Annotated in this window: 102 protein-coding genes and 1 tRNA gene (1 of these 103 only partly in view); 58 read left to right on the forward strand and 45 right to left on the reverse strand. The window is 39.3% G+C overall.

Features of this window, described 5'->3' with window-relative positions; translation table 11 throughout:
- Positions 1-300: 300 nt before the first annotated feature.
- From E0E36_RS08990 to pbpC, 7 genes are all read left to right on the forward strand, one after another.
- Positions 301-603: an ArsR/SmtB family transcription factor gene (locus E0E36_RS08990; protein ID WP_130855690.1), complete on the forward strand. Its 303-nt coding sequence runs from the start codon at positions 301-303 to the stop codon at positions 601-603.
- Between the two features lie 50 nt (positions 604-653).
- A complete protein-coding gene (locus E0E36_RS08995; RefSeq protein ID WP_130855691.1) occupies positions 654-1,754 on the forward strand; it encodes an NADH:flavin oxidoreductase in 1,101 nt (366 codons plus the stop codon).
- Positions 1,755-2,193: 439 nt separating this feature from the next.
- Entirely contained in the window at positions 2,194-3,030 is an 837-nt protein-coding gene (gene epsC, locus E0E36_RS09000) for a serine O-acetyltransferase EpsC (protein WP_130855692.1), read from the forward strand.
- Positions 3,031-3,074: 44 nt separating this feature from the next.
- Positions 3,075-3,944, forward strand: coding sequence for a cysteine synthase CysM (gene cysM, locus E0E36_RS09005; protein WP_130855693.1), 870 nt, complete (start codon positions 3,075-3,077; stop codon positions 3,942-3,944).
- 93 nt (positions 3,945-4,037) lie between these two features.
- Positions 4,038-4,484, forward strand: coding sequence for a DoxX family protein (locus E0E36_RS09010; RefSeq protein WP_013667372.1), 447 nt, complete (start codon positions 4,038-4,040; stop codon positions 4,482-4,484).
- 234 nt (positions 4,485-4,718) lie between these two features.
- Positions 4,719-10,223 (forward strand): alpha-2-macroglobulin family protein, encoded by a 5,505-nt coding sequence (locus E0E36_RS09015; protein WP_130855694.1) that lies wholly within the window; start codon positions 4,719-4,721, stop codon positions 10,221-10,223.
- Positions 10,224-10,529: 306 nt separating this feature from the next.
- Positions 10,530-12,893 carry a penicillin-binding protein 1C gene (pbpC, locus tag E0E36_RS09020; RefSeq protein WP_242627167.1) on the forward strand — a complete coding sequence of 788 codons (2,364 nt, stop codon included), beginning with the start codon at positions 10,530-10,532 and terminating at the stop codon, positions 12,891-12,893.
- 76 nt (positions 12,894-12,969) lie between these two features.
- Here pbpC and E0E36_RS09025 read toward each other — a convergent pair whose 3' ends face one another.
- Both E0E36_RS09025 and E0E36_RS09030 read right to left on the reverse strand, forming a co-directional pair.
- The gene (locus E0E36_RS09025; RefSeq protein ID WP_130855696.1) at positions 12,970-13,593 is read right to left on the reverse strand and encodes a response regulator; all 624 of its coding nucleotides are present in this window, start codon (positions 13,591-13,593) and stop codon (positions 12,970-12,972) included.
- The gene (locus E0E36_RS09030) at positions 13,590-15,530 is read right to left on the reverse strand and encodes a tetratricopeptide repeat-containing sensor histidine kinase (RefSeq protein ID WP_207303740.1); all 1,941 of its coding nucleotides are present in this window, start codon (positions 15,528-15,530) and stop codon (positions 13,590-13,592) included. Before E0E36_RS09030 ends, E0E36_RS09025 begins: the two co-directional genes overlap by 4 nt.
- 429 nt (positions 15,531-15,959) lie before the next feature.
- Between E0E36_RS09030 and E0E36_RS09035 the strand changes: the two genes are divergently transcribed.
- The gene (locus E0E36_RS09035) at positions 15,960-16,820 is read left to right on the forward strand and encodes a hypothetical protein (protein ID WP_130855698.1); all 861 of its coding nucleotides are present in this window, start codon (positions 15,960-15,962) and stop codon (positions 16,818-16,820) included.
- Between the two features lie 388 nt (positions 16,821-17,208).
- On the opposite strand, the gene E0E36_RS09040 is transcribed toward E0E36_RS09035, so the two are convergent.
- From E0E36_RS09040 to E0E36_RS09055, 4 genes are read right to left on the reverse strand one after another with little or no spacing between them, the layout of a single operon-like run.
- A complete protein-coding gene (locus E0E36_RS09040; protein ID WP_130855699.1) occupies positions 17,209-18,297 on the reverse strand; it encodes a flavin reductase family protein in 1,089 nt (362 codons plus the stop codon).
- 2 nt (positions 18,298-18,299) lie between these two features.
- Positions 18,300-19,301, reverse strand: a complete 1,002-nt coding sequence (locus E0E36_RS09045) for a glutathione synthetase (RefSeq protein ID WP_130855700.1) — start codon at positions 19,299-19,301, stop codon at positions 18,300-18,302.
- Between the two features lie 51 nt (positions 19,302-19,352).
- Positions 19,353-21,197, reverse strand: coding sequence for a peptidase MATCAP family protein (locus E0E36_RS09050; RefSeq protein WP_130855701.1), 1,845 nt, complete (start codon positions 21,195-21,197; stop codon positions 19,353-19,355).
- A gap of 4 nt (positions 21,198-21,201) precedes the next feature.
- Positions 21,202-21,999: an N-formylglutamate amidohydrolase gene (locus E0E36_RS09055; protein WP_130855702.1), complete on the reverse strand. Its 798-nt coding sequence runs from the start codon at positions 21,997-21,999 to the stop codon at positions 21,202-21,204.
- A 135-nt stretch (positions 22,000-22,134) separates the two neighbouring features.
- Here E0E36_RS09055 and nagA point away from each other — a divergent pair, with 135 nt between their 5' ends.
- From nagA to E0E36_RS09075, 4 genes are all read left to right on the forward strand, one after another.
- Positions 22,135-23,238, forward strand: a complete 1,104-nt coding sequence (gene nagA, locus E0E36_RS09060; RefSeq protein ID WP_130855703.1) for an N-acetylglucosamine-6-phosphate deacetylase — start codon at positions 22,135-22,137, stop codon at positions 23,236-23,238.
- A gap of 82 nt (positions 23,239-23,320) precedes the next feature.
- Positions 23,321-24,634, forward strand: a complete 1,314-nt coding sequence (locus E0E36_RS09065) for a PepSY-associated TM helix domain-containing protein (RefSeq protein WP_130855704.1) — start codon at positions 23,321-23,323, stop codon at positions 24,632-24,634.
- Between the two features lie 181 nt (positions 24,635-24,815).
- Positions 24,816-25,817 (forward strand): acyl-ACP desaturase, encoded by a 1,002-nt coding sequence (locus tag E0E36_RS09070; RefSeq protein WP_130855705.1) that lies wholly within the window; start codon positions 24,816-24,818, stop codon positions 25,815-25,817.
- A 164-nt stretch (positions 25,818-25,981) separates the two neighbouring features.
- Positions 25,982-26,866 carry an alkaline phosphatase family protein gene (locus tag E0E36_RS09075; protein WP_130855706.1) on the forward strand — a complete coding sequence of 295 codons (885 nt, stop codon included), beginning with the start codon at positions 25,982-25,984 and terminating at the stop codon, positions 26,864-26,866.
- Here E0E36_RS09075 and E0E36_RS09080 read toward each other — a convergent pair.
- The gene (locus tag E0E36_RS09080) at positions 26,863-27,672 is read right to left on the reverse strand and encodes a Rossmann-fold NAD(P)-binding domain-containing protein (protein ID WP_130855707.1); all 810 of its coding nucleotides are present in this window, start codon (positions 27,670-27,672) and stop codon (positions 26,863-26,865) included. The two genes, E0E36_RS09075 and E0E36_RS09080, sit on opposite strands and share 4 nt — an antisense overlap.
- An 87-nt stretch (positions 27,673-27,759) precedes the next feature.
- The gene (locus E0E36_RS27715; protein ID WP_013667357.1) at positions 27,760-27,933 is read right to left on the reverse strand and encodes a hypothetical protein; all 174 of its coding nucleotides are present in this window, start codon (positions 27,931-27,933) and stop codon (positions 27,760-27,762) included.
- A 204-nt stretch (positions 27,934-28,137) separates the two neighbouring features.
- Between E0E36_RS27715 and mnmL the strand changes: the two genes are divergently transcribed.
- Positions 28,138-29,109: a tRNA modification radical SAM protein MnmL/YtqA gene (mnmL, locus tag E0E36_RS09085; RefSeq protein ID WP_013667356.1), complete on the forward strand. Its 972-nt coding sequence runs from the start codon at positions 28,138-28,140 to the stop codon at positions 29,107-29,109.
- Between the two features lie 105 nt (positions 29,110-29,214).
- Positions 29,215-30,639 (forward strand): sugar MFS transporter, encoded by a 1,425-nt coding sequence (locus tag E0E36_RS09090; RefSeq protein ID WP_130855708.1) that lies wholly within the window; start codon positions 29,215-29,217, stop codon positions 30,637-30,639.
- 496 nt (positions 30,640-31,135) lie between these two features.
- Here E0E36_RS09090 and E0E36_RS09095 read toward each other — a convergent pair whose 3' ends face one another.
- The gene (locus E0E36_RS09095; RefSeq protein WP_130855709.1) at positions 31,136-31,588 is read right to left on the reverse strand and encodes a VOC family protein; all 453 of its coding nucleotides are present in this window, start codon (positions 31,586-31,588) and stop codon (positions 31,136-31,138) included.
- A gap of 292 nt (positions 31,589-31,880) precedes the next feature.
- Between E0E36_RS09095 and E0E36_RS09100 the strand changes: the two genes are divergently transcribed.
- Both E0E36_RS09100 and nfi read left to right on the forward strand, forming a co-directional pair.
- Positions 31,881-33,086 carry a DUF763 domain-containing protein gene (locus E0E36_RS09100; RefSeq protein ID WP_130855710.1) on the forward strand — a complete coding sequence of 402 codons (1,206 nt, stop codon included), beginning with the start codon at positions 31,881-31,883 and terminating at the stop codon, positions 33,084-33,086.
- Between the two features lie 6 nt (positions 33,087-33,092).
- The gene (gene nfi, locus E0E36_RS09105) at positions 33,093-33,812 is read left to right on the forward strand and encodes a deoxyribonuclease V (protein ID WP_130855711.1); all 720 of its coding nucleotides are present in this window, start codon (positions 33,093-33,095) and stop codon (positions 33,810-33,812) included.
- A gap of 3 nt (positions 33,813-33,815) precedes the next feature.
- Here the strand turns inward: nfi and E0E36_RS09110 are convergent, their stop codons facing one another.
- The gene (locus E0E36_RS09110; protein ID WP_013667351.1) at positions 33,816-34,253 is read right to left on the reverse strand and encodes a nuclear transport factor 2 family protein; all 438 of its coding nucleotides are present in this window, start codon (positions 34,251-34,253) and stop codon (positions 33,816-33,818) included.
- Positions 34,254-34,320: 67 nt separating this feature from the next.
- Positions 34,321-34,521: a hypothetical protein gene (locus E0E36_RS09115; protein WP_130855712.1), complete on the reverse strand. Its 201-nt coding sequence runs from the start codon at positions 34,519-34,521 to the stop codon at positions 34,321-34,323.
- A 336-nt stretch (positions 34,522-34,857) separates the two neighbouring features.
- On the opposite strand from E0E36_RS09115, the gene E0E36_RS09120 reads away from it, so the two are divergent.
- Together E0E36_RS09120 and E0E36_RS09125 are read left to right on the forward strand one after the other, a co-directional pair.
- Positions 34,858-35,469, forward strand: coding sequence for a hypothetical protein (locus E0E36_RS09120; RefSeq protein ID WP_130855713.1), 612 nt, complete (start codon positions 34,858-34,860; stop codon positions 35,467-35,469).
- Positions 35,470-35,554: 85 nt separating this feature from the next.
- A complete protein-coding gene (locus E0E36_RS09125; RefSeq protein WP_013667347.1) occupies positions 35,555-35,875 on the forward strand; it encodes a heavy metal-binding domain-containing protein in 321 nt (106 codons plus the stop codon).
- A gap of 179 nt (positions 35,876-36,054) precedes the next feature.
- On the opposite strand, the gene E0E36_RS09130 is transcribed toward E0E36_RS09125, so the two are convergent.
- The 3 genes from E0E36_RS09130 to E0E36_RS09140 all read right to left on the reverse strand — a co-directional run bounded on the left by E0E36_RS09130 (position 36,055) and on the right by E0E36_RS09140 (position 38,259).
- Positions 36,055-36,621 (reverse strand): AAA family ATPase, encoded by a 567-nt coding sequence (locus E0E36_RS09130; protein ID WP_013667346.1) that lies wholly within the window; start codon positions 36,619-36,621, stop codon positions 36,055-36,057.
- 265 nt (positions 36,622-36,886) lie between these two features.
- Positions 36,887-37,417, reverse strand: a complete 531-nt coding sequence (locus tag E0E36_RS09135) for a DinB family protein (RefSeq protein ID WP_130855714.1) — start codon at positions 37,415-37,417, stop codon at positions 36,887-36,889.
- A complete protein-coding gene (locus tag E0E36_RS09140) occupies positions 37,402-38,259 on the reverse strand; it encodes a patatin-like phospholipase family protein (protein WP_013667344.1) in 858 nt (285 codons plus the stop codon). The genes E0E36_RS09135 and E0E36_RS09140 overlap by 16 nt, the downstream gene beginning before the upstream one ends.
- A gap of 143 nt (positions 38,260-38,402) precedes the next feature.
- Between E0E36_RS09140 and E0E36_RS09145 the strand changes: the two genes are divergently transcribed.
- A complete protein-coding gene (locus tag E0E36_RS09145; RefSeq protein ID WP_130855715.1) occupies positions 38,403-39,578 on the forward strand; it encodes an acyltransferase family protein in 1,176 nt (391 codons plus the stop codon).
- A gap of 23 nt (positions 39,579-39,601) precedes the next feature.
- On the opposite strand, the gene E0E36_RS09150 is transcribed toward E0E36_RS09145, so the two are convergent.
- From E0E36_RS09150 to E0E36_RS09165, 4 genes are all read right to left on the reverse strand, one after another.
- On the reverse strand, positions 39,602-41,767 hold the full coding sequence (locus E0E36_RS09150; RefSeq protein WP_130855716.1) for a peptidase domain-containing ABC transporter: 2,166 nt from the start codon (positions 41,765-41,767) through the stop codon (positions 39,602-39,604).
- A gap of 47 nt (positions 41,768-41,814) precedes the next feature.
- Positions 41,815-42,981 (reverse strand): HlyD family secretion protein, encoded by a 1,167-nt coding sequence (locus E0E36_RS09155; protein ID WP_242627168.1) that lies wholly within the window; start codon positions 42,979-42,981, stop codon positions 41,815-41,817.
- Positions 42,982-43,158: 177 nt separating this feature from the next.
- On the reverse strand, positions 43,159-43,353 hold the full coding sequence (locus E0E36_RS09160; RefSeq protein ID WP_013667340.1) for a hypothetical protein: 195 nt from the start codon (positions 43,351-43,353) through the stop codon (positions 43,159-43,161).
- Positions 43,354-43,759: 406 nt separating this feature from the next.
- The gene (locus tag E0E36_RS09165) at positions 43,760-43,954 is read right to left on the reverse strand and encodes a hypothetical protein (RefSeq protein ID WP_013667339.1); all 195 of its coding nucleotides are present in this window, start codon (positions 43,952-43,954) and stop codon (positions 43,760-43,762) included.
- 447 nt (positions 43,955-44,401) lie between these two features.
- Here E0E36_RS09165 and E0E36_RS09170 point away from each other — a divergent pair, with 447 nt between their 5' ends.
- From E0E36_RS09170 to E0E36_RS09180, 3 genes are all read left to right on the forward strand, one after another.
- Complete coding sequence (locus E0E36_RS09170) at positions 44,402-45,247, forward strand: restriction endonuclease (RefSeq protein ID WP_013667338.1); 846 nt, start codon at positions 44,402-44,404, stop codon at positions 45,245-45,247.
- A gap of 194 nt (positions 45,248-45,441) precedes the next feature.
- The gene (locus E0E36_RS09175; RefSeq protein ID WP_013667337.1) at positions 45,442-46,230 is read left to right on the forward strand and encodes a cold-shock protein; all 789 of its coding nucleotides are present in this window, start codon (positions 45,442-45,444) and stop codon (positions 46,228-46,230) included.
- Positions 46,231-46,369: 139 nt separating this feature from the next.
- Positions 46,370-46,885 carry an ExbD/TolR family protein gene (locus tag E0E36_RS09180; protein ID WP_013667336.1) on the forward strand — a complete coding sequence of 172 codons (516 nt, stop codon included), beginning with the start codon at positions 46,370-46,372 and terminating at the stop codon, positions 46,883-46,885.
- Positions 46,886-47,026: 141 nt separating this feature from the next.
- On the opposite strand, the gene E0E36_RS09185 is transcribed toward E0E36_RS09180, so the two are convergent.
- The gene (locus E0E36_RS09185; protein ID WP_130855717.1) at positions 47,027-47,620 is read right to left on the reverse strand and encodes a YdeI/OmpD-associated family protein; all 594 of its coding nucleotides are present in this window, start codon (positions 47,618-47,620) and stop codon (positions 47,027-47,029) included.
- A gap of 177 nt (positions 47,621-47,797) precedes the next feature.
- Between E0E36_RS09185 and E0E36_RS09190 the strand changes: the two genes are divergently transcribed.
- The 7 genes from E0E36_RS09190 (at position 47,798) to E0E36_RS09220 (ending at position 54,841) form a co-directional block, all read left to right on the forward strand.
- Positions 47,798-48,400 carry a TetR/AcrR family transcriptional regulator gene (locus E0E36_RS09190; protein ID WP_013667334.1) on the forward strand — a complete coding sequence of 201 codons (603 nt, stop codon included), beginning with the start codon at positions 47,798-47,800 and terminating at the stop codon, positions 48,398-48,400.
- A 260-nt stretch (positions 48,401-48,660) separates the two neighbouring features.
- A complete protein-coding gene (locus E0E36_RS09195; RefSeq protein WP_130855718.1) occupies positions 48,661-49,929 on the forward strand; it encodes a TolC family protein in 1,269 nt (422 codons plus the stop codon).
- Between the two features lie 17 nt (positions 49,930-49,946).
- Positions 49,947-50,864, forward strand: a complete 918-nt coding sequence (locus E0E36_RS09200; protein ID WP_130855719.1) for an HlyD family secretion protein — start codon at positions 49,947-49,949, stop codon at positions 50,862-50,864.
- Positions 50,851-51,807, forward strand: a complete 957-nt coding sequence (locus tag E0E36_RS09205) for an ABC transporter ATP-binding protein (RefSeq protein WP_242627169.1) — start codon at positions 50,851-50,853, stop codon at positions 51,805-51,807. The genes E0E36_RS09200 and E0E36_RS09205 overlap by 14 nt, the downstream gene beginning before the upstream one ends.
- Before the next feature lie 5 nt (positions 51,808-51,812).
- Positions 51,813-52,553, forward strand: a complete 741-nt coding sequence (locus E0E36_RS09210; RefSeq protein ID WP_013667330.1) for an ABC transporter ATP-binding protein — start codon at positions 51,813-51,815, stop codon at positions 52,551-52,553.
- Positions 52,554-52,596: 43 nt separating this feature from the next.
- Positions 52,597-53,706, forward strand: a complete 1,110-nt coding sequence (locus tag E0E36_RS09215; RefSeq protein ID WP_130855720.1) for an ABC transporter permease — start codon at positions 52,597-52,599, stop codon at positions 53,704-53,706.
- Between the two features lie 28 nt (positions 53,707-53,734).
- The gene (locus E0E36_RS09220) at positions 53,735-54,841 is read left to right on the forward strand and encodes an ABC transporter permease (protein ID WP_130855721.1); all 1,107 of its coding nucleotides are present in this window, start codon (positions 53,735-53,737) and stop codon (positions 54,839-54,841) included.
- A 21-nt stretch (positions 54,842-54,862) separates the two neighbouring features.
- On the opposite strand, the gene E0E36_RS09225 is transcribed toward E0E36_RS09220, so the two are convergent.
- The 3 genes from E0E36_RS09225 to E0E36_RS09235 all read right to left on the reverse strand — a co-directional run bounded on the left by E0E36_RS09225 (position 54,863) and on the right by E0E36_RS09235 (position 57,057).
- Entirely contained in the window at positions 54,863-55,705 is an 843-nt protein-coding gene (locus tag E0E36_RS09225; RefSeq protein ID WP_130855722.1) for a DUF4349 domain-containing protein, read from the reverse strand.
- Positions 55,706-55,884: 179 nt separating this feature from the next.
- A complete protein-coding gene (locus tag E0E36_RS09230; protein ID WP_130855723.1) occupies positions 55,885-56,520 on the reverse strand; it encodes a porin family protein in 636 nt (211 codons plus the stop codon).
- A gap of 123 nt (positions 56,521-56,643) precedes the next feature.
- Positions 56,644-57,057 (reverse strand): winged helix-turn-helix transcriptional regulator, encoded by a 414-nt coding sequence (locus E0E36_RS09235; protein ID WP_130855724.1) that lies wholly within the window; start codon positions 57,055-57,057, stop codon positions 56,644-56,646.
- Between the two features lie 115 nt (positions 57,058-57,172).
- Here E0E36_RS09235 and fabF point away from each other — a divergent pair, with 115 nt between their 5' ends.
- The 3 genes from fabF (at position 57,173) to E0E36_RS09250 (ending at position 61,146) form a co-directional block, all read left to right on the forward strand.
- Positions 57,173-58,417, forward strand: a complete 1,245-nt coding sequence (fabF, locus tag E0E36_RS09240; protein ID WP_013667324.1) for a beta-ketoacyl-ACP synthase II — start codon at positions 57,173-57,175, stop codon at positions 58,415-58,417.
- Between the two features lie 68 nt (positions 58,418-58,485).
- The gene (locus E0E36_RS09245) at positions 58,486-59,382 is read left to right on the forward strand and encodes a LysR family transcriptional regulator (RefSeq protein ID WP_130855725.1); all 897 of its coding nucleotides are present in this window, start codon (positions 58,486-58,488) and stop codon (positions 59,380-59,382) included.
- A 42-nt stretch (positions 59,383-59,424) separates the two neighbouring features.
- Complete coding sequence (locus E0E36_RS09250; RefSeq protein ID WP_130855726.1) at positions 59,425-61,146, forward strand: M14 family metallopeptidase; 1,722 nt, start codon at positions 59,425-59,427, stop codon at positions 61,144-61,146.
- A gap of 37 nt (positions 61,147-61,183) precedes the next feature.
- Here the strand turns inward: E0E36_RS09250 and E0E36_RS09255 are convergent, their stop codons facing one another.
- Complete coding sequence (locus E0E36_RS09255) at positions 61,184-63,853, reverse strand: hypothetical protein (RefSeq protein WP_130855727.1); 2,670 nt, start codon at positions 63,851-63,853, stop codon at positions 61,184-61,186.
- Between the two features lie 20 nt (positions 63,854-63,873).
- Complete coding sequence (locus E0E36_RS09260; RefSeq protein WP_130855728.1) at positions 63,874-64,758, reverse strand: GLPGLI family protein; 885 nt, start codon at positions 64,756-64,758, stop codon at positions 63,874-63,876.
- Positions 64,759-64,984: 226 nt separating this feature from the next.
- On the opposite strand from E0E36_RS09260, the gene E0E36_RS09265 reads away from it, so the two are divergent.
- A complete protein-coding gene (locus E0E36_RS09265; RefSeq protein WP_130855729.1) occupies positions 64,985-66,463 on the forward strand; it encodes a sensor histidine kinase in 1,479 nt (492 codons plus the stop codon).
- A 52-nt stretch (positions 66,464-66,515) separates the two neighbouring features.
- Positions 66,516-67,208 carry a response regulator transcription factor gene (locus tag E0E36_RS09270; protein WP_013667318.1) on the forward strand — a complete coding sequence of 231 codons (693 nt, stop codon included), beginning with the start codon at positions 66,516-66,518 and terminating at the stop codon, positions 67,206-67,208.
- Positions 67,209-67,330: 122 nt separating this feature from the next.
- On the opposite strand, the gene E0E36_RS09275 is transcribed toward E0E36_RS09270, so the two are convergent.
- Positions 67,331-67,858, reverse strand: coding sequence for a hypothetical protein (locus E0E36_RS09275; protein ID WP_013667317.1), 528 nt, complete (start codon positions 67,856-67,858; stop codon positions 67,331-67,333).
- Entirely contained in the window at positions 67,848-68,465 is a 618-nt protein-coding gene (locus E0E36_RS09280) for a dihydrofolate reductase family protein (RefSeq protein ID WP_130855730.1), read from the reverse strand. The genes E0E36_RS09275 and E0E36_RS09280 overlap by 11 nt, the downstream gene beginning before the upstream one ends.
- 467 nt (positions 68,466-68,932) lie before the next feature.
- Between E0E36_RS09280 and E0E36_RS09285 the strand changes: the two genes are divergently transcribed.
- The gene (locus E0E36_RS09285; protein ID WP_207303742.1) at positions 68,933-71,158 is read left to right on the forward strand and encodes an alpha-galactosidase; all 2,226 of its coding nucleotides are present in this window, start codon (positions 68,933-68,935) and stop codon (positions 71,156-71,158) included.
- Between the two features lie 57 nt (positions 71,159-71,215).
- Here E0E36_RS09285 and E0E36_RS09290 read toward each other — a convergent pair whose 3' ends face one another.
- A complete protein-coding gene (locus E0E36_RS09290; protein WP_013667314.1) occupies positions 71,216-71,632 on the reverse strand; it encodes an OsmC family protein in 417 nt (138 codons plus the stop codon).
- A gap of 203 nt (positions 71,633-71,835) precedes the next feature.
- On the opposite strand from E0E36_RS09290, the gene E0E36_RS09295 reads away from it, so the two are divergent.
- The 3 genes from E0E36_RS09295 to E0E36_RS09305 all read left to right on the forward strand — a co-directional run bounded on the left by E0E36_RS09295 (position 71,836) and on the right by E0E36_RS09305 (position 74,718).
- On the forward strand, positions 71,836-73,086 hold the full coding sequence (locus tag E0E36_RS09295; RefSeq protein WP_130855731.1) for a putative DNA modification/repair radical SAM protein: 1,251 nt from the start codon (positions 71,836-71,838) through the stop codon (positions 73,084-73,086).
- 2 nt (positions 73,087-73,088) lie between these two features.
- Entirely contained in the window at positions 73,089-73,847 is a 759-nt protein-coding gene (locus E0E36_RS09300) for a TIGR03915 family putative DNA repair protein (protein ID WP_130855732.1), read from the forward strand.
- Positions 73,848-74,139: 292 nt separating this feature from the next.
- Positions 74,140-74,718, forward strand: coding sequence for a phosphatase PAP2 family protein (locus E0E36_RS09305; RefSeq protein WP_130855733.1), 579 nt, complete (start codon positions 74,140-74,142; stop codon positions 74,716-74,718).
- 82 nt (positions 74,719-74,800) lie between these two features.
- Here E0E36_RS09305 and E0E36_RS09310 read toward each other — a convergent pair whose 3' ends face one another.
- The gene (locus tag E0E36_RS09310) at positions 74,801-75,430 is read right to left on the reverse strand and encodes a helix-turn-helix transcriptional regulator (RefSeq protein ID WP_013667310.1); all 630 of its coding nucleotides are present in this window, start codon (positions 75,428-75,430) and stop codon (positions 74,801-74,803) included.
- 138 nt (positions 75,431-75,568) lie between these two features.
- Between E0E36_RS09310 and E0E36_RS09315 the strand changes: the two genes are divergently transcribed.
- Positions 75,569-76,390: an arylamine N-acetyltransferase family protein gene (locus E0E36_RS09315; RefSeq protein WP_130855734.1), complete on the forward strand. Its 822-nt coding sequence runs from the start codon at positions 75,569-75,571 to the stop codon at positions 76,388-76,390.
- 72 nt (positions 76,391-76,462) lie between these two features.
- Here E0E36_RS09315 and E0E36_RS09320 read toward each other — a convergent pair whose 3' ends face one another.
- From E0E36_RS09320 to E0E36_RS09350, 7 genes are all read right to left on the reverse strand, one after another.
- Positions 76,463-77,590, reverse strand: coding sequence for an efflux RND transporter periplasmic adaptor subunit (locus tag E0E36_RS09320; protein ID WP_130855735.1), 1,128 nt, complete (start codon positions 77,588-77,590; stop codon positions 76,463-76,465).
- Positions 77,591-77,602: 12 nt separating this feature from the next.
- A complete protein-coding gene (locus tag E0E36_RS09325; protein WP_130855736.1) occupies positions 77,603-80,881 on the reverse strand; it encodes an efflux RND transporter permease subunit in 3,279 nt (1,092 codons plus the stop codon).
- 49 nt (positions 80,882-80,930) lie between these two features.
- Entirely contained in the window at positions 80,931-82,289 is a 1,359-nt protein-coding gene (locus E0E36_RS09330; RefSeq protein WP_013667306.1) for a TolC family protein, read from the reverse strand.
- A 148-nt stretch (positions 82,290-82,437) separates the two neighbouring features.
- Positions 82,438-83,772 carry a sensor histidine kinase gene (locus tag E0E36_RS09335; protein WP_130855737.1) on the reverse strand — a complete coding sequence of 445 codons (1,335 nt, stop codon included), beginning with the start codon at positions 83,770-83,772 and terminating at the stop codon, positions 82,438-82,440.
- A gap of 15 nt (positions 83,773-83,787) precedes the next feature.
- Positions 83,788-84,471, reverse strand: coding sequence for a response regulator transcription factor (locus E0E36_RS09340; protein WP_013667304.1), 684 nt, complete (start codon positions 84,469-84,471; stop codon positions 83,788-83,790).
- 193 nt (positions 84,472-84,664) lie between these two features.
- Entirely contained in the window at positions 84,665-87,247 is a 2,583-nt protein-coding gene (locus E0E36_RS09345; protein ID WP_130855738.1) for a phosphatidylglycerol lysyltransferase domain-containing protein, read from the reverse strand.
- Positions 87,248-87,376: 129 nt separating this feature from the next.
- On the reverse strand, positions 87,377-88,030 hold the full coding sequence (locus E0E36_RS09350; RefSeq protein WP_013667301.1) for an HAD family hydrolase: 654 nt from the start codon (positions 88,028-88,030) through the stop codon (positions 87,377-87,379).
- 89 nt (positions 88,031-88,119) lie between these two features.
- Between E0E36_RS09350 and E0E36_RS09355 the strand changes: the two genes are divergently transcribed.
- The 3 genes from E0E36_RS09355 to E0E36_RS09365 all read left to right on the forward strand — a co-directional run bounded on the left by E0E36_RS09355 (position 88,120) and on the right by E0E36_RS09365 (position 90,239).
- Positions 88,120-88,761 carry a M949_RS01915 family surface polysaccharide biosynthesis protein gene (locus tag E0E36_RS09355; RefSeq protein WP_049795072.1) on the forward strand — a complete coding sequence of 214 codons (642 nt, stop codon included), beginning with the start codon at positions 88,120-88,122 and terminating at the stop codon, positions 88,759-88,761.
- A gap of 69 nt (positions 88,762-88,830) precedes the next feature.
- The gene (locus tag E0E36_RS09360) at positions 88,831-89,829 is read left to right on the forward strand and encodes an LLM class flavin-dependent oxidoreductase (protein ID WP_013667299.1); all 999 of its coding nucleotides are present in this window, start codon (positions 88,831-88,833) and stop codon (positions 89,827-89,829) included.
- Positions 89,830-89,867: 38 nt separating this feature from the next.
- Entirely contained in the window at positions 89,868-90,239 is a 372-nt protein-coding gene (locus E0E36_RS09365) for a DUF423 domain-containing protein (RefSeq protein WP_013667298.1), read from the forward strand.
- A gap of 65 nt (positions 90,240-90,304) precedes the next feature.
- Here E0E36_RS09365 and E0E36_RS09370 read toward each other — a convergent pair whose 3' ends face one another.
- A complete protein-coding gene (locus E0E36_RS09370) occupies positions 90,305-90,601 on the reverse strand; it encodes a hypothetical protein (protein ID WP_130855739.1) in 297 nt (98 codons plus the stop codon).
- Between the two features lie 336 nt (positions 90,602-90,937).
- On the opposite strand from E0E36_RS09370, the gene E0E36_RS09375 reads away from it, so the two are divergent.
- A tRNA-Ser gene (locus E0E36_RS09375) sits at positions 90,938-91,025 on the forward strand.
- A gap of 120 nt (positions 91,026-91,145) precedes the next feature.
- Here the strand turns inward: E0E36_RS09375 and E0E36_RS09380 are convergent.
- Complete coding sequence (locus E0E36_RS09380) at positions 91,146-91,679, reverse strand: hypothetical protein (protein WP_130855740.1); 534 nt, start codon at positions 91,677-91,679, stop codon at positions 91,146-91,148.
- A gap of 209 nt (positions 91,680-91,888) precedes the next feature.
- Between E0E36_RS09380 and E0E36_RS09385 the strand changes: the two genes are divergently transcribed.
- The 3 genes from E0E36_RS09385 (at position 91,889) to E0E36_RS09395 (ending at position 94,639) form a co-directional block, all read left to right on the forward strand.
- Positions 91,889-92,923 (forward strand): sensor histidine kinase, encoded by a 1,035-nt coding sequence (locus tag E0E36_RS09385; protein ID WP_130855741.1) that lies wholly within the window; start codon positions 91,889-91,891, stop codon positions 92,921-92,923.
- Complete coding sequence (locus E0E36_RS09390; protein ID WP_013667294.1) at positions 92,907-93,638, forward strand: LytR/AlgR family response regulator transcription factor; 732 nt, start codon at positions 92,907-92,909, stop codon at positions 93,636-93,638. The genes E0E36_RS09385 and E0E36_RS09390 overlap by 17 nt, the downstream gene beginning before the upstream one ends.
- Positions 93,639-93,844: 206 nt before the next feature.
- Complete coding sequence (locus E0E36_RS09395) at positions 93,845-94,639, forward strand: response regulator (protein WP_130855742.1); 795 nt, start codon at positions 93,845-93,847, stop codon at positions 94,637-94,639.
- Between the two features lie 116 nt (positions 94,640-94,755).
- Here the strand turns inward: E0E36_RS09395 and E0E36_RS09400 are convergent, their stop codons facing one another.
- On the reverse strand, positions 94,756-95,190 hold the full coding sequence (locus tag E0E36_RS09400; protein ID WP_130855743.1) for a soluble adenylyl cyclase-like protein: 435 nt from the start codon (positions 95,188-95,190) through the stop codon (positions 94,756-94,758).
- A 477-nt stretch (positions 95,191-95,667) separates the two neighbouring features.
- On the opposite strand from E0E36_RS09400, the gene E0E36_RS28010 reads away from it, so the two are divergent.
- Entirely contained in the window at positions 95,668-95,901 is a 234-nt protein-coding gene (locus E0E36_RS28010) for a VOC family protein (RefSeq protein ID WP_246860338.1), read from the forward strand.
- A 217-nt stretch (positions 95,902-96,118) separates the two neighbouring features.
- Positions 96,119-96,709 carry a 2'-5' RNA ligase family protein gene (locus tag E0E36_RS09410; RefSeq protein ID WP_130855744.1) on the forward strand — a complete coding sequence of 197 codons (591 nt, stop codon included), beginning with the start codon at positions 96,119-96,121 and terminating at the stop codon, positions 96,707-96,709.
- Positions 96,710-96,713: 4 nt separating this feature from the next.
- On the opposite strand, the gene E0E36_RS09415 is transcribed toward E0E36_RS09410, so the two are convergent.
- Positions 96,714-97,199: an anthrone oxygenase family protein gene (locus E0E36_RS09415; RefSeq protein ID WP_130855745.1), complete on the reverse strand. Its 486-nt coding sequence runs from the start codon at positions 97,197-97,199 to the stop codon at positions 96,714-96,716.
- Positions 97,200-97,380: 181 nt separating this feature from the next.
- On the opposite strand from E0E36_RS09415, the gene E0E36_RS09420 reads away from it, so the two are divergent.
- The 10 genes from E0E36_RS09420 (at position 97,381) to cls (ending at position 110,038) form a co-directional block, all read left to right on the forward strand.
- Positions 97,381-98,211 (forward strand): alpha/beta hydrolase, encoded by an 831-nt coding sequence (locus E0E36_RS09420; protein ID WP_130855746.1) that lies wholly within the window; start codon positions 97,381-97,383, stop codon positions 98,209-98,211.
- Positions 98,212-98,245: 34 nt separating this feature from the next.
- The gene (locus E0E36_RS09425) at positions 98,246-99,169 is read left to right on the forward strand and encodes an SMP-30/gluconolactonase/LRE family protein (RefSeq protein ID WP_130855747.1); all 924 of its coding nucleotides are present in this window, start codon (positions 98,246-98,248) and stop codon (positions 99,167-99,169) included.
- A gap of 211 nt (positions 99,170-99,380) precedes the next feature.
- On the forward strand, positions 99,381-99,956 hold the full coding sequence (locus E0E36_RS09430; protein ID WP_013667286.1) for an RNA polymerase sigma factor: 576 nt from the start codon (positions 99,381-99,383) through the stop codon (positions 99,954-99,956).
- Positions 99,957-99,989: 33 nt separating this feature from the next.
- The gene (locus E0E36_RS09435) at positions 99,990-100,331 is read left to right on the forward strand and encodes a hypothetical protein (protein WP_130855748.1); all 342 of its coding nucleotides are present in this window, start codon (positions 99,990-99,992) and stop codon (positions 100,329-100,331) included.
- A gap of 31 nt (positions 100,332-100,362) precedes the next feature.
- Entirely contained in the window at positions 100,363-100,587 is a 225-nt protein-coding gene (locus E0E36_RS09440) for a hypothetical protein (protein WP_013667284.1), read from the forward strand.
- 130 nt (positions 100,588-100,717) lie between these two features.
- Positions 100,718-102,745, forward strand: a complete 2,028-nt coding sequence (locus tag E0E36_RS09445) for a M3 family metallopeptidase (RefSeq protein ID WP_130855749.1) — start codon at positions 100,718-100,720, stop codon at positions 102,743-102,745.
- 70 nt (positions 102,746-102,815) lie between these two features.
- Entirely contained in the window at positions 102,816-104,696 is a 1,881-nt protein-coding gene (locus tag E0E36_RS09450; RefSeq protein WP_130855750.1) for a M1 family metallopeptidase, read from the forward strand.
- Between the two features lie 220 nt (positions 104,697-104,916).
- A complete protein-coding gene (locus E0E36_RS09455; RefSeq protein ID WP_130855751.1) occupies positions 104,917-107,697 on the forward strand; it encodes an outer membrane beta-barrel family protein in 2,781 nt (926 codons plus the stop codon).
- A 45-nt stretch (positions 107,698-107,742) separates the two neighbouring features.
- A complete protein-coding gene (locus tag E0E36_RS09460) occupies positions 107,743-108,528 on the forward strand; it encodes a GLPGLI family protein (protein ID WP_130855752.1) in 786 nt (261 codons plus the stop codon).
- A gap of 49 nt (positions 108,529-108,577) precedes the next feature.
- Positions 108,578-110,038, forward strand: a complete 1,461-nt coding sequence (gene cls / locus E0E36_RS09465) for a cardiolipin synthase (RefSeq protein WP_130855753.1) — start codon at positions 108,578-108,580, stop codon at positions 110,036-110,038.
- Positions 110,039-110,290: 252 nt separating this feature from the next.
- Here the strand turns inward: cls and E0E36_RS09470 are convergent, their stop codons facing one another.
- From E0E36_RS09470 to E0E36_RS09495, 6 genes are all read right to left on the reverse strand, one after another.
- On the reverse strand, positions 110,291-111,130 hold the full coding sequence (locus E0E36_RS09470; RefSeq protein ID WP_013667278.1) for a mechanosensitive ion channel family protein: 840 nt from the start codon (positions 111,128-111,130) through the stop codon (positions 110,291-110,293).
- A 140-nt stretch (positions 111,131-111,270) separates the two neighbouring features.
- Complete coding sequence (locus E0E36_RS09475; protein ID WP_130855754.1) at positions 111,271-112,140, reverse strand: aldose 1-epimerase family protein; 870 nt, start codon at positions 112,138-112,140, stop codon at positions 111,271-111,273.
- A 52-nt stretch (positions 112,141-112,192) separates the two neighbouring features.
- Complete coding sequence (locus E0E36_RS09480; RefSeq protein ID WP_130855755.1) at positions 112,193-112,684, reverse strand: SixA phosphatase family protein; 492 nt, start codon at positions 112,682-112,684, stop codon at positions 112,193-112,195.
- Positions 112,677-113,708, reverse strand: coding sequence for a glycosyltransferase family 9 protein (locus E0E36_RS09485; RefSeq protein ID WP_013667275.1), 1,032 nt, complete (start codon positions 113,706-113,708; stop codon positions 112,677-112,679). The genes E0E36_RS09480 and E0E36_RS09485 overlap by 8 nt, the downstream gene beginning before the upstream one ends.
- A gap of 33 nt (positions 113,709-113,741) precedes the next feature.
- Complete coding sequence (locus E0E36_RS09490) at positions 113,742-114,350, reverse strand: DUF4254 domain-containing protein (protein ID WP_013667274.1); 609 nt, start codon at positions 114,348-114,350, stop codon at positions 113,742-113,744.
- Positions 114,351-114,362: 12 nt separating this feature from the next.
- Positions 114,363-115,343, reverse strand: the 3' portion of a protein-coding gene (locus E0E36_RS09495) for a DNA polymerase/3'-5' exonuclease PolX (RefSeq protein ID WP_130855756.1). Its footprint extends 702 nt past the window's final position; only the last 981 of its 1,683 coding nucleotides appear in the window; its start codon lies off the right edge, out of view; it ends in the stop codon at positions 114,363-114,365.

A 115,343-nucleotide genomic window follows, 5' to 3' on the forward strand; every position in this document is an offset into this window, starting at 1 on the left:
TAATATGTTTTAAACTTTTGTTCTTAATTATCGAGGGATATAACTTCTTTATAAAGGCCCGAAATAATTTTCCCAAAGGTATACAGCTGAGAAAAGCTGAGCAATTCCGGTTTATGGGTGTTTTTTTCTACTGGTTTTCCGGTAGCGATCCACATCAGCAGTCTTTCACATTGAAGCGGAAATTTTTGAAAGGCGAGTATAAGGTCAACGAAATGTAATTCAATCCACTTATTATCAATGTTTCGTCATTTGCATCTCTATCAATAGGGATATCGGGAAAAGTCGATATATATTTGCTGCATGGATCAATTGGCGATTTTCAAAGCACTCTCTAATAAGACCCGGTTGGATATCCTCCAATGGCTTAAAGACCCTGAGCGGCATTTTCCTCCACAGGAGCATGCCGACTTCATGGAAGTTGGGGTTTGTGTAGGAAAGATACAGGAGAAGTGCGGCATGACACAGTCCACGGTGTCAGAATACTTGGCCCTGTTATTAAAGGCCGGTCTACTGGAAGCAACAAGAATAGGACAGTGGACCTACTATAAACGTAATGAGAAGGCCTTTGAATTGTTAGGAGACTTTGTAAAATCGGCGCTATAAATTAAAAGTAAAAAGCTTGCCTCCCGTAGGGAGGGTAAAAATTCAAAAGAATGAGTACCACAAAATTGTTTGAGCCTTTTCAACTGAAGTCGTTGAATTTAAAGAATAGAATCGTTATGGCGCCTATGACACGGTCATTCTCGCCGAATGGTGTGCCCACAGATGCAGTGGCTGCATATTATAGCAAGCGGGCTGCAAGTGATGTAGGGTTAATTTTATCAGAAGGTACGGTGATTGACCGCGTATCCTCTTCGAACGACCCAAATATCCCGCATTTCTATGGCGAATCGGCCTTGGCCGGCTGGCAGCAGGTGATTAAGAGTGTACAGGCAGCAAGAGGCAGCATGGGGCCGCAGATATGGCACATGGGTATTATGGAAAATCACCATTCCGGTTGGGTTCCTGCAGCACCTTTTGAAGGGCCTTCAGATTTGGCAAGGCCGGGGTTTTCCAATGGGAGAGCCATGAGTGAAAAAGACATTGAAGACACCATACGAGCTTTTGGTAGCGCGGCAGCAGACGCAAAGCGTTTAGGCTTTGATTGTGTTGAGATACACGGGGCACATGGTTATTTAATCGATCAATTTTTCTGGGAAGCCACCAATAACCGAACAGATATTTATGGGGGCAAAACCTTATCCGAACGTTCACGTTTTGCCATAGAAGTCATCAAAGAGGTTAGAAAACAGGTTGGGGAACATTTTACCATTATTTTACGCCTATCGCAATGGAAAGGGAGCGATTATAGCTATAAACATGCAAAAACACCTGCTGAGATGGAAGCATGGTTGCAGCCCTTAGCCGACGCAGGTGTTGATATTTTTCATTGTTCACAACGTCGTTTTTGGGAAGCAGAGTTTGAGGAATCTGACTTAAACTTTGCGGGTTGGGCGAAAAAGTTGACAGGAAAGGCTACCATTACGGTTGGGTCTGTTGGCTTGTCCGGTGAGTTTTTAGCCGCGTTTAGAGGTGAAAGTTCCAACCCTAGTTCGTTGGATGAGCTTATCCGCCGATTGGATAGGGGGGATTTCGATCTTGTGGCTGTAGGACGTGCACTTTTAGCGGATCCACTCTGGGTTACGAAAATACGAGATAATCGTTCGGATGAATTAAAGGGTTTTACCCGAGAAGCCCTGGTTGAGTTGATTTAATTTAATCATGCTTTCTGATAAGAGACCTGCCGGTAGCGATTTTGTAATGACATCTGCGGTGCATTAGACATTGTTAATGCCGACGGGTCCTTCTATTTATAAACCTCGCCGTATCTCAGGCAACACCCAAAATTTCTCAAAAAGGGAGCAAAAGATTCAAATATTATATTGAACTAACAAAAGTGTTGCCATAAATGCAATAATTTTCCGTCCTTTACAATAACATTATGCCACGGGAAGAAAGTTCTTTGTGGTTGAGAAGAGATAGATGAAAGGCCAGCTTTCATGAATACCTTATAAAATAAACGTGGATGGCTAATCGCTTTTATGTGCTAAAAGGCATTATACGTAAAAGCGTTGCTCGCTTGTTCTATTTTGTATGTCAGATTCACGATGGATAGGCTAATTATCAAAGTTTATATAATCAGAATAAAACCACATGAGCGAAGATTTTCTTCAACACATTTATGAGAAACAGCATCGGGTAGAAGTAGTTCCCTCCAATAAAGTAATAGCGGAATGGGCCTTTAATTTATTGGATTTAATTTATCCGGAACGACTTACTTCTCCTAAGCAGAGTTTAACGGGGATACGGGAACGTTTTTTAAGTTTGCAAAGCGATTTGGTGAAACTTTTGGACGCAACAAAAGCTTGCAAAGACTGTAATAATCAAGCGGTAGCAGCAATTTTTTTTGAGCGCGTTCCTGACTTGTATCGTGTAATGAATACCGATGTGGAAGCTATTTTAAATGGTGATCCGGCTTCGCGGAGTAAGTTTGAAATTATTCGTACCTATCCGGGGTTTTTGGCAATTTCTCTCTATCGTATTGCTCACGCTTTGTTCAAATTGGAGGTGCCATTAATACCTCGGATATTAACAGAGCATGCACATTCGCTTACGGGGATCGATATTCATCCGGGTGCGGAAATCGGCGAGTATTTATATATCGACCATGGTACAGGGATCGTAATTGGAGAAACTACGGTTATCGGTAATCATGTTAAACTTTACCAGGGGGTAACTTTGGGCGCGTTAAGCGTGGAAAAGTTTATGGCTAATACGAAACGACATCCGACCATTGAAGATTATGTAATAATTTATGCAGGAGCTACGATTCTGGGAGGAGATACGGTGGTAGGAACACACTCGACAATCGGCGGTAATGTTTGGCTTACGAAAAGTGTTCCTGCGGGATCTACGGTGTATCATCAATCGACTATCAAGGTAGTGGAAGCGGGTATAGGAAGTACCATCGTTGACCCTGGAAAGAAATAGGTATTTAAATCAAACAATGGGGTTAAGAGCATTAGTTTATTGAAATGGACATTATAGAAAGTATAGGTAATACACCGCTGGTTGAAATCAAGCGTTTAAATAAAAATCCAAAGGTAAAGTTATTCGCTAAGTTAGAGGGGAATAATCCGGGTGGAAGCGTGAAAGACAGAGCTGCCTTGAATATGATTCGCAGTGCGATGGAACGAGGTGAAATTAAAGCAGGTACCCGTCTTATTGAGGCTACTAGCGGAAATACAGGTATTGCTCTTGCCATGATTGCGGCGATCTATGGACTGGAAATTGAACTGGTCATGCCGTCTAATTCTACGAGAGAGCGTGCACTTACGATGGAAGCATATGGGGCAAAAGTTACTTTACTTGAATCAATAGAGGTTTGCCGGGATTATGCCGAGGAAAAAGCAGCAAATGAGAATTTTTTTATCCTAAATCAATTTGCTAATCCCGATAACTATATGGCCCATTATAAAACTACAGGACCGGAGATCTGGAACGACACGGCAGGAGCCATTACCCATTTTGTAAGTTCAATGGGTACTACGGGTAGTATCATGGGCAATTCTATGTATCTGAAAGAGAAAAGTAAGGATATACAGATTGTAGGTTGTCAACCTACTGAAGAATCGTCTATACCGGGCATAAGGCGTTGGCCGGTGGAATACTTACCGAAAATATTCGACCCTTCGCGGGTAGACCGAATTATTGACGTGTCTCAGCAGGATGCTACACTTCGTGCAAGACAAATGGCCAAAGGGGAAGGCATTTTTGTAGGAATGAGTTCCGGTGGTGCGCTGCAGGCAGCACTTCAGGTGGCGGATGAGCTAGAACATGGGGTTGTTGTCTTTATAGCTTGTGATCGGGGTGACCGTTATTTGAGCAGCGATTTGTTTGGGTAGGGAGAGGGTATGACCTCCATTAAATGAAAATAAAATTGTAAATGCGATTTTATTTTTGTTAACTTTATATAACCAATTAGAAAGGAGGTTATTATGAACCTAATCCACAGAATCGAACATTGGGGTGATGCACATCACCCTCGCTGGATGGATGCTGTTAGAATTGTATTGGGTGTTGTTATTTTTGCTAAGGGTGTAAGCTTTATAGCTGATACGGATTCGGTAGCGCGTTTACTGGAAAATACCCATTTCCAATTATCCATTTGGTCGGCTGTGCATTATATTGCTTTTGCGCATTTGGTTGGCGGGATTTTTATCGCGCTGGGATTAGTAACGCGAGTGGCCATTGCCTTTCAGCTGCCAATTTTATTCGGTGCAGTGTTTTTTGTAAACATTACCAACGGTTTTAGTTTCTTAAACTCAGAATTCTGGTTCTCGCTAGTGGTTTTGCTATTATTAATCGTTTTCTTCATTGTCGGTTCAGGACGGTATTCGCTTGATCATGAAATGAGAAGGCCAGGTAATAAAAGATGGTTTTAGAAAATTACCTGAAAACAGGTATTTCGAGACCGAACAGCTTCTTTTAGCTTTGCTGTATAAACAAAGCTGTCTACATGTATTATATCAAATTTCATAACATTGATTAAGCTACCTTCTTAAGGAGGTAGTTTTTTTATTGTCTGTATTTAAATGGCTATCAAAAACCTTATATGTATCTTCCGGAACTGTTACTAATATCCGATCAGACGCATTATGGTTTTCACAATTTGCTCTATGAAGAAAAAATACCTATTCATTTATTTTCTTTTCCTCTTGGTTGCCTGCGCAAAAAAAAACGGAAAAGATTTCAATTCTGACTTTTCATTATATAAAGATTATATCACCGAATTTACGTCAGGCATTATATCGGCGAAGTCAACGATTCGTATCGTGCTCAATTTCAACAGAAAGGAATGGATGCCGAATCAGGAATTGGAATCCAATCTCTTTGAGATTACACCAAAGGTTGAAGGGAAGGTTATTGCTTTATCGCAAAATACGCTGATGTTTAAACCGAGTAAACGATTAAAGCAGGATACGGAATATCAAATTTCATTTAAGTTGAAGGAGTTGATTGATGTGCCTAAAGAACTGAAAGAGTTCAATTTCACAATAAAAACGATTAAGCAAGATTTTGTGGTGCTTAGCAGAGAATTGCAATCCTACAGTTCGGAATATCAATTTCAACATGCCGTTTTGCGGACAAGCGATGAGATGGACGTACAATCAGCGGCAAAATTGATATATGCCAAACAAGGAACGGGCAAGTTGCCTATTCGCTTTGATCAGATCAAGTCGGGGACTGAATTCCGCTTTATCGTAGATAGCATCAAAAGACCGGAAAAGGATGGATCGATTCAGTTAATGTGGGACGGAAGCGACTTGGATATCGATCAAAAAGGGGAGGAAGAAATAGAAATAGCCGCAAAAGGCCATTTTAAGGTGATGAAGGCTACAGTGGCTGAGGAGAATAATCAACTGCTTTTGATTAATTTTTCAGATCCACTCAAAAAAAGTCAAGACTTTGAAGGCTTGGTGACGATTGACTCAGCAAAAAGTTTGACGTATACTGTAGACGGGAATGTGCTCAAAGTGTTTTTGAGCGAGCCCCTTAAAGGGGAGCGACTCTTAGAGGTTTTCCAGGGCGTGGAAAGTGCACAAGGGACGAAGCTTAAAAAGGGTTATACAAAAAAAGTATACTTTGAACAAACAAAACCCGGTGTGCGACTGCTTAAAAATGGGACCTTACTTCCAAGCTCGAATAACCTAAAGTTGAATTTTGAAGCGGCTAACCTAAAGGCTGTAGATGTAAAAATTTACAAGATTTATCAAGATAATATTTTGCAGTTTTTGCAGGATAATGATCTAAATGGCAGTTACAATCTGCGAAAAGTTGCTTTGCCTATTGCGAAGAAGAAAATTGAACTGACGCAAAACCGATTATATAACAATGGGAAGTGGAATGTTTTTGCCTTAGATCTCGCTTCACTGATTAAGCCGGATCCAGGTGCGATTTATCATGTCGAATTTAGCTATAAAAAAGCCTACTCTATTTATCCATGTAGTAGCCAACCGGAAGAAAACCGAGAGGAGCCGGAAGAACAAAGCTTGGAAGACGAGCAAGCGTCTTTTAGAAGCAATGAGTCTGAAGACTATCCTTACTACGACGACTATAATTGGCAAGAGAGAGAAGATCCATGTGCTAATTCATATTATTATTACGACAACAAAGTGTCAACCAACGTCTTGGCTACCGACTTGGGTGTGATTGCTAAAATGGGTAAAAACGGCTCTTATTTTTTTGCCGTGAATAACATTGTAACAACCGAAGTGGTACCGGGAGCACATATCGAACTTTATGACTATCAACAACAGAAAGTTGCTGAGGCTACTACGAACGACGAAGGAATAGCGCACTTAGACCATACAAAAAGAGGATATTTTGTTATCGTAAAGAAAGATAATAGTAGTACCTATGTAAAACTTGAAGAAGGGCTTTCTTTATCATTAAGCAATTTCGATGTCGCCGGTAACGAGCTTGAGAAAGGTTTGAAGGGGTACATTTATGGAGAACGGGGTGTTTGGCGTCCCGGAGATACTTTGTTTCTTTCGTTTATGTTAAATGATCAGGCTAATAAGCTACCGGCAAATCATCCTATAAAGCTGCGGCTAACCGATCCTAACGGAAAGTTGTTTACCCAGCTAGTACAACGATACAATGAGCGTAATTTATACCGATTTGTTATTGCTACAAAAGATGAAGCTCCTACAGGAAATTGGGAAGCTGTTGTGAGTGTTGGTGGTGCCCGGTTTTATAAAAGTATCAAAATAGAAACCATTAAACCCAACCGTTTAAAGATAAAGAACAACCTGGCCGGTCGGGTGCTACAAGCAAATAGTGCAACAACTGATGAAATTTCGGTAATCTGGTTGCATGGAGCTGTGGCTAAGAATCTGAAAGCAGAAATGCAAGCCAAGTTTTATCAAATGAAAACTACATTTAAAGGCTTGGCTAACTATGTTTTTGATGATCCGGCACGCAGCTTTAGCACCGAAGAGGTGAACGTGTTCTCCGGAAATGTTGATGAAAACGGAAAAGCAACGATTGGTATCAAACCGCAGTTACATGGGCAAGCGCCCGGTATGTTGAAGGCTTCCTTCATTACAAAGGTATATGAAAATGGTGGCGATTTTAGCACGGATGTAGCAACAGCTACTTATTCGCCTTATCAAACCTATGTGGGTTTAAAATCGCCCGAACCGAATAAATACGGTATGTTGGAAACAGGTAAAAGCAATCGATTTGATATTGTAACGGTTGATGAAAAGGGAAGACCGAAGGCAGTAGCCAACTTGGAAGTGAAAATATATAAAGTGGATTGGCGATGGTGGTGGGATGCTTCGAACGATAACCTATCAAGCTATAGTGCTTCTTCCAGCAAAACACCTTTTAAAAGTTATCGTATCAGCGCCGGTACGAGTGGTAAAACGAGCGTGCAGTTTGTTGTGAACGATGAGGACTGGGGTAGATATTTTATACGTGTAACCGACTTGGACGGGGGGCACGCAAGCGGTGAGACGGTATTGATCGACTGGCCTTACTGGTCGGCTAAGACTAAAAATACCGATGGGACAAATGCAAATATGTTGGTGTTTTCTACCGATAAGCCAAAATACAATGTAGGGGAAAAGATGAAGATTTCCTTTCCTTCAAGTGAAGGGAGCCGAGCCTTGGTATCAATTGAAAGTGGCGCGAAGATTGTAAACACGTATTGGGTAAAAACAAAAAAGGGTGAGACGCAGCTAGAAGTACCTGTTACTTCTGAAATGGCACCCAATATCTATCTTTTTGTGACACTCTTACAACCACATGCTTCTACGCTGAACGACGCGCCTATTCGTTTGTATGGTGTGGTGCCTGTAGAGGTGTTGGATAAAGAAACCATTTTACAGCCCGTTCTTTCCATGCCGGATGTATTACGCCCCGAGCAAGCGGTTAGTCTGCAGGTGAAAGAGAAAAATGGAAGGGCTATGAGTTATACGATCGCTATTGTGGACGAAGGCTTACTGGATCTTACTCGTTTCAAGACGCCAAATGCTTGGGACAAGTATTATGCGAGAGAAGCCTTAGGTGTTAAAACATGGGATGTATATAATGACGTTATAGGCGCTTATGGTGGCAAGATCAATCAGGTATTCAGCATAGGCGGTGACGAGGATATTGGAGGTGGCGAAAATAAACATGCAGATCGCTTCAAACCGGTTGTGATTTATCTGGGCCCCTTCCATCTGTCGAAAAATGAAAGCAAAACCCATCGTGTCAAATTGCCGAACTATATAGGATCGGTTCGTACGATGGTGGTTGCCGGTGATGCTAAAACGAGCGCTTATGGAAGTACAGAAAAGGCGACACCCGTTAGAAGCCCATTAATGGTATTAGCATCGCTGCCTCGGAAGATTTCTCCAGGGGAAAAAGTAACCTTACCAGTGACCGTTTTCGCTATGGAAAATCAGATAAAGAATGCACGGGTCCAGGTAAAGGTAAGCAAAGGAATAAAAGTGCTGGGGTCGAGTGCCAAATCGCTTAGCTTTAGTGGTCTGGACGAGAAGATGGTGTACTTCGATTTGGAAGTAGGTGCGTTAACCGGAATGGCAAAAGTGGAAGTCGTGGCAAGCTCGGGTAATGAAAGGGCATCATATCCGGTGGAGATCGATGTCAAAAATCCGAATCCGATAACCCACGATTATAAAGAACTGGTATTGAAAGCCAACGAAGAGCAGACACTCACTTGGGAGCCTTTTGGTGTAGATGGTAGTAACAAAGCGCGTATAGAGCTTTCCTCTTTTCCTTCTATAGACCTTAATGCCCGGTTGAATTATTTGATTCAATATCCTCACGGTTGTTTAGAACAGACAACATCCAGTGTTTTTCCGCAATTGTACCTTGGCGATATTGTTGATTTAGAAGCTGCCAAGCGCGAAGCTATTCAACGAAATGTAGTTGAAGGTATCAGCAAACTCGCCGGGTTTCAATTACCGGACGGGGGATTTGTTTATTGGCCCGGCTTATCGTCAGCCGACGATTGGAGTACGTCCTATGCGGGGCACTTTTTGTTAGAGGCGGAGACAAAAGGATATGTTTTGCCGATTGATTTTAAAAACAAATGGATAAGCTATCAACAGCGAGCGGCAAGACAATGGCGTATGGAGACACATCCCGGTAGCGATTTCGCGCAGGCTTATCGATTGTATACCTTGGCATTAGCAGGTGCTCCTGATTTGGCCTCGATGAACCGTTTAAGGGAAACGGTAGGTATTTCTAATGAAGCTCGTTTACGTCTTGCTGCCGCCTATGTATTGGCGGGACAAAAGCACGCCGGTAATGAATTACTGAAAATTAGCAGTATCAATAACGTTAATAATGCTTATAGCTATTATTATTACGGTTCGCCGGAACGCAATCGAGCAATGGTGCTGGAAACTCTGTTATTGTTGAACCGAACGGTCGATGCATTTGCGCTTGCTACGAAAATAGCAAAAGACCTGTCGTCCGGTGCATGGATGAGTACCCAAACCACTGCTTACAGCTTATATTCGATCGCTAAATTTGCAAAATTGAATGGCAAAAACGGTGTTAATGCTCGTTTTAGTTACCATGGGCAAAGTGCGGATGTCAAAACTACAAAATCGTTTATAGACAAGGGCTTACAAATAAATAAGGGACTGAATAGTATCAAAATTAGAAACAATGATAAAAATACTTTGTATGTTAAACTCTTAAACAGTGGTGTTTTACCGGTTGGCCGAGAACAGGTAATTCAGCGAAATTTAACCGTGCAGGTTGAATTCGTAGATAGGGCAGGTAAGGCATTAGACATACATACCCTTAAGCAAGGTACGGAATTTGTTGCCTTGGTAGCCGTTAAGAACCAAAGCTTGGATCGTGTGGAGAATTTGGCATTGACGCAGATTTTACCTTCCGGTTGGGAAATTGTAAATACTCGATATACTGATTATGGGGCTTTTGGACAGAATAAAGCGGATTATATTGATATACGGGATGATCGAAGTTCTTTTTATTTTTCGTTAAACGGCAACGAGAGCCGCACGTTTAAGATTTTATTAAATGCATCTTATCTTGGCAGATATTATTTACCGGGGGTGCAGTGTGAGGGAATGTATGATCATTCTTTCTTAACGCGAACAAAAGGAACTTGGATAGAAGTTGTTGATTATTAGTTATTAGGTGTTAGCGGTTAGGTGTTAGGGTTTAGTTATTGGTTGTTAGTTATTGGTTGTTGGTTATTAGTTATTAGTTATTGGTTGTTAGTTATTAGTTGTTAGTTATTGGTTATTAGTGATCGGAATTTAGTTGCTGGTTATTGAACGACTTAACTACTCAACCACTCAACTTAATTCAGGCATAAAATAATAGTATGGAGACAATAGGCGTTAGGCTTACAGACCGCCTATTATCACATTGGCTAATTACGCACTCAACTACGCAAGCATTTAACTACTTAACGTAAAATAAAAATTGAATTGTTGAAAAAAAAGTTACTACTTGTTAAGCATTGGATTGGGCAAAATAAAAAGAAGAGTATAGCTATTTTATTCATCCTGTTGGTTTATTATTTTTCGTTGCCCCGAAAGCTTTTTGACGATCCGTATGTGACCGTAATTGAGGATACACAGGGACAGCTCCTCGGAGCGAAGATTGCATCTGATGGACAATGGCGTTTTCCTGAGCGGGATTCGCTTCCTGAAAAGTTTAAACAGTGCATTGTCAATTATGAAGATCAGCATTTTTATTACCATCCGGGCTTCAATCCAGTGGCCATGTTCAAGGCACTGGTTCAGAATACTAGAGCCAAATCCATTGTACGTGGAGGGAGTACGCTTACACAACAGGTAATCAGGCTTTCAAGGAACGGAAAGCGCCGTACTTATTGGGAAAAACTAATTGAGCTGTTTCTAGCCACCCGACTTGAGCTAAGGTATAGTAAAGATAAAATCCTGAATTTATATGGTGCGCATGCCCCCTTTGGAGGTAATGTAGTTGGACTTGAAATGGCTTCCTGGCGTTACTTTGGAACAGACCCAAACCAGCTTTCGTGGGCAGAGGCCGCTACATTAGCGGTCCTTCCCAATGCTCCCGGTCTTATTTACCCGGGAAAAAATCAACAGCTATTGCTCAAGAAAAGAAACCATCTTTTACATAAGCTCTATCATGAAAAACTGATTGACTCGCTTACTTATACGCTTTCTCTTGCGGAACCACTGCCTCAAAAACCGTATGATCTACCGCAAATTGCTCCACATTTACTGGCTAAATTAACCAAAACAGACCGTGGAAGACGGATAAGGACAAGCCTGCAATTAGGTCTTCAACAACGTGTTAATCAACTGGCTAAACAATATTATCTCCAATATAAACAAAATGAAATTTACAATCTGGCAGTTTTAGTGGTTGATGTCAGGAGCAGAAACATATTGGCTTATGTGGGAAATGCGCCGACTGATAAATGGCATCAAAAGGACGTCGATATCATAGAAGCACCAAGAAGTACCGGGAGTATATTGAAACCGCTACTTTATGCCGCAATGCTCAATGATGGCAAGCTACTGCCAAATACCTTGGTGGCTGACGTACCAACCCAGATAGCTGGATATAGTCCCGAAAATTTTAATAGAACTTACGATGGAGCTGTACCAGCCCATAGTGCTTTGGCGAGATCGCTAAATATTCCTGCGGTATTAATGCTTCAACAGTATGGTATCTATAAATTTTATGAAGAATTACAGAAGTTCAAGTTAAAAAATATCAATAAGCATCCCGATCACTATGGTCTTTCTTTAATTCTAGGTGGAGCCGAATCCAACCTGTGGGATTTATGTCGCACTTATGCTAACTTATCCTCTACCTTGAATTATTACAATATCGGTAGCAAATATCGTGAAGATGAATTTGCGGAATTGAATTTGTATGCGAATAATCAGGTGATGTTTGGTAAAGAAACCAGGCAGGAACCGGTTTTGGATGCAGGCTCTATTTGGCTGACTTATAATGCGATGAAGGAAGTGAATAGGCCCAGTGGCGACGAAGCTTGGAAATTTTATGATTCGGCTTTGGAAATTGCTTGGAAAACAGGCACCAGTTTTGGAAATAAGGATGCATGGGCTATTGGTACCACCAAAAACTATGTGGTGGGCGTATGGGTAGGGAATGCAACGGGGGAAGGGCGACCGCTTCTAACGGGAGTTGGAAGTGCAGCTCCTTTATTATTTGATGTCTTTCGGCTCCTGCCCAGAACAACTTGGTTTACCGGTCCGGTCGATAACTTAATAGCAGAGGAAGTGTGCACTGTAAGCGGTTATTTGGCAACCGACCATTGTCCAAAACAAAAGGCTTATATTCCGATTAATGGTATACGAACAAAAACCTGTCCGTATCATCAATTGATTCACCTCGACCGTACCAGCCGATTTCGCGTGAACAGTAGTTGCGAAGCTGTTGACCAGCTAGTTACCCAAAGTTGGTTTGTTTTACCACCGGTTATGGCGTGGTACTATAAAAGTAAACACGCAGATTATAAAGTGCTTCCGCCCTTCCGAGCCGATTGCCTGGGAGCACAGATAACACGTATGGATTTCATTTATCCGAAGGATTATGCTAGTAAAATCTATTTAACAAAAGATTTTAACGGAATTGTGCAACCTGTAATTCTGAAAGTAGCGCACGCCTTGGATCATACGAAACTCTTTTGGTATGCGAATAAGGAGTTTCTGGGAACTACCGAGACCTTTCATGAGATGCCGTTAAATTTAAAATCAGGCAACTATTTTATCACTGTAACTGATGAAAATGGTATGGAGATAAATAGGAAAATTGAGTTAATTAATGAATAGCTTAGCCCTAAGGTGCTAAGCTTTATGCAAAAAACTATTTCCCTATTTAACAAGCAAGGAAAAAACGCTCAAGTAATTACAGCAAACGATAATCAGTTGCTAATTTTATGACGGAAATAATATTGTTTACTTCAAATTTTTCCATCAATTTTTTTCTGTGACTCTCTACGGTATGTGGACTGATAAAAAGTTGATCAGCAACTTGCTGCGTTGTCAGACCTTTACCGATAAGCTGTAAGACTTCCTTCTCCCGTCGGGTTATCAGTGGAACCGTTATGTGTTGATCGGCTTCGGCATTGGCCATTGTCGTACGCGTAGCAGAGCATAAATACTTTTGTCCCCGCGCAACTGTTCGTATCGCTTCCAGAATTTCGTCGCCAGGGGCATTCTTGATAACATAACCTAAGGCACCATTCTGCAGCATGCTCCGAATTACTGCATGTTCGTTGTGTAAACTTAATGCTATTATTTTTAAACCGGGATGGTTTCGCTTTAAATCACTGCATAAGTTAATTCCGTTCATATCAGGTAGGTTGATGTCTAAAAGAATGACGTCTACGTCCATTCCTTTCAATGCATCTATGGCCTCTTTTCCTAATTTGTACGACTCAATCAGGGAAATATCTTCATGTGTGAAGAACAAATTCTTTAAACCGTCAATTACGATGGGATGATCGTCTATTATAATAACCTTTATCATGATTTAATATTACATTCTATAGTGAAAGTGGTGCCATTGCCGATTTGCGAGTGAACATCGAGCTCGCCGTGAATATATTCGATGCGGGAAAGTATATTGGTAAGGCCGTTGCCCGCTCTGTTTTTAACCAATAGTGTTTTATCAAAGCCGATCCCATTATCTTCTACAGTTAACGTTACCTTGTCTTCGCTTTTCAAGAGTTGGACAAAAATGGTACTGGCCTTTGCATGACGAATGGCATTCGTTACCAATTCTTGCATGATTCGATATAAGATCAATTCCTTTTCCTGTGTTAGTTCATTATTATAGTGAAATATCTGACAGATGAGTTGTATTCCCTTGTTTCGCATACGTGAGCAATACGACTTAATGGCCTCGCCAAGACCGTATTTTAAGAGCGTCTCAGGCATCAAGTTCTGCGAGATGAATCGTAGCTCATCTACGGCATAGTCAATTTTTTTTAAAGGGTCGGTAAGCTTGGTATATTTATTTTCCTTTTTTAAAGCACTGGACAGTTCGATTTTTAATGCTGATAACAAGCCTCCCAGACCATCGTGAAGATCACGTGCGATTCGTGTTCGCTCGGACTCTTGCCCGTTTAACATCGCTGATAACAAGGATATCTGGTTGTGCTGACTGATCTTATCCATCTCCAGCTGATGTAGCTTTTTATGTTGTATTAACTGCTTCTTATGATGACGATTGGATTGAAAATACAAGACAGCTAAGGTCAATAATAAAAGAGATGTGGCCGTCAATAAGCCGGTATAAAGGCGATTTTTTTGCAAGGCAAAAGATTTAACTTCGTTTTCATGTTGTAATTGTAAAATTTGTTTTTGCTTATTTGCGTTTTGGAATTTCTCCTCAATTTCATTCAGGTTCGCCTTTTTTTCCGATTCATTTAGGCTGTCGGCGAGGTGCGCATATAAGGATTTAGCTTCGTATGCATGCTTATAATCACCAATTTTTTCATAGATGTCAGCTAAATCATCCAATGCACCTAACTGGCTGCCTTTTAAATTTAGGCGAACGTTCTCCTGTGCATAGGCTAAAGCTCGTTGATTATCACCCATGGCCTGCTTCAGCTTTACCAAAGTTCCTAAGATATTGCTCTGGGCAAGCGCATCGGTCTCTTTTTTTGCGATGGAAAGCCCCTTTAGTAAGTCTTTCTCCGCCGGTTGATATTGCTTCTTTTCGAAGGCGTACAGTCCGCGATAGTTGTAATACCAGCTCCACACTTCCTGACGATCATTGGCCTTTAATAAATAATTTTTGGCTTCGTCCAGGTACGGTTTCATCTCGTCAATTCGATCGCTTCTATAATAACAAGCGGCTAAGTTTACGTAGGAATAAGCGAATCGCGCATATTGTTTGCGTTCAACTATTTTTACGGCTACGCTTTTCTTAAAATACTGTATCGCTTTCTCATATTGGCTGATATTCATAAACCAGACTCCGATATTATTATATAGATTTCCCAAGGTGACCTGATCACCTACTTTGTAAGCCAGTGGCACGAGAGAAAGCGCTTCGTTGAGGGCTTTATCCGGTTCCTTACTGATTTTTAACGTAAGGTGATTCTGCTTAATAAAGAGCAGTAGCTTCTGATTTCGGACATTGGAATACTTCAGCAATAAATGCTCGGCCTTTTGATAATAGCTTTCAGCGCTATCTTGCAAATAATAAATTTGAAAGAATCTTGCCAACGATGCATACGCGTTGGCAATGTAGTAGTCTTCTCCGCTTGATAAGGCAAGACTTAACCCTTTTTTTAGGGCTTGAAAACCACCTGAACTATCGGACGAGGCTAAATGACTGCCAATACCAACATATAAACGTGCTTTTAAAGTATCGGAATGAGCATTTTTGAGTTCTCTTTTTAAGCTGTCAATTAATGGGGATTGCTGTTTACCGCGCAAGGGCAAAACAATCGTCATAATCAACAAGCTAAAAAGCGTATATCTAACCGTGGACCTCATATTTTTGGCAAGTTAGTTTTTTTGACGAAGTGGAACAAAGCAAATAGTAAAACCCCGATTTTCAGGGAGCTTATAAAAATACATGATTTCTGCTAGTTTTTTTAGTCTGTGACATGGGCTCATTTGTACGAATGAGGAAAATACCTGAAAACAACTATTTTATGTATGCATAATAAATTATATCTTTGCAAGGTTGAATCGAGATTAGATTAAACACACATGAAAAACCAGGCAAGTGGCTTCACTTGCCTTTTTTGTAGTCTGCACATTTGCTTCGAAGACACTCGTTTGTGAAATCCCGATTTTCAGCTATTTTGCTACGCTCGCTAAAACCTTACTTTTGTGCAAGTGACAACATCCGTTGTCACATTCTTTTAAGTGCAAATAATGAGAAGTAAATTAACGATCTTGCTGACGCTAACACTGGGAATGGCTTACGGACAAAGCCCCTTTATCGGTAGTTACAATGGATCACAAAGAGAGGCTGCCTTAGAGCTATACATCTTGCCGCAACATCATTTTGTTTTTGCTATGAGCTATGGTGCAATAGATCGAACAATTGTTGGAAAATGGGAGCAGAAAGGCGAAAAGATTTTCTTCCAAGAAACAAAGAGCGCCGATCGTGATGCGTTTATAGTCTATGAAGGAATTGATAAAGAACTTTTAGCGGAAAGTGAATTTGTCTTCAAAAATTTTAGCCAAAATACCGGCACAGCATTTCGGATACTTCCTGAGTTTCATCCCGATAGTATGAAGCTAATACATCTAAGAGATGAAAATACATTTAGTATGACCAATAGGCTAAGTGTTACACCCAAAGCGCATTCTTCGTTCTTCCTGAGCGCCCCCAACAATAGTGTGGAAAATGACGTGTATGAATTTAAGTCGGCAACCACTTCAAATACCCTGTATTTGTATTATAATCACGACACGAATTACGATACCTTTCAAATGGAGGCCTATCTAAAAGGGGATAGTCTTTACATGAACGACGGTGCGGGGGAAAGATTCTTTGCTGTGAAAGGTACGCTAAATTCCGACTATGAAGCATTGTTATCCGATGCTACAGAAAATCAGCGCATTCCGCTGCAACTTGAGGTAGAAGGACTTAATGGCAAAAGAATAATCCTTCAACGTTTAAGGCCCGTAAAACAGTTTAAGTGTTTACTCCATCTAGATGAAAATTCAGCCTATTTTTCCGATCACGAGAACGGAGCAGCTCCTACATCGCCTCCGATATTACACTAACTTGCTATGCATTTGCAGTTGGGCGGTATACTAACTGCAAAAGCTCAGAAATTATCTGCTTCTGAGATAGAGAATATCGCAACACAATTAATATGCCTTACGTTAACAATCAGTTGAAGTCAATATACCGTGCCAAAAGGCTGGCGAATATATCGTTGACACTGTCGGCCTTCGCAGCGCTGTGGTTTTTTCTCTTATTTGTTGTTGAAAATACAAATTTGTGGGTATATGGTGTATTATTACCTGCACCAATTGCTTTGGTCTCAGCCATTGCATCGTTAATGATTAAAAAAAGCGACAGAGCCTGGTGGGCATTAATTGTGGCTTTAGGTTATAGCGGAATTTTAATTTTTATCGCGTACCTGCTTAACCATATGTGTGTGATTTGCTAAATAGTTAATTCCACAGGGCCGCCAATGGGATAGCCCGTGCAAGTTAATACGTAACCTTCAGCAAGCGCATGCTCTCCTAAAACCTCGTTATAGCGCATCCACACGTTACCGGTAGAGCAGATTGCAGCGCAGGTACCGCATTGTCCGGTTTCGCAGCTATAGGGTAAGGCTTTGCCATGTTTTTTAGCGGTTTCTAAGATGGATATAGGATATTTAACCTGAATGGTGAAAGTTTCTCCCTTATAATGTATGGTAACAGGATACGCCTTCCTTTCAGGTGGTTCCGGCAGTTGATAGAGCGGAGCGTCCACAATAAAAAGTTCTTTTTTTATGTGGTCGGACCGCACACCTTCAGCACGTAACTTAATATTGATCATGCGCATATAAGCGTTCGGTCCACATAGATAAAAAAGAATATGATCATCCTTATAAAGGTTGTACTTTTGCGCCAGTTGATCCAAAACGCCTTGGCTCAGCCTACCCTCTGTTAACGGAGCTGATTCGCTAAAAAGTAATTCGAGCATAAAACGCTCTTTAAACACGTCTTTCAATCGCAAAATTTCGTTCAAAAATATGGTTGAAAACGCGTTCTTATTACTATAAATTAAAATGACACTGTTTTCTGATCCGTAAAGAATAGATTTAATCTGGGAAAATATGGGCGTAATACCACTGCCGGCAGCTAAAAAACAAAAAAGCAGATGACGGTCATAAGAATCCGGTAGAACAAAAAGGCCGCTGGCACCGATGCTATTAAGTAGATCCCCCTCTTTCGCATGGTCTACCAGCTTTCGAGAGAATTCGCCATTTGGTATTTTTTTTACCGTTATCGTGAGCGGTTCGCTCAAAAGAGGGGATGAGCTGATTGAATAACTTCTCCTTACTTCTTCACCATTGTTGTGCTTAAATAATAATGTCAAAAATTGGCCTGATTTATAAACAAGCGGCTTACTTTCCACTGATTCCAAAACGAAGGACTTCGTATCAGGCGCTTCTGTTTTAATAGATTTTATGCGTAAAACGATCGAAAGATTGTCCATAACCTTCTTATCCACCCAAGATAGCAAATCCTTTCTGTTGAACAAAACTATTCCTTTCGAATCCTAACTTTATCCTCGATGGCCTTTATGACGGGAGTATAGAAGTCGGCATCATACAATTCACAAGCATGCACTAAACCGCCGGGGCTAAAGACATTTACTTCCATTAGCTTATCGCCCACCACATCCAAACCGGTTAGGAACATGCCGTCCTTTTTAAGCTTGGGCCCTACCAGTTCTACAATTTCTTTAATTCTCTTTGTCATCCTCGCTTTACCTGCGGTACCGCCCTGATGTATGTTACTTCTGATTTCGCCTTTTTTTTGTTGACGATGAATGGCGGCGTAGTGGCCATTTACTACAATTGGGTCACCGTCCAGCAAAAACAAACGGATATCGCCGTTTTTTGCTGCGGGAAGATATTCTTGCGCAACAACAAATCCGTCGCGACAAATGGCATCGACAATTTGATTTAAGTTTTTCACTTCTTGTTTATTGATAAGAAACACGTTCCTCCCTCCGGATCCTTGAAGTGGTTTTAGAATAATTTTATTACCGTTGGCCTTATAAAATGCCTCGATATCCGCTACACTTCTGGTTATAATAGTTTCCGGACGCACTTCCCTTGGAAAATACTGGAAGTACATTTTGTTGGATGCCTGTGACAAGCTAGTGGGGTCATTTAAGACCAAAACGCCTTGCTTTTGCGCTAATTGGCCAAATACTATGCCCGCGTTTTGTGCCCAGGGACGTTTGTCGATATCAGCGGAAGGATCATTTCTTAATAGTAGCACGTCAAGATCAGCTGCTTTTATCTGAATTTTCTCGCTCTCTTTAATGGCTTGTAAGAAGGTGTCAGGCGAACGAAATTGTTTAGAGGGTACCTTCCGCGCAAGTCCACCCATTTGCTCGTCGCTAAAATAAGCAAGATCACCCACGCCCAGATAATAAACTTCGTGCCCCATTTTATGGGCTTGTAAGGCCAATCTTGTTGTTGTGTATACAGCAGTTTCCTTCATTAGTTGGTTCACAATAAATGCGATTTTCATCAGTAATAGTTTTAAGGCATTGATTTTTTAAGATAACAGGAATGATGTTCTTTAGTTTAGCATGGTGAAAATATTTCCCCCTTTTTTAATTGTCTCAATATGCTTTAGATACGGACGACTCAAGTAGCGAGGTTTGATCGGTATTTTTGATAATAAACCTCTAAATGTCAATTCGTTAATAACGGGTATGTAATCCTGGCGAATTTTGCCAATGAGCAAAGGTGCAATGTCATTACCTTGTTTGATATACTCGATTAGATTAAGCAACCCTTTTAAATAGACGGCGTCTTTAGTGAGCCCGCCGCCGCGATATACACGCATCGTAATATGAAAAGCGGCCTCAGGAGTAAAAAGATATTTGTCGGTTAACAGAAAAAAGGTATCAACAAACGAATTCCCTGTTATCATGGAATTGACAGCTACTACGCGAGCTGCAAGAATACGCATGCGTTGATTGGTTAATCCGCCACACAAGTATTCTGAAAAGACGGCCAATCCTTCTTGCAGCTGTTCATAACCCGGCACGCCTATATAGAAGAGTTTGAGTGGTTGCGCTTTGCCGTTATAATATGTGACCACATGTGTTCCAATTTCATGCTGAATGAGGGCAAAGGCCCGTTGCTTCGAAATTTGGTAACTTTTATTGATGTTCAGTATGCCACGTGAGACCATGACTCCATCAACATCGTCGCGTACGCGTACGGCGGTTAAGATGGATGCGTCCTGTTTTTTAAGCCATATTAATTCATTTTCAGCCATTTGTGCGAATTCCCAGGCGTTTAATAAATCTTGATTTTCTTGTTCGTAATTTGGCTCGGCGGCAACAAGGATGGCGCGAGCAACATCCAAAAGATGTTCGTCTATATTGCCGAATATTTGTAAGCTACTGTGCATAAAATCCGGTTTTTCCCGCTCTAACATCATATTCAGCATCCGATCTATCTCTTTTCGTTTATCCCGGAAAAGGAAGGCGATAGTGGGATCAGAAATATCCTCAATAGGTAAGTTGTATATTTTACGCTTGATCAACTCAGGCTCTATCGGCATCGGTCGATAATGAAAAACGGGTGCTTTCAGATACTTATTTTCTGCAAAATTTTTCCATGCATCCATGGTGTTAATAGGCGTTACTAGCAGAAGAAAATCAAAAAGATTACTGTATTCTGCCAACTCATTATCAATTTCCCAAACTTTGTCGTCTAACACTGTGGTGCCGAGCATTTCAAAGTGAGTTGCATTATATGAGGTATTTGTGCGAACGAACTCAAATAGGCTTTTGCGTAGCGATTTACCAAAAGCGGCTCGTAATTCGCGCATAAACAAGGGATAGGGCTTACCGGTTTTAACATCGTTGTAAACAGGTGCTATTTCCACACCGACTAATACAATTTCAGATTGTTTAGCTACATTTTTGTCAATGAGTGGCGAACGTCCCGGGGGAGCAACAGCCGTTTTTTGTTTATTGAGTGACGCCGTGATTTTTTGATTACCTATTCGTAGTGCATTCAGTTCTTCAGTCAATTTTGTCGCCATACTCAACGTCCCTTTTTGGTTGACCTTTATTGTAAAGGCTTTATCGTCCAGTTTGGCTTGATGCCAGATTTCTACCAGCATGAAACCACCGAATTGGTCTGCTAAATATGCAGAGATGAGTTTCAAGAGCTCAGTCAGACCGCTTCCTTCATAGTCGGACGTAATTAAATAGGATGATTCGGTTTTAGCAAGGTTATAAGCAAAGTTGTCTTTGCCCTTTTTAGGAACACGGTATACCAGGAGAAAAGGAACGGGTTTGTCTATCTTGAGTATGCCTTTGTCCGGTAAGGAAAGTCTAATCGGTTCACCTTTTTTCAACTTGTCCTGAATCTGATTCAAAACCTTTTCTTGCTTTTTCTCCATATGATCATTTATCTGTTGAGGCTGTTTGGTATAACTTCTTTAGTTCGGTTTCCAGAGGCAGGATGCTGGCTTGTAAAGCGCGTTGTATGTCCATCAAATGGCTTATGTTGACTCGACCTGTCCACTCGTCCATGAAAGTCTTTTTAAACTCCACGGATAGTACACAGCCAAATTTGCTATATTGAGAGCATATCCAGTTGGAAAATGTGCCACCTTTAAACTTTATGTTCTCTCTAACGTCCGGAAAATGGTCATCAATTGTTGTTTTTGAAAGGGAATCAATAAATGTGTCTATTATCGGCCTCCATTTAGAAATGTTGTTGGCCGTTCCAATATTTATTTCCGGATTTTCGCTGGATATAGCTTCTATATAAGGATCTTTTCTTCTGTGGTTGTAGCTATGAACGTCTAGAACAATGAAATATCCGTAGCTTTGAATAAGATCAAGCAGTACCTTCTTTACCTCTAAATAAAATGTATCGTAAAAAGTTAATATTTCCTCTTCCTGTTCTTGTGTAAGCTTCGTTGCCCATACAGCTAGCCCCCAGGCATCATTAGGTGAGCGGTAGATGGCACGGTCCCTCGGCCTATTCAGGTCCACCATAAAGCGTGAATTGTCAACAACGATTCGATTAACCGGAAAATTTATCATCTCTGCGGTATAGGGGTCTTCTTCGCGCATACGTTCGTGTTCAGATAAAAGCATATTAGACCGGAGCGACGGCGCTATACTATGCCCGTCATGAATGGCTGCGGCAATGATCGGACTTTTAGCTCTGTATATATGAATTTTAGACTCCATAATAATTTAGGGAAATAACAGGTAAAAGAAAGCATTGTTTCACTTTGCTTTCTTATCGTTTAAAACCATTACCTTTAGCCTATTCCTTTAGGAACTATAGGTTGTATAAGATCCATAAAAAAGAGAAATCATTATATGAAAATATTTGCGAATCGAGTCTATACAGGTGAAACGGTATTGACGGATCAACTGATTACTTGCGAAAAAGGTTTAATTGTAGGAATAAATCGAGGAAATGCCGGCAATGCGGACGAAAGGGTAGCGCATATAGCTCCGGGATTTTTTGATATTCAGGTAAATGGAGGGGCGAGCTACCATTTTACAGCTCATCCGAATGAGCAGTGTTTATCAGATATTGAAGAGGCGTGTTTGACTGATGGTACGGCGTTTGTGTTGCCAACCCTTATTACTTCTTCCATCGATAACATCTTAGCAGGCATTGACGCTGTTAGAAAATACATAGAAAAGCATCCACAATCCGCCATTTTGGGAATGCATTTGGAAGGCCCTTTTATTAATCCGATAAAGAGAGGTGCACACCTGTTGAAATATATTAAAAAACCCGAAAGAGCGATGGTTGAGGAAATAGTGAGATATGGAAAAGGCATTATCTTACAGATGACGATTGCACCGGAAATGTTTGACGACCATCTACTCGCTCTCTTGCAGGATTCTGGAATTGCATTGGCTTTGGGGCATAGTAATGCCTCATTTGAAGAAGCAAGAAACGCTTTTAATCTGGGAATTACCCAGGTGACGCATTTGTTTAACGCAATGTCCCCTTTCCAGCATCGGAACCCCGGACTGGTAGGAGCTGTCTTATCCGATGAACGCATCTATGCTCCCCTTGTGCTGGATGGAAAACATGTTGACTTTTCAGCAGCCGCAATCGCTTATAAATTAAAGCGAGATAAACTCTTTTTGATTTCGGATGCCTTATTCCTTGGAAAAAAGAAAGCCCGTTTTCAGTGGGAAGAATTTGATGCAACATTAATTAATGGAGAATATGTAAATAGTGAAGGAAATCTTGCAGGAGCTAATATATCTCTCATGGATGCAGTCCAAAATGCAATTAAAGAGCTGGGTGTATCTGTACAAGAAGCTATTGAAATGGCAAGCCGTCGCCCTGCGGAAGCTATAGGCCTTCATGATCGTATTGGAAAAATAGCGCTCGGTTACCCTGCTCGATTTACGTATTTTGATGCTGAATTAAAAAATACCCGGGTTTTAAAAGGCTAAAATTCGGGGAACCAAGATATTTTATAGATATTATTTTTAAGAAATCTAAATAACATTATCTTTGAGCTCTTAATCAATTAAAATGAGCACAAAGGTAAGGAAATCCGCATCACGATCACTTTTTTACAGAATAGCAGCCTGGCTTCATCTTTGGTTAGGGCTTATCACGGGTATTGTGATGATAATTGTATGCCTAACCGGTTGCATTTGGGTTTTCCAGGATGAGATAACGGCTTATATCCTTGAACCCGAAACGCGCGTTACTCACCAAGCAGCTCCTGTGCTGACTCCGTCTCAGATTCAACGCATAGCCACAGCAAAGTTTCCGGATAAAAGGGTCTCCTATGCAACTTATCAGCAAGGCCGAGCCATTTATGTAGGGATGGGAGAGGGGCGTCGCGGGGGTACGTCGCTGCGTTTGAACCCTTATACCGGTAAAATTATCAGCGTAAGTGAAAGAAAAGAGGGGGAAGTTGATTTCTTTCGATTTATATTAAATGGTCACCGCTTTTTGTGGTTACCTTATGAAATTGGTCGCCCAATTGTGAATTACAGTACATTGGTATTCGTTATTACTCTTATAACGGGGATGGTACTTTGGTGGCCGGCGAAATGGACAAAGAGCACACGAGCGAAGAGCTTTTTTATTAAATGGAAAGGTTCGTTTAAACGGGTTAACTATGATTTACACAATGTACTGGGCTTTTATTCATTGTTAATTGTTTTCGCAATCGCTTGTACCGGCATGGTGTACGGTATACAATGGTTTAGCAAAGGCTTGTATTGGACAACTTCAGGAGGAAATTCGTTACCCGATTTTGCGCGTCTTGAGTCGGACTCGCTTCAGATGGGGAAACATTTTACAGTCAAAAATGCAATGGATATTGTATGGAGCAAAGTGATTAGTGAACATTCGCGAGCGGAAGGATTTTATTATAGCTTTCCGGATTCAACAAAACCTAAATCTACCATTAATGTGACTATTTATCCGAGTGCAGGGCAGTACTATAACCATATTGCCTATAGCTTTGACCAGCACACATTAAAACAGCTTCCCCGGCATGAGGTATACGGAGCAAACTTCGCTACGGCCTCGTTTGGCGTAAAACTTCGCAAAATGAATTATGATATCCATGTCGGCTCTATTTTGGGATTGACAGGAAAAGTCATTGCCTTCTTTGCATCCCTGATCGGCGCTAGTCTGCCAATTACAGGCTTTATCATTTGGTGGGGAAAGCGAAAAAAGAAAACGAAGAAGCGAATACCGCGTGAAATACAGAGGTCTATTTCAAGCATCGAACTAAGTGAGAAGCTTATGCCCGAACGGGGTCAAAAGCGACCTATTCCCAGACCTTATAAGCCGGCGTTGAATATCAATAAAGGATCTAAATACTGAGGTACGTTATTGATTAGCGGGAAAATAAATTTTCGTCACTGCACAACTTTTACTAAAAAATTAATGGAGTTTTTAAAACACTGATACTAAAGCATTTGTTGCTAGGAAAGCAATGAAGAAAAAAATGGGTATAAATCGCTAATCGTTATTTTATATCCATATGTGTATATTTGTTTTCTATATGGAAAATACCATGCAACCGATACACGAGGGATCGAGAAAAGAAGTAATGACCTATCTTGAGCCGTTTATGCTCAACGAAATGAGTGAATATTTGAAGCCCGTTGAGGAAATGTGGCAGCCGGCTGATTTTTTACCCGACGCATCGCGAGATACTTTTTTTCAAGAAGTTAAGGATCTACAAGATAGCGCAAAGGAATTACCTTATGATTTAGTTGCCGTTTTAATTGGTGATACAGTTACAGAGGAGGCTTTGCCAACCTACGAATCATGGTTGACTATGGTGGAAGATGTTGAAAAACACGAGCAGGGTGGGTGGATGAAATGGGTTCGGGCATGGACAGCAGAGGAAAACAGACATGGGGATCTCCTGAACAAATATATATACTTATCCGGAAGAGTCGACATGAAACAATTCGAGATTTCGGTTCAATATCTGTTACAGGATGGCTTTGATATTGGTACTGGTCGGGATCCTTATAGAAACTTTATTTATACCTCGTTTCAGGAGCTGGCCACCAACGTCTCGCATCGAAGAGTGGCCGGTTTAGCGAAACAAGCAGGCGATAAACTACTGGCAAAGATGTGTGGTGTTATTGCTTCGGACGAGGCGCGCCATGCAAAAGCTTATATGTCATTTATTTCCAAAGCAGCTGAGGTTGATGCCAGTGAAGTATTGGTTGCATTTGAAGATATGATGAAAAAGAAAATTGTGATGCCGGCGCATTTCCTAAGAGAGGCGGGGGAGCCACAAGGAGAACTTTTTTCGCATTTTTCCGATGCAGCACAGCGTTTGGGAGTCTACACAGCGATTGATTATGTTGATATTTTAAAAGACCTGTTGAACGAGTGGAAAGTAGATGCGATGACCAATTTGAATGAAGCCGGCGAAAAAGCTCGGGATTACCTTATGCGTTTACCCGATCGATTGCTTCGTATTGCCGAACGGATGAAAAATCCGGTGAAACAATACAATTTTAAGTGGATTCATGGCGATAGGTAAATGAAAGAGTAAAATATGGGATGGGGATCTAAGAAGTGATACTTTTAGATCCCTTTTATTTGTTGAAATTGGGCAATCGATTGCGTTTATTTTTGGTATTTATAAACTTTGTTTGTTAATATTAAAACATTAGTTTAGTCGTTCGAATTATATAAAATATTCAGATGAAGAAACTAATCATTTTAACGCATCTATTGTTCTCTGTATTTGCGCTGAATGCGCAAGTGAAACAAGCCAAACATATTATTCTTATCGGATGTGATGGATTTGGAGCATATGCCCTACCGGAAGCAGATATGCCGAATCTTAAAAAGCTCATGGAAACAGGAGCTTGGACATTAAAAGCCAGGTCAGTATTGCCTTCTTCGAGCGCGGTCAATTGGGCTTCTATGTTAATGGGAGCAGGGCCAACATTACATGGCTATACGGAGTGGGGAAGCAAAACACCGGAAATCCCTTCAATTTATACCACACGCTATAAACTATTCCCAAGTATTTTCAGCATCATTCGAGATCAACGGCCTAATGAATATACCGCTGCTGTATATAGCTGGCCGGGAATTGGTTATTTGATTGAAAAGGCTGCCATAAGCAAGGCGTTTCCTGCGAACGACGACGAAGAACTTTGTTTGAAAGAAGCCGTAAAGACAATTACGGAAAACAAGCCCCTATTTACCTTTATTCATTTTGACGAACCGGATCACACGGGACATAATATAGGCCATCGCACACCGGCTTATTACAAAGCGCTTCATAAGGTAGATGAGCGAATAGGAGCTATTGTAACGGCGGTACAGAAAGCTGGTATTGCTGATGAAACGATTATAATAGTTTCTGCAGACCACGGCGGTAAAGATAAGGGACATGGTGGAAAATCATTGGATGAGGTTCAAATACCTTGGATCATTCATGGTGTAGGCGTTAAAAAAGGACACGAGTTATCTAGTCCCATCATAACCTACGACACGGCCTCAACCATAGCCTGGATACTTGGACTGGAGGAGCCTGCTGTTTGGCGTGGGAAAGCCGTCAAGGAAGCATTTGACTAGTAGTCCAACGGGTTTTCGTATATAAATTGGTAGTTTAAATCAGAGATTAATTTTGCGGGAGAAATGACCTTTTTATCAAATGAAACGTTTTCGAACGAACTCGGAGGTGCGAAGCCATATTTCTCCGCCATTTGTAGTGTGATTTCTTTTTTACTTGGATGGAGTGGTGAGACTGCATTAAAGAGTTGGCCTTCGATACGTTGATGATACAAGCATAAAATGATTGCCATGATATCATCTAGGTGGATATAATTTGCAAATTGATTGCCAACTTCGCATACTTTAGCGCTGAAGTGTTTGCCGGGAATGCGGTTATCGCCAAATATACCGCCTAGGCGCAAAATATTCAGCTTATTAACCCGCATCGCGAGCGTCTGCTCTGTTTGGAACAATTTGAGATCGAGTGATGAATTTGGAATATTTGTCTCATTGATGAGATAAGGTGCACTCGGATAAATACCAACAGAGCTTAAATAAATGATCGATTTTGCTTGGATCTTTTGAAGAAACTTAGCCAGGCGCTCAAATTTCATTAGACAGGTCTGCTGATGCTCACGTTTTTTAGCGGGCACACTTACGAGTACAAGATCATAATGTAGACTACTAATAACAGCTACTGTTTCTGAATCAGTTTCGAAATTAAAATCTAGCAGTAGGGGGGAAATACCTTCAGCCTCCAACGCATTTATTTTGTGCTCAGAGGTTGTGGTGGCGGTTACTTCAAAATTTAATGTCAGTAGCTTTTGGGCAAACCGAAATCCAACCCATCCACAACCGATGATGAGCGCTTTCTTTCTTCGGAACATATAACGTATTTGAAACTTTATTAATACCTTGTCGGTAAAAGTAAAAATAAAGGTTCAAAGTAATGATCTTATCGAATCATATCGTTGTCAGTTCTTGTTTTTCTCATTATCCGTTCGGGCGCCTGAATCGGCCGAGCGGGCGCCTGCGTTTGGCAAGCCTTGATGACGTTTTAATACTTTTTGATCTTTGAAAGACTTGTCAGCTGTTGTCGTTCCTACAAATGGGGTCTTTTGCGTGGCTGATTTTTGTCCTGACTTCATGTTAAGCTCCTTTCTTTTGACGTTTAACCTGATTTGTTTTTAAGTAACAGGCAGCCGGTATAATTGTTTATTACAAAGTGAAATATCCGAGAAAGGCTGCCCCGTATTATGAAAAGCTTAGATTGTTGACATTTCCTTTCCAGGATCGAGGTCTGATAGAAAAACGATTTATTTACACATGAAATAACTACCTTTGCGTTTATTATGGGAACTCTATTAGATTCGGGAATAAAGCCTTACAATCATTATGGCGCATATCTTAAAAAGAAATATGATGATAAGCGCGTTTTTAAAATTATCGTCGACGGTAATTTTACTTGCCCTAATCGTGATGGGAGTAAAGGATTTGGTGGTTGTTCTTATTGCAATGTTGATTCCTTTACCCCGGAAAGCGCCCGAAAGATGCCGACAATTCGTGAGCAGGTAGAACAAGGGATTGAACGAGCCATCAAGGGTTACGGCGCTGAGAAATTTGTCATTTATTTTCAGCCGAATACAAATACCTACGCCCCTGTTCATTATTTGAAAGCCATGTATGATGAAGCTTTGAGTATTGCACCGGAAAATGTAGTAGGATTATCGGTAGGTACGCGGCCGGATTGCATAGATTTTGAGAAGGTTGCATTGTTGGAAAGTTATACCGATAGGTTTGATGTGGATTTAGAGATGGGCATGGAATCAATCTATAATGATACATTAAACCGAATCAATCGGGGATGTTCGCATGAAGAGCTCGAAGTGGCACTCAATCTGGTACAAAATAGCCCACTTGATATTTGCGTTCACACCATCTTTGGTTTTCCCTGGGAATCAAAAGAGATGATGCTAAAGTATGCTGACGAAATTAACCGGTTTCCGCAAATCAAATTTGTGAAATTACATCACCTGCACATTGTGGAAGGATCCATTATGGGTGTTCAGTATAAACGCAAACCCTTTCCACTCTTTAGCTTGGAATCTTATACCGATTTTCTCTGTGAATTTATTCCGCTATTGCGTCCTGATATTATTATACAGCGCCTTTTTGGGCTGGCTGATCAAGAGCTGCTTATTGCGCCTAATTGGGGACTTGGTAAATCAAGTATCCAGACCTACATCGACAAACAGCTGGAAAAAAGGGAGGCGGTACAGGGATCTCGATTCATACCTGTTCAAAACACTGCTAATACGTTTTAAATCGATTTATTCGCATTAATTCAATTGTTTTTAAAATCCAAAAATGTATATTCGTAGCATACTTTCAATGCGTATTGGAAAAAAACTATATTAAACGTACTATTCATGAGTAATATCCAAACCCCTTCCTCCGGCCAGCGCTATGTGGTGCCACTGATTACATTAACGATATTATTTTTTATGTGGGGATTTATAACCTGCATGAATGATATCTTAATACCCTATTTAAAGCAGTTGTTTAGCTTGAGTTTTTTTGAATCCATGCTTGTGCAATTCTGTTTTTTTGGCGCTTATTTTATTGGGTCATTGATTTATTTTGTCGTGTCTTCCAAGTGGGGTGATCCGGTGAACAAAATCGGTTATAAAAAATCTATTATCGCCGGCATTATCTTGTCTGCGGTAGGCTGTGTATTGTTTTGGCCAGCAGCTACTACCTCGTTATATGGATTGTTTTTAACGGCGCTCTTTGTATTGGGTTTGGGTTTTACTATATTACAGATTACCGCGAATGCGTATGTTTCTTTGTTAGGCCCCGAAGATGGTGCTTCTAGCAGACTCAATATGACACAGGCTTTTAATGCGCTGGGGACTACCATTGCCCCTGTATTAGGAGGACATCTTATATTTGAGTTTTTTGCAGATGGTGACTCCATTAGTCCGCAAGCTACTCGTATTCCTTACCTTATTTTCGCTATAATTTTATTATTGGTAGCCGTCTTTATCTCGACCGTTAAGCTGCCTTCTTTTGAGTCAAGTGATGAAGAAAAAGATGTTAAAGGATTAGGTGCATTAAAATTTACACATTTGCGTTTAGGTGTCCTCGGAATTTTTTGTTATGTAGGTGCGGAGGTAGCCATCGGCAGTTTTATCATCAGTTTCCTTGAGCAAGAGCAGATTATGGGCTTTACCGAATCTATAAGTAAAAACTATCTTTCACTTTATTGGGGAGGGGCAATGATTGGCCGATTCTTAGGCGCTATCTATCTTAACCACAATATCGATTTCGGCAAGAAACTTATTTATATGGTAGGAATGGCAACGCTTGTATTTCTGTTAATTTTTAGTTTAGTCGATCTGACCTTTTCGCAAGTAAGCTTCTTCCTAGTATTCATAGTGTTGAATTTGCTTGGTTTTTTAATTGGAAAGGCAGCGCCGGCACGTACTTTAGCTATATTCGCCGGCATTAATGTTTTGTTGCTGATTTCCAGTATTGTAAATACAGGCGCTTATGCGATGTATTCGATTTTAGGAATTGGTATATTCAATTCGATCATGTTCTCTAATATATATACCTTATCAATCGCGGGCCTTGGTAAATATACAAGCCAAGGGTCTTCGCTATTGGTTATGGCTATTTTAGGTGGTGCCATTGTTCCTGTAATTCAAGGCGCATTAGCAGACCAATTAGGTGTTCAACTTTCATTGATTTTACCGGTCGTTTGTTATGTTTACATTTTTGGTTTCGGTATCTACTGTTCAAAAAAGCTTAAGCATGTTGAGCAAACAGGGCCTGTGGCAGGTGGGCATTAACCGATTGAATCGTCTAATAAAGTCGTTGAGTAGGGGAGTAGTTGAGTAGTGAATTAGTAGCAGCAGCGGTACAGGCCTAGTTGAATGGTCATGATCTTAATGTCTGACCATTTAACTACTTAACGTATTACCGACTTTATGATGACGTCCTTATGGCAAGAAGAAACGACGAGTAGTCTTTAATTTCTCAACTACCTGACTATTTAACTACTTAACTACTTAACTACTTAACTTCTCAACAACCTGACTATTTAACTACTTAACGTATTACCGACTTTATGATGACGTCCTTACGGCAAGAAGAAACGACGAGTAGTCTTTAATTTCTCAACTACCTGACTATTTAACTACTTAACTACTTAACGTATTATCGACTTTACGATGACGTTCCTACGTCCTTATGGCAAGAAGAAACGACGAGTAGTCTTTAACTTCTCAACAACCTGACTATTTAACTACTTAACGTATTACCGACTTAACTTACTCACAAATCGGTTTATTGTTCATCGTTAATTTCTATCCAATGCCCGTCCGGATCCTGAAAATATATCTGATGGATACCATCTACCCTCGTTGTAACTTTGCCTTTGTTTCCGGGCCAGTCGAAATAACTGATTTGATGACTTTCCAGGTTGCGAATAAATTTGTCTATATCATTTGTACTAAAACATAGGTGATCATTCTTTTCTCGTTCCACGCCTCCTTTAGCACCTTGAATAAGATGTAAACTTCCGGCTTGGCCTAAGGTAAACCAAGTATGTAGGCCATCATGGAAGGGTTCAGGAATCTCGGTAAGTTGCAAGACATTTTTATAGAAAGCAGTACTCTTTTGTAGGTTCTCTACGTATACCGCGATATGATTCAACTTTAGCGTGTTCTTTTCTTGGGCTTGCAACATACCTGTCCCAAAAAACAAAAAGCTTGTCAATAGAATTCCAGTAATTTTCATGTTAATTTTCTAAATGCAAGGCCAAAAATTCGTTAGTAAATAGCCTTCAATGTATAGCGAGTCGGACCCCGCTCACTCATCGAAGGTAATTAGCATAAATTCATTTTATTGCCTTGCGGTAATTACATTATAAAGTGGTTTGTCGATCTATCGTTATAACCGGGCGGCAATATAAGGAAATTTATGCAAACTGGTTTCTATGTTTTCGTTCAATCAGATGTTTCGCAAAAAAAATAATTACTGTTGTTGTTTGCTATTTTTTTTAGTAAATTGCCTGCTGAAAGAATTTGATATGAGAGGAGGACAGGCAGATTTGCCCTTACATTATGGGCATGTTCCCAAATGGTTAGCGCAACGGATGAGTCTTTTAGGCGGTGCGATTGTGGACGCCATTGTAGTGGAATACGGACGAGATATGTTTCTTCGTAAATTGAGTGACCCCTGTTGGTTTCAATCGCTGGGTTGTGTATTGGGGATGGACTGGCACTCTTCCGGCATTACGACTTCCGTTATGGGAGCATTAAAAGCTTCTATAAACAAAAGAGCACATGAGTTAGGCATCTACATCTGTGGTGGGAGAGGCAAACATTCTTTGAAAACGCCCGATGAGCTTCTCCGCATTGCGTCTGCAACGGGTTTGGATGGCAACAAGCTTGTACAGCATAGCAAGCTTGCTGCAAAGGTCGACAATACAGCCATTCAAGACGGCTTTCAGCTGTATTTACATTCTTTTGTACTAAGTATTGATGGAAGCTGGGCAATTGTTCAGCAAGGAATGAATACCGAAACTCGATTGGCTCGGCGTTATCATTGGCATGCTCCGCAGGTTCATTCTTTTATCGAGGAGCCGCATACTTTCATTTATGGAGATAACCAAGGTCAAATATTAAATCTGACCGACCGAAATGCCGCATTGACAAGGGAAGCAATACTGGCGATTACAAAGGAGCGCCCGAGTTATATTCTACAGGAGGCTAGAAAAATTATCATGCCTTCTCATCATGATGTAAGGAAAGAAGATGTAAACCTAAAGCGTCTAGGTACTGTGCTGGCATTGGCTGAGGAGCAAGCCGTGCAGACGATGGAAGAGTTGCTTTTGTTGGAAGGACTCGGGCCCAGAACACTGCAATCGCTCACATTAATCAGTGAAGTTATTCATGGTACAGCTAGTCGTTTTGAAGACCCGGCACGTTTTTCTTTCGCTCATGGTGGTAAAGATGGGCATCCTTTTCCTGTACCGACAAAAATATACGACGAATCCATAGCCATTCTTCAACAGGCATTGGAGAAGGCAAAAATCGGATTCAAAGCGCGTTCAGAAGCCATTAAGAATTTGTCGAAAGTAGCCTTGCAAAAAGAAAAAGACTTTATACCTAACCATCAATTGGATCAGCTAGTAGCTAAAGAGAAGGCTGTTTCTTGGCAATATGACGGACGAACCGTTTATGGAAGAGAACAGAAACCAAAACAAACAAAGATTCAGTTAAGTCTGTTTTAGATACCTATGAATAACAAACAATTGGATTATACCAACATAACCATATCCGAAGCAACTGCCATGCAAAAGGAATTACAGAATTCCTTGGTACATTCACCCTTGGAGCAGGAGATAAAAACGATTGCCGGTGCTGACATATCACTTAACCGCTTCAGTGATATTATTTATGCAGGAATTGTCACGCTTGATTTTAACACGTTAAAGCCTTTAGCTTACTCGTTGGTAAAGAGCAAAACTTCGTTTCCTTATGTTCCCGGTTTTCTGGCCTTTAGGGAGGTTCCTGCTTTAGTGGAGGCTTTTCTTCAAATGACCGTGAAGCCTGATGTCATCATGGTGGACGGTCATGGCATTGCCCATCCCAGAAGATTGGGCATTGCAGCGCATTTAGGCGCTTTAATTAACATTCCCACGCTTGGTTGTGCCAAGAAGAAACTATATGGAAATTTCGAGGAGCCCTCGGCCGTGAAGTATAGCTTTAGTCCACTTAAGCATAAGGAGGAACTGTTGGGGTATGTATTAAGAACCAAAAACTACGTTAAACCGGTGTATATTTCGCCGGGTAACCATCTCAGTATAGAAGACAGCTTGCACATTGCCATGCATTGTATAGGCACTTATCGACTTCCTGAACCAACAAGGAAAGCGCATGAATTTGTCAACTTATTTAGAACGGGTCAATTGAAAGAAGGATTCTTTCAATTGACGACAAATGACACTTTATTTTAAAAGTTATGAAGGCAGTTTAAAGGCCTGTCTGGCAAATAACTTCCAATTTCCACTTTGCTTCTGAAAAACCAGTAATACGCCGATTCTTACGGTGCCGGGTTTACCGCCGTCGTTCGTTTCTCCGCTCAAGATGTGGTGAACGGTAGCCACGTCCCCTGATATATTGATTGTTTGTTCGCTTAAATTAATGCTTAAAAAATCCGATTTTCCTGATGTGAGACTCTCTATAAAAGCCGCCTTATCTTCATGTTTGCCGCTTGAATGCCAATAATTTAGCTTGTCGGCAGCTATCGCGTCGAGCGCCTGCCGGTTACCACTGATCATGGCTAAACGAAGATCTTCTACGGCTTTTAAAAGCTGTTTTTCCTCGGCAGTTTGACCATAGGCCAATGTACCTGATACAATCATAGTTAAGAATAGGAGAATTTTTGGTCTTAGCATAAGTGCTTGTTTTTTTAACAAACATATGCAATTTTACTTTTTTATTCAACCTAAAATATGGCCATCGCTATTTAGCAAGCCCGGGATGATCCTCTCGAAGTATGTCGGGTCTGACAGCCGAACCTGCGGGATTAGCACCTGTAATGTCATCTTCCAGGTTGTGTCCGGTAATAGCGGAGCGATTGGTTTCTGGCGGATTTCTTTTTTCTTGCCGCTTTTTGTGCGCTTTTTGTTGTTTACTCACCTTTCTTTTATTCAAATTGTCCATATTACAAAGTATTATGCCTGTCTTTACTAGTAACATAATTATATCTCCCCGGTTTGTTCTTTTATCATTATTTCTTCCATTGGCAGAAATAGGAAGATAAGCAATGCCTGTTCGTAGAGAAAATTATCCTGTTGGTAGAAAAGACCATAAAAAACGAGAAATTCCTGCAACGTTTCTACATCAAAAGCGTCTTATATACAAAAAGCGTAACAGCTTAGAGGGGTGATAAAGATTATTAAAACGCTTAATATGCCCGGCCGGCAAATATATTTTACCATTAAATAACAGGAATGAAAATCGTTCGGTCATGAACGTTAAAAAATTAAAATCAGTAAAATGAAAACATTATTAATCGTAGCGCTATTGGGTACTTCTGTACTGAGCGCGCAGGCCAGTGCTTTAGTTTTAAGCGATGTATCGCATGTCGGTAAAATCGAAGAAAAAAAGAGTGAAGCAGAAGAACTGAAGCAAAAAGTGGAAGTACAACTTTATAACCTAAATATGCTGAATAAACAATTTAAAATGGCACAGGAAGCCATTAAGAATTCAAAAGGAAGCCATAAAGATATCGATAAAGATTTTGAGTATTTTCACAGTTTATTATTGGAAGATTCAAAAACACAGGATAACGCAAAGGAGATCGATGAATCCGTGCAACGCCTTAAGAAAGAATATGCACGCAAACATAAAAATAGAGCCGCGTATGAACTTAAAGAACAAAAGAGCTTAGCTACGAGCATGCAAAAAGAATTGAATAGCCATATTCGTGAATGCAAATCTTTGAAGGCCAAGTACAAAAAGTACTTAGATGGAAATGTAAGCCCTGAATTGCGAGACCTGGAAACTAAGCTGGAAGAGACGGAAAAGATACTAAAGGAGAGCACCGAAAGTAATATTCAAAATGCGACATACTATGATCGGAAGCTTGAAGATATCAAGAAGGTGTAATGTGTTAAAAACTCAAAAAAGGAAATCACAGCGGCTCCCTTTTTGTAACAATAGTCACCTTTCTACATCTAACTAGAAAAAAGCCATGCTAATAACAACAACACCTAATGTAGAAGGTAAAAAAATAGTAAAATATATCGGCTTGGTAAGTGGCGAAACCATTATAGGTGCTAACTTTTTTAGGGATATATTTGCGGGAATAAGGGATTTTGTAGGAGGCAGATCCAATTCATATGAAAAAGTGTTAAGGGAAGCAAAAGATACCGCAGTTTTTGAAATGCAACAGTACGCCGCATCCATTGGAGCAAACGCAATCGTAGGTGTGGATCTTGACTATGAAACGGTGGGAAACGGAGGAAGTATGCTTATGGTTACTGCGAGCGGAACAGCTGTTGTAATAGAATAAGAAGCAAAAAAATGTTAAAATTTTGTTAAAGTCGCAAGGCTTTTTGTCATCGTGTCCAAAATCGGTTATCTTTGTATCATCATAATTTAGGTTTATAATTGGTTAATGAAAGTCCTTAATCTCCCCGGTTAAGGACTTTTCTTTTTGAATACAATACGGGCCGGAATCGCATCATTCGTTTATGTTTGCTGATTTTTGATATGCTGTAGTAGGATATTCGCCCGATTTTCGACGCTAAGTTTTGGTATAGTAATAAGTTTATAACCGCATGAGGTATAGATACTTCGCATCATGCGATACGTTTCCATTGCTAATGAAAAGCTCTGCTTTCGCTCAGCATCTTGATGATAGATGGCCCGCCAGGGGGGGAGGATAAATACAAAGGCATTATATCGAAAGGAATTAACACTCTGTTCTAAACAAGGAAAGGGATCTAAGTGACATAGTTTAACATAGCCCAGGATATCCGGTATTCCACGATCAAAAATGACGGGTGCTTGTGTTGGTAGATTTTCTCGATAATTTTTCATATCAATTTCCAGCATTTTTTTAGCGAAGTGTAATTTATTCTTCCAAGGCAGTGCATCGCCGTCTATTTTTTTCTGTTCCTGAATGATGCGTCTACCGGATTCGTTTATAGTTAGAAACCCCTCTTTATGTAGCTGCTGTATTAATGACGTTTTGCCCGAACCAGGGCCACCTGTTAAGACAAAGAAGTTCGTCTTGTTATATATTAATGGTTTCATTTAATAGTTTATTGAATTTAACATTATGTTCAGCAGGGATAGCCTTCATAAGCCGATCTTTGCCAAGTACTTTAAAACTAGGGGAGGGATTAATTTGTGCAGGTAAAATTAGGCACGATAGAAGAGATATGGGCTATAATAAAAAAGAGAGGTTAATGAGGTAAAGGTTCACTTATTAAGTCCAACTGGGATGATTATACCAAAGACTCCGCAAGATACAAATTTTTCTATTTTTGTTATGTTTTAGGCGACTGAAAAAGAATATTTACAGGGTGTCCTCGGTGCTTGCTGCGCTATTTAGAATGATTTTAGCGGTTACCAATGCTTGTCCGACATGACGTTGCGCATGCTCTGCTGCGTGAAAAAGCAAACCGATGAGTGTGGTTGGGATTTTTTTTCTTCCAATACCCCTTGCTTCTGTTAGTGAGGCAGGATCTATCTTTCTCAGCTCCTGAATAGCATTTGAAATGCGATTATCAAGTTGCTTCAATAATTGATGGGTATCAATCGATTCTTTTTTTTGCCCTTCGTTTTGGAGGTAAACAAATTGTTCGTCTGATAAGGCCCACTGTTGCGCGTAAGTGAACATACGATCAATTACTCCCGTAATGTGTTGTAAATGAAAGGCAACAGAAGCGATGTTTGCGGGTCTTTCCCAAAGTTTTTCTCTGGGAAAATCAGCTAGCAAGCTTGTCAATTCTTCCTTTACCTGAAGCAATGCATGTGCTACCGGTTGCAATAAAGGAGGAACACCGTCAATGGGGCCCCGCATCCAAACCTCTAACGTTGATTCCATTTTATGTTATTGTTACTATGTTTGACGTTTTTGGGCACACCTTCTGTGCTTACCTGACAAAAATCATGTAAAGCTGCCAACGTTCTTTGCCTTCCTATTTCGATAAGATAATCCGCCTTATGGTAATCCCAAACACCTACTACATTCCGAGGTATATGAACGACAATATCCGGTTTATATAGGTCAATGGAAAGTTCTGTAATCTTTCCAAGCATGGTCAATATTGCTTTTTGTGTAATAGTAAGGTAGCCACCGTATTTACTATTAGCCTTTGCCAATGAAAAAGTTGTTTCTTCCGGCGCATTTAGGTTTATGGCTACCACCAGCGCGTCTCCCTGATTAGGAAGATGATTGAGTGGTAATGGATTTATCAAGCCCCCATCTACAAGGATATTGTCCATATGATTAACCGGCGTAAAAACACCTGGGATAGCGATAGAGGCTCTTACGGCGTCAAAGAAGCTCCCTTGTGTAAAGGTTATTTCTTTTTGATGAAGTATATCAGTAGATACAGCAATGAAAGGAATGGGCATGTCTTCAATATACATATCGGGAATAAAGCTCTTAATTTTGTTAAAAACGCGTTCCCCTTTCATGACACCTGAACTACTCCACGTGAAATCCATTAAGTTAAAGACATCCCGTCGCTTTAATGTTTTTAGCCATGAGGTGAAATCGTCCAATCTGCCCATGGCGTATAATCCGCCAATAAGGCTGCCAATAGATGAGCCTGCAATGGATTTTACGGTGAACCCTTGTTCTTCTAATACCTTAATTGCTCCAATTTGAGCTATGCCGCGCGCTCCACCGCTAGATAATACCAATGAGATTGAAGTTTTCATTCAAAGCTAATATATAGATAATGTTTAAAAGACAGGAAGAAATTACATAACTTAATGTATAGAAAAAATATTTACGAGTGGAAATTTTTGATCGATTGGTAATTTGTTCTATATTGCGGCTAACTGACTAATAACTAACACTAATGACTTATTGGAAGAAATTAATAGACGCTGATAACCAGCGTTTAGCGGGGCTTGATCATTTGCGGGCGCTTGCTATTGTTCTGGTTTTTTTATGTCATTACCGAGCTTATGTCAGACCCGAATGGGTTGACCTCATCGGGAGTTTTGGTTGGACAGGTGTTGACCTTTTTTTTGTGCTGAGTGGTTTTTTGATAGGAAACCAATTAATTCGTCAAATGATATCTCTTGGACGTATAAACTTTCAGGAGTTTTACATTAGCAGAAGTTTTCGGATCTTACCTGTTTATTTCTTCGTTGTCTCGTTATATTTTTTGTTTCCTATGATTCGCGAACGCGAAGGAATCGCTCCTTGGTGGCAGTTTCTCACGTTTACGCAGAATTTTGATTTGGATTTCGGTACGGAAGGTAGCTTTTCGCATGCCTGGTCTTTATGTATCGAAGAGCAGTTCTATTTGGCACTCCCTTTCTATATAAGTGCTTTTTGGGATGAGACGCGCCCCGGTAAAGCTTTTTGGCTGTTACTGGGATTTTTTTTGCTCAGCGTTTTATTGAGGGCCCTGAACTGGTTTTATTTTGTGGAACCGTTTTATGCAAATAATATAACTGATGGAAGATTTGTAGCTTATAATAAATGGGTGTATTATCCCACTTATAATCGTTTCGACGGTTTGCTGGTAGGAGTGGGGATTGCGGCCCTGGTAAACTTTTTCCCAACATGGATAAAACGAATTGAAAAGCATGCAAATGCCTTATTCATAATAGGTGCATTGTTGATTTCCGTTGCCTATTTACTGTTAAAAGAGGATCGGCTCGATTTTTGGCCTACTGTTCTCGGTTTTCCGTTGATTTCTGTTGCCTTTGGTTTTATGGTGTTAAGTGCCATTTTGCCTGCAAGTTTTTTATATCGGTTTAAATGGCGGATTAGCGCGTTAATCGCTACTTTATCGTATAGTATTTATTTGTGCCACAAGTTTGTTAATCATCTACTTCAGGCTCCTCTTAACGCATTAGATATCCCAATTGATAGCAACTGGCGTGTTGCTGTCTGCGCCTTAATGTGTATACTGATTGCCCTTCTTTTAAATCGGGTTATTGAGTATCCATTTATGAAACTAAAGAGCACGATCCTAAAAAAGCGGCGACAAAGGACCAAGAACCCTTTGTTAGTCACTTAAACGCAGCGTGTATATACCACCAATTAGTTTTTCAGAATAAGCTGTTGGGATTGCATTTTCCATAAATGTGCATAAAGCGAATCCGTGCTTAGTAGTAATTCTTGATGTGTTCCCTGTTCGATGACCTTACCTTTATCGAGGACGATGATTTTGTCGGCACTATAAAGTGTGCTTAGGCGATGTGCTATGACAATAATGGTTTTATTTTCTTTTTTCAGATGTTCGATGGTGTTCAATACAAATTTCTCTGAAGCGGAGTCGAGTGAAGATGTTGCTTCATCAAGGATTAAAATCTCCGGATTTCGATATAAGGCTCGGGCTATAGCGATCCGTTGGCGTTGCCCACCGGAAAGTGACAAACCATTTTCCCCTATAGAGGTGTAGAAGCCTTGGGGTAACGATTCAATAAAATCTATAATTCCGAGCTGAGTGGTAATATCGATGATCCGCTGCATATCGGGGGTATAGTCTCCCAGCGCAATATTACTTACTACATTGCCCGAAAACAAATCAATATGTTGAGGTACAACAGAAATCGTTTGGCGAAGAGAGGTGTTTTTTATGTGCTTTAAATCGTATTTGCCAATGGTAATAGTTCCACTTTGAACGGGATAAAGATTTTGCAAGATGGAAATGAGGGTCGACTTGCCGGATCCACTTTCACCAACGATGGCGGTAAACTTCGCCTTGGGAATTGTTAAGCTTAATTCGTCAAAGACGTTATCTCGTGTTCCATACCTAAAGGATACGTTCTTAATTTGGATGTCGCCTATATTTTCTTTCGTTAATTCGAGGTCACTGCTGTCTTTTTCGCGCTCCAAATCGAGTATTTCAAAAAGACGGTCGGTAGCGATCATGGCATCCTGGACTGTTTTGTTCATGGTGATTAGCGACGTGACCGGCCCTGTAAAATAACCGATGAGCGCATAAAATGAAAGGAGTTCGCCCGGCGTAATTTGGTTGCTCAAGACATACGTGGCTCCTACCCATAAAAGAACAATTGTAATCAGTCTTGAAATCAATTCCGAGGAGGTAGTAGAAAACACCCCATTCAAATTGGAACGGTATCCTGTTTTCAACAACTTTACGAATCTTGTTTCGGTTTTTTCATTGGCGTAGCTTTCGGCGCCGAACTGTTTAATGGTCCGAATAGAATTTAGGCTCTCAACAAGTTGAGATTCGAGTTCAGCAGAATCCTCCATTAATGTTCTTTGGGCCTTTTTATTCAGTTTATTACTTATAAAATAGACTACTAGATACATTGGAATCACGGTAAGTATAAGTAAGCCCAGTTTCCAGTAGTAGGTAAACATCATTAAAAAAGAAAAAGTTACAATGAAAATGTTTACCAAAAAGTTAACGCTTACTTCATTGAGAAATATCCTGATTTTTACAGCATCATTGATTCTTGAAATAACCTCACCGACTCGCATGGTGTCAAAGAATTTTTGAGGCAATGTTAACAGGTGCTTATAGTAACCAAGTATAAGTTGAGCATCAATAATCTGTCCCATTTTTAGTGTGAAAATGGTTTTTGTGGCACCAATAAATAGTTGAAATCCGAGCAAAACCAGCATCATTGTACTCATGAGATTCAACAGGTTGACATTTCTGTCAACCAAAACAAAATCTACGATTTTCTGTACAAATATGGCCGTAGATAACCCCAAAACAGTATATACGAGGGCTCCCATCAATATTTGGATCAGCGTTCCGGTTTGTGGCTTTACAAGATTCCAGAAACGGTAAGAGGCACTGGCTGTTTTCCTGCCTTTTTCGAATGATTCCGAAGGAATCAATAAGACAAGGGCACCGGTCCATATCTTTTTAAAGTCTTCGTGCGATTTCTTATGAAATTGGCCATCCAGTGGATCCATGACCTCAATCCAGTGCTTCGTCACTTTATATATGACAACATAGTGCTGCAGCACTCCCTCCACTACGATATGAGCAATGGCCGGTTTTGGAATTTTAAAAAGGCTTTCAAAGGGTCCCCTAACTCCTTTTGCCTCAAAGCCTAACAATTGGGCCGCTTCTAAGATGCCGAGTACCGTGGTTCCTTTTTTATCCGTCCCTGCCATCTGCCTTACATTCGCTACGGAAATTGCCAATTTATAGTGAGCGGCAACAGATGCAATACAAGCAGCTCCACAGTCGGTTATATCACGTTGTTTTACTCTCTTGGTCATAAACTTCTTTCTAATTTGCGATCTCGTACACGGCACTTTGCTACATGCTACGATGCCGCCTTTATATTGGGATTTAACCAGTTGTCCACTTTATCATATAGTAATTGAAACAGCGTTCTTTCGGTAACAGAAAATCTTGCCGTAAAACTCATGCCCTTCTTTACGTAGCCTTTATAGCCGTTTTTCAATGTAAGATGATCATTATTCAAAGCGCAACGCACCTTAAAAACCGGTTGTTTGTCGTTCAACATGACGATGTCGTCAGAAATATCAATTACCCGCCCTGTTAACAGCCCCCATTGATTATAATTGAAAGCATCTATTTGAAAGCGAACTTCTTGTTCTTTTTTTATTAAACCAATATCGGAAGGATTTATATAGCAGAAAGCCAGTAGGGTGGTGTCGGGAGAAATTTCAGCTACCTTTTGGTTTGCGAAAACATAAGTTCCCTTCTGCATGCCCACTAAATTTTGCACCGAACCGTCAATAGGGGCCGTTACCACAAACTGTTTTCTTTGTTCATTGATATCAATTTGCTGACTTAATAATTGACGCAGTTCGTTTTGTAATTGATTGACCTCTGTTTGCCACTGAGCCTTATATTTTCTTGAAACCATTGCTAAAGCAGCAGACGCTTGCTTATACTCAAAATCGTATTTGTCATATTCTGCTGAAGATAGCATCTTCTTTTTATATAGCTTACTATAGCGATTAAATGTGTTTTCCGCTTGCTCTTTGGCAATTCGGGCGTTTTCAACTTCTTGTATATATTGTTGCCAGATGGCAAAGTATTGTCCTGATTGAAGATTGGGAGGGCTGAAATCTTCGGCATTAGCCTGCCTGATTAAGGTATGAAGATCTTTAACAAATAAAGAGATTTCTTGTTGCCTTCCCTTTACCAAGAGGTCTTGTTTATTGGACGAGCTTCCGTCGATGATCAACAGTGTGTCGCCTAATGTCATTTTTTGATTGTCTTTTAAATTGAAATATACCAATCTGCCGTTAACAGGAATGCTAACGTCTGTTTTTTCAATTGAAGACTGCAATAGGCCGCTGCCCTTTACGCTTATATTTATTGTTACTAATGGGAGGGAAGCAAATGCCAATATAAATAATAATAAAATGCCGAGATAAATAATCTGTGTTGTTTTTTTGACACGTGCAGTATAAACAATGGATGTATTACTGATTGTTTCTACTGAATAGATAGGCATTGACATAATCCTGATGACTTGGTTGTTGATTGCTCGCTTACCGATCATCCCAAATTGCGCCAAAACATAAATGAGTTGAGGAGCTTTGGGCTACCGATAATATTTGCCGGACTGGTTAAACATTAACAGTCGCCTTCGTTAAAGGCTACCGTTAATGTTTGTTATTAGAACTGTAATCTATAGAGAGAAAATAGTCTGAAGAAGGGTTGTTGCAGTTTTGCCTACATACTCAAAAGTATCTTTAAGGATTGTACGAGTACCGCCTACAACAATACCTAATAAGTCATTAACAGGACCTCCTCCTTCTACAGTTCTTAATTCAGAAGCGTTCATTTCTTCAACACCAAAGTTGTTCAAATTTAAATTTTTCATAACAAAGAGATTTTTGCTTATTGTCCTTACTCTTTTAAGGCCTTTCAGGATACGCCTATGCTGGCCAGCATGTAACAAATATATATAATTAATAAGCTAATAGGAGCTGCGGTTGGAAGGGTGGCCCGTTTAGGATTATTAAGTTGTCAGTGCTAAAACACGTAGTTTTCTTGCTGAAATATAATGCGTTAGCCGTTTTTTTTATCTGAAGGTTGTTGATTAAATGATCCTTGCCTTTTTGTTCAGTTTTTTTTAAGCATGAACTTGCGCCTGTTGTATAAAATGATTTCATAGTTAACAGTTGCCACTAAAGGAGGAAAGGGTTGAGGCGGACGTGCCGCCATGTTATAAGCCTAACAGTTATCCTTTTGGGGATAACTGTTAGTGGCTTTTTAAACACTTTGTCTTATAATGAAGAAAGTGTTTGGAAAATAGTCACCAATGTTTTGTTTACGAATTTGAATGTATCGTTAAGGACTGTGCCAACACCGCCTACAAGAATATTCAATAAATCGTTAACAGGACCGCCACCTTCTACGGTTCTTAATTCGGTAGCGTTCATTTCTTCTACGCCTAGGTTGTTTAAATCTAATTTTTTCATAACAAAGAGATTTTTGTCGTTGCCCTTACTCTATCACGGCTTTTCAGGATACGCCTGCGCTGGCCAGCACGTAACAAATATATATAATTAAGTAAATTAGGGCTTCACCGAAGCAATGAAAGCAGAACAACGCTTAATCCTTATTCACTCATGAAAAAAGTGGATTTTCACTTAATTGAAGGCATTTTTAATCTGTTTTTTTTAAAAATCTATGTCTTATTAAGTGTTTGGTCTTTTTGTTCATTTTTTATAATGTGATTTATCGGCTTTTAATGGAGTAACAGCAGTAGTTTTGATTTAGTTACAAAAGAAGAACAAACAACTTCGGGAAACAGTATGTAAAGAGGCAGGAAGAAAATACTAGAGAAAATTAAGCTTCTCTATACCAACTTTAGAAAAATACTATTTAAAATTGCCATTTTTAAAGATCAAAAAATACAAGGAAACATGAAGGTAAGAAAATACTCGGGGGAATTAGTTGATTTTGATTTACAGCGATTGAAAGGTTCGTTGACAAAATCCGGGGCTTCGAATGAGACCGTTGAACTCGTTTGGGAAAAGATGAACAAAACGATATTTGATGGTATGTCTACTAAACAGTTATATCGGTTAGCTTTTCAACTATTAAAGCAGCAGCGAAATTCGTTAGCTGCTCGTTACAGCCTTAAGAAGGCACTTCGTGACCTAGGGCCCACAGGCTATCTTTTTGAAAAATGGGTGGCAAGATTATTTGAACATACAAATCATCACACGTTGACGAGTCTCATACTTGAAGGAAATGCGGTAAGTCATGAAGTTGATGTAATTGCCCAAAAAGATAATGATTTATTATTGATCGAATGTAAATTCAGAAATACGGTTGATGCGAAGGTTAGCGTTACAAACCCCATGTATTTTCTCTCACGATTTGTTGATCTCAGCGATAAAGAATTCAACTTCTTTGATCGCCCCATTAAATTTACACAAGCCTGGCTTGTTACGAATGCGTATTTAACAAAAGATGCAATCGAATTCGCAAATTATTATAAGCTGAATTTGCTCTCCTGGGATTATCCCAATGGTTTGAGCATAAAAAACCGAGTTGATAGCGCCGGCCTATATCCCTTAACTTGCCTGACTTCCATTAATACACAGGAGAAAGATAAGTTGCTTTCTTTAAATTATATGCTTGTGAAAGACATTCTGGATGAGCCTCGAATACTTGAACATTTAAATACCACCACCTATCGCAGAAAGAAAATTTACCAGGAAGCTAATGAGCTTGTATACGGTTTTCCCGTGAATCCGGAATAAATAAGGACAAAGGCTAGCTTGCTTTTGCGTTTTAAAAAATATTCGGTATCTTGCAATGAAGATAGATAATTCTTTAAATTAAGTGCCGTTAATGTTTGAAATTCTTGTTGTTAAGGTGTTCATTGGAGCGATTAACTAAGACGTTTCATTTATTTCAGTTTACCTTTTCATCCTTCTTCATAAAATCGAGAACTATGGAAATAGGAGTGATTAAGTGGTTCAATAATTCGAAAGGTTTCGGTGTAGCAGATACAGTGAGCGGTCAGGTATTCGTTCATATTAAGAGTTTTAAGTTGAAACCGACCAATTTATCTTCAAGAGATGCCATTCTGTTTAAAAGACGTGTCGATCCAAAGAGCCACAACGCGGTAGCAATCCATTCACGTTTAGTTGGTGATGTGCACGACTGGGAATTGATCGCTTCGCTGGCGTTAAAGGGGAGTAATGCAACTAAAGAACTAAGCGAACGATCGACTATGCCAAAAAGCAATCACCTGTCACTTGCTGAATTGGCTGCTTATCAATACCTCAATGGGAAATCACGCGAGCAAATTTTCCAAGAGGTTACCACATACTTTACAAGCAAGTTACCGGACGATAAATTTTTGTTTTATGGGGAGTTTCTTGAAAAAGTATTTACAAGAAGTATGGGATTGGAAAAGAGAAATGAGCTACTGACGCGAATTTTTAATTTCTTCGGAGAAAACGTCAACGCACGTAAGCTTTTTCTTGTGTGGAAGTCTACGAAATTTCGGTATATCGGACACGTTGAGGCTGACGATTTCGAAATTCCTGAAGATATTCTTGTACTTTTTGCTGATGAATTAAGCGTTTCTGAACTGATGCGCATCCATACCTATAGCTACGGGAATATATTTTGCAATGAATTGATCGCCAAAAAGCTTGAAGATACCAACGATCTTAGTACCGAAGAAATCAAAAAGTTGGAAATGATCAGCCATGTTAAATTTTTTAAAGAATAGGTCTCATCCTAAACTACCTACATCTTATACTATAGTCCGCATTCTGCGTAATCTCTAAAAGACGTAAGCCATAATAGCTGTTATGGAATCAATTCGTTTTTGGCATCTAATATAAAAGTTACTACTAATCAATTACGTCATGGCGGAATTAATACGCGGTAAGATGCAACCAAGGGTTGACCTTACACCAATGGTGGATTTAGCCTTTTTGCTAATAACCTTCTTTATGTTAACAACGAGCTTGGCCAAACCGAAGATGATGGACATTGCACTGCCGGATAAAGTAGATTTAGGGAACGCCACCGGTTTTTCTGACAAACGCACGATGACGATATTGCTTGGTGCCAATCATCAAGCAGCATGGTATTGGGGGCTTCAGAAAACTCCGATCGAAGGCCCAAAAGTAACTGATTTTGGAAGGAATGGAATAAGAGCGGAGCTAAAAGATAAGATGACAAAGATAAAGAGTCAGCAAGTCGGCTCCACCAAGCCTTTAATGGTTATTATTCGCCCAAGCAACCTGTCGAGTTATAGCGATCTGGTGAATATACTCGATGAAATGAAAATTAATGGGATTACGCAATATGCTATTGGCGATATTGGCAGGGAGGAAGTTCAACTTCTCATAAAGTTGGGACTTTACCGACGAATTTGATGAAGTAGCAAAAAAAAATAAAAAAAAATTAAAAGGATATAATAATCTCGATATCGTACCGTTATTTTATCAATAGGTTTAGGTTGATAAAAACGTATGTTTTTACCCGGTATCCCAAATACCGGGTTTTTTATTTACCGGCTACCCGCGATATTTATCGTGTAGCCCAACTCCCTTGATAATCATCGGAATGATTTTTTCCAAACGACTTTTTTTAGTCGTTTCTTGTTTGGCCGATTCAATGTATTCCGTGAATTCCCGTTGCTGAGTCTTTTTCAGTTGATCAAAACACTCTTTTAGCTCGGGATTTTTGTCAAAAACGGAGTTCAGTTCTTGAGGCACTATAATTGGTTTGTTTCTATCCGCTTTGATTGCAATTCCCTTTTCCTGATTGCTCATCGCTTCCAGTACGTAAGTTCGTATAATGTCTAAATTGGCCTCTTCGAGCGTTGTGAAACGCATTTGGCGTAACGCTTTTGTAGTGCCGTTTTGAGCATTAATGAGTAAATGGTGCGGATCCTTCAAAAAGACACCCTGATAGAACCAGATACCAAAATAAGATTTAAATCCCGCTAAGCCTACTATGTTCTTGCCGTTATGCGTATAAACGGGACCGCCCCATTTGAGTTCTTCTTTTAGACCCGTAGATACTATGAGCTTTCTTAATTCGTAGAGCTCGTCGCGCCATTGTTGCTGAGCCCTATAGAAATCGTCCGAACTTTTAAAACTTTCCATATTCAAATAATGAAGTAGTTCGAAGATACGACTATTTGTGAAAGCGGAATAGCGACAATATGAAATACAAGTTGGCGCTATAACCGGTGATTGCGTACTTTTTAAATAAATGATTAAATTTTGTTTTTAAATTGTTGTACTCCTCCTTACTTTTGGCCTAAATTTAGATCGCATAAGATGGTTAAGAAAGATAAAGATATTTCAACGGAAGAAAAAATAAAAGAAGCTGCAAGAATTGTTTTTACAAGAAAAGGGTTTGCAGCTACTCGTACAAGGGATATTGCAGATGAAGCTGGCTTGAATCTAGCTTTATTAAATTACTATTTTAGGAGTAAAGAGAAATTGTTCCACATCATTATGGAAGAGAAGTTTGAACAATTTTTTGGGATGATTGTGAGGCTTCTCAACGATGAAGACAGTTCATTGGAGCAAAAGGTGCAGGCAGTTGCGAATGATTATATTGATATGCTTCTACACAATCCGGATCTACCTATATTTGTATTGAGCGAGATAAAAAACAATCCCAAGTTGTTTAGTAGCCGAATATCAGGGAAGCTGATGACTTCTAAATTTTATGAACAATTAAACGAGCTCCGTCCTGATATTAACGTGTTTCACTTAATCTTGAATTTATTGAGCATGATCATTTTTCCTATACTTGCTCAACCCGTTATTACACAAACAGACGCATTTAGAAGCGGCGAGTTCAAAAAATTTATTCTAGAACGGAAAAAAATGATCCCGTTATGGTTCAATAGCATTTTACGTACGGAAATATAAACACTGTCAATCAATTGGCGAAGAAACTTTTTTGATCTTTATTTTTAATCAAATGATTAGAAATATTTTTTAAATAAAAAAATACCTCTACCTTTGCCGTGATTGAAGAATGTTAGTTGGAGAACAAATTTTTTTGGTTTGCAACTAATCAAATGATTAAAAAGTATGACCAATGTTATTACTTGAAGTATTTAGAATAATGACAATTAGAAAATCTTTTGTCACTATTAGCAGACGAAGATTAGAAAAAACAACAAGCAATGAGAAGTAAGGCACTATGGATAGGGCTGATATTAATCGTATTCAGTCCAGAGCTTTATGGACAATTAAGTCTCACTTTAGATGATTGTCAAAATCAGGCACAAGTTAATTACCCGCTTATTAAGAAGCGCGACTTAGTGGAAAGAAGTAAGGCGTACGCCATTGAAAAGGCGGCAAAGGGTTATTTGCCTCAGTTTATTATTAATGCACAAGCAACGTATCAGTCGGCCGTTACTGAAATTCCTATTCAAATGCAGGGTATTGAAATCCCGCAGTTGACCAAAGATCAGTATAAGTTCTATGGCGAGCTAAATCAAACGATTTATGACGGGGGAAACATTAAGCAAAAGATTGAGCTACACCGGTCTACATCGGCGATTGAAGAGCAAAGTCTTTCAGTAGCGCTTTATCAACTAAAGGACCGGATAAACCAGCTTTTTTTCAGCATCTTAATGATAGAAGAGCAATTAAACCAGAATCAACTGTTAATGAAGGATATCCAGCTAGGGCTGGATAAAGTCGAAGCGGCAGTTACCAATGGGACTGCCCTGGAGGCGGATCTTAACGTTTTGAAGGCCGAATTGTTAAAAGCAGCGCAGCACGCGGTTGATTTGAAGGCGAATCGAACGGCCTATTTGGAGGTGCTCGGTTTATTTCTTAATAAAACTTTAGATGCCAGTACAAAACTGATTAAGCCGGAATTACCTATACTACCGAAGACGATTCAACGACCGGAACTTGCTTTGTATGATGATCAACTTACGAATATTGCGGTACAGGAAGAATTGATTAATGTGAGAAATAGGCCTCGACTTGATTTCTTTTTTCAGGGTGGTTACGGCAGGCCGGCTCTTAATATTCTAAAACCTCGTTTTGATGCTTATTACATCGGTGGCTTGCGCTTAAGTTGGAATTTGGGGGGGCTGTACACCCAAAAAAAGGAAAAAGCAATTTTGGAAATTAATCGATTGGCAATAGGAGTCGAAAAAGAAACATTTCTATTCAATACACATTCGCAAGCCAAGCGGGAATCAGTGACAATACGACGCTACCAAGATTTATTGCAATCCGACAACGAGATTATCGCATTGCGCGAAAAAGTAAAAAAAACCGCGGTTACTCAATTAGAACATGGTGTAATCACCACAAATGACTATTTACGGGAAGTAAATGCAGAGGATCAGGCTAGATTAAATAAAATCATACACGAGATTCAATTGCTTGCATCACAATACGATTATTTATACATAACAGGAGATACCTATTGATATACCAAAGAAGAAAAATGAAAACAGTTATATTATACACGAATTTGCTGGCTTTTTCCATCGTATCTTGTAAAACGAACGATATAAATTACGACGCATCGGGTGCTTTTGAAACCGTAGAGACCATCGTACCTGCGGAAGCAAACGGCATTATAAGGGAGCTTTTATTGGAAGAGGGGCAAACTATCCCCGCAGGGAAAGTAATTGGTTATATTGATACGCTTCAGCTGTTTCTCAAGAAGAAGCAATTAGAAGCACAAGCAGGTGCCATACTGAGTAAACGTCCTAATATCGCCACAGAGATTGCAGCTTTACAGGAAGAGCTTCGGTATGCTAAAAACGAGCAAGAACGGTTGACCAACCTGGTTAAGGCTGATGCGGCAACCCCAAAGGAATTGGATGCGGCAACCGCACAGGTAAATATCATTCGTAAACGTATTGAAGGTCAACAATCATCATTAGGTATTGCATCGGTCAGTTTGCAAGAAGAGACAGCTCCGTTGCATGCACAGATTGAACAGTTGGACGACCAACTTCGGAAAAGCAAGATTGTCAATCCCGTTACAGGAACCGTTCTCGCTAAATATGTAGAGGCGAATGAAATGGCAACCATTGGAAAACCCCTATATCGTATAGCTAACACCAAAAAAATGATCCTGCGCGCTTATATTACCGGTGAAAAATTTGCGGATGTTAAAATAGGACAGCGCGTTCGGGTGCAGGTTGATAAAGGTAAGGCTGCATTCAAGGATTATCCCGGCGTGGTTGAGTGGATAAGTGATCAGGCGGAGTTTACACCAAAGACCATCCAAACAAAGGATGAAAGAGCTAATTTGGTATATGCAATGAAGGTTAAGGTGGAAAATGATGGATATTTAAAAATCGGGATGTACGGACAAGTGATTTTAGCAACGCAGAAAAATGGAAAAAGGTAGAATGGAAGCAGTAAAACTCCACCATATTTTCAAAAGCTATGATAAGGGAAGAGTTGTAGCTGTGAATGATGTATCCTTTTCTGTTGATGAAGGTGAATTGTTTGGATTGATTGGCCCGGATGGCGCGGGCAAAACATCCGTATTCCGTATACTAACTACGCTTCTACTTGCTGATCAGGGAACGGCAAGTGTTGTCGGTCTCGACGTAATAAAAGACTATAAGGCGATTCGTAATCTGGTTGGATATATGCCCGGGAAATTTTCACTGTATCAAGACTTAACTGTACTCGAGAACCTCCGTTTTTTTGCTACGGTATTCGGCACTAATATCCAACAGAATTATGGCCTCATAAAAGATATTTACGAGCAAATAAAACCGTTTAACCATCGGCGGGCCGGAAAGCTATCAGGCGGGATGAAACAAAAGTTAGCCTTATGTTGCGCACTGATCCATAAGCCCAAGGTTCTTTTACTAGATGAGCCAACCACAGGGGTGGACGTCGTTTCGCGACGCGAATTTTGGGATATGCTAAAAGCACTCAAACAACAGGGTATAACCATATTAGTCTCCACCCCTTATATGGATGAAGCTATTCTTTGCGACCGGATTGCATTAATCCAGCAAGGGAAAATTTTAAGCGTCGATCCACCTGCAGATATAATCAAGCGATATCCAACAAAATTATATGCCGCTAAATCAGCCGATATTTATCGACTTTTAAAAGATTATAGACAAAACGAAGCGATAGAGAGCAGCTACGCTTTTGGTGAATACATCCATGTTACATTACGATATCCCGAAAGAGATGGATTATCTACGTTGCAAGATTTAGCCACGAACTTGGGGCACAGGGACATCATTGTAAAAGAGATTAAGCCAGGGATAGAAGATAGCTTTATTCGTTTAATGGAACGAATAGAATTTACGGGCCGTGTAGAATAAAGACGATGGAAAAAGTAATAATGTGCCGCAATTTAACCAAACGATTTGGCGGTTTTGTGGCAGTTGACGGTATTTCCTTTGACGTTGCTAAAGGAGAAATTTTTGGATTTTTGGGTGCAAATGGCGCAGGCAAAACCACTGCGATGCGCATGCTCTGTGGTTTATCTTTTCCCTCATCCGGTGAAGCAGAGGTAGCAGGTTATGATGTTTATAAGCAACAGGAAAAAATAAAAAAGCATATCGGCTATATGAGCCAAAAGTTTTCTTTATATGAGAACCTGTCGGTTTCGGAGAATATTGAATTTTTTGGTGGCGTTTACGGTGTAAACAAAAAAGAGATCAATAAAAGAGGACAGGAACTGATACGAGCTTTGGGCTTGACGCAAGAAGCGAATAAAATGGTCGGCGAGTTGCCCCTTGGATGGAAACAGAAATTGGCGTTCTCGGTTGCCATTTTTCATCAACCAAAGATCGTCTTTTTGGATGAACCTACCGGAGGTGTAGATCCCGTAACCCGCCGACAGTTCTGGGATATGATTTACAGTGCGGCAAATGCCGGAATTACTGTTTTCGTCACGACTCATTATATGGATGAGGCAGAATATTGTAATAGAGTGTCTATCATGGTGGACGGCAAGGTAGTAGCACTTGATTCACCGACTAACCTGAAATTAGCCTATAACGCTAACTCAATGGACGAAGTCTTTTATCAATTGGCAAGAGGAGCCAAACGAAACGACAATTAACTCAGTATGGTCAAAGGTTTCGATCTCATCAAAATCATGAAAAATGAAGCAGCTGTTAGTTTTTATTAGGAAAGAATTTTACCACGTCTTTAGAGATCGCCGGACCCTGTTGATCATGTTCGGCTTACCCATTGTACAGATCATTTTATTTGGGTTCGCTCTATCGAGTGAGGTGAAGAATATTCGGATGATAGTGGCTGATTATGCGAAAGATTTTCAAAGCCAAAGATTAATTGAAAAAATTAAGACATCAGATTATTTCGTTGTAGAGCAGGCAAATGTTCATTATAAACAGATTGAGGATGCGTTTAAAAAAGGAGACATAAAGGCCGCTCTTATTATTCCGTCTAATTTTAGCAGCGATCAACTGCATCTTGGCCAGTCACCGGTACAGCTTATTACCGACGGTTCTGATCCTAATATTTCGAAAACCGTGACAAATTATTTGACGTCAATTTTTATGGATTTTGGGCGTGAATTTAACACACCATCGATCAATCCGTTGTTTTTACAAATACAACCGGAATTGAGAATGCTTTACAATGAAGAGGGGAATGGTTCCCTGAATTTTATTCCAGGGGTTATGGCGTTAATTTTGATGATTGTATGCACTGCTTTAACATCTGTTTCAGTTGTTAAAGAAAAGGAGATGGTAACCATGGAAATACTACTCGTATCTCCCTTTAAGCCCGTTTTCGTACTTATTGCAAAGGCAATTCCTTATTTATTGCTTTCGCTTGCAAATTTTACGTTGATTTTGTTGTTAACCGCCTTTGCTCTTGATGTCGAAATTCGAGGAAGCATCTTGTTGCTCTATTTTGAGAGTACGTTATTTATTGTTACTTGTCTTTCTTTAGGGTTACTAATATCAAATATAACCAATTCGCAGCAAACAGCTCTGTTAATATCGCTTATGGGAATGATGTTGCCAACCTTGATTTTCACCGGTTTTATTATGCCATTGGAAAATATGCCTGGCTTTTTTCAAGTGCTCTCTCATATTGTTCCGTCCAGATGGTATTATCTTGCAGTTAAATCGGTTATGTTAAAGGGCTTGGGTTTGACCTATGTTTGGAAGGAGACACTGGTTCTGACTTTGATGACAATTATACTGCTCAGTTTAGCCTTGAGACGTTTTAAAGTAAGACTTTAATAGTTTTCTAAACAATACGGCGCTAAAGATGAAAATTTTAAGATTTATATTGCAAAAGGAGTTTCGTCAAATATTTCGGGATAAGTCTATCTTGGCTATGATGTTCGCTATGCCGATCGTTCAATTGGTTGTTTTACCGCTAGCCATGGACTTTAATGTAAAGCACATTAATCTTTCTGTTGTTGATAAGGACCACAGTTCTTTTTCACAGCGCCTAATTCACAAAATTTACGCTTCAGGGTATTTCATTCCTATTAGTTCTAACACCAGTTATAACGGTGCCATTCATCATATTGAAAAGGAAGAAGCGGACATAATTTTGGAAATCCCGCTAAATTTTGAACGAAATCTGATAAGAGAGGGGAAGCAGCGGGTAGGAGTTTATGCTGACGCTATTAACGGGACAAAATCAGGCATTGGTACAGCCTACTTGAATCGGATTATTTCAGATTTCAGTTCAGAATTGGAATGGAACGCGGAATCGAGGCCAAGGGGAAGTATTGAAATTCTACAAAGAAGCTGGTATAATCCCTTGGAGGCCTATAAATTTAATGTTGTTCCAGCGGTGTTGGTATTGCTGCTAACATTAATAGGTGGTTTTATGACTGCATTAAATATTGTAAAGGAAAAAGAAATTGGTACGATTGAGCAAATCAATGTAAGCCCGATTAAAAAGTGGCAGTTTATATTAGGTAAAATGATCCCGTTCTGGGTAATAGGGATTATTATTTTCACCTTAGGATTGATGATTTGTTTTTTTGTTTATGGAATTGCCTTACAAGGAAGTTTGTGGCTTTTATACTTATTTGCGGCCGTTTATTTGGTGGCCGTGTTGGGTTTCGGCTTGCTTATTTCTACCTACAGCGATAATCAGGTGCAAGCCATGTTTATAGCCTTCTTTTTTATGATGATCTTTATGCTCATGAGCGGCTTTTTTACGTCTACCGATAGCATGCCGCGGTGGGCTCGAACCTTATCTGATCTAACGCCGGTAACTCACTTCGTAAAAGTAGTAAGAATGATTGTCTTAAAAGGCAGCGACTTTAGTGACGTACAATTGGAATTTTTATATTTAATTGTTTTTGCAATCATATTAAACGTCTGGGCCATTTGGAATTATCGGAAAACGAGCTAATCGTTCGAATTACCAGCTTGTTTAATTCGTTGATGCGTCCATTCGTTGTCTTGTTTTACGTTTGCGCCACCAACGTCGAGCAAAAAACATGGCTATTACTATCAGCAATAAAAATGGCCAAATATTAATGAGGCCTACCGTAAACCATACGAAGTTTTGCCAACCGTTGGAAAGTCCCTGTTCGAACTTTTGACCAAAAGCAATTTGCTTAGGAGCAGCTTTATAATAAGTAATCGACAAGGTAGAATAAGTCGATTGATTCGCCAGATATCGTAAACGCCCTTCAACCGATTCGATTTCGGCGCGAACTTCTGCTAATTGCTTTTCGATTTCGAGAATTTCAGTAACCTTAGCTGCAAGTTGGAGTAATGTGCGATAGCGTTGTTCCAGCTCTTTTTTTGTTTTTAACCTAGCCTGTATATCAACAAATTCCTCGGTAACATCTTTTACTTGTATGTTTTTTGTTTCAAAATGATTGACGCCTTTAGCCACATCTCCAATAAAGGCGTCGAATTGCTTAGCATTTACGCGAACAACGATGGTTCTGCTGAGGCTTTCCGAATAATTATTCTCGGTTTCTGATGCTATATAAGCATTATATTTTTTTATTGCTTGTCCAATTAGTTTGGCCGTTTCCGATAAATCGTTTGTTTCAAAAGAGATGGTTCCTTCTTTAATTAGCCTTCGTTCTAATGGTATAGTTTGTATAGGTTCCGGTTCATTAAGTGCAATCGCTTCCGCTGTAGCTACGCTGCCAATGGCATGCTGTTGATCTATCCCGTTATGGCAAGCAAATAGTAGAAATGAAAAAATTATTAGAAGAGGAAGCGCTAACTGATCGATAACCTGGGTTTTCTTTTTCATCTACAAATAATTAGCTCGTTTATCTTTATTCTTTTGCACGTATGAACCGCATCACAACTTTCAGTCCATCATGATATGGACTTTGATTTTTTCATAAGATGTTTTCTTCAATCAAATTCCATAACCTTTCATTCCTTTTTTCTGCCAAAGGTAACCTATATGCAGGCTTGTTTCTGTTTTTAAAAGGAATAACCAACCGTAAACGCCCAAGCTCTGTTCCGTTGCTCATACCGCGAGCTGGTTGATAAGTCGGCCAATCCCAGTAAGTAACCTGCAGAAAGATTATATCCTTTTTTTAACTGGTAACCAAAATGGAGATTCACGCCGTAATCAAACCTTTTCTGGCTTCCTGAATCGCCGAATGTGAAATCTTCCCGATTCCCCGTATAGTTTGAAGCAAAGCTGTTTGATCCCATAAGTCCAAATCCCCCGTATGGCCCCATGCTTAAAAAGAAATAGCTGCTATCCTTCAATGGAAGCTTTCCTACAAAATTAACAGGAAGCTGAAGCCAGAAGGTGTGCTGTTTGACTGGTGTATTGCCAAACTCAGAATAATCTAGCTGTGAACCGAGTTGTTGGAAGGAGATACCGGACTGGATGGCAAAGTAACGAGCTGTTGATGCTTCGACTAAACCGGTAACGGTAAAACCCACCTTTTTGGACGCTACACGAGAAGTATTATTGTTTATATTGGACAATGCGTAATAAGGCAAATTGCCTCCCAGTCTTACACTATATCGAATATTCCATTGTTGGGCTGATAAAGATTTATCCATCAAGCCGAGTAAAATACAAATAAAAATAGTTTTTTTCATATTGCTAATTTTAAATCAAAACTAGCTAATGAAGTGTTAAGAAGTTTTAAGGTTTGGTTCAGTTAACCTTAAAAAATGTTAAAAGATTAGGTGTCGCGAAGGCATGCCTTGTAGAAATACCTATTAGCTAGAAATATGCTTGCGGTACAACTTGTCCTTAAGCTGTTGGAGGGCATTCAGTTTATTGATTTTTACATCTTTTAAGATAAGCTCCTTTTTATAGGCCGGAATGTGGTGGCCGTGCTTATCCGACCATAAACCAATTTCAATGATCAAAGGAACCAAATCGATCGCTTTTTCGGTTAAGCTATATACTATTTTCTGTTTATGATCGGGTGCCTTTTTCTTTTTTATGAACCCGTTTTTTTCGAGCATGAGCAATCTGTTTGCTAAAATGTTGGTTGATATCTTTTCCTCAGAAAGTAAAAATTCCTGATAGTATCGCTTATCAAAGAATACTATGTCCCGGATAATCAATAAAGACCACTTGTCACCAAATAGCTCAAGAGCGTAGTTTAAAGGGCAATCAGATCTCATATTTACAAGGAAATTTATACACTTGCAAATATAAGGCGGTTTGCTTTATATTTGCAAGTGCTTGTTAAATGCAAGTAGTTGTTGTGAGGCCGTTGCTTCACCTAAATTTAAAATCATGAATCGAATCGTTATAACCGGGCTTGGAGCCTTAACGCCAATTGGCGAAAATGTTGAGACTTTTTGGCAGAACTTGATAAAAGGTGTTTCGGGTGCCACGAGAATCACAAAATTTAACGCCAATAAATTTCGAACACAAATTGCTTGCGAGCTTAAAGATTATGATCCTTCCCGATGGCTTGATAGGGGTGAGATCAAGCGTACAGACCCCTTTACACAATATGCACTTATAGCCGCTGATCAGGCGATTAGTGATGCACAATTAAACTTCGCGGACATGGATCCCTACGATATAGGTGTCATATGGGGGTCTGGGCAAGGGGGGATGCTTACTTTTGAGGAGCAGGTAAAGGAATATGTGTCTGAAAACTTTACACCGCGGTTTAGTCCGTTTTTTGTTCCGAAGCTAATCGCTAACATGGCTTCGGGATTGATTTCTATAAGACATGGGCTGAAAGGGATCAATTATACGACGGTGTCGGCATGCGCAACATCCAATACGGCTATTATGGATGCTTTTAATTATATAAGATGGGGGAAGGCAAAAGTGATGATTACCGGAGGTTCAGAAGCGCCTATTACGGAAGCGTCAATAGGTGGGTTTTGTGCAATGAAGGCAATGACTACGCTAAATGGAGAACCCACGTTAGCTTGCCGGCCTTTTGACCAAGGTCGCGATGGATTCTTGATGGGTGAAGGAGCGGGGGCTTTGGTATTAGAAGAATATGAGCACGCGCGTGCACGAGGAGCTAAAATTTATGCCGAGATAGTTGGTGCAGCGATGACGGCAGACGCTTATCACATGACCGCCACCCATCCTGAAGGCGAAGGAGCTTATATGGCAATGAAGCTAGCCCTAAAGGATGCCAATATTGAAGCTCAAGAAGTAGATTATCTGAATGCGCACGCGACTTCTACCCCTGTTGGCGATATGAGTGAACTAAAGGCAATCCATAAACTATTCGAGAGCAGTTTTGATCGTTTGCATGTGAGCGCAACAAAGTCCATGACCGGTCATTTATTAGGTGCTGCGGGTGCCATTGAAGCCATTGCCTGTGTTCTATCAATTCGTGATTCGATTATACCTCCCACAATTAATTTAACCAATCCGGACGAAGCAATACCTGAAGGTCTTCAACTTGTAAAATTAAATGCACTAAAACATGATGTTAAAGTAGCAATGAGTAACACTTTTGGTTTCGGGGGCCATAACGGCATCGCTGTTTTTAAGAAATTAAGTTAGCGATTAAAAAATGTAGTGTATTAATAGTATGTGCAATGTGTTAACTTTGCATTACTAATATAATAGATATGCTAAATTTGGAATGGTTTCGCACTTTTAAGGCTATTTATGAAACCGGAACACTTACCGGTGCTGCGCAGATGTTATTTATATCACAACCAGGGGTGAGCTTACATTTAAATTCGCTGGAGACTTATACCGGTTATAAGCTGTTTGATCGCTCTGCAAAGCGGATGGTCCCCACCGAACGAGGCAAGGTATTATATAACTTCATTCTTGAACCCTTAACGAAATTAGAAACTTCTGAACAGCTTTTTCACCGAAGTTCTAAAATCGATCGCGCAACCGTGAGTATTGGTATGTGCTTTGAAACTTTTCAATTTACGCTGGAAAGACATATATCATCCCTGCCATTTAATGTAATTATTAAATTTGGGGAGTATCCGCAGATGATTCACGATTTAGATAAAGGTTTATTAGATCTGATTATTACGCCTCAGAAAGGTCTGGAAAAAAACCTGGAATTTAGCCCATTTTCTAAAGAACGGATCGTCTTGGTAGCCGGTGCGGAAACAGATGCGAAAATTGTGGAAGAGCTCATTGTAAAGGGCGATTTGATGGCTGCAGAGAAATGGCTTAAGGAACAAGTATGGTATAGTACCGCCGCTGATATGGAGAACCTAAAAAGATTCTGGTATCTGAACTTCAGGCACCATCCGGATTTTAAACCGAACTATATCGTCCCTAATATATGCTCTATTGTCCGATGCTTAAGCGAGGGGGTTGGTTTTTCAATCATTCCGGATTTTTTGTGCAAGAACGAAATAGAGTCCAAAAAGCTTCATCTTATATGGACCGGTGACCCGGTTATGGAAAACACGCTGTATTTCGGTACCAGGAAAAAAACTATGTATGAAAGGGAAATCAACTTAGTAAAAAAGATCTTTGTAGAAGAGGGTATATGATTAAGAATTAGGGGACACCCTAAAGAAAATAACAAACAGAAAATGCTAAAATCATTTGTCTTTCTCCCGCTCATTTTTTTCTCCTTTTTTGTTCAAGCTCAAAAGATTGCTTTTGAGTTAGATGATAAACATAATCGTACTGCTACTTACGAAGAAGTACTGGCATTTTATCGCCATTTGGATAGTAGTTATGTGCAGGCTAAACTCTTTTCTTTTGGTACAACTGATGTTGGTAAGGCACTTCAGCTGATGGTTTTGTCCAAGGATGGTGATTTCGATCCCCTTAGCCTAAGAAAGAAAAATAAAAGCATCATATTGTTCAACAACGGAATCCATCCCGGAGAACCCGAGGGTATTGACGCATCCATGATGCTAATTCGGGATTTGTTAATAAAAGATGCTGTTCCGGACAATGTTGTGCTTTGCTTCATCCCTGTATACAATATTGATGGTATGTTAAATCGCGGGGTATCGAGAGTTAATCAAAACGGCCCGGAACAATATGGGTTTAGGGGGAACAGACAGAATTTAGATCTCAATCGTGATTTTATTAAGACAGACAGTCGTAATTCTCAGACTTTCCAGGAAATATTTAATCGCTGGGACCCCGATGTTTTTATCGATAACCACGCAAGTAACGGTGCTGATTATCAGTATGTGATGACGCTTATCGATACGCAACCGGACAAATTGAACACTATTTTAGCTGATTATATGTTGAAAAATTATACGCAGGAGCTATATAATCGAATGGAAGGAGAGGGGTACCGACTGGTGCCTTATGTAGATTCGCGCGGAGAGACGCCGGAATCCGGTATCGTGTCTTTTTTGGAAAATCCCAGATATTCCACTGGATATGCTGCATTGCATAATACCATAGCTTATATGCCCGAAACTCATATGTGGAAACCTTTTGCGCAGCGAGTAAATGCAACTTATGCGCTGATGAAACATTTAATAGACATTACCCATGAGCAAGGAAGCCAATTGCTGGCAGTTAGAAAAAAAGCGAAGCAATCTGTAAAGGATCAGCAGATTTTTCCGCTGGCATGGGAACTGGATACGCTTAATTATAGGCAAATTGACTTTTATGGGTATGAGGCTATGCACAAGCCAAGTGAGGTAAGTGGACAGGATCGATTATATTACGATAGAAACAAACCTTTTACCCGAAAGATAAAACTTTATAATCGATACAAGCCAAAATTAACTGTGAAAAAGCCATCGGCTTATATCATTCCCCAAGCTTATGAAAAAGTTGTTAAACTTTTAGCGTTAAATGGAGTGAAGCTGGAAACGCTCGAGCGAGACACAACCCTATTGCTTGACATGTACTATATTAAGCGATTCAAAAGTCTAGAAAAACCATTCGAAGGTCATTATTTGCATAGGGAGGTAGAGCTTGTAACGAAAAAAATGGAGGTTCCGTTTTATGCAGGAGACGTGATAGTAAAAACGGATCAAGAGAAAAACAGGTATATTATAGAGACACTTGAGCCTCAAGCGGTGGACTCATATTTCTGTTGGAATTTTTTTGACGCAATTTTAGGACAGAAAGAATACTTTGCCTCTTACATTTTTGAAGAAGAAGCTGAGAGGTTATTAAAAGAAAACCGAGCATTGGCACATGCCTTTGAAAAAGCTAAACAGGCTGATTCATCGCTTATGAAAAATGGCCAAGCACAGCTCGATTGGATTTATAAACATTCTTCTTATTACGAGAAGACACACTTGCTTTATCCTATTGGACGTTTGACGGACTAAACACGTTTAGCGATCAGCATTTGCGTTTCGACGTGTTTTAAATACGAAAACTAAGTCTAAGGAGTAACATGCGGCCTCTTAAATCGTATTGACTGTATCCAAACTGATTGGAAGAAAGCGTGTATAGTTCGTAAGACCTAATGTCTGTAAGGTTACTTGCATCCAACTCTATATCAGTCTTCCATTTGTCTATTTTATAACGGAAGTTGAGGTCTGTAAAAAGATACTTTACATTTTCCGCATTTTTTTGCGTGGTTAAAAGTTGTCGGCCACTCAGCTTAAAAAAAGCATTTTCAAATGGTCGGAATGTCAGGTCAAGAGATTGATCAAAAAATTGAATTTGTCTGTCGGGAAAATCAATTCCTGCGGTTGCACCGATCATTTTACTGGTGGTCCAATTTCCCCTTCCGGCGTATTTTAAAAATAGGAAATTCAATAAGCGAGTTTCAAAATAAGGGCTAAAACTGAAGGTTAGGTTATTAAAAGGAAGTAATTGGTTGTTTAAAAACTGATTATAACGGGTGTTATTCCAAGAGGCATTAGCACCAATATTGACGTCGATATCGAATAAATATTTGCTAATGCCAGCCGCGATGCTTAAATCATGGCTTTTATTGCTAAAAGGTAAAAGAACGGTTTGAAAGAGATTATTGCTTACTATATGAGAAAGAATTGTATTGGAACGAACCTTACTGTAATTAATAGATGCATTCATAAAAAACATTTGAAGGTTACGCTGATAATTGTAGCGTAGACCGATATTGTGGAGATTTCTTTCCTGGAGGCTTGCATTGTTAGATTGAAGGCTTCGGTAATTCGTAAGAATAGCCCCGCGATAGAGATCGCTTATATTACCTATTTGGTTGTTGTAACTGTAGTTAACAGCAAGATAATCTTCACTATTTAGGTTATAGCTTAAGTTCCATGCAGGGTTGAAAAGCCATTTGCTGAAATTTTCTCTAAATTTAAATCCGACATCTTCATAATTTATACTTTGTATCGAAAGTGGAAACGAAAGGAGGCTTTCCCAAGGACCTTTTTCGTATTCAAAAGATGGATTTATGTTTATTCTATGTCGCTTCCAATATAAATCATTATCTAAACTATTTCCATAAGGAGTCCAGTCTCCGTTTGCCTGTCTTAATTCTAAATTAGAAGTCAGGTGTTGCCATTCACTTACGAGGCCAACTAGATAATGCTGTTTAATACGACCTTTTGGGATCCGATAGCTCAATGACAAATTACTAAACCAAGTTGGTAAATTAGTAATCTGATTGACGGCTTGAAAGGGAATGCTATCATTAAGTGCTCCGTCATTGATGCCTGGGTTTATTGTTAGCGTCTGTGGCTTATTAAAGTAATTAAGATACCAATTAAAGCTCAGGATATGTTGGTTCTTTAAGGAATGGAGGTAGGATATTTTATTTGAAAAGTCATACTGCCCTGTTTTTAGTTGCTGACTAAAATCAAATGAGTTGCTTTGAAGATCAGACACGCTTTTTTCGTTGCTAAAGTTGACCTGAAGCATGTTGTTGAAATAATACTTTTTATTGTTGTTTTTAAGACTCACTGAGAAATCTGCCATTAAAGGTTTGTTTTCTATGTTTTGTACCTCGCTATAACGAATCGTATCGTTGTTTACATACATATTTGTCAAGCTGTTGTAGTTCATATCGTTGCGGTTATATAACAGATTTATCGTCGATTTTAACTGAAAACTGTTTTTCAAATTCGTTAGATTATTTGCACTAACTAAGGCTGAGTGATTGAAATTGTAACGTTCCTTCGGAAGATTTGGTTCCGATACGGTACCTGAAGAAAGTATTTCGGATGGTCGTTGATTATTCATAGACTGTAATTGGTTTTCGGCGTTAAAGGCAGTTAGCTCCCTTGATAAATCGACGCCAATATCGTTCGCTTTAGCAACATTAAGCATTTTGTGTTTATCATTGAACAATAGGCTATTTAGTTCAGCTTCGTATAAATTCGGAATTCCGCCACCCATTTTTATCTGTCCTGTCAGCTTAAGCTTGGCGTCTTCTTTTATTTTTAAGTTAATTGCCACATCATCACTATAGCTTTTATCTCGTAGCACTTCAATGGGTTGATGGTTTTGTAATACTTCAACATTTTTTACCATGTCTTGTGGAATCGCTCTTGTTCCGATATTATAACGGTCGTTTAATAAGTCATCTCCATCGATATAAAAGTTTGATATATTCTTACCATTATATTTTATTTGTCCGCTTTCTTCAACCTCTATTCCAGGCATACGTTTTAACACATCGCCTATGGTACGATCCTCTGATTTAGCAAAAGATTCAACGTCATAACTTAAGGTGTCGTTCTTTGAACGTATGGGAGGGCTCTTAACTTCCACTTCCGCTAAATCAATCGGTTGTTCTTCGAGCATGATCAGGTACTCCATTTTACCATTTATTACGGATGTCCTGAACTTTTTATATCCTAAGTGGTTTACTTCTAACCAATGTGCAGTAGTAGTAGTATCGTTTAATGTGAAGCTGAAATAGCCTTCAATGTTACTGGTGGTATAGGCAATAATTGTTTGCTGCGCACTTTTTAATGTGATGTTGGCGTATGGAATACCTTTACCGTCAATTGTTTTTAATTGACCACTAATTTTCAATTCTTGGCAATGAACTACCAATATAGAGAAGAAAGAAAGAAACGGTACGATGAATCTCATTTACTTATGGATGAGGCTTGTTATTTATTAAGCTCTAATGGATTATTTATCGGGTTTTTTTCGTTCGCCCGAGACTCCATCATTTCTTTGAACTCGTTCTCAGATAATTGGCGCCCGGATTGATCCTTAAGGACAATTCTCGTATTAGCATTCCCCGGTGCGATGGCTTTTTGATTGAACATTAAATTCTTCTCAAAAGCGGCTTTCGCTTTCATAAAATCCTTTAGTGTTGTTTGCGGAGCATTATCGGGAAGTGCTATAGAAACTTTGCTGTCTAGCTCTTTCTTAAATCCCCCATAATTAAACTGAACATCGTTTTTAGCATCGGATGCTTGCAGGATTAGTCCCGGTAGGCCATGAAGTTTCCATGGACCATAAGGAAATGGTATTTCGGGGGTAAACCAAACGGTATAGAGTCTACCGCCAAATTCTCCAAAGGCCTGCTGGCAATTATATCCACCAATAATTTTTGTTTGATTGGTTATCTTCCAATTGATAATCGGATAGTCTTCAGGGATTTGGTACGCCGTGGGACCAATTTTATCTACCCTAATTAGTTTCTGCTTTTGAGGATTTAGAAAAAGCTCATCGTTGGATACATTGGGCGAATTAAAGGAGAAAAGTTTTCTTTTATTTCCATTGTCGTTTTCTTCCCCCACCTCCTTTCTAATTTCTTCTAGCTTTAAAGCGAGTGTTTTACTTTTATAGGCGCTCATGAATTTACCTAAATAGAGGATCATACTTTCTTTTTTGGGGTTTTCTCTCTTGTTTGTATCTGTCACATGAATAAAGTCATAGACAACACTGGCGAGTGCTTGATCTTTTTCTTGAGCAAATGCAGAAAATGCGAGACCGATAGTGCCAAAAAACGCGAGGCTTCTTTTCAGAAAAAAAAATGTTTTCATTTCGCTTATATTTTAATAGTTAATGGATGCTTTTATCAATGGATCAACACGTTTTGTTAGATTAAAGCATTATTGTATCATCGAAAGTATATAGGTTAGTCGATTTATTGATTTTTATTACTGTTAAACACTGTTAAACATAAGGGTGAATGTTAATTACTGTTAATTTCTGCTAAGTTCTGTTAACGGTTTAAGGCTTGCATTCAATTAAATGTAGATTTGTAGTATGTTATTGCAACGAATTCGTTTTACAGTAATCATTGTGTCATTTGCCTTGGCCGGTGTTTTTCTGTTACAAGGCTACTGGCTATACAATTCTTATCAACTGAGTGCTGAACAATTTGATAAGGATATATTAAAGCTATTGCAAACGCTTCAGCAAAAACATATCCAGCGTGATATGAAGACGTTGGGTATTCCATTGGATAGCTTGCGGAGCGGTAAGCGTCTTATTATAGGTAAGGGCGAGAAAATGAATGCCTTTTTTCAAACATTTAGCGATGTGACGGGGCGACAACCGGAGCTTCCGTTACTTGAACCCGATGATTCAACAAAAGGGCCTTTTAAATTGTCGGTGATCACGCAGATAAACGCAGGCAAAACGGATATAAAAGGCCGCTCAAAAGTTCAACAAACGAAAATTGTTAACATAACCGATGTTTTCCATGACAAATCTGAGCTACAAAAGCTATCCGGCCCTTTAGCTTTAGAAATTGATTCTTTACTACACACGCATAATATATATACGTCTTATGCATTAAAATTGTCCAATATAAGTGGTAGAGGTCAACCTTATTATACGGATAGTATACGCTTTGAGCAGTTCTCACGTAAAATAACGCGTTTAAAATTCGGCATATTACAGCCTTACTTTGTCGATTTTTCTTTAGACAATAATCTGCTCTTTATCGTAAAAAAAATGCAATGGATATTACTTATTTCAATCGCTATTATAGGAGCAACGGCCTGGGCATTTTTGTATATGTTGCGTACTATTTTTCAGCAAAAAAAAATGTCGGATATAAAAAATGACTTTTTTAATAATATGACCCATGAATTCAAAACGCCCATAGCAACTATATCCTTGGCTGTCGAAGCGCTTAAAAATAGGGAAGTAAATAGTAATTCGCAACGATTGTCAGAATACCTAACTATCTGTCAACTTGAACTCAATCGTATATCGAGTATGGTTGATAAGGTGTTAAGAATGGCTGCTTTTGAAAAGAACGAAGTTAGTCTATACTTTCAAACAACCAATGTTCTTTTACTAATTAATAAGGTTATCTCAACTATGCAGCCGCAATTATCAAGAAAAAATGCAGTAATACACGTTAACGAAGGGCAAGAATTACTGCCGATGTTGGAGCTGGATCAAGACCATATAGCGAATGTCTTTTATAATCTAATAGAAAATAGCCTAAAATATTCAAGACGTTTACCTGTGATTAAGATTGACCTGCGTTATGAGCAAGCGTTTGTGAAGATTTCGATAGAAGATAATGGTATTGGAATTCCTACCGCTTATCAGGATCGTGTGTTTGACAATTTTTTCCGGGTTCCAACAGGCGACCTTCATGATGTAAAAGGCTTCGGTATGGGACTGAGTTACGTTGCAAGTATTGTCAGGATGCATCACGGAGAGATCAGCGTAAGCAGTAGATTAGGAGAGGGAAGTGTATTTACTATTTGTTTACCTTTTAAATGATATTGTGTTGTTTTTATTTATATTAACTTGATTACATAAAATTTTACTTTATATGGAAGCTGTGAAAATATTGATAGCAGAAGACGAGCCTTTTCTTGGTAAGATCGTTAAGGAGAGCTTAGAACTTAGCGGGTTTAACGTGATTTTAGTCCAAGATGGAGTAAAGGCCTATGCCACGTTCAGAGCTTGGCAACCGACTGTTTGCATATTTGATATTATGATGCCCGTGAAAGATGGTTTTAGTCTTATAGAAGACGTTAGAAGGATAGATCAGCAGGTTCCGATTATATTTCTCACAGCAAAATCTCTAACCAACGATGTGGTAAAGGGTTTCGAACTGGGTTGCAATGATTACTTAAAGAAACCATTTAGTATGGAAGAGTTAATTGTTCGAATAAATGCGCTTTTATCCCGTCCATCAATAAAAAACAAAAATGAGATAAAAGAGATCTTTGAGATAGGCGATTTTTTGTTCAACAGCAAAAATCAGGAACTGAACAAGCCAAACGGAACGATCAAACTCTCGTTCAGAGAGTCGGTACTTCTGAAGTTACTTGCCGAAAATAAAAACGAGGTGCTCAATCGTAAATTGGCGCTTGAAGTTGTATGGGGAGAAGATAATTTCTTTAACGCCAGAAGTATGGACGTCTTTATTACAAAGCTTAGAAAACACCTGAGAGAGGACAGCCGTATTGAGATTGTTAATATACGGGGTATTGGTTACAAATTAATCATCAATGAATAAGTCGAGTTCATTATCTCATTCTTAATCTTTTTACTTCGGTGTATATGTGGGACCTGTCTCTCAAGTAACTGGCGATATATCGCGTAAATGGCTCCGCAGGGCTTAAAAGTGAAAAACGACCTTTAGTACTTGATGGAGGGATCTAGATCATATTTCATAGCCTCGTAACCTAGAACTCGCCGCATAAGGCCTAACTGCCCGAACAAATATTCTTCTCTGTCAAGACACATTCCGATTGCATTTAAATAGTTTTCTTCGATAAAGGGTGTTTCCATTCCAATAGCATAGGGCTGAAGAAGCTCATCGTCAATTATGTTGCAAAGTCTGTCAAAAAGCTTTGGTGAAATCTTATGCCACTCACCTATAAGTGCCGTCAGGTTAGGATAATTTAGGTTTTCATCTAAAGCTTTGGCATCTGAAAATAAATCTGCATGCGGGTCTTTGTATGGAAGTCCCAATGCTTCTCCGAGCCAATAGCGGCAGTTTACTAAATTGCCAGCCATCCACAATATGTGATTGGTGCGACCGTTTACCCTATGTTTAGCATCTGTTTCATTTATGTTGGCCAGCACGTTATTAAATAGTTGACTACGCATTCTGTAGGCAGGGATGACAATTTTTAAGAAATTACTTTTGATCTTAGTTTCCATAATATGATAAATTAATTTTCGAAAGGAGTTGATGATGTTCATTTGAAATTGCAGGCTGCTTTTCATAAACATTTAATGTTACCCCATTACTGAAAGACTCGCTTTTCGCTTGTTCCCATGTTATTCGTCCGTGTACGTGTTGAAACATGGTTTGCCCACTACCCAGTATAATCGGATTGATGAAAAGGTGCAATTCATCCACTAAATCCAAATTCAACAGTTGCGAAGCAATACTTCCACTTCCCAAGATGAGGATGTCTCCATGAGTCTCTTGTTTTAGGCGGTGTATATCCTCTTGCTTAAGTTCACTTTTAACAATGCTGTTTTTCCAACTGATCGCTTTTAAGCTGCTTGTAAAAACGATTTTATGTATGTTGTTCATCAATTTGGTTATTTGTTTATTCTCATGAGCAGCTGCGTTTGTTGGCCAGTAATTTGCCATTATATCATAAGTAGTTCTGCCAAATAACATTAATTTTACCCCTTGTAGTATAGTAAGTTGGTGATGCTCGATTTCATCATTCCAATAAAACCAGTCGGTTTCGCCATTGTGACCGGAAAAAAAACCGTCTAGGGATAGCCAATTACATACGATAATTTTTTTCATTAGAATAAACTTTCTTAATAACAAGAACGCTTGCTGCCTACCGCTGGCAGGTGTTCTTTCTAAAGCTACGGCTCGTGCCGGATTCACTGGAATAATTTGTTTTCAATGGCCAAATATTGTCATTGTTAAGTACAAACTTAATTCAAAAAATCAACAGGTAATATGTGTAGAAGCGACAATAATGGGGTGTGATGCGACGCTTATAAGAATAGCTCTATATCAAATAAAATGAAAAGGCCAGACTATATGCCTGGCTTTTCTATTTGGGTTGATTAGTTGCTATGTGCTTTATTCTAAAACTATTATGCTGGCGATAAAGATAGTTAAAAATAAAGAAGGTACTAGAAAAAGTGAAAAAAGATTTAGTCTTATTGTTTGCATACAAATAGCTTGTCTTGTTGCATGTTAATTGCTACTTTTGTTTAATAGTATAGACTAGTACAGATTTGTAAATTAACCGATAATAAATGCAAAGAACAATCGTATTTATGAAACACTGCTGTTTCGTCTTAATTGCCATGTGCTGTTATCTTATTGCAGGAGCGCAGCAAAAAGAGCTTACCAACCAAGTAAAAGAGCAACTTATTTTAGAGGGTAGCGAACAAGCCATTGTTTTACAAGTGGAAATCAATGGCGATCTCAATATGGTTTATTTGGGCCCTAAATTGCTACATTCTTCTGACTACCGCCGACTGGCTTCTCAATATAAACAAGCTGACGATTATACCGGGATGTACCGCGCGGCCTATACAGGGTCGGGAAGTCGTAACTTGCTGGAACCTGCGATCAGTGTGCGACACGCAGACGGTAATCAATCGCTGGATTTAAAATATCTGAACCATGAATTTATCACTGTAAACCATAACATCGGTGAGTTACGGGTGCTTCTAAAAGATGCTCTATATCCTTTTGAAGTTGATTTACATTATCGGATCTATCAAAAAGAAAATGTTATCGAGCAATGGGCTACCATTCGTCATCATGAGAAGGGAGCTGTGGAGTTGGTTAAGTATTCGTCCGCCAATTTAAACTTAAAAGCGGACAATTTTTGGTTAAAGCATTATCACGGCGATTGGATCAAGGAAATGCAGCCCGAGGAAGAGAAGTTAACGCACGGAATAAAAACGATTGACAGCAAATTGGGAACGCGAGCAAACCTTTTTCAGCATTCTTCCTTTTTGCTGTCTTTTAATGGTCCTGCCAAAGAAGATGAGGGGTCTGTGCTTATAGGCGGTTTAGCATGGAGCGGTAATTTCAAAATTGATTTCGAGAAGGATCCGCAAGACAACCTACGTATACTAGCCGGAATAAACAATTACGCCTCTACTTATATACTGCAAAAAAATGAAGAATTCATAACGCCTAAGTTTGTCTATACGATTTCTGATCAAGGCATAGGGAATGCGAGTAGAAATCTTCATAATTGGGCACGGAGGTATCAATTGCTTGATGGCGGAGGCAGTAGATTAACCTTATTGAACAATTGGGAAGCCACTTATTTCGATTTTAATGAAGACAAACTTTCTTCTCTGCTAAAAGATACAAAAAAGTTAGGGGTTGATTTGTTTCTTTTAGATGATGGCTGGTTCGGAAATAAATATCCAAGAAACAGCGATACAGCGGCTTTAGGCGATTGGGAAGAGAATAGGGAGAAATTACCCAATGGCCTTGTTTCTTTAGTAAAGGAGGCTGCGTCCAATGGGGTTAAATTTGGTATTTGGGTGGAACCTGAGATGGTAAGTCCTAAAAGCGAGTTATATGAAAAACATCCGGATTGGGTGGTAAAGCAAGAGGGACGTCCTGAATATTATTTTAGAAATCAGTTGGTGTTGGATTTGTCAAACCCTAAAGTACAGGATTTTGTTTTCAAGACGTTGGATGATTTGTTTGTAAAAAATCCGGGCCTCGCCTATGTGAAATGGGATTGCAATGCTGTTATTTACAACGCCTATTCCCCTTATCTCAAAAGCCAGGGAAATTTCTATGTAGACTATGTGAAAGGGTTATATGCGGTTCTGGAACGGATCAGGGCCAAGTATCCAAGAATACCGATGATGCTTTGCTCGGGGGGAGGAGGACGGGTTGATTACGGGGCCCTTCGCTATTTCACTGAATATTGGCCGAGTGATAATACAGACCCTTTGGAACGTATTTTCATGCAGTATGAATATTCTTTTTTTTATCCGGCTTTGGCCAGTGCTAATCATGTAACTGACTGGGGAGACCAGCCCATTAAATTTAAGGTTGACGTTGCTATGATGGGTAAATTAGGATTTGATATTGTGGTCAGTAAACTACCAAAAGAAGATTTGGCATTTTGTCAGCAAGCGCTGAAAACCTACGATGAATTAAAACCGATTATTTGGCAAGGCGATCAATTTCGATTGGCAAACCCTCGAGAAAAGGATTATGCTTCTATTCTATATGTCAATGAAAATAGGGATTCAGGGGTAATATTTAATTACTTGGTAAATTATCGTCAAAATACAGGTACGCCGGCCCCCATAAAGTTCAAAGGATTAGATCCGGTTAAAAGCTACCGGTTGGAAGAGATAAATCTTTATAACGGAGAATCATCTCTGATTAATCCCGGGGAAACTTATACGGGCGACTTTTTGATGAAGGTAGGTTTTAACCCCTATTTGTCTAGTAAGCGAAAGAGCGTCGTGTTGAAGCTTACCGCGGTGTCATAGTTAAAAAGTTTGCTTTGCTCCCCAAGCAGCTGGAAAATAGCTGCTTGGAGGGGGCACTTACACTAAAGACGCTTCTAATGTTATGTCAGTATTCAATAACTTAGAGATAGGACAGATTTCTTTTGCTTTTTGCGCAATTTCCTTAAATTCTTGCTCGGAAATGTTATCTACCTCTCCGGTTAAGATTAATTTGATATGTGTAATTGAGCCGTCCTCAAACGTTATCTGGGCTTCGGTATCTAGATTTCCCGGTGTATAATCTTTTTCGCTCAACAGGAAACTTAGTTGCATGGTAAAGCAGCCCGCGTGCCCTGCTGCGACCAACTCCTCGGGGTTAGTGCCGACGCCTTGTTCAAAGCGGGTTTTGAATGAGAGTTGGGCGTTATCCAATGTCTTACTTTGTGTACTGATTGTACCCTTTCCTTCCATGCCTGTGCCTTTCCAATTGGCATTTGCTTTTCTTGTGAATTTCATAATCTTATTTATTAACTTTTACGAAGCTAGTGAAAATACAGGTTAAAGTAACTATATCCGGAAGCTTTTTTAATGCATTGTGATCGTAGGTGGCGCGGTAGTAATCAAGTTGGGGAAGATTATTTGAAGGTAAATAGAATTGATTCTCGAATAATTCTGTATACTATTTTATTTAGTATATTTGCTAATAAATTTAGTTTGTTTTGAGCAGGATTATAGAGAAGTTAGAAATTTTGGCTGATGCAGCCAAATATGATGTAAGTTGTTCCTCGAGTGGAAGCAATCGACAAAATAAGAACAAAGGCATTGGGAATACGGGCGCCGGTATCTGCCATACCTATACGGAAGACGGTCGTTGTGTTTCTTTATTGAAAATCTTATTGACGAACTTTTGTATTTATGACTGCGCCTATTGTGTTACGCGAAAAAGCAATGATATTAAACGGGTGGCTTTTACAGTTCAGGAAGTCGTAGATCTTACCATCAACTTTTATCGACGCAACTACATTGAAGGCTTGTTTCTCAGTAGCGGTATTTTTAAAAATGCAGATTATACCATGGAGCGGTTGATACTTGTTGCAAAAAAACTGAGAATGGATCACAATTTTAATGGCTATATTCATTTGAAGACGATTCCGGGAGCTAGTAATGACCTGATGTACGAAGCGGGGCTATACGCTGATAGGTTAAGCGTGAATATTGAAATTCCGATTGAATCAGGTTTAAAGTTGTTAGCACCGGAAAAGAATAGGCAAGATATGATCCGACCGATGGATTACCTCAAGCAGAAAATCATGGAGGTAAAAGAAGAAAAAGAAAAATTCAAATATACTCCTTCGTTTACACCGGCAGGTCAAAGTACCCAAATGATAATTGGCGCAAGTGGCGAAACGGATGCTCAAATTATAAAGGTTGCACAAAATCTCTATGACAAATTTAACCTTAAACGCGTATATTATTCCGGATATGTTCCGATAAGTGATGATATGCGTTTACCGGGGATTGGTTCGGCAATACCTTTCCTTCGGGAAAATAGGCTTTATCAAACCGATTGGCTCATGAGGTTTTACGGCTTTAAATCATCCGAGCTGGTGAATGAGCAACATCCTGTATTAGATTTAGACATTGACCCGAAACTTAGTTGGGCATTGAGAAATCCCGGATTTTTTCCTGTTGATATCAATAATGCGGATCTCCATCTTATACTAAGAGTACCGGGTATCGGGCTGACTTCGGCCCATAAAATAGTCAATGCGCGAAAGCATGGTCATCTTGATATAGAACAATTGAAAAAAATAGGTGTTTCGCTCAATAGAGCTAAGTATTTCATTATATGTAGAGGATATAAGCAAATTTTCTGTGATAAGCCTGAGCAGCTTATTAAATCATATATTTTGAATGCTTCGAAAAGTAAATATTCAAGAAGCAACTTTTATCAAACAAGCCTCTTCTAGAAATGTGTGTAATAATTTATGATGGAACATGGGAAGGCTGGTTAACTTTGGTTTTTGAGATGTTCGAATTCAAGGTCTCGGTAACCGCCATTTACCGGAATGAACAACCGTTACAACAAGATATTTTCGTGCCGTGGAAAAGAGTGACAACCGATAAATCAAAAGCCCAGCGCGTTTGGAAAGGTTTACAATTGCGGATACCAAAATATGCTCAGGAAAACTTGTTCTGCGCGTTTCTGTCTGAGCTTCCCCAAATAGAGGCGACCTTGTGCTCGGCTGTCTGTTTTTATTTTTCGACCGTTGAAGAGGGGCACTTAGCATTTGGACGGAATGACGTGCTAACAATACATCAGACTGCAAAGATGGTGAACAGAGAACGACATCGCATGAAAGCCTTTACGCGTTTTAAAAAGCAAAAAAATGGTTTATACTTTGCCGTGATTGAACCGGACTTTAATGTGCTTCCGCTTATTAACGAGCATTTTATGCGCCGTTATGCGGATCAACGTTGGTTAATATATGATACAAAACGCGACTACGGCATCTATTACGATTTAAACCTTGTTTCGGAAGTAAAATTAACAAATGAGACAGTCCTGTTGGATGATATGGTACAGCTTGAAGAAGACGAGATTCTGTATGCCGATTTGTGGCAACAGTATTTTAAATCCACCAATATAAAGGAAAGAAAAAACGTGAGATTGCATGTTCAACATGTGCCCAAGAGGTACTGGAAATACTTGACTGAAAAAAGCATTTAAAAGCAGTAAGTCACTGGAACTGAACTTCCACCATTCGGTGTTTAATAAGTCCTTGGTCGAAATGACAAATAAATTACAATTAATTTATCAATATAGTGTATTAAGTACACTATCTTTGTGTCATCATAATTTAGGTTTATAATTGGTTAGTTAAAGTCTTCAATCTCCCCGGTTGAAGACTTTTTTTATTCCAATTTTTAAATCTTAACGGTTTATCCAATCACGGCAGTGATCAATCTTCTTTGCTTTCGGGATGTAATTTGCCTAAGTTTGGAAATTGGAATTAAGGTAGATGAAAATTTATACGATCGTATTTTTGTTTTTTTGTACTTCTAATCTTTTTGGGCAGTCGACAGTTGATCAAATTGATCTACGCATTTTGGAAAATTTAGCCGCCAAGAGGAGCGAGCAAGAAACGAAGGCAATGCGTATCATTTCTGATGCAAACAACTATGTCAACGCCGCCATACCTGCCGGATTGTTTGTCGCCGGTGTAATTGATGGAAACAAAGAGATGCGGCAGAACGCAGTTTATATAGCTAGTAGTACAGCAATTACCGCCTTGCTAAATTTTGGATTGAAGAAAATATTTAAAAGACCACGTCCCTTCATCGCACATAGTGGGTTTAAAGCTGTTTATCAGCCGTCTAGTTATTCTTTCCCGTCAGGTCATACGTCCGCTTCATTCAGTACGGCCACGGCCTTGTCGCGCGCTTATCCTAAATGGTATATAATTGCGCCATCGTTCATTTGGGCAGGAACTGTAGGTTACTCTCGCATGTATTTAGGTGTTCATAATCCATCAGATGTTGCGGCAGGAGCTATTTTAGGTGCTGGATCCGCCTTTGGTATGGGGTTTATAAGGCCCTGATCGAGCAGAGTTTACGATTAGAGTGGGAAGCAATTGTTTTTATTTTATCAAAAGCAACCTCTATTTAGACGAATATTCCGCATTACTGAAGATAAATTTTATAAGCACACCTTCTTGCCCCGGCAAGAATATGATCTATCCGTTCAACGGATACATTTTCTCCTAAAACATTTTGGAACGTATTAAGCTCTGAACGGCAAAAGCCCTGACAAGTCTGTGCTGCTGCGCAAATCGGACAATGATTTTCGATGAGTAAATAAACATCACCCTGCTTTTGGCATTCGGCCATATAGCCTTCTTGATTCCGAATCTCGGCCAATTTATTGACTCGTTCTTCCAATTCATTAACACCCTTTAAGTGTTCATTGTATTTTATTATGCCTGCCTTTTCGTTTTCGGAAATGATGGTTTCCATGGCTTGTTCGCCTAAGCTTTGACGAATTAAGTCAATAAGCTTTACGGTAAGATCTGCGTGCGAGTCTGGAAACCGCGCGTGTCCTGCACGGGTTAACGACCAAATCTGTTGTGGCCTTCCCCGTCCTTTTACTCGCGTGCTGGAGGTAACCAACTCATCGTTGGCAAGTTTTTGTAGCTTGAAACGCGCGCCCTCCGTGGTGATTTTAAGCTCATTAGCGACCTCAATGAGCGTTTGAGGACCCTTTTTTTTCAGCAACCAAAGAGCGCTGTCGTAATCGTTTATATGATGATTCATAAACAAAGTATCCGCTTGGTTTAATTCGTAAAAATACTAACTTTGATCGGTAATCAGAAATAAGAATGAAGGAATAATAATTAGGAGGGGAGGGCGTTAGATGTTCTTGTTATCTATAACCATTTAATAAATTTATATATGGTTGATTTAAAAGCATATTTAGAGCGAATTCATTATACGCAGCGACCGGATACCAACCTGGAAACGTTGATGGAGATACATCGACTACATCCAAAATACATTCCCTTTGAAAATTTGAATCCGCTTACCGGAAGACCGATAAGTCTAGGCATTGAGGATATTTTCGATAAATTAATACTGTCACATAGAGGAGGGTATTGCTTTGAACATAATACGTTGTTTAAGCAGGTATTGATACAACTAGGTTTTCAGGTAAGTGGATTTTGGGCAAGAGTGATTTGGAATATAGATCCAACCCAGATAACGGCGAGAACTCATATGTTATTACATATAGTTTACGAAGGCCAAGCTTATATAGCCGATGTTGGGTTTGGGGCTATGACCTTAACGGCTCCCTTACTTTTTGCTCCTGACATTGTGCAGGAAACGCAACATGGAATCTTTCGCATTATACAAAAGGAAAAATTTTATATCCTGCAGGTATTGCAAGAGAATGAGTGGCGGTCGATCTACCAGTTTTACACAGAGGTTTTGGAGTCGATAGACTATGAAGTGGCCAACTGGTATGTCTCAACACATCCCAATTCACACTTTACAAAACAGCTTATTGTGGCGAAAGTAGATGATGATGGCCGTTATACGTTACATGATAATGTGTTGAATATTCGATATGATAGCGGAAGAAAAGAGTCGTTTCTTTTTAGTACTGCTTGTGAGGTTATTGAAGCCCTGCAGCACACTTTTAACATTCGTACTAGAGGGTTGGATAATTTGGAAGAGGTACTGTCTGCCATAATAAGTACAAAGCAAGTAAGTTAAAAAAGAGAAAACCTATAAGGAAAAGGTCGGTAGAAAGCTATTGTAACGTTATTTACAATAGCTTTTATTGCCTTATTGTATTAATTTTACAGGCGCACGTACGGGTTCCTTATCTCGTATTTCTTCTGTCGCCAATCTAACGAGTTGTGTAGATTCATTAAGGGGTCCAAAAACTTCTGATTTTCCGTCCGCTTGACGGCCGAGATTGACGGGGATCCATTTCGTACTATCGTGTTCTACTTTAATCACAAAAGTTCCTAGGGTTGAATTGAGAACCGCTTCTGTAGGCACTACAAAAGTATGCTCGGCGCCGGTAAGCGGAATTTCAACTTCTGTAATCATGCCCGGTAGCAATTGTTTATTACTATTATTAACATCCATTTCGATACGTTGTGAACGAAGACGGGGATCCAATGCGCCTGCTAACCTCGCGACTTTGGCCGTAAAAGATTCACTTGGTAAAGCTTTAACCGAAAACTTGATTTCATTTTGGCGATTCAAATAGGCTGAATATAGTTCGGGCACACTGACCACTAAACGGAGCTTGTCCTGCTGCTGTAAAGTAAAAATAGGGGCCTCAGAACCTTTACCGGAAGGACCAACATAAGCACCTGCGCTGACATTCCGCGCAGTTATAATACCCGAAAAAGGTGCCCTTATTTCAAGATAATTTTTTGTGTCGCCGACCTCGCGATAGGCAGCCTGTGCCGCTTTAAATTGCGCAAGATCTGAATTCTGTTTAGCCAATGCTAAATCGAGATCGTTTTGTGATACCGTCCCCGGTGTTTTGCTGGTTTCCAGTAACCGTTGATAAGTAGCTTTACTTGCTAGATAAACAGCTTCTTGCGATTTCAGGCGGGATTCAGCTCCTGCTAGTTGTGAATTCAATTCGGGCGCTTCCATTGTAGCGAGTATTTGCCCTGCAGATACGACACTGCCGACATCCACATTTAGCTTTTTTACGAAACTACTAACTTTGGCGTATAAATCCACTTGTTGATAGGCAATAAGCTCTCCGGGAATTTTAATAGAAGAAGAAAGTTGGCCTTTGCTCAATTTAAATATTTCCAATGGAGCCGACTCCTCCTTTGCTTTTTGATTTTCGGCCTCCGCTTTTTGTATAGGTGAGGTGCACCGAGCCAACATGCAGGTTATGCTCAATAAACCGCTGGTCAATAAAACAAATCTGTAAGAGTTCATATTTGAATTTTTTTAATTTTTAGTAATAGATGGAATGTAATGAATACTTTCTTCGTCTTCCGGATCAAGAGACACACTTTGTGTGCTGGCTTTACCTTGCCCCCAGGCGAATACCAACGGCAGGATAAAAAGTGCCGCAAAAGTCGACGCCACAAGGCCCCCGATCACAGCTCTACCCAAAGGAGAGGATTGGTCACCGGCCTCTCCCAATCCACTGGCCATCGGAATCATACCAACCACCATGGCCAATGCCGTCATTACAATAGGTCTTAATCTGAGTGAGGCAGCCCCTGTTGCCGAAGAAATAGCATTTCCTGTCGTCTTCCGTATCTCTTCAGCATTGGTAATCAGCAAAACGGCATTGGATATTGATACGCCCACCGACATGATCATACCCATATAAGATTGCAAATTTAAGGTAGATCCTGTTAATAATAGAAGACCGATAGAACCTAAAATAACTGCAGGGACGGTTGCTAAAACAATTCCAGAAACTTTAAACGATTGGAAGTTAGCGGCAAGCATTAAGAATATGACCACAATAGCCACTAATAGACCGCTTTCTAAACTGTCCATAGTTTCGGTTAGCGTATTGCTTAAACCGATCAATTCTACTTCCAAACCGCGAGGCAGTTCACCCAGTGAGGAAATCGCCTTTTCTACTTCTTTAGACGCGGTACCTAAATCCTGCTGATTAATGTTAGCCGTTACAGATAACATGGGCATCGCTCCTAAATTGTCAGTTTCACCGTAGGTTATACCCGAATTTATGGTAGCAACATCTCCCAGTACGGGTCTGGATGAATTTTTCAATAAAGGTATTTCATTGATTTCATTGATACTGTTCATTTTATTTTCCGGAATCTGTACTTGAACACTGTAACTGTTGCCAATGCGTTGGTCGATCCAAATATTTTTATCGGTATACCGCGAAGAAGACGTAGAGGCAATCAAAGATCGGGAAACGTCATTCATATCAACGCCCAATTGTGCGGCTCTTGTTCTATCTACATTAATATTGATTGATGGGTATTTGGTAGACTGCCCCAATTGAACATCTCTTAGGTAATCTATTTTTTTAAGTTTAGTAATAAGCTTTTGCGCAAATGCCTCGCTCACCTTTTTATTTCTTCCGGAGAATCGGACTTCTATTGGAGTAGGCGAACCTTGACTTAGAATTTTATCCGTTAATTCTATCGGTTCAAAGGAGGTTGTTACTTCCGGTAAATCTTTAGCAAATGCAGATCGAATGTTCTCTTTGAGTTTATCCAGGTCAGTTTTATAGTGTTCACTCAATGCTACTTGAATGACGGATTCATGTGGGCCTGCCATCCATAGGTAAATAGGACTTGTGGAGAAAAGAGATGGATGCAAACCTACATAGGCAGAGGTGATCGACACGTTCTCCGGACCTACTAACTTCTTGATAGCTTCAATGGCTTTGTTTGTCTTGCGCTCGGTTTCTTCAATTCTGGTGCCGTCGGGGGCGCGTAGGCGTACTTGGAATTGACTTCCATTTACTTTTGGTAATACGTCTCGGCCGATTTGCATCATCAATATACTTGCCAATCCACAAATAATTAAAAGATAGGCAACAACAATTGCTTTGCGATAAGGCATAATGCGTTCGATAAAACGTAAATAGCGCATTCGTATCTTCTCAAAAACGCCAATCTTTTCATTATGATTTCTGTCGGCAGTTCTGGCAGCAGCAATTTTTTGTTCGATCTGTGCGTGATGATCGTCGGTAGAAAGGCCGGCCAATTCGAGCTCTTCAGCATCGGTTAAATTCGATCCATCTGCTTTTTTGTGATGCTTTACCTTCATAATCCAGTTAGCCATAATAGGAACAAAGGTTTGTGCCAGAAAATAGGATACAATCATACTGAAGCCGATAGCCAAAGCTAGCGGTAGAAAAAGCGATCCAGGTATGCCCCCCATTGTAAAGGCTGGAGCAAACACGGCCAAAATACAAAAGAGAATTAAGAGCTTAGGAAAGGCAATTTCTTTACAGGCATCCCAAATCGCTAAAGCTTTTGGTTTTCCCATATCAAAATGCTGGTGAATGTTCTCAATGGTTACCGTACTTTCATCCACCAGAATTCCGATTGCCAAAGCCAAACCGCTCAGTGTCATTATATTGATGGTTTGCCCGAATAAATTAAGAAATAGGACCCCTGATATAATGGATGTTGGGATGGTAAGGATAACAATCAAAGCGCCACGTAGGTCGCCTAAGAATAGAATAACCATCAATCCCGTGAGTATAGCACCTATGGCACCTTCAGTTAATAAGCTTTTTACCGAATTCATAACATAAACCGATTGGTCGAATTCGTAGCTTACTTGAACATCCTCCGGCAGTTGACTTTGAATTTTTGGAACTGCGGCCTTCAGTTTTTTTACTACTTCCCAAGTGGAGGCATCAGCACTTTTTGCAACATTTAAATAGACTGAGCGTTTACCATTTACCAAGGCATAACCAGAAGTAATGTCAGCGGCATCTTCGACAGTTGCTACATCTCTCAGATAAAGGTTTTGGACACCACTTTTGAAAAGTGGTATATTTTCAAAATCTTTAACATCTTTAATCGTTGTATTAGTAGGTGTGATGTAATTTTTGTCGCCAACTCTTACATTTCCCGACGGGGCGGTTTGATTATTGATTTTCAAGGCCTCTACTAATTGGTCTGGCGTCATATTGTGGGATCGAAGTAATGCAGGGTCGGCTTTGATAACAATGGTTCTGACATTTCCGCCAAAAGGAGGGGGAGCGACTAGCCCGCTTATTGACGTAAAAGAAGAACGGACATAGGTGTTAGCTAAATCTGCCAACTCATTATTGCTTCTCGTTTTGCTACTCAATACAAGTTGGCCAACGGGCAATGTTGAGGCATCAAAACGTATAATGAAGGGTGGGTTTGATCCGGGAGGGAATATCGCTTGGATACGATTTGTGAAAGAGGCAAGCTCGGCCGCTGCCTGCGCCATATTGGTCCCTGGATAAAAGTTCAATTTCATTAGGGTTAATCCCTGTATATTCTTTGTCTCTATACTTTTTAGCCCATTCGTATAGAGGAGTATGTTTACATATTGTTTAGCAAAGAAAGACTCCATCTGCTCGGGCGTATAACCTGTAAAAGGGTGGGAAATATAAATTACAGGCATATCTAGTTTTGGGAAGATATCGATCTTAATGGAAGTAACTGCTTTTATTCCAAAGAAAAATAGCCCTGCTACTATGACCATTATGGTTATCGGTTTACGTAATGCAAAGCGAATTAAATTCATGATAGTTTATTTAGATTCTTTTTAACTGTTTTTTTTGCAGCAATAAATGCTAAGGTTCTATTTTGTTAACAAATAAGCTGAAATCGCCGGAAGCAGCAGCTTTGTATAATAAAGCCTGCCAAACGTTGTTGTAGGCGATATCACGATCCGTCTCTGCCCGTATGAGCGCATACAGGGCTTGTGTGACATCCACTAAATTGGTTAACCCATTTTTATAGAGTACCGATTTCTGCAAAAACGCGTCCGAGGCGGCTTTAACTTGGGTTGGCACTTCTCTATAATTGCTTAATGCATTTTCAATTTTCGTATCCGCTAAAACTAATTGGGCCCGGATTTGCTGATTCGCCAATTCAAATTCATCTGTTAAAGCCTGGTTCGTAAAGGTTTGTCCTTTTACTTGTTTCGAAATCCGAAGTGGTTGGGTTAAATTCCAAGTCAAACCGATCCCAATGAGATAATTTGAACGACTTGGCTTAATACCGTCGAAATAATTTTGTGTAAAAGCTTGTTGATTACTCGCGTAGTCACTTCGAAAACCTGAACCCCTGGTCTGAAAGATTCCCACAAGTGATAAGGAAGGGTAATAAAGTGTTTTTAGATACTTTTTTTGTTCTTTCCCCACATTAATACGGGATTGATACCATCTCAAAGTAGGGTGGTTTGCAATATCACTGTCGGTCGACTGTTCCATACCTGCCGGTACATGCGAAATAAAAAAACTATCTAAGGTAAATTCGGTTGGAGGAATACCCATTAATTGCGCCAGCTTGTTACTCTGTTCCTGTTCAAAATCTTTTGCTTTGGTCAATGCTATTTTAGCGTTAGATACCTCCGCATTTGCCAAGGAAGAATCTACGCCGGCAATGAGCCCATTCAATGCTCTGGTGACAACCACTTGGCGGAATGTATCGGCCCGAAAGAGATTCTTCTTATACGAAAGCGTGAGTTTTTGTGCAGCCAGAAGATTCAAATAAGCCGCTGACACTTTTACCTGATGATTGAACAGCTCCTGTTGCAAATCCATATTGTCTCGTTCGGCAACTTCTCGTGCTACTTTGATCCGCTCCTTAGCTTTTCCAAAGGAGAAGAATTCCCAATTGACATTGGCTAAATAAAGCGATCCAAACGCGGCATTCCAGTTCTGGTTTGGAAGCGGTAGCCCCGAAGAGGCTACACCGTATCCACCAAAACCATAGAGAGGTCCGTTCTGACCATTGACTGTTCCATAATCTTGTTGCGCGGATAAGACCAAGTTAGGAAGATAATCTCGTTTAGCTTGCTCAACGGAAGAAAAAGAAGCCTTGGCATAATTCGCTTTAGCCTTGACACTGCCGTAGTTGTTAATTGCTAATTCGAGGGCTTCCTTTAGAGACAATTTTTGCTGTGTCCAAGCATGTTGTGTTAACATTAATGATAATAGGCTTGAAATGCAATACCTTATTATCCAACGGAATGAATATTTCACAAAAAATAAAAGTATTAGTAGTATCTTTTGTGAAATTGGGGAATGATTTTGAAGAGAATTTGAAGGAAGTGATCAAAATGTGATTATTTTGTTATCCTAATGTAACAATTTGATTGTCCTGCCCCAAAACCGAAATACCTTCCTCTCGATCAGTCTCCGTAAGCCCAGCTCTTGGAAAATCAACGGTTAGCATATGCAACCTGTTTTCGTAAGTGTATTGGACATCAAAGTTATTCAATTCACAAATTCGTTTAACAATAGCAAGACCCAAACCTACACTGTTGCTGCACTGATTGCTTTTCTTAAAGCGTTGGAATAACTCCTCTGTTGGGAAAATCGGTTCGGGGCCGGTATTTTTTATTAAAATTCCCTTTTTATTTATTTCTAGGAAAATGGTTCCATTCTTTACATTATGCCTGATTGCATTGCTAAGCAGATTATCGAACAACATGTCCGCTAAGGCCGGATTAATTCTGACGGTAATATCAGGATCGATGTGTTGCGTTACCTTTAGCTCTTTAATTGCTATCCTATCTTCATAAATCGTGAGTAACTCAAGAACCTGTTTAGTGAAGTTTATTTCTTTGGTCGCTTCAAATTCCTGATTTTCCAGTTTCGTGAGTAAAAGGAGCGAGTGATTGATTTTTGACAACTTCTCGATCGCGTTTTGCATGTCTGCGATAAGCGATGCCTGATTTTGCTGTATGTCCGTTTCCGTAAGTAGCTCCAATTTGCTTCGTAGAACAGCTAGTGGAGTTTGCAGTTCATGCGATGCATTTTCGCTAAATTCTTTTACCAAACTATATTCTTTGATTGCCTTGTCCGTCATCTTTTTCAGAAATCGGTTCAGTTCTTGGAATTCCTTCGTATTAGTATGATTAAGCGTTAACGGCTGCTTTTTTTTAATGCTAAATTTCTGTATACTTTTCAGTGTTTGATTAAATGGAGAAAGAATCTTTTTGGATACCAAACGGACGGTTAAGAGAACCACTAAAGCGATCAATACAGTTTTCAAAATGGCCGTTAAGAGCATCCCTTTTAAAATCTGTTTTGATTGCGTTACGTAATTATAGGAAGATACTTGATAATTGATGCCATTTATGGTATAATAACAACTGACCGTTATTCGGCATTCATCGGTAACGGAAGCGGTACTGTCACATTGTTGTTTTTGTACTTGTACCCTGTTTTGGGGTAAGGCGCTGTTTATCTTCAATATAGCGATTGGTCTTCCCTGCGAATACTGATCGGGCGCAATTCCTGCTTTCAACTGCTCGGCTACTTCATTGTTGACAGCTTTTAAGCGCTCTATTTCTGAATTATCGATACGATTGCGTATGTTACTTAATGTCGTGAACATACTGATAGGCGTTACAAGTAATATTATCGCCAAAAACCACAGTGTAAATTTGTCCGCTAATTTCATTATCTGGAATTTATATCAACCCTTGTTTGTGTTGAACTTATATCCTAAACCATAAATTGTGTCAATGTAATCGTCGCCACCCGCCATATTGATTTTTTTTCGGAGATTCTTAACGTGCTGGTAAACAAAGTCTACATTGCTAAGATTATCCGTGTAATCGCCCCAAAGGTGGTTGGCAATAGCTTGTCGTGATAAAACTCTATTTTTGTTTACCAGAAAATAAAGAAGAAGCTCAAACTCCTTTCTGGTCGCATCTAGTGCTTTTCCATGTATTTTTAATTCAAAGGTATTAGTATTTAACGTGATTTCCTTAAAAGAGATGATATTATTGCCGTCTAGATTTTTTCTTCGATGTATGGCTCTCAGACGTGCATGAAGTTCCGGCAAGTGAAAAGGTTTGGTAAGATAATCATCGGCTCCTTCTTCTAGGCCCTTTATTTTATCATCTAGCGCTCCTTTGGCAGAAATAATCAATATAGAACCGTTGATGTGTTCTTCTTTTACCAAGTTGAGCAACTCGAGCCCGTTTCCATCCGGAAGCATAATATCAAGAATTATACAGTCGTAGGTAAAGAAGAGCAATTTTTCGCGCGCTTCGGTTGCGCTAAAAGCCAGCTCACAGATATAATTTTCTCCAGCTAGGTAATCATGAATACTGCTAGCGAGTTCTTTATTGTCTTCTATTACCAAAATTTTCATTTACGACTAGTTTTACATCTGATGAGCAAACCGGATGCGGGGACTTAAAAATATACTTTATAGCCAATTATCGCTTAAACTTATCGGTTTCCACAGAATAAATTAACAAAACGCTAAATAGAGCACAAGATAGAGACTAATTTTGAAAAAAATTTGAAGTGCCCTTGCCCAAAAAAAGGCGTTGCTTATTGCGTTAAGCTTTCATCACTTTATTTAAAGCAAGGGGGATATGCAGGAGATCGTAGTCGTTTGAGTAGATTAAATACTTAGTGTGCCATGTGGGATTATATTTGTCTTTAAACTCTCTTAAGCCTTTGTAATGTTTGAATTGTTGCAGTTTTTCGTAGGCGAACTTAATGGTCCGTTGTGGTATATCCGTCGGTGAGTCAATACCGGAAAAAGGAGCTAAGCCCATGTTCAAAGATTTGAACCCTTGTTGTTGAGCATACTCTATTAGTTTTATAAGAATACAATCCATATTTCCGCTAGGGGCGTCGGCTGTTTTTCTAATAAGATCATAAGTAGTCTCACCGGGCATATAATCCGGTATAATATTTAGAAAGCTCACGACCTTTTCATCCGTATTCTCTAAGGTAATAATGGTGTGCTGTTTCAATTCTGTCTCATTAAAAGCCCCCTGAGAGAAAACCATTTCTTCCCGATTGAGCATAATCAGCCATTCGTCTGAGACCGACTTTAATTTTTGGAGCAAGCCATCTTTTATTGGTGGCGTGTAAATCTTCGTAATAAAACCCTTCTTTTCGATATTATTCAAGGCATTTCTTAAGGATTTGTTGCTTTTACCTTCCAGGTTAAATCGGCTTAAGTCGACAATTGCCTCTTGCCCGATAGGAAGTGCTTTTTTCTTAATTGATCTATAGAATTCTAAATTATCCTCATCCACACGATAATAAATGGCTTTTAGACTATTTTGCTGGCAGAATCTTTCAAATGCATAAATTGTTTGCTCCTTAACTAGTGGTGAGTCAAAGCATACCGGTTCATGTAAGACAACAGCGAAGCTATTGGCTATTTTATACGCGATCATGGAATCTATATCCGCAGGAAAGAAGAATAGCTTGTCATTGGCAAGCTTAAAATGATCAACCGCTGATTTTCCGTAATTGGTAATCACTGCATGTGCTCTAATCAATTCTTCTTCGTTTCTTTTAGTTTTAAAAATATAGGGTTGGATGAATGAATAGAATAACATTAAGATGGCAAGAGCACCGAATAAATTAATGGAATAAACAAATAGTCTGGCAAATTCCGTATGTGGATTTAGATAAGTGGTGTCTACTAGAATAAGACAAGCCAGGGTGTTAACAAACGAGTCAAGAATTGAAAAATTTTCATGAAAGTGATTGGCTTTTAAAAGATAAAAGCCTATTGTTCCATAGATTAATACAGCACAAATAACGATGAGGGAGGTAGTGATACTAAATGTTTGAAGCTTCTTATCACCTTTGATGTAATATTGTTTATAGGTAACAGATAACGTGACGATTGTGAACAGTGCCAAAGAGGCCTCTTCATAGTCGATCGCCTTGGTAAGATGACCGATAAAAGATAAAGAACTAAGTAGTAGTGCAATTAGCCAAGCATTTCTTAACCCTTTAATTAAAAATGCCGAGCAGATAAGCAGCAGTAGTCCGATCAGCAAAACCATGTAGTTAGAGAAGTGAATCGTATCATTTGGAATGAAGCGATGCAGTGTTTTAACTCTACTCGCTATAGCAGGCGTTAATACAGAAGCGATATTGACGATTCCCAGTGTGAAAAGTAGTACAGACGGAAAAATGCGTAAAATTAAATTACCCTTTTGAAAAACGAAGCTAAAAACACCCAGTAGAAGCGGTAGCCAAAATTCAAAAAGACGATATAGAAAAGTAATGGAAAGTGACTCTGTAGTACTAAAATCGAATCGGTTGAGCACCACTACTAAAGATACTTCGACGGCTCCAAGCCCCCTTAAAAAAGGTGAAATACAAAGGAACAAGGTTGCAATTACATAGCCGAGTATAGCAGCCGATACATCGTATTGTAAATGGAGAGCTTTCATAGCCAATAGTAAATGGATTATTCCAACCAGTTCAATCAATATGGAATAGAGCAATGTTAAACCTAGTTGTTGTTTGCTGAAATGTCCGTTTTTAAGTTCTAAAACAACTGCCTCAAGTGCGGGGAAGCGCGGTAATAGCCATCTATAGAAGCTGCCTTCAACATAAATATCATAACTGATATAACCGATCAAAAATAGCAGCAAACAGAGAGCCAATAAGGTTTCCCATTCACCTCCATAGCGTTGATTTGTAAAAGAAATGTATAGGATAACCGGAAAGGCGAATAAGACAACTGATATGATTCCGATAACACCGTATATATAGGAAGCAAAATTTATCTTTGTTTTACTGATGCCCGTTCGTTCAATTTCTTTCGTAAAAAAAGCTAAGGATGTCACGCCGCCTCCCGGGAGGAATACACTTAATAAGTTTCTTTTGAGGAACAGCTGCGTGGCTAGTCGGATAGATAATGTTTTTCCAACCGTTTTGAAACTATGGACATACATGAGAGCTTGGAGTAGGATATATAGAAGTACACCGATGATGCCAATTAGTACCCATAAAGGGTCGCTTTGAACGGTCGTTTCTTTTACTTTGATCAGCTCTTCACGCTGCTGTTTTAAAAAGTAAATGCCAAATAGGACAAAAAGGAGACCTATGATTTCCTTTACGTAATAGTTATGTTGTTTAAAACGATTTATTAAGCTGCTCATTTAGGTTCAAATCTTGTTAAACTTAATAAACTTCATTTTAAGATAATACTAAGTTTGTGTTTTGGATACGTGGCGACATACTTTTGTCAATAGGCTGATAATAGAGATTTTCCGTAACAAGTACCACCTTCATTTAACTTTTTCAAGCAGCCATCCATGAAAATCTTTAACGTCATAAAACATAAAGTCGGGTGCTAAGGCTCGTAGTTTATCAGCCTCTGCAGTCTCTGCCCAAGCCGCCGCTACAATGGGAATGCCAACGTCCTTACAGGCTGTTATATCGCTGGGAGCATCGCCAACATAAATGACCTCGGTTTTCTTAAAATCAGGCATATGATTTAGTACAGCTTGAATACCCTCAACTTTTCTTGGCCCTTTCGGCGACCCGGTTTCGATCAACTTAAAAAAAGAAAGAAGATCAAAACGCTTTAGGGAAATGGCGGTGCTCAGTGCTCCTTTTCCTGTCACAAGAGCCGTTTCAACCTGATGCTTTTTTAGGTCAGCCAGCATTTCACGTATACCTTCAAACGGTTGTGGACATATTTCATGTAATACTTCGTAATTACTTAAATAGTTGGAAACGCCTTGTTGATAATGCGCCGGAGCCAGGGCCATAATAGTCCCTTCTTCTGAAGGGCCGAAAGTAGAGATGATTTCCTGATCCGAAATTGATTGGCCAATTAGTGGCTCTATAGACTCACGGAAAGCTCGAATGCAAAGTGGAAGCGTATTAGCGATCGTTCCATCAAGATCAAAAATAACTGCTTTTATTTTTTTTATCATGGCTGGTGAAATACTTGAAAATGGCTATTTATTAATCAATTTGACTAAGTTAGTTTTGTGGTGATTAAATACCAAATCTATTTGCTCTAATGAAGAATAGGAAGATTTTCTTAAAAGTAATATGCCTGGTTGGTACAATGTTGTTTATAGCCGTATCATTTGCCCAAGAGATAAGAATCTTAAATGCTGCCGAAATAGACGAAATTGCTTATGAAGGTGATTTAGATATGCCTGTATTCCGTGGCTTTGAATATAGAGATGGAGGTGGTTTATGGGATATGTTGCTTTTGGAAAATAATTATGTGGCTGGGAGTGACACAGCTACTAATTCATCCATTAAGGGGATTTTATACTTACAGGATCACGGCGGGTATTTAAAAAAAACAGAATTTAAGGACTTTATAAAGGAGGAAGAAGGAGATATTCGTTTCTGGACATCCTATTGTTCTTTTACAGATTTAGATGGCGATGGGTATATCGATCCTGTAGTCGTTTATGCTTCTTATAAAGGGAAGGATAAATCGGATGAAGAACCGCTACGAGTCAAGATATTTGTTTTTTATAAAACCGCGAAGATTGGCGTTCGTGCGCAGGAATGCGCGTTGGATGCCTGCCGTACGTTGAAATTTGATAAGAGCTACGCTGCACTGCCTTTAAGTATTCGTCGGCATGTTCTTCAATTAATGGAAATCATGAGAACGGAGCGGGGAGTGATTCTGAAAGACGGCTGACATTTTATAATAGAATTTGACTTAAAGCTTACAGCGGTAACTCACCTTAAAGGCTACATTTGTTGAACTATGACAGAACAAATTCCTTTATCAGCTCTAGAGCTGGCAGTAGTAGTGGAAGGGGGGGATGCAGGAACAGCAATAGAAAGCAGCGTAAGAGTAGCCCAGCACATCGAAGAATTAGGTTATCGTCGAATTTGGCTAGCGGAGCACCACAATATGGAACATATAGCCAGTTCCGCTACAGCCGTATTAATTGGCCACGTCGCTGGTCGTACTAAGACAATTAGGGTGGGATCCGGTGGAGTTATGCTACCCAATCATACGCCGTTGATTGTTGCAGAACAGTTCGGAACCTTAGAAACACTATATCCTGGACGTATCGACTTAGGTTTGGGGCGAGCACCTGGCACAGATCAGCTGACAGCCATGGCTTTGCGGAAAAATAATATGCACGCCGCTTTTCAGTTTCCCGATGATGTCAAAGAGTTGCAACAGTTTTTAAGTGGAGATAATGTGGACAGCAAGGTTCGAGCATTTCCCGGTGAAGGACTTGATATTCCAATATGGATATTGGGCTCAAGCACGGATAGTGCACATTTAGCAGCGCGTTTAGGCTTACCTTATGCCTTTGCATCCCATTTTGCACCCGCTCAATTTCGAGCAGCCGTTTCCATATATAAACGAGAATTCCGTCCTTCAGAACATCTGAACGAACCCTATGTTATGGCTTGTGTTAATGTTATTGGAGCAGATACGGACGAGGAGGCGGAGTTTCTTTCCTCCAGTTTGTATCGGATGTTTATTGGCATTTTGACGGATCAACGGCAGCCATTGCAACCACCGAATCCTTCTTTGGCCCTGGCATGGAGCCCCGAGGTCCAGCAAGCGGTAAATAATATGACTGCTTGTACTTTTGTGGGTAGCAAAGATACCTTGAGCCGACAATTATCGGCCTTTATTGCCGAGATGGGTATCAATGAGTTGATGGCCACTAGTTATATCTATGATCTGAATAAAAGGCTTGCCTCTTTTACCATACTGAAAGAAGCGTTACAGGGCATATAAGAATAATGCTAAATGACTTGACTAATAAATAAAAACAGATGGTTGCTCAAATTTTTGGCGCTGCTTTTGGCCTCCTTGCCGTAATATTGGGAGCCTTTGGTGCTCATGCTTTGAAAAAGAAATTTACGGTTGACCAACAGCAAAGTTTTGAAACCGGTGTAAGATACCAAATGTACCATGCAATTGTTTTGATAGGTATAGGTGAACTATACAAAGATGTGGCACTATTTCAAACAATTAGTATACTATTTATTGTTGGTGTCATCTTGTTTTCATTCAGTATTTATGGTTTGTGTCTCAGCTCTGCGTTCGGTCGTAAACTACGTTTTTTAGGGCCCATCACCCCTCTTGGTGGACTTTTCTTGGTAATTGGATGGGCTTTATTGCTCTATCAGGTTCTTTCAAAGTAACTATAAACTTTCCATATTACTTTGAAGGAATCTTATCTTACTGTCGAATAGTTAATGCCTGACTGTTATTTGTGTGTACTGACTTTTTTAAAACGATATAGATATTTACCGTTGGACGCTTGAAAAAGACTGTCTTGTTGTTGTTGCGCTTGTTGTGAGCTTAATTTAATTACGTCATAAGAAACAAACTCTTCTTTGGGTTCATCGGAGATGCGAACATTATTAATGTATTTATAGGAAGGCGTTATGCGATATAATTCGCGATTCCACGTATATATATCCGTTTCTGTCTCTATTTCAAAGTTATCCTTGCTACAGGAGCATAAGGCTAAGGCGATCAAACAATTTATTATCAATTTCATCAGTTAGATTGTTAAAAATCTTTCCGCGATTCTATGTGCCCTTAGGCAAAAAACATTCCAAGGAATATGTAGAAAGCTTAGCAATAGCGAACTTTAACATTTATTAACTAAACCGATCGCTAATAAGGGCAGATAAGCAAGAAGTTGGTGATGGCTATACAATAAGGGGGGATAGTACGCTGAAATGTATGAGATTTAGTACATTTTTTATAGGACAGCATTTTTAGTACCCTTTCGCCCCGGTCACCAAATTCACATTAGCCGAAAAATACATTTTTATTTTGGCAAATACGCCAAAACTCCTATTTTTGCAGTCCTTCAAGGTAAGGGATAAACGGAGAGTTGTCCGAGTGGTTTAAGGAGCACGCCTGGAAAGTGTGTATACCTCAAAAGGGTATCGAGAGTTCGAATCTCTCACTCTCCGCGAAAACAGGCCCGACTAGTTATCGGGCTTTTCTTTTTACCGGAAACCAACCTATTATGATTACTACTATTCCGTCAATTTGATAATCGGGGCTAACAATCTGTGAAATGAGATGCTAAGCTAAAGCGGGTATAAGCTCTTTAGTGTGCGAATACGCTTGTTATGTACCGAAATTTCTTTATAGTGCTTGTCTTTTTGTATTTGAACAAGGTAAATAACGGTACCCGGAATCTGAATTTCTCGTGCACGTAAAACAGAATAACCATCAAATTTTGAACGAATAATTTTTTTTAGATCTTCTGGAGTAGCGGATTCATTCAGGTATTTAATCGTGTGTTTCCATATACCTGTTGCACTATAACTTACCGTATAGGGAATGGTTTCCTGTTTAAACTTGGTAACCAGGCCATCATTTACTTTGTACCATCGAGCGTCAGAAATATTATAAAAATGCTTATTAAAATGTTTCAGTACAAGCCTTGAGTTAGACGATCCGATTGAGGTGAGTACGGTATTAAGTGGGGCGTCTAAATCTTCCCCTATTTCCGATCCGTTTTGCGCAACAAGCATTTGTGCCCTGCCATCGGTCGTACCGATGATCACGATAACCATTACCATAAAAGTTATCGCCGTTTTTAATAATAAACTTTTCATGATCAAATAGCATTGATTTAAAACAAAAGAAAGGTATCATTTATAGATCAGCAATTTTTTTTAGATATACGACATGTTTTTAGCCTAAATGATAATATGTCTTGATATAAGTCGTTTGTCGTTCGAAAACTGCCGTATGACAAAAAAAATGGCGTTCGACGGATATATTAGGTAACTTAGATTTAAAATGACTAGTTCCATAACCGGTGATGAAAAAGTTAAATAACCAATACATTTTTATTATTCTTTTCTGGACATTATATTTTCTATACGAATGGCTAAGTGTTCCATCCATGAGCGGAGAGTATAGGCGATATTTTATTTCAGCTTGTGTAATGGTACCTACCACCTTTATTGCGGCCATCCTAACGGTACATGTCTATTTCGCTAAATTCTATCTGAAGAGCCGCAAACGCTTGTTTTGGATTGCCTCTATGCTAACCATGTTCGTGCTGCTGATGATAAGAAGGTTATTTTATTACTATCACACATATCCACTATACTACCCCGAAGGAATGTTATTGCCTTTTTTCTATGTACCTAAGCTTATTATCGATTTTGTTAATATGTACCTTATTGTTGGTTTATATTCACTTATCTATTTTTTTCGTTCTTATTACGAACAACAAAAACTCAATGCAACCCTTCAGAAAGAAATGATCAGGTCTGAATTGGAGTTGCTTAAGCTACAGGTTCATCCTCATTTTATTTTTAATACCTTAAATAATATTTACTCATTTTCCATTCAGCAAAAACCGAAGGCGGCAGATCTTATTCATCGCCTTTCGTCTTTTTTAGATTATAATTTATACCAGGCAAAGGAAAACACTGTACCACTCATTAACGAAATAGAATACATACAGCATTATATCGAATTAGAGAAAATTCGTTTTGGCGATCGACTAGATATCTCTATAAATATCCTCTCGGAAATAGAGCATTTTTATATAAGTCCAATGTTATTGTTGCCTCTGGTAGAAAATGCGTTTAAACATGGTGCAGGCAAATTGCAAAAAGATGCTTGGATACGTATGGATATCTCGATGAAACGCGACATCTTAACCGTTAAGATTGAGAATAATTATGCTGAGCAAACAACCCAATCGGAACGCCCCGGTATTGGTTTAGACAATGTAAAAAGAAGACTGGAAATTCTCTATGAAGGAGCTCACGAAATAAGTATAATGAAGGAATCCGGTACTTTCCTAGTTGTTCTAAAAATTAAAAATGGAATCACTGCATAAAATAAAATGTATAGCGGTGGACGATGAACCGCCTGCATTACAATTATTAATTTCTTATATCGAAAAAATTCAATCACTCGAATTGGTGTTTTCTAGCAGCGACGCGCTGGAAGCTTTTAATTTTATACAACATCATGAGGTCGATATTTTATTTATTGATATACAGATGCCGGGTCTTAATGGTTTAGAATTTGTTCGTGCGTTGTTTTATCGACCGGCAGTAATCATGACTACCGCATATCGTGAGCATGCGGCAGAGGGGTTTGATTTAGATGTTTTAGATTATTTAGTTAAGCCCTTTCGATTTGAACGCTTTTTAAGAGCAGTATCAAAATATTCGCAAACGAGCGGTTCTAGTTTGGAGTTCGTTCATAAAGTTCAAAAACAAGAAGATGTTTACATGTACTTTAATGTTAACAAAGAATTGATCAAAGTTTTTTTGAAAGACATTCTTTATATAGAAAGTGTTAGAGATTATATCAAAATTGTTATGGCTGCTAAAACTATTATAACGTATCAGCGAATCAGTTATATGGAAGAAAAGTTGCCGGAGGATAACTTTATTAGAATGCACAAATCGTTTATTGTAAACCTACACCAGATTAAGGCGTATAAATGCGATCGATTGAGGGTGGGAAACGAGGTCCTGCCCGTTGGGCGATTCTATAAGAAAAGGCTGATTGAGCGATTGAACGCGGATCAATTTGGTTCTTAGAGACGGCATTGCTTGTTTCTGTAGATTTCGGGAGAAGTATTACATTTCGTATTTTGCAGCGCGAAAGAAACGCAATTATTCAGTTTTATGTGCGTTATAAGGTCATGAAAAGTATGAACAGCTGTGGATTGAAGAGAGGTGTGAAATAATTCACCTCTCACGTGGATGACCAGCTGAATTTTATTGCCACTTAAAGAGAATTTCTAATGGAAGAAAACAAAACGAGCGAGCTTAGAATCTTATTTGCCGAGGACAATGAGGTCAATCGGTTTTATCTTCGGTCTCTCTTCGAACAGCACTTTAAAGGTATGCTGATTTTGGAAGCCAAAAATGGTCGAGAAGCTGTTGAAATATATGAAGCGTATAGGCCGAATTTAGTGCTGCTTGATTTAAATATGCCGATTATGGGAGGAAATGAGGCCGCCGTAACAATTAAGCAATTAGCAGAAACAAACGGGGACAAACCTCGGATAATTGCATTGACAGGGAATTCACTCAATGTCGATGATGGGGCTCATAATCAGGAGGCGATTGATGATTATATCATCAAACCGTTTACTGCAGAAGCTCTGTTGACACTGCTATCGCCGGTTATTGTAGATGGGAAAAATATAGAAGAAAGCACGGATAACTTGGAGATTACAATAGAAGGCGACATATTACACGATAAACGGCATTTTAATTATGAGGAACTGGAGCGATCTTTAGCTAATGACAGACAATTGATCAATGAAGTTTTAACTTATGTGCTAAATAGTCTGGACACCTTCTTGCCGAGGTTTAGAAACTTAATAACTGAAGGAAATCAAGAGCAAATACAAAAACTTGCACATGAACTTCGAGGAACCGCACTCAACGCTCGCTTGCCGCTGCTTAGTGAATATGCATTATTGCTAGAAAACCAAGCGAGTTTTGATGAAGATTTTCTTCTTGAACATTTAAAAAGAATAGATGAAGAAATTAAAGATGTAAAGCCTTTGCTTGCGGCCATGCTTGACTAGAAGTAATGGATATCATTTAGATCTATTAGCAAATTTTGAGGACGTCAAAATATAGGACAAGCACGGTCCACAACTTGTTCTTTAATAGGCTCCCCATAAAATATGGGGAGTTATCGTTAAGCACCTATTAGGGTATATTCAAATCTCCGACCTATTTTTCTACCTTCAATAAAGCCATTTTTAAGAAGATAGGACAGCCTTACCGCAACTACTTTTTCCAGTTTATATGGATCCAATTCGGGTTGTGCCTGTTGTAGAACATCCAAAATATCCTCTTTGAATCCTTGTCCTACATTTGTCAATGCATAGCTGATCTTATAGTCTAGTTTGGAATGGGGATCAAAATTTTCTACCGGTTTGAGTACCTTTTTATTGGCTTTACTTTCAAGGGTATAACCGGCAGAGGAAGGGATCAGACTGGCAAGGCTATTGCTTTTATTGCCCGTAATGCCCTCAATAGTTTTGTCGATGCTTTTTATTTCCTGTAAAAGCGCTTCCCGCATTTCTTTCAAGTATTCGATTACTTGTTTTTCTTGAACTTGAGCTTTCATGTAATGTTAGTGATTGGTTTTTACAAACTTATATAATTTAAATAAATTATACAATTCGAAGGACTAAGATTGATGCATTGTTGTGGTAGAGACATCAAAAATCGTATGCTTTGTTTTTTTAAATTGTTTGTTCTGTGATAAAAGAAAGCGAATACGGATAGGCGTTTGTCGCATTTTCCTTATAAATTTCTCATAGAGCGACTGCTGTTTTTTTTATTGATCATGTAGATTCGTATCGTTACAATTTTGTGATAGAGTTTACTGCAAATTGCAGCGGAGATGGTTTAGCTTTTTTTTCAATTAACTATAGAAGAATCATTTGGCTGGTGTGAAGACTAATTTTAACAAATAATGATAAAAATACAATGAAAAGAGACGTTATATCACAAAGAATTACGACAAACTTGTGTTCGAAAAAGAAGCAGAAGAGGCGGTTCGCTTTTATACCTCGATATTCAAGATAGTAAAATTGAAAGTATCGCTCGTTATACCGAAGAGGGCTTTGAGCATCACCGAAAACCGGCAGGGTCCATGATGACCATTGAATTTACCCTTGATGGCCAAGAGTTTTTGGCATTAAATGCTGGGCCAATATTCAACGAAGCGATATCGCTCATTGTGAATTGTGAAGATCAGAACGAAGTTGATTATTATTGGAAACGTCTTTGCGAGGGCGGTGACGAAAAAGCACAAGTATGCGGGTGGCTTTAAGATAAATTTGGTGTATCATGGCAAGTTGCTTCGCTTGTGCTAAACGAAATGATTTTGGATCCGGATGTCGTTAAGGTTAATCGTGTTTTAAAAGCGATGTTTCAAATGAAAAAAATCAACATCGCTGAGTTGGAAGCAGTCTATGGCAAGTAATCAACGTAATAGAAAAACCTATATAATTGTTATATTTGCTAATATATTTAGTGTTTTGTCGTTTATGGTTTCTATTAAACATAGAGAGCTCGAATATTTGCTCGTGTTGCCGTTGCCCAAGGAGGTGGAACAACACGTTATGTATTTTAAGAATGTCTTTAAGGATACATATGATTTTCCAAACGCCTTAATCACATATCCTCACCTTACACTATTGAAGTTTATGCAGTTTGAAAACTATGAAGGAGCTATTATAAATAAGCTGATCCAATTAGCTTGTTATGTTAGCCCATTTCACGTAATTTTAAACGGTTTTAGATTTTTCGAACGGGTCTTTTACATTGACGTGGCAACGGGAAGCGTTATTTTGGATGTCGTATACAATCAACGGTCTTCGCTGCTACCACTATTACGTGCAGGTAAGAATCGCTATCATTTTACTCGCAACGCACATGTAACGATTGCAAGGGGGCTTTTACAACTACAGTGTCTGGAAATCAGTCGAAGTTGGAAGATTCCTTCATATCAAGCAGCTTTCATAGCATCCCAAATGTTATTACTAAAGAGGACGACGGCTTATAGCCCATATAAACCAGTTAATACGATTCGTTTCATAGGAAATAAGTCTTATCCAAAACAAGGTGATTTATTTTAGTGCGTTATTCTTTATCAACGCAAGCTATCGAAAGAAGGAGGAAGCTTAAAGACGCACTAACCGCACGTACGAAATTAAAGCGCACCCAGGTTGTTTGAAAAATTTCTTTTTGATTCATTAATTCTTGCTGGTTTGTCTGTTGTAAATGAAGCTTATTTAACCCTTCGTTCATGGGGACATTTACGCTCATTGTGATAATAAAGACACCTAACACATATATCAATGTAGCGAAAACAAGCAGATAGATTTTAAGCTGAGATTCTTGTCGATAAGCAAAAAAGACCTTTAGCGGTAACAATAGTAAGGGAGCCAGAAAAACGATAATAAACCAAGGATTAAGTATGACCCGATTGAACGATTGCAATGCCAACAATGACTCAAAAGCTGGTAACCTCCTCAAACCCGGCATGATGGCGTTACTCCAAGTAAAAAAAAGCCCAGACATGATCGCTGTTGCTAAGAGTGCGCATAAAGTTAGTAACTGATTCATAATCTATGTTTTAATGTTTATTGATGTACATGTAAAAATAAATTGTAACTGCCTCACAGAATAGAATAAATACGACAATTTTAGGTACTTAGGGAATAAAACGAATCATTATCGCTATTTTTAAAAAATAGTGTAATTTTAGACTTTACTCAATAATGGTTTTCCCTTAAGCAAATACAAAATGAAGCGTTGTTTTTTTGTTTTATATCTAATTCTACTAAAATTATCTGCGAATGCGCAAGTCGTTCAATATAATACGAAAGCTAACGTGTCTTATTACGAGGAGGGCTCCCGATTGGATAGCTACAAGAAGAAGCGATGCACGCTGGATATTTATTATCCCGAAAATAAAAGCGACTTTGCTACCGTTATCTGGTTTCATGGAGGTGGTTTGACAGGAGGCGAGAAGGAAGTGCCGGAAGCGCTAAAAAATCAAGGAATTGCTGTTGTTGGTGTCAGTTATAGGCTTTCTCCGAAAGTTAAAGGAAGTGACGTGATTGAGGACGCCTCAGCAGCAACAGCTTGGGTATTTAAGCATATCAAAGAGTTTGGGGGGAATGAGAAACTAATTTTCGTGTCCGGACATTCGGCGGGAGGGTACCTCGGAATGATGCTGACCCTTAATAAAGCTTACTTAAAAAAATATAATATCGACGCCAATCAAGTTGCCGGTGTGATACCATTTAGTGGTCATACCATTACTCATTTCACGATAAGGAAAGAAAGAGGAATCCGTGATGTACAGGCAGTGGTTGACGAATTTGCTCCTTTGTTTTATGTACGAGCCGATGCGCCGCCACTATTACTCATAACGGGGGACAGGGATTTAGAGCTTTTGGGAAGATACGAAGAAAATGCCTACATGGAGCGTATGATGAAGTTAGCAGGGCATAATGCGACGTCTCTTATTGAACTAGGCGGATATGGACATAATATGACTTTTCCCGCATTTCCCTTGCTGCTTAAGGAAGTCACTCGTAGGACAGAAGAGATTGTCAATCGTTTAAACTGATCCATTCCCACCTAGCGACCATTTTCTATAGATTATGAAACCAATTAATAATTGTACCCGTTTTGTTTTGATTGTCTGTTGTTTATTTCTTTATAATCACGAAGTGAATGGCTCCGCAACACCGGTAACTGATAGTAGCGAAATAGTCCTTGCTGGTGAGCAGTTACAACTCGTGGGAGATGGTTTTGCTTTTACTGAAGGGCCCGCCGCTGATCGTGATGGTAATGTATATTTTACTGACCAACCTAATAACCGTATCTGGAAATATGACTTACAGGGAAAACTCAGCATTTTTATGGAGAATGCAGGAAGGGCAAATGGGTTGTATTTCGACAAGGAAGGGGCGCTGATCGCTTGTGCTGATGAACAGAACCAGCTTTGGCGAATTGAGAACGGCGTGGTTGAGAAGTTAGTGAGGCATTATCAAGATACACTTCTCAATGGTCCAAATGACGTTTGGGTAGCACCTAACGGCTTCATTTACTTTACGGATCCTTATTACCAGAGAGATTATTGGAAGAGAAAGGCCCCTGATTTAAAAGTGCAAGCATTGTATTTGTACAAAAAAGGCGGGCACTTGGTTCGATTGGACGATCGATTCAAAAGGCCCAACGGAATTGTTGGAACGCCTGATGGCCATTATTTATACGTAGCAGATATCGGCGACAATAAAACCTATCGTTATACCTTAAAAAAGAATGGGAAGCTCGCAAAAAAGCGGCTCTTTATTCATAAGGGCTCTGATGGAATGACAATTGATACTCAAGGAAACCTTTATTTAACAGGTAAAGGAGTCACCGTCTATGATAAGCAGGGGAAGGAGATTGCACATATCTCAGTGCCGGCAAAATGGACCGCGAACGTATGTTTCGGAGGCCGTGATGGAAATATTCTTTTTATTACCGCTAGTGATAAGGTGTTTACGCTAAAAATGCGCACAAAGGGTTATAGTAAGTAGCGATAATCACTCCCACGATAGTTTTAAGTTGCTTATTTTTTTACCGGTTTCCTATTCTCTATTATCAATTTTTCAAGAATTTGCTTCACATGCTCTTCACAGGAACTACCTGCGGATATTGTTTTTGAGGGCCTTGGAACGAAGGCGAAAAATTTTAAAAAAAATTGAAATATTTCATTGACCCACTCGTCTATACAGATAAGTTAAAGAGATGGATCAGTTATCAATAGCAAAAGGCATGTCAGAAGATAAGCAGAGCAAAATCTTAACCACCATAACATCTTATGGGAAGGGGTTGCTAAGCTTTATTAGGAAGCGTGTCAAAAGTGATGCAGATGCAGAGGATATTTTGCAAGATGTGTGGTTTCAGCTAACAGCAGTCATTAATTCGGAGCCGGTAGAACAGGTAGGTGGGTGGCTTTACCGAGTGGCAAGAAACCGTATTATCGATAAATACAGAAAGAAGACAGAAACTTCTTACGATGATACCATGGAAGATGACAATGAACAATCTGTATCATTTAGTGAGTTACTTTTAGGTGTTAACGACAGTCCGGAAAAAACTTATCAAGATCGGTTGATGTGGAAAACGTTATTCAGCTCACTGGAAGAATTGCCTGCAGCACAACGTGATGTTTTTGTATGGCATGAGTTAGACCATATCCCTTTTGCGGAAATTGCGGAACGTACCGGAGAGTCCGTGAATACATTGATTTCTAGGAAGCGTTATGCTGTGCTACATTTAAGGAAACGCTTACTTGTCTTTTATAAAGAGTTGGATAAATAAATGAATCGGTAAAATTGATAAAAACATAAAGTGATGAAACGGATATTCAGAAGTAAATTTAGATTTATTGCCATACCTATACTAGCGGTTACTTTCCTGTTCTTGGTAAGTTATATCGTTATGCTATTATGGAATTTCAGTATTGCAGCAATCTTTAATATACATAGCATAAATCTTTGGCAGGCAATGGCATTATTTGTTCTTTCCAAGGTTCTTTTTGGCTTTGGCAAAGGAGGGCGAAGAGGAGGTGCACCTTGGAGCAAACGGTCAATGCGCGATAAATTTGAAAAAACGAATGAAATGGATACAGAAAAAATGAGAACCTACATGCGCGAGCGGTGGTGTGATTGGAGGAGCTTTCAAGAGGAAAAATAGAATGGAAATCAACAAAAATTAAGGAAGTATCATGAACCAAGTGTTAATTTTTAAAACGAGTGTTAATGCTCAAAAACATGTACAGCAAGTAGCTGCCTTGTTTAAATCCATTAAGTTAATCAAACAGTGGAGTTTTGATTTAGACGATTGTGATCGAGTCCTACGGGTGGTATCGTTAAATGTCCGTCCCGAAATGATTGAAAATTTATTGAGAACAGAAGGTATATATTGTGAACATATGGAGTATGAGTTGTAAATTCGACGAAGGCCAATTGCTTTTATAGGTATTCACAGATTGCATATAAAAGCAATTACTTTCTCTTTTTTTCTACAGCGTTCGCGAATGACGAGCATTTTGTCTAAGTTTGGAATTTATTTCCAATATTATGCATAATCCACTTTTGAAGCCATTCAATACCCCCTTTAATAGTTTTCCATTTGAAAATATAAATCAAGAAGATTTTAAGCCTGCAATTTTAGACGGTATAGCACAGGCGAAGCAGGAGATCGCACAAATAGTTAACAATCCAGCCGATCCGACGTTTGACAATACTATAATAGCACTTGAAAAAGCAGGGAAACCATTGCATGTTATCGCTGAAGGTTTTTTTAATATCAATTCTGCTGAAACCAATGACTACCTTCAAAATTTAGCGCAGGAACTTTCCCCTTTACTTGCAGCATACGGAAACGATATAACCCTTAATGAAAGTCTTTTTCAAAGGATAAAGAAAGTATTTAACGATACACCTAAATCAAGTTTGTCTGAAGAAGAATATAGACTGTTAGATAAGACTTATAAAAGTTTTACAAGAAATGGTGCATTACTTGACGCTGTCCAAAAAGAAAGGCTACGGTATATTGATAAAGAGCTTTCAACATTGAAAGTTAAATTCTCACAAAACGTTTTGCATGAAACGAATGCCTACACTTTGCATATTACAAGCGAGCAGGATATGGACGGACTTCCGGAGTCTGTAAAAAGTGTAGCAAAGGAAGAGGCAGAGAAAAGAGGAGTGGAAGGCTGGATCTTTACCTTGCAGTTTCCAAGCATGATGCCATTTATGAAGTATGCAAAAAAACGGAATTTAAGAAAGGAACTTTATTTAGCTTCTTCTAAAAAGGCTTTCAACAAAAACGAATACGATAATGAAGAATGTGTTAGAAAAATAGTTGCTTTGAGACAAGAACGCGCCGAGCTACTGGGTTATGAAACACATGCTCACTTTATTTTGGAAGAAAGAATGGCGGCCGAACCCAAACAAGTTGAGGATTTTCTCCATAATTTGTTGATCAAGGCTAAACCTTTTGCGCAAAAGGAAATTGATCAGTTAAGGCATATTGCATCGGCAGACGATATAGACGAATTGATGCCATATGATCACGCATACTATGTGGAAAAATTAAGGGAAGCTAAGTACAATTTTTCTGAAGAAGCTTTAAAACCATATTTCCCGCTTGAAAGCGTAATCAAAGCTGCATTTGATGTAGCGAATAGGCTATATGGATTGACATTTGACAGGCGGAATGATATTCAGAAATACCATCAGGAGGTGGACGTTTTTGAAGTGTCGGAGAATGGTAAACATAAGGCATTGCTTTACGTTGATTGGTTTCCTAGGGAAGGTAAGCGTGCGGGGGCGTGGATGACGAGTTATCGTGGGCAATCAAAGTTTGAGGGTCAAAACATAAGACCTCATATTTCTATCGTTTGTAATTTTTCGCGTCCCTATGAAGATATCCCATCGCTACTGACCTTTAATGAAGTGACTACTTTATTTCATGAATTTGGTCATGCCTTGCATGGAATAATGGCGGATACTGTATATGAAAGTCTTTCCGGTACCAATGTATATTGGGATTTTGTTGAACTTCCTTCACAGTTCATGGAAAACTATTGCTATGATAAAACATTTTTATCTAGTTTTGCAAAACATTATAAAACAGGCGAGCCGCTTCCTTTAGTAGAAATTGATAAGATCGTTGCGTCTGCAAATTTCATGGAAGCTTATCAAACTTTACGACAATTGAGTTTCGGTTTGTTGGATTTAGCCTATCACACAAATCAGTTAAGGCCAGATGATGCAATAGCAGAATTCGAGCGGCGCATTGTAGCCGAAACGCAACTTTATCCGGCAGTCGAGGGCACCGCTATGAGTCCATCCTTTTCCCACATATTTCCCGGTGGGTATTCTGCAGGATATTATTCCTACAAATGGGCTGAAGTTCTTGATGCAGATGCATACGCATATTTTCGAGAAAAAGGTATCTTTAATAGGGAAATCGCTGAAAAGTTTAAGGTTCTACTCAGTAAAGGCGGTACCGTTGATCCAATGCAGCTTTATAAAGACTTTCGCGGGAGGAAGCCTTCAATTGATGCATTGTTAAAACGAGCGGGATTAATCAGTAACTAGGCCAGCCTGTTTGATTTAATTTACGTTTTCCATAGGGCGCTGATCGAGGAAATGTGTCAAATAGTATTCGATGAAAATGAACTTCAATAAAACTCTTATTCTAGTATATTTCGTTTTTGGAATAGCTGAATGTTTTGCTCAAGATATCTTGCGAATCGATTCAAGTTTTTCCAAGGCTGTGAGGAAAGGCACGCGTACCTTGAATGGAATACCTGGCAATAAATACTGGCAAAATACAGCAGACTATAAACTTAAGGTAAAATTTGAACCAAAAACCCGCCTATTGATAGGAACAGCAGAAATAGATTATCGCAATAACAGTCCGGACACCTTATCTGAAATATGGTTTAAATTATATGCCAATATTTATAAGAAAGGTGTGAACAGGAAATCCAAAATCGAAAAGAAAGATTTAGGAGACGGTTTGACGCTTAAAAAAATTGTGGTTGATAAACACGCGATTGAAAATCATGATGTCATTATTGACGGCACCAACATGAAATTACAGAATGCTGAAGTGCTGCCTCACAGCTCTGCGCATTTTCGAATAGATTATGAATATACCTTGAACGAAGGGTCGCACTTGCGCACAGGAAAAATAGATAATGGTGCCTATTTTATTGCCTATTTTTTTCCTAGAGTTGCCGTATACGATGATATAGATGGTTGGAATAAGTATCCTTATACAGGCGAGGAAGAATTTTATAATGATTTCTGCAATTTTGAAGCAGCAATCGAAGTGCCCGATGGTTACGCCTTATGGGCTACCGGCGATTTAAAGAATGGGAAGAAAATATATCAAAAGCAAATAAACGATCGGGTTGAATATGCAGGTATATCCGACACGATTGTCAATGTCATCGATGAACAGGACATCAAATCCAATGCGGTTACAAAAAGAAAATCTTTTAATACTTTTAAGTTTGAGGCGAAACAGGTAACTGATTTCGCTTTTGCTTTGAGTAATCACTACGTTTGGAAATCCGTCAGTTTAGTTGTTGATTCACTTACTGGCCGGAGAACACGGGTTGATGCTGTTTATAACCCCATACACGAGGATTATAATGAAGTAATCGATTTTGCGGCAAAAACAGTGGAAGGGATGAGCTTTCATTTTCCGGCTTGGCCTTTTCCCTATAGTCATATGACTGTTTTTGACGGACTCGATCAAATGGAATACCCAATGATGGCTAATGATAACCCTACAAAAACGAGAGAAGATGCTATTACTCTAACTAATCATGAGATATTCCATACGATGTTTCCCTTCTATATGGGAACAAATGAAACAAAGTACGGTTGGATGGATGAAGGATGGGCAACTATAGGAGAATGGAAGCTTTCTAATTATGTTGACAGTAGCTATGTGGACGATTATGGAATACAAGCTACGGCTAAAAGTTCCGGCGATCGGAACGATACACCAATCATGACGTTGACTACCGACTTGAAGGGTGGTGGAGCCTTTACAAATTCTTACCCAAAACCGGCGTTAGGGTATCTCTATTTAGAAGGCTATTTGGGAAAGGAATTGTTTCGAAACGCGTTACATCACTATATCAAAACATGGCAAGGAAAGCATCCACAGCCCTTGGATTTTTTTCGTGCTATGAATGCAGGAAGTGGAGAGAATTTGGATTGGTTTTGGAATCGGTGGTTTTACGAAGAGGGCATGCTGGATTTAGCCATTCAGCGTGTCGTAAAACAGGAAAATGATGAATACCTAATAACCGTTAAAAATAAGAGTAATAAACCACTGCCTATCTATCTCACGGTCTATTATTCAGATGGGTCGACAGAAAAGATAAATCGATCGATTGGCATATGGAAGGATGGCGGAAGAACCGTGTCTTTGTTCTTAAACACTCAGAAAAAAATTAAGTCGGTTGCGCTCGGCAATACTTATGTGCCGGATAAGAATAATCAAGACAATGTCTTCTACGTTAATTAGTCATCTTGAATTTTATTATGCATCGTTAAAAACCTTCCCGGTTCGGCGCAATAGTTTATGTTCTAAGTAATTCAGACTGGCATTTGCCGGATGAAAATGCTGCCTAAAAGAAGCCTGATCCTCATACTTTAATATTATGTTAATTAATGTTAAAACTTTTGATCTTTTAGTTGGAGTGTAGATATTTTTAATATTTTAGAGGCCGATTGCCTAAAAATTTATGAAAAGATTAACCTTTATCTTGCTTTTACTTATCTCTTGTTTTAGTTCGCACGCTCAAAACGGATTTTTAATTAAAGGAACAGTAATAGATACTGCTTCCAATATAAAACTTAGCAATACTACGATTAGTATTTTACATGCGCGGGATTCCATGCTTTATAAATTTACAAGAGCTGATCAGATGGGCAATTTTAAATTGGAGGGATTGGAGAAAGGTAAATATATTTTGCTTGTTACTTATCCTAAATACGCTGATTACGTTGAAAATTTCACACTCGATTCGTTAAATGAAATTAACTTCGGATCGATCGATATGATTTTAAAATCTCAGCTTTTAGCAGAGGTGGTTATTACCGGGCGGCAACCGATAACCATTAAGGGCGATACGACTGAGTATGATGCCGCAAGTTTTAAGCTGCAGCCAAATGCTAAAGTAGAAGATTTGTTAAAGCAACTTCCGGGTATACAGGTGGATAAAGATGGTAAGATTACCGCGCAAGGACAAACGGTTAATAAGGTACTGGTAGATGGCGAGGAATTTTTTGGAGACGATCCTACTTTAGTTACAAAAAACATTCGAAGTGATATGGTCGATAAGGTGCAGCTATATGATAAGCAAAGTGACCAAGCCGCCTTTACAGGAGTTGATGATGGGCAAAAAACCAAGACGATCAATATTCAGTTAAAGGAAGACAGTAAAAGGGGTTACTTTGGTAAATTGGAAGCGGCAGCGGGAAATGACGAATTTTATCAGGCACAGGGTATGATCAATAAGTTTAAAGGGAAAGAAAAAATGTCTGCCTACGGAACCATCGGGAATACGGGGAAAGTAGGGCTTGGCTGGCAGGATGCAAATAGATACGGTACAACGTCCAATAACATGGAATTTACGGACGATGGCGGCATGATGTTTTATGGGGGAGGGGGAGACGACTTGGAATCATTCAACGGGCAATATGATGGACAAGGCATTCCTTTGGCACGTACAGGTGGTTTACACTATGATAACAAGTGGGATGGCGATAAACAATCAATCAATACCAACTATAAAATAGGTACATTGGATGTGGACGGTACTCGAAATAATTTGACGCAACGCAACTTACCCACGGGAGTTATCAATGATCGTTCAGACGAGACGTTTAATAACCATATGTTCCGCCATAAACTGGATGCACGATATGACATTAAATTAGATTCGACTACGAACCTGCGTATTTCAGTAGATGGAACCCTGAGAAACAGTGACACCGAAAACAATTATACTTCCGAAAGTAGGAACGGTTCCGGCGGATTATTGAACCAAAGTCAAAGAAGGCTAACCAACAAGGCAGACGATCGGATTTTTAATGCAAGTGCTTTGTTCACAAAGAAATTTAAAAAGATGGGGCGGTCTTTTTCCCTGAATCTGAATCAATCATCCAACACAAACAAAACGGACGGGTTTTTAGATGCAGAAAACGTATTTTATAGTAGTGCCGGCGTGGAAGATAGCGTTTCTAACATCAATCAATACAAAACTAACGATATTGTAAATAACTCTTTTCGATCTAATGTAACCTACTCAGAACCTCTTTTTAAGAACTTCGCTGTGGTATTGAATTATGGACTTAGTATTAATAGTGGCCATTCTAATAGGCGGTCCTTTAATCAATCGGCAACGGGAGCTTATGACGTATTGGATAGTTTATACAGTAATGATTATAAATTGGATCAAACATCCAACCAGGTTGGGGCCATTTTCAATTATAAGACGGAGAAAACCAACTTGAATTTTGGAGCAAAGGTAAGTGACGTGCGGTTCAAACAACTTGATAGGTACACAGACGATTTGTTTACAAGAAATTTTACGAATTTCAATCCACAGTTGAATTACCAATATAAATTTTCGCAGCAAAAATCCTTACGCGTTGGATATAATGGTAACAATACACAGCCTACAATCAATCAGATACAACCTGTTAGGGTAAACACAGATCCACTCAATATCGTATTGGGTAATCCGGATCTAAAGCCTTCTTTTACCAATCGCTTTAATTTGAGTTATTATTCTTACAAGGTGCTCAGCAATCAGTATGTTAATTTTTATGGTAGCTATTCGTTTACCACAAACCCTATCGTAAGTAATACAGTAACGGATTCCGTTGGGAAAAGCACCTATCAATCCGCTAACCTAAAAGATCGAAACACCTCTAATTTTTACGGTGGTATGTATGCAGGTAAGAAAATAAAGAAATTGGATATGCAGATAGGGCTTGATTTGAGTACGAATGGTAATACGTACTATAATTTAACCAATGATAACCTCAATGAGACGAAGTCATACAACTATTCAAGCCGCTTATCTTTATCAAAGTATAAGGAGAAGAAATATGATTTTAGTGTGAATTTTGGGCCAAGCTACAACACTTCTGAATCATCGCTGCAGCCTGAATTCAACAATAACGGATGGGGCATGAGTGGAGATGCGGGGTTCAATATATATTTGCCCGGTAAGATTCAAATAGGATCTGACGGAAGTTATACTTATACGCAAGCGACACAGTCTTTCGATGAAAATTTTGAGCGATTTATACTGAACGCTTATATCACCAAAAAGTTTTTTAAAGAAGAAAACCTTCGTTTTACTATTTCCGGAAATGATCTGTTGAACCAGAACGTAGGCTTTAATCGAAATGCTTTTAATAATACCATTAATCAGAGTAGTTATACAACCATTCGTCGTTATTTTATGTTCTCGGTTACTTGGGAATTTAGCAAAATGGGGGCAAAACCATAGGTTAACCCAGATGTAAATATTGTGTTTATAAAGTTATTAAGGGAAATGAAAAAAGGAATAAAACTCGCAACCTCCATTGTTCTGTTATTAATAATCAGTCATTTAGTATATGGCCAAAACGTTCGTTTTGTTAATAGCGGAACTATAGAATACGAAAAGAGAGTGAATATGTACGCTAAATTAGCAAAACGCATTACAAAGAGAAATTCAAGCTGGATGCAACAAATTTACGATCAGTACAAAAAGACACAGCCACAGTTCAACTCAGTAAAGGCTACTTTATCCTTTTCGCAAACCGCGTCCTTATATAAACCGATAGAAACCAACATGCCGTCAACTAATAGTTTTTTTAGCAATGATCCTACGATCGATTTGAAAAAAACTATTTATACAGACTTTAAAAATGGTATTTCCGTCAGTGAAAAGAAACTGTACGAAGAGATCTTTCTCGTGGAAGACAGCGTAAGAAAAATTAAATGGAAGATTACCGATGAAACCAGGGAGATCGCCGGATATGATTGCAGAAGAGCAAACGCATTGGTGATGGACTCAATCTATGTCGTCGCTTTTTATACGGATCAAATACCTGTTTCGGGCGGACCGGAATCCTTTACCGGGTTACCGGGTATGATTTTGGGTCTTGCGCTACCGCACGATAATACAACCTGGTTTGCCACTAAAGTTAGTGATGTTTCTATACAACCCAGTCCTATTACGCCGGCAAAAAAAGCGAAAAAAGTTAATAATGTAGGTTTGTTAAGCACCTTAAAAGAGAGTATGGAAGACTGGGGAGAATATGCACAAGAAGTGTTCAAGGCAATGATGCTTTAGGGTATCAATAATTTTTGTTAAGTTTATTCCCATATTCGGGATAAATGCTATGCCTTCGATCGACTGGTTCCTTGTTGCAGAAATTACCTATATCCTTCTTGTTATTGGTGTCTGTCTGCGGATTATATATGAAACCCGATCAAGTACAAAAACACTGGCTTATTTACTATTAACGATATTTGTTCCAATAGCGGGTATCATCCTTTACTTTTCGATAGGAATAAATTATCGGAATAGGAGCATGTATAGTAAAAAGCTACTTTCCGATCAAAAACTGCAAGAACGACTTAAAATACAAATCTATAAATCGTCATTCGATGCCTTACATAGTGTGGGCGATTATGGTCTGAGCTATAAAGGACTTGCTCATATGATTTTGAAAGACATGATGAGTCCGCTGACCACAAGTAATGAGGTTAAGATTTTGATTAATGGAGAGCAAACATTCGACGCAATTTTACAGGCAATTAGCCAGGCAAAAGACCATATACATCTCGAGTATTATACGTTTGAAAACGATGCCATCGGCAATACGATTAAAGATGCACTTATCAGAAAGGCGAAGGAGGGGGTAGAAGTCCGTTTTATTTACGATCATTTCGGCAGCCGATCGATTGATGGGAGCTTTTCTGATGAGTTGGCTGCTGCAGGAGTAGAAGTGTACCCCTTTCATAAAATTACATTTCTTTTATTAGCCAATAGATTAAACTATAGGAATCACCGAAAAATCATTGTGATAGATGGTTATACATCGTTCGTTGGCGGAATTAATGTAGCTGATCGATATGTGAATGATGAAAGACAAGAGCAGCAAATCTTTTGGAGAGATACTCACGTTCGTATAAAAGGACAGGGCTCTTTATACCTTCAGTATATTTTTCTATGTGATTGGAACTTTTGTAGCCCAAATAAGCTCCATCCGGAGCCGCGTTTTTTCAGCGAGCTATCCAGTGAAGAGGGGGGAAGCTTGGTTCAGATCGTGTCAAGCGGACCAGACTCGGTTTCTCCCTCTATTTTATACACCTTGTTGAAGGCCATAGCTACCGCGAAGGAGGAAATTCTTATTACAACGCCTTACTTTATTCCCGGTGAAAGTTTAATGGATGCGCTCATCATTGCTTCGTTAAGTGGTGTCAACGTTAAGCTGTTAGTACCTTATATTTCTGATTCTAAAATTGTAAATGCGGCAGCACATTCATACTACGATGATTTATTAAAAGCAGGGGTACGTATCTTTCGCTATAAAAAAGGATTTATTCATGCTAAGACGATCGTGTTTGACAGTAAATTAGCGATTATAGGAACAGCGAATATGGATCAGCGCAGTTTCGATCTTAATTTTGAAGTTATGTCTCTTATACTGGATCCAAAAGTAGCGGAAGAATTACGCGAAATTTTCAATGAAGACTTATTAAATGCAGAAGAAATAGACGCGGAACGGTGGGAACATCGTGCCAAATGGCGTAAACTACTGGAAAAGTCGGCTAGAATGATATCTCCATTGCTATAAAATATTATTGTTTTATTAACGAAAAGTTAATAAAAGTTCGTTAACTTGGTGAGAGTGAACGCTTAATTTTAACAAATATGAGAGTCAAACATAATTTCACCTTGTACCATTATTTTTTGTGGACACTTATTTTTGTCTTTAAAAAGATATGGCATATCTTAACCTATTGGTTAAAATAAAGATAGGCATTGTTAAAAGTACTGTTTCATCCCTTTCATTATGCAGATGAAAAGGGATTCCTTTCCCTGTTTTTTAAGAATTGCTATCCGTGTTGTTAGTTATGATATGTATGTCTCGCTGAGGGTAAGGCATACTTATGTTATGTTGATCTAGAGCTTCTTTAATTTTCTGATAATTGGCATGATAAACCGGCCAAAACTCTTTGTTATTAACCCATCCTCTTATAACTAGCACAACGGCGTTGTCACCTAAAGAATCTACCAATACAGCTGGCTTCGGATCTTTTAGAATTTGTTCATCGTTCTCCAATACATTAAGAATTATTTTTCGTGCCGTATCAATATTATTATTATAGGAGATGCCTATTTTGTATTCCGCCATCCGAGTAGGATTGTCGGACACATTATTAATAACAGCGTTAGCCAAGGGCCCATTTGGCGCATATATAGTCGTGCCGTTTCCTGCTTTTAGCGTAGTATATAAAATATCTATTTTTAATACCGTTCCTGAGACATTGTTATTGGTCGTTATAAAATGGCCGACACGAAAAGGTTTAAAGAGCAGGATTAAAACACCTCCTGCAAAATTAGATAAGCTGCCTTGCAGCGCAAGACCAACGGCCAATCCCGCAGCACCTAGCATGGTAACAAAAGACGTCGTTTGGATACCTAAAGTGGAAGCAACACTCAAGAACAATAGAACGTAGAGCAAAACACGTATAATGCTGGTCAAGAATTCAGCAAGTGAAATATCGATTTTTCCACTCGTAAACCGTTTATGTAAAAAACGAACTAATACCTTAATTAGCCAAATACCTAAAACTAATGTGATTATAGCCAGTAAAAGCGAAGGAAGTTTGTCAATAAAAGAATCGATCAAATTTTCAATGGTTCTTTCTACTCTGTTATTCATTGTTATTTGTTTTTTTGCACTTTGTCGGAATACTAATGATATAACCCGCAAAAGCAATTACAGTTTCGAAAATTATTTTTTCAATTTAAAAGCCTACTTTAGGCTTTTTTCTTATGTTAGATCTGTTTAAAATGATCAAATTATTGAATTGTGATAGAATAGCCGGCTTCAAATACGTGACCTGGGGCTAAGGATACGATGCCTTCTTTCTTTTCTATAGTGGAAGTGCCGGCCTCACTATCTGCGTATCCCAGCCAAGGCTCAATACAAACGAAAGGTGCACCCGGTTTCGCCCAAATACCTAAAGATTTAAAATCAGAATAACTGATGAGCAGCGCGTGAGGATGATTTTTACTTCGAATAGCTACACGTTTACTTAGCAATGTTTTAAAAACAAGAGCATCGGTATCAAAAAGGTTTTCATTTAGTTGCAGCTTTCTATTGTCAAGTAAAATCGTTGATTCCTCGCCGTTAAAATAACCGGCGTCAGAAAGGTGATGGCGTATCAAGGGCTCATCTTTTTCAAACTCCAGGTAATAATCATTATAATGTTCATAGGAAAAAAAAGGCACATTGAAGGCGGGATGGGCTCCTACTGAAAAATAAATCGGCTTCGTCTCTAGATTGATGACTTTGTAAATGCACTTAAGGGATTCGTTTTCCAGATGGTAAATAACCTGAAACTCAAAATGGTATGGAAAAACACGTAATGTTTCCTGATTATAACGTAATGAAAAGATTGCATGGGTGCCCGATGACTCAATAACTTGAAAGTTGGTATGTCTTGCAAAACCGTGTCTGGCTAATTCATAGATTTGGCCATCAACAGCTAGGTGGTTATCTTTTAAGCCGCCAACAATGGGGAAAAGATTAGGGGCATGCCATGGCCAAAAGCTTGGATCTCCTTGCCAAATATATTCATGAGCCATGTTCTTGTTATAAATTGAAGAAAGCTCTGCGCCCTTTTTTTTAATATTTACGCGGATATATTCGTTGCTTAATTGAATCATGTGAACAGGAAAGAATAATTGTTATCTGGTAAAGTTAATAAAGCTTCTGTTGCTAAACAAGTTTGGGATAATTGAACCAAACTAAATTGCCTGTTCCTATACTTACCTCACTCCATTGTTCTATGTTAAAAGACAGAAAGCCTATTGCACAAGTGGGGAAATCGATGGCTGCATCATCGCAAAGATACTCCGCCAACAAACTAATGCCCGGATTGTGTCCAAAGATTGCTACGCAATCCGCTTCAGCTTGGAATGAATTGATAACCTTCAGTAAGGTAGGAACATCGGCTTCATATATGGCTGCTTCTTCCTGTATATCGGCCTCAGAAAATTTTAACTCTTTAGCAAAAATTTTAGCGGTAGAAATGGCACGATTGGCAGGGCTGCTCACCAACCGATCTGGGCGTAGATTTTGCAAATTTAACCGTTTAGCCATTATAGGGGCGTCTCTCAATCCGCGCTTATTTAACGGTCTATCAAAGTCCGGGAGATCAAAGTTCCAGTCCGACTTGGCATGACGAATCAGGTATAAATATTTAGCCATAGCTTAATGTTTTTTCAATTTTTGTGACGATTTGTTCAGGACTAATGCGTTCAATACACGGAATCCCGTCACATAAACAGGGTTTATTGCCGTATATGGAGCTAGGTCTTGCGGGGTGGTGGAACTGTAGGCAGTCATCTTCTTTTTGGCCAAAGCCCAAAAAACCAGCATAGGGATGCGTTGGCCCCCAAACGGATATTACTCGAGTGCCTACCAAAGAAGCCATGTGCATGCCGGAGGAGTCCATACTGAGCATAAGATCTAAGTTAGCTATTAAATCAAGCTCGTGGGTTAAGTCTACCACACCTATTACATTGGTAACATGCGCGTATTTTTTCTCCCATTTTGTCGCCATTTCTTGTTCCGTTTCGCCTCCACCGAATATAAACAGTTCGTGATTACGACTTAAAACAGCGATTACTTCCTCCATTTTATCAAGCGGATATACTTTATACCGATGTTGCGCGAAGGGAGCGATACCTATTCTCCTCAGCGCAGAAGAACTATTAAATTGACGCAAGAATGCAGCAGGAAGCGGCCTGGTCTTTTTTACTAATTTATTTGTTAGCCGAATAGAGAATCCAAGCGACTGAAACACTTCTGCATAACGCTCAAAAGTCGATTTAAGAGGGATTAAATGCTTGTTCTGAATGCGCGTTAGAGCTCTTTTTTCAGCTCTTCCTTTGTCTATTCTTTTTATTGGAATAGTAGTTAGTCTAAAGAATGTAGAAAGAATACGACTTCTGAGGCTGTCATGAAGATCTGCTATTGCATCTATCTTATAATTTCGCAGCTCTTTGAACAATCTATACAAGCCTCTTAGGCCCCGGTGCTGTTCTTTTGGATAAATAGGATGAAAGCGTATCTGGGGATTTGTATCAAAAAAAGGTTTGAAGAAAGGCCTACTTACCAGAATTATGCTGACTTGGGGATGTTGTTCACATAGCTGTTCTATAACGGGTGAAATCATAGCGACATCGCCCATTGCTGAAAAACGAAAAACCAAAATGCTCCTTTTATTCATGTGTTATTCACCCCTAACGTATTCAGAGGTTTCTTATTTCTTTTCGCCTGTATATAAAACCGGATTCAGCGAGGGATCATTATACATCTTCATCTGTTTGTATACTTTCATATATTTTTTTCCCATTTTAATATCTTCGAGTAACTCATCGATGCTATTGGAAAGATCTTCCCGCTGCTCTAATAATATACGAAGCTTTTGACCACACTGATCGCGATGTTCAGGCGTGGCATCACGACGTTCAGCCTCAATTTGCATGTGATAAATTTTCAATGCCAGGATAGAAAGCCTATCAATAGCCCAGGCAGGACTCTCCGTATTTATCCTAGCATCCGGTAGAGGCTTTACATCTTTGAATGCATTTAGATAGTAACTATCTATGTATTCAACCGTATCTGTGCGGTCTTGATTGGACTGATCGATCCTCCTTTTCCATTTTAGCCCTTCCACCGGAGCGATATTGGGATCACGTACTTCGTCTTCCATATGCCACTGTACCGTGTCTATCCAACATTTAAGATATAGTAAATGTTCCAGCGTATGAGCTTCATAAGGATTCTTTATAGGATGGTCTATATTATTAAGAACATGGTAATCGTGAATAGCTTGACTGAATATTTTATTAGCGTGTTGTGCGATCATTCTCAAAGGTAATTATTTTATACTTGTTTTACGAGAGCTAAAGTAGCTGTCCAATTTTTCCAGATCAAAACAATTGAGGCATTGCGAGGCTGTAAGTCCTCCTTTTCTTGCCACTAAAGTTCCATAACGCATATCGTGAAATCCTTCTACGCGATGGGCGTCGGGATTGATGGAAAGATAGACACCCTTCTCAATCGCATAACGGTGCCAGCGCCAATCTAAATCTAATCTTAACGGGTTTGCATTGACTTCGATGGCTACCCCATTGGCAGCACAGGCATCGATTACCTTTTTATAATCAATGGGATATCCCTTTCTGCTTAACAGAAGGCGCCCGGTTGGATGCCCTAAAATGGTCGTATAAGGATTTTCAATAGCTTTGATTAAACGTAGGGTAGCTTTTTCCTCGTCCATTTTCAGGTTGGCATGCACAGAAGCAACTACAAAATCAAATTCTCTTAATAACTCATCCGGGTAGTCCAAAGAGCCGTCTCCCAAAATATCCGACTCAATACCTTTAAAAATCTTAAAAGGATATAATGTTTGATTTAACGAATCTATTTCTTCCCATTGCAATCTTACCCGGTCCTCTTTTAAGCCATTTGCATAAACTGCTGTCCGAGAGTGATCACATATCCCTAAATATTGTAACTGAAGAACGTCTTTGCAATATAGAGCCATCTCTTTCAGTGAATGAACGCCGTCGCTATAGGTGCTATGATTATGCAAAGTGCCTTTTATATCGTCATAAGTTATAAGGTTAGGAAGTGTATGGTCGTGGGCTTTTTGGACTTCATCCAAGCCTTCACGCAATTCAGGTTCAATAAAGTCTAAGTTTAATTGACGGTAAATTTCCTCTTCACTTTCCGCATTAGGAACTCCTTTTTCATAAAGTTGTTCGAGTAACGCGATGTGCTGTTGATTACCTGTGGTGATTAATAGGTGCTTAGAGAACTCATTTACGTTGCTTAAAATAAAATGTATAGGAAGACC

The organism is Olivibacter jilunii (assembly GCF_900607235.1).
Taxonomy (GTDB): Bacteria; Bacteroidota; Bacteroidia; order Sphingobacteriales; family Sphingobacteriaceae; genus Olivibacter; species Olivibacter oleidegradans.

What these genes read in the sequence shown, in the direction of transcription:
- E0E36_RS09270 (WP_013667318.1), top strand. Translation starts at nt 66,516, where the DNA reads ATGGAAGCTGTGAAAATATTGATAGCAGAAGACGAGCCTTTTCTTGGT.
- E0E36_RS09015 (WP_130855694.1), top strand. Translation starts at nt 4,719, where the DNA reads ATGAAGAAAAAATACCTATTCATTTATTTTCTTTTCCTCTTGGTTGCC.
- E0E36_RS09170 (WP_013667338.1), top strand. Translation starts at nt 44,402, where the DNA reads ATGAAGGTAAGAAAATACTCGGGGGAATTAGTTGATTTTGATTTACAG.
- E0E36_RS09100 (WP_130855710.1), top strand. Translation starts at nt 31,881, where the DNA reads ATGAGAGGAGGACAGGCAGATTTGCCCTTACATTATGGGCATGTTCCC.
- E0E36_RS09385 (WP_130855741.1), top strand. Translation starts at nt 91,889, where the DNA reads ATGAAAAAGTTAAATAACCAATACATTTTTATTATTCTTTTCTGGACA.
- E0E36_RS09445 (WP_130855749.1), top strand. Translation starts at nt 100,718, where the DNA reads ATGCATAATCCACTTTTGAAGCCATTCAATACCCCCTTTAATAGTTTT.
- E0E36_RS09340 (WP_013667304.1), bottom strand. Translation starts at nt 84,471, where the DNA reads ATGAAAATTTTGGTAATAGAAGACAATAAAGAACTCGCTAGCAGTATT.
- E0E36_RS09030 (WP_207303740.1), bottom strand. Translation starts at nt 15,530, where the DNA reads ATGACGATTGTTTTGCCCTTGCGCGGTAAACAGCAATCCCCATTAATT.
- E0E36_RS09440 (WP_013667284.1), top strand. Translation starts at nt 100,363, where the DNA reads ATGAACCAAGTGTTAATTTTTAAAACGAGTGTTAATGCTCAAAAACAT.
- E0E36_RS09115 (WP_130855712.1), bottom strand. Translation starts at nt 34,521, where the DNA reads ATGGACAATTTGAATAAAAGAAAGGTGAGTAAACAACAAAAAGCGCAC.
- E0E36_RS09210 (WP_013667330.1), top strand. Translation starts at nt 51,813, where the DNA reads ATGGAAAAAGTAATAATGTGCCGCAATTTAACCAAACGATTTGGCGGT.
- nagA (WP_130855703.1), top strand. Translation starts at nt 22,135, where the DNA reads ATGAAAATATTTGCGAATCGAGTCTATACAGGTGAAACGGTATTGACG.
- E0E36_RS09230 (WP_130855723.1), bottom strand. Translation starts at nt 56,520, where the DNA reads ATGAAAAAAACTATTTTTATTTGTATTTTACTCGGCTTGATGGATAAA.
- nfi (WP_130855711.1), top strand. Translation starts at nt 33,093, where the DNA reads ATGAATAACAAACAATTGGATTATACCAACATAACCATATCCGAAGCA.
- E0E36_RS09175 (WP_013667337.1), top strand. Translation starts at nt 45,442, where the DNA reads ATGGAAATAGGAGTGATTAAGTGGTTCAATAATTCGAAAGGTTTCGGT.
- E0E36_RS09470 (WP_013667278.1), bottom strand. Translation starts at nt 111,130, where the DNA reads ATGAATAACAGAGTAGAAAGAACCATTGAAAATTTGATCGATTCTTTT.
- E0E36_RS09065 (WP_130855704.1), top strand. Translation starts at nt 23,321, where the DNA reads ATGAGCACAAAGGTAAGGAAATCCGCATCACGATCACTTTTTTACAGA.
- E0E36_RS09280 (WP_130855730.1), bottom strand. Translation starts at nt 68,465, where the DNA reads ATGAAAAAAATTATCGTATGTAATTGGCTATCCCTAGACGGTTTTTTT.
- E0E36_RS09235 (WP_130855724.1), bottom strand. Translation starts at nt 57,057, where the DNA reads ATGAGATCTGATTGCCCTTTAAACTACGCTCTTGAGCTATTTGGTGAC.
- fabF (WP_013667324.1), top strand. Translation starts at nt 57,173, where the DNA reads ATGAATCGAATCGTTATAACCGGGCTTGGAGCCTTAACGCCAATTGGC.
- E0E36_RS09255 (WP_130855727.1), bottom strand. Translation starts at nt 63,853, where the DNA reads ATGAGATTCATCGTACCGTTTCTTTCTTTCTTCTCTATATTGGTAGTT.
- E0E36_RS09075 (WP_130855706.1), top strand. Translation starts at nt 25,982, where the DNA reads ATGAAGAAACTAATCATTTTAACGCATCTATTGTTCTCTGTATTTGCG.
- E0E36_RS09125 (WP_013667347.1), top strand. Translation starts at nt 35,555, where the DNA reads ATGCTAATAACAACAACACCTAATGTAGAAGGTAAAAAAATAGTAAAA.
- E0E36_RS09190 (WP_013667334.1), top strand. Translation starts at nt 47,798, where the DNA reads ATGGTTAAGAAAGATAAAGATATTTCAACGGAAGAAAAAATAAAAGAA.
- E0E36_RS09055 (WP_130855702.1), bottom strand. Translation starts at nt 21,999, where the DNA reads ATGGAGTCTAAAATTCATATATACAGAGCTAAAAGTCCGATCATTGCC.
- E0E36_RS09455 (WP_130855751.1), top strand. Translation starts at nt 104,917, where the DNA reads ATGAAAAGATTAACCTTTATCTTGCTTTTACTTATCTCTTGTTTTAGT.
- E0E36_RS09205 (WP_242627169.1), top strand. Translation starts at nt 50,851, where the DNA reads ATGGAAAAAGGTAGAATGGAAGCAGTAAAACTCCACCATATTTTCAAA.
- E0E36_RS09130 (WP_013667346.1), bottom strand. Translation starts at nt 36,621, where the DNA reads ATGAAACCATTAATATATAACAAGACGAACTTCTTTGTCTTAACAGGT.
- E0E36_RS09265 (WP_130855729.1), top strand. Translation starts at nt 64,985, where the DNA reads ATGTTATTGCAACGAATTCGTTTTACAGTAATCATTGTGTCATTTGCC.
- E0E36_RS09335 (WP_130855737.1), bottom strand. Translation starts at nt 83,772, where the DNA reads ATGAAATTAGCGGACAAATTTACACTGTGGTTTTTGGCGATAATATTA.
- E0E36_RS09355 (WP_049795072.1), top strand. Translation starts at nt 88,120, where the DNA reads ATGAAGAATAGGAAGATTTTCTTAAAAGTAATATGCCTGGTTGGTACA.
- E0E36_RS09225 (WP_130855722.1), bottom strand. Translation starts at nt 55,705, where the DNA reads ATGAAAAAGAAAACCCAGGTTATCGATCAGTTAGCGCTTCCTCTTCTA.
- E0E36_RS09185 (WP_130855717.1), bottom strand. Translation starts at nt 47,620, where the DNA reads ATGGAAAGTTTTAAAAGTTCGGACGATTTCTATAGGGCTCAGCAACAA.
- E0E36_RS09395 (WP_130855742.1), top strand. Translation starts at nt 93,845, where the DNA reads ATGGAAGAAAACAAAACGAGCGAGCTTAGAATCTTATTTGCCGAGGAC.
- E0E36_RS09345 (WP_130855738.1), bottom strand. Translation starts at nt 87,247, where the DNA reads ATGAGCAGCTTAATAAATCGTTTTAAACAACATAACTATTACGTAAAG.
- E0E36_RS09165 (WP_013667339.1), bottom strand. Translation starts at nt 43,954, where the DNA reads ATGAAAAAATTAGATTTAAACAACCTAGGCGTAGAAGAAATGAACGCT.
- E0E36_RS09070 (WP_130855705.1), top strand. Translation starts at nt 24,816, where the DNA reads ATGGAAAATACCATGCAACCGATACACGAGGGATCGAGAAAAGAAGTA.
- E0E36_RS08995 (WP_130855691.1), top strand. Translation starts at nt 654, where the DNA reads ATGAGTACCACAAAATTGTTTGAGCCTTTTCAACTGAAGTCGTTGAAT.
- E0E36_RS09325 (WP_130855736.1), bottom strand. Translation starts at nt 80,881, where the DNA reads ATGAATTTAATTCGCTTTGCATTACGTAAACCGATAACCATAATGGTC.
- cysM (WP_130855693.1), top strand. Translation starts at nt 3,075, where the DNA reads ATGGACATTATAGAAAGTATAGGTAATACACCGCTGGTTGAAATCAAG.
- E0E36_RS09415 (WP_130855745.1), bottom strand. Translation starts at nt 97,199, where the DNA reads ATGAATCAGTTACTAACTTTATGCGCACTCTTAGCAACAGCGATCATG.
- epsC (WP_130855692.1), top strand. Translation starts at nt 2,194, where the DNA reads ATGAGCGAAGATTTTCTTCAACACATTTATGAGAAACAGCATCGGGTA.
- E0E36_RS09135 (WP_130855714.1), bottom strand. Translation starts at nt 37,417, where the DNA reads ATGGAATCAACGTTAGAGGTTTGGATGCGGGGCCCCATTGACGGTGTT.
- E0E36_RS09480 (WP_130855755.1), bottom strand. Translation starts at nt 112,684, where the DNA reads ATGGCTAAATATTTATACCTGATTCGTCATGCCAAGTCGGACTGGAAC.
- E0E36_RS09260 (WP_130855728.1), bottom strand. Translation starts at nt 64,758, where the DNA reads ATGAAAACATTTTTTTTTCTGAAAAGAAGCCTCGCGTTTTTTGGCACT.
- cls (WP_130855753.1), top strand. Translation starts at nt 108,578, where the DNA reads ATGCCTTCGATCGACTGGTTCCTTGTTGCAGAAATTACCTATATCCTT.
- E0E36_RS09330 (WP_013667306.1), bottom strand. Translation starts at nt 82,289, where the DNA reads ATGTTAACACAACATGCTTGGACACAGCAAAAATTGTCTCTAAAGGAA.
- mnmL (WP_013667356.1), top strand. Translation starts at nt 28,138, where the DNA reads ATGGGAACTCTATTAGATTCGGGAATAAAGCCTTACAATCATTATGGC.
- E0E36_RS09305 (WP_130855733.1), top strand. Translation starts at nt 74,140, where the DNA reads ATGAAAATTTATACGATCGTATTTTTGTTTTTTTGTACTTCTAATCTT.
- E0E36_RS09150 (WP_130855716.1), bottom strand. Translation starts at nt 41,767, where the DNA reads ATGACCAAGAGAGTAAAACAACGTGATATAACCGACTGTGGAGCTGCT.
- E0E36_RS09320 (WP_130855735.1), bottom strand. Translation starts at nt 77,590, where the DNA reads ATGAACTCTTACAGATTTGTTTTATTGACCAGCGGTTTATTGAGCATA.
- E0E36_RS09155 (WP_242627168.1), bottom strand. Translation starts at nt 42,981, where the DNA reads ATGCCTATCTATTCAGTAGAAACAATCAGTAATACATCCATTGTTTAT.
- E0E36_RS09315 (WP_130855734.1), top strand. Translation starts at nt 75,569, where the DNA reads ATGGTTGATTTAAAAGCATATTTAGAGCGAATTCATTATACGCAGCGA.
- E0E36_RS27715 (WP_013667357.1), bottom strand. Translation starts at nt 27,933, where the DNA reads ATGAAGTCAGGACAAAAATCAGCCACGCAAAAGACCCCATTTGTAGGA.
- E0E36_RS09045 (WP_130855700.1), bottom strand. Translation starts at nt 19,301, where the DNA reads ATGAAAATCGCATTTATTGTGAACCAACTAATGAAGGAAACTGCTGTA.
- E0E36_RS09475 (WP_130855754.1), bottom strand. Translation starts at nt 112,140, where the DNA reads ATGATTCAATTAAGCAACGAATATATCCGCGTAAATATTAAAAAAAAG.
- E0E36_RS09010 (WP_013667372.1), top strand. Translation starts at nt 4,038, where the DNA reads ATGAACCTAATCCACAGAATCGAACATTGGGGTGATGCACATCACCCT.
- E0E36_RS09250 (WP_130855726.1), top strand. Translation starts at nt 59,425, where the DNA reads ATGCTAAAATCATTTGTCTTTCTCCCGCTCATTTTTTTCTCCTTTTTT.
- E0E36_RS09220 (WP_130855721.1), top strand. Translation starts at nt 53,735, where the DNA reads ATGAAAATTTTAAGATTTATATTGCAAAAGGAGTTTCGTCAAATATTT.
- E0E36_RS08990 (WP_130855690.1), top strand. Translation starts at nt 301, where the DNA reads ATGGATCAATTGGCGATTTTCAAAGCACTCTCTAATAAGACCCGGTTG.
- E0E36_RS09200 (WP_130855719.1), top strand. Translation starts at nt 49,947, where the DNA reads ATGAAAACAGTTATATTATACACGAATTTGCTGGCTTTTTCCATCGTA.
- E0E36_RS09300 (WP_130855732.1), top strand. Translation starts at nt 73,089, where the DNA reads ATGTGTGTAATAATTTATGATGGAACATGGGAAGGCTGGTTAACTTTG.
- E0E36_RS09025 (WP_130855696.1), bottom strand. Translation starts at nt 13,593, where the DNA reads ATGATAAAGGTTATTATAATAGACGATCATCCCATCGTAATTGACGGT.
- E0E36_RS09420 (WP_130855746.1), top strand. Translation starts at nt 97,381, where the DNA reads ATGAAGCGTTGTTTTTTTGTTTTATATCTAATTCTACTAAAATTATCT.
- E0E36_RS09215 (WP_130855720.1), top strand. Translation starts at nt 52,597, where the DNA reads ATGAAGCAGCTGTTAGTTTTTATTAGGAAAGAATTTTACCACGTCTTT.
- E0E36_RS09080 (WP_130855707.1), bottom strand. Translation starts at nt 27,672, where the DNA reads ATGTTCCGAAGAAAGAAAGCGCTCATCATCGGTTGTGGATGGGTTGGA.
- E0E36_RS09180 (WP_013667336.1), top strand. Translation starts at nt 46,370, where the DNA reads ATGGCGGAATTAATACGCGGTAAGATGCAACCAAGGGTTGACCTTACA.
- E0E36_RS09400 (WP_130855743.1), bottom strand. Translation starts at nt 95,190, where the DNA reads ATGAAAGCTCAAGTTCAAGAAAAACAAGTAATCGAATACTTGAAAGAA.
- E0E36_RS09310 (WP_013667310.1), bottom strand. Translation starts at nt 75,430, where the DNA reads ATGAATCATCATATAAACGATTACGACAGCGCTCTTTGGTTGCTGAAA.
- E0E36_RS09285 (WP_207303742.1), top strand. Translation starts at nt 68,933, where the DNA reads ATGCAAAGAACAATCGTATTTATGAAACACTGCTGTTTCGTCTTAATT.
- E0E36_RS09435 (WP_130855748.1), top strand. Translation starts at nt 99,990, where the DNA reads ATGAAACGGATATTCAGAAGTAAATTTAGATTTATTGCCATACCTATA.
- E0E36_RS09390 (WP_013667294.1), top strand. Translation starts at nt 92,907, where the DNA reads ATGGAATCACTGCATAAAATAAAATGTATAGCGGTGGACGATGAACCG.
- E0E36_RS09120 (WP_130855713.1), top strand. Translation starts at nt 34,858, where the DNA reads ATGAAAACATTATTAATCGTAGCGCTATTGGGTACTTCTGTACTGAGC.
- E0E36_RS09485 (WP_013667275.1), bottom strand. Translation starts at nt 113,708, where the DNA reads ATGAATAAAAGGAGCATTTTGGTTTTTCGTTTTTCAGCAATGGGCGAT.
- E0E36_RS09350 (WP_013667301.1), bottom strand. Translation starts at nt 88,030, where the DNA reads ATGATAAAAAAAATAAAAGCAGTTATTTTTGATCTTGATGGAACGATC.
- E0E36_RS09095 (WP_130855709.1), bottom strand. Translation starts at nt 31,588, where the DNA reads ATGAAAATTACTGGAATTCTATTGACAAGCTTTTTGTTTTTTGGGACA.
- E0E36_RS09410 (WP_130855744.1), top strand. Translation starts at nt 96,119, where the DNA reads ATGGTTTCTATTAAACATAGAGAGCTCGAATATTTGCTCGTGTTGCCG.
- E0E36_RS09035 (WP_130855698.1), top strand. Translation starts at nt 15,960, where the DNA reads ATGAGAAGTAAATTAACGATCTTGCTGACGCTAACACTGGGAATGGCT.
- E0E36_RS09360 (WP_013667299.1), top strand. Translation starts at nt 88,831, where the DNA reads ATGACAGAACAAATTCCTTTATCAGCTCTAGAGCTGGCAGTAGTAGTG.
- E0E36_RS09450 (WP_130855750.1), top strand. Translation starts at nt 102,816, where the DNA reads ATGAAAATGAACTTCAATAAAACTCTTATTCTAGTATATTTCGTTTTT.
- E0E36_RS09425 (WP_130855747.1), top strand. Translation starts at nt 98,246, where the DNA reads ATGAAACCAATTAATAATTGTACCCGTTTTGTTTTGATTGTCTGTTGT.
- E0E36_RS09110 (WP_013667351.1), bottom strand. Translation starts at nt 34,253, where the DNA reads ATGCTAAGACCAAAAATTCTCCTATTCTTAACTATGATTGTATCAGGT.
- E0E36_RS09160 (WP_013667340.1), bottom strand. Translation starts at nt 43,353, where the DNA reads ATGAAAAATTTAAATTTGAACAACTTTGGTGTTGAAGAAATGAACGCT.
- E0E36_RS09195 (WP_130855718.1), top strand. Translation starts at nt 48,661, where the DNA reads ATGAGAAGTAAGGCACTATGGATAGGGCTGATATTAATCGTATTCAGT.
- E0E36_RS09275 (WP_013667317.1), bottom strand. Translation starts at nt 67,858, where the DNA reads ATGGAAACTAAGATCAAAAGTAATTTCTTAAAAATTGTCATCCCTGCC.
- E0E36_RS09430 (WP_013667286.1), top strand. Translation starts at nt 99,381, where the DNA reads ATGGATCAGTTATCAATAGCAAAAGGCATGTCAGAAGATAAGCAGAGC.
- E0E36_RS09140 (WP_013667344.1), bottom strand. Translation starts at nt 38,259, where the DNA reads ATGAAAACTTCAATCTCATTGGTATTATCTAGCGGTGGAGCGCGCGGC.
- E0E36_RS09050 (WP_130855701.1), bottom strand. Translation starts at nt 21,197, where the DNA reads ATGGAGAAAAAGCAAGAAAAGGTTTTGAATCAGATTCAGGACAAGTTG.
- E0E36_RS09145 (WP_130855715.1), top strand. Translation starts at nt 38,403, where the DNA reads ATGACTTATTGGAAGAAATTAATAGACGCTGATAACCAGCGTTTAGCG.
- E0E36_RS09290 (WP_013667314.1), bottom strand. Translation starts at nt 71,632, where the DNA reads ATGAAATTCACAAGAAAAGCAAATGCCAATTGGAAAGGCACAGGCATG.
- E0E36_RS09460 (WP_130855752.1), top strand. Translation starts at nt 107,743, where the DNA reads ATGAAAAAAGGAATAAAACTCGCAACCTCCATTGTTCTGTTATTAATA.
- E0E36_RS09090 (WP_130855708.1), top strand. Translation starts at nt 29,215, where the DNA reads ATGAGTAATATCCAAACCCCTTCCTCCGGCCAGCGCTATGTGGTGCCA.
- E0E36_RS09380 (WP_130855740.1), bottom strand. Translation starts at nt 91,679, where the DNA reads ATGAAAAGTTTATTATTAAAAACGGCGATAACTTTTATGGTAATGGTT.
- E0E36_RS09365 (WP_013667298.1), top strand. Translation starts at nt 89,868, where the DNA reads ATGGTTGCTCAAATTTTTGGCGCTGCTTTTGGCCTCCTTGCCGTAATA.
- E0E36_RS09370 (WP_130855739.1), bottom strand. Translation starts at nt 90,601, where the DNA reads ATGAAATTGATAATAAATTGTTTGATCGCCTTAGCCTTATGCTCCTGT.
- E0E36_RS09490 (WP_013667274.1), bottom strand. Translation starts at nt 114,350, where the DNA reads ATGATCGCACAACACGCTAATAAAATATTCAGTCAAGCTATTCACGAT.
- E0E36_RS09245 (WP_130855725.1), top strand. Translation starts at nt 58,486, where the DNA reads ATGCTAAATTTGGAATGGTTTCGCACTTTTAAGGCTATTTATGAAACC.